86 protein-coding genes and 1 tRNA gene are annotated in these 108747 nt (G+C 41.3%); 33 read left to right on the forward strand and 54 right to left on the reverse strand.

Features of this window, described 5'->3' with window-relative positions:
• Positions 1-408: 408 nt before the first annotated feature.
• The 6 genes from A4S05_RS25295 (at position 409) to A4S05_RS25320 (ending at position 12166) form a co-directional block, all read left to right on the forward strand.
• Positions 409-1758: a response regulator gene (locus A4S05_RS25295; RefSeq protein ID WP_069072541.1), complete on the forward strand. Its 1350-nt coding sequence runs from the start codon at positions 409-411 to the stop codon at positions 1756-1758.
• Between the two features lie 203 nt (positions 1759-1961).
• Positions 1962-7187, forward strand: coding sequence for a WD40 domain-containing protein (locus A4S05_RS25300; RefSeq protein WP_069072542.1), 5226 nt, complete (start codon positions 1962-1964; stop codon positions 7185-7187).
• Positions 7188-7327: 140 nt separating this feature from the next.
• Entirely contained in the window at positions 7328-7942 is a 615-nt protein-coding gene (locus A4S05_RS25305) for a hypothetical protein (protein WP_069072543.1), read from the forward strand.
• 288 nt (positions 7943-8230) lie between these two features.
• Positions 8231-8974: an alpha/beta fold hydrolase gene (locus A4S05_RS25310; protein ID WP_069072544.1), complete on the forward strand. Its 744-nt coding sequence runs from the start codon at positions 8231-8233 to the stop codon at positions 8972-8974.
• 367 nt (positions 8975-9341) lie between these two features.
• Positions 9342-11240 carry a Mu transposase C-terminal domain-containing protein gene (locus tag A4S05_RS25315; protein WP_069072545.1) on the forward strand — a complete coding sequence of 633 codons (1899 nt, stop codon included), beginning with the start codon at positions 9342-9344 and terminating at the stop codon, positions 11238-11240.
• A gap of 5 nt (positions 11241-11245) precedes the next feature.
• Entirely contained in the window at positions 11246-12166 is a 921-nt protein-coding gene (locus A4S05_RS25320; RefSeq protein ID WP_069072546.1) for an AAA family ATPase, read from the forward strand.
• A gap of 126 nt (positions 12167-12292) precedes the next feature.
• On the opposite strand, the gene A4S05_RS25325 is transcribed toward A4S05_RS25320, so the two are convergent.
• The 3 genes from A4S05_RS25325 to A4S05_RS25335 form a co-directional block, all read right to left on the reverse strand.
• A complete protein-coding gene (locus A4S05_RS25325) occupies positions 12293-13606 on the reverse strand; it encodes a hypothetical protein (protein WP_069072547.1) in 1314 nt (437 codons plus the stop codon).
• 105 nt (positions 13607-13711) lie between these two features.
• Positions 13712-13996 carry a hypothetical protein gene (locus tag A4S05_RS25330; protein WP_069072548.1) on the reverse strand — a complete coding sequence of 95 codons (285 nt, stop codon included), beginning with the start codon at positions 13994-13996 and terminating at the stop codon, positions 13712-13714.
• On the reverse strand, positions 13989-14300 hold the full coding sequence (locus tag A4S05_RS25335) for a hypothetical protein (protein WP_069072549.1): 312 nt from the start codon (positions 14298-14300) through the stop codon (positions 13989-13991). The genes A4S05_RS25330 and A4S05_RS25335 overlap by 8 nt, the downstream gene beginning before the upstream one ends.
• Before the next feature lie 478 nt (positions 14301-14778).
• Between A4S05_RS25335 and A4S05_RS25340 the strand changes: the two genes are divergently transcribed.
• From A4S05_RS25340 to A4S05_RS25360, 5 genes are all read left to right on the forward strand, one after another.
• On the forward strand, positions 14779-15291 hold the full coding sequence (locus A4S05_RS25340; RefSeq protein WP_069072550.1) for a TniQ family protein: 513 nt from the start codon (positions 14779-14781) through the stop codon (positions 15289-15291).
• Positions 15292-15743: 452 nt separating this feature from the next.
• Positions 15744-16931, forward strand: coding sequence for an ABC-three component system protein (locus tag A4S05_RS25345; RefSeq protein WP_069072551.1), 1188 nt, complete (start codon positions 15744-15746; stop codon positions 16929-16931).
• An 11-nt stretch (positions 16932-16942) separates the two neighbouring features.
• Positions 16943-17443, forward strand: coding sequence for a three component ABC system middle component (locus tag A4S05_RS25350; RefSeq protein WP_069072552.1), 501 nt, complete (start codon positions 16943-16945; stop codon positions 17441-17443).
• Positions 17376-19409, forward strand: a complete 2034-nt coding sequence (locus A4S05_RS25355) for a DUF3732 domain-containing protein (RefSeq protein WP_141699803.1) — start codon at positions 17376-17378, stop codon at positions 19407-19409. The genes A4S05_RS25350 and A4S05_RS25355 overlap by 68 nt, the downstream gene beginning before the upstream one ends.
• A 127-nt stretch (positions 19410-19536) precedes the next feature.
• Positions 19537-20343: a DUF6615 family protein gene (locus tag A4S05_RS25360; RefSeq protein ID WP_069072554.1), complete on the forward strand. Its 807-nt coding sequence runs from the start codon at positions 19537-19539 to the stop codon at positions 20341-20343.
• A 132-nt stretch (positions 20344-20475) separates the two neighbouring features.
• Here the strand turns inward: A4S05_RS25360 and A4S05_RS25365 are convergent, their stop codons facing one another.
• The 7 genes from A4S05_RS25365 to A4S05_RS25395 form a co-directional block, all read right to left on the reverse strand.
• Entirely contained in the window at positions 20476-21180 is a 705-nt protein-coding gene (locus A4S05_RS25365; RefSeq protein ID WP_069072555.1) for a M48 family metallopeptidase, read from the reverse strand.
• Between the two features lies 1 nt (position 21181).
• The gene (locus A4S05_RS25370) at positions 21182-24259 is read right to left on the reverse strand and encodes a type I restriction endonuclease subunit R (RefSeq protein WP_069072556.1); all 3078 of its coding nucleotides are present in this window, start codon (positions 24257-24259) and stop codon (positions 21182-21184) included.
• A gap of 103 nt (positions 24260-24362) precedes the next feature.
• Positions 24363-24752 (reverse strand): type II toxin-antitoxin system VapC family toxin, encoded by a 390-nt coding sequence (locus A4S05_RS25375; protein ID WP_069072622.1) that lies wholly within the window; start codon positions 24750-24752, stop codon positions 24363-24365.
• A complete protein-coding gene (locus A4S05_RS25380; protein WP_069072557.1) occupies positions 24749-24985 on the reverse strand; it encodes a prevent-host-death family protein in 237 nt (78 codons plus the stop codon). The genes A4S05_RS25375 and A4S05_RS25380 overlap by 4 nt, the downstream gene beginning before the upstream one ends.
• 117 nt (positions 24986-25102) lie before the next feature.
• Positions 25103-26443 (reverse strand): restriction endonuclease subunit S, encoded by a 1341-nt coding sequence (locus tag A4S05_RS25385; RefSeq protein WP_084227261.1) that lies wholly within the window; start codon positions 26441-26443, stop codon positions 25103-25105.
• Positions 26437-28842 carry a type I restriction-modification system subunit M gene (locus A4S05_RS25390; RefSeq protein ID WP_069072559.1) on the reverse strand — a complete coding sequence of 802 codons (2406 nt, stop codon included), beginning with the start codon at positions 28840-28842 and terminating at the stop codon, positions 26437-26439. The genes A4S05_RS25385 and A4S05_RS25390 overlap by 7 nt, the downstream gene beginning before the upstream one ends.
• Before the next feature lie 198 nt (positions 28843-29040).
• Positions 29041-29241 carry a ribbon-helix-helix domain-containing protein gene (locus A4S05_RS25395; RefSeq protein ID WP_084227262.1) on the reverse strand — a complete coding sequence of 67 codons (201 nt, stop codon included), beginning with the start codon at positions 29239-29241 and terminating at the stop codon, positions 29041-29043.
• Positions 29242-29456: 215 nt separating this feature from the next.
• On the opposite strand from A4S05_RS25395, the gene cas12k reads away from it, so the two are divergent.
• The gene (cas12k, locus tag A4S05_RS25400) at positions 29457-31496 is read left to right on the forward strand and encodes a type V CRISPR-associated protein Cas12k (RefSeq protein WP_069072561.1); all 2040 of its coding nucleotides are present in this window, start codon (positions 29457-29459) and stop codon (positions 31494-31496) included.
• A gap of 1280 nt (positions 31497-32776) precedes the next feature.
• On the opposite strand, the gene A4S05_RS25405 is transcribed toward cas12k, so the two are convergent.
• The 3 genes from A4S05_RS25405 to A4S05_RS25415 all read right to left on the reverse strand — a co-directional run bounded on the left by A4S05_RS25405 (position 32777) and on the right by A4S05_RS25415 (position 34527).
• A tRNA-Ala gene (locus tag A4S05_RS25405) sits at positions 32777-32849 on the reverse strand.
• A gap of 65 nt (positions 32850-32914) precedes the next feature.
• Complete coding sequence (locus tag A4S05_RS25410; protein ID WP_069072562.1) at positions 32915-33643, reverse strand: HAD family hydrolase; 729 nt, start codon at positions 33641-33643, stop codon at positions 32915-32917.
• Positions 33640-34527 (reverse strand): class I SAM-dependent methyltransferase, encoded by an 888-nt coding sequence (locus A4S05_RS25415; protein WP_069072563.1) that lies wholly within the window; start codon positions 34525-34527, stop codon positions 33640-33642. The genes A4S05_RS25410 and A4S05_RS25415 overlap by 4 nt, the downstream gene beginning before the upstream one ends.
• Positions 34528-35086: 559 nt before the next feature.
• Here A4S05_RS25415 and A4S05_RS25420 point away from each other — a divergent pair.
• Entirely contained in the window at positions 35087-36268 is a 1182-nt protein-coding gene (locus tag A4S05_RS25420) for an RtcB family protein (protein WP_069072564.1), read from the forward strand.
• 199 nt (positions 36269-36467) lie between these two features.
• Here the strand turns inward: A4S05_RS25420 and A4S05_RS25425 are convergent, their stop codons facing one another.
• Both A4S05_RS25425 and A4S05_RS25430 read right to left on the reverse strand, forming a co-directional pair.
• Complete coding sequence (locus A4S05_RS25425) at positions 36468-36644, reverse strand: hypothetical protein (protein WP_370684488.1); 177 nt, start codon at positions 36642-36644, stop codon at positions 36468-36470.
• 169 nt (positions 36645-36813) lie between these two features.
• Positions 36814-38115 carry a dihydrolipoamide acetyltransferase family protein gene (locus A4S05_RS25430; RefSeq protein WP_069072566.1) on the reverse strand — a complete coding sequence of 434 codons (1302 nt, stop codon included), beginning with the start codon at positions 38113-38115 and terminating at the stop codon, positions 36814-36816.
• Between the two features lie 62 nt (positions 38116-38177).
• On the opposite strand from A4S05_RS25430, the gene A4S05_RS42025 reads away from it, so the two are divergent.
• Positions 38178-38348 carry a hypothetical protein gene (locus tag A4S05_RS42025; RefSeq protein WP_176727104.1) on the forward strand — a complete coding sequence of 57 codons (171 nt, stop codon included), beginning with the start codon at positions 38178-38180 and terminating at the stop codon, positions 38346-38348.
• A gap of 154 nt (positions 38349-38502) precedes the next feature.
• Positions 38503-39027 (forward strand): hypothetical protein, encoded by a 525-nt coding sequence (locus A4S05_RS25440; RefSeq protein ID WP_069072568.1) that lies wholly within the window; start codon positions 38503-38505, stop codon positions 39025-39027.
• 69 nt (positions 39028-39096) lie between these two features.
• Here A4S05_RS25440 and A4S05_RS25445 read toward each other — a convergent pair whose 3' ends face one another.
• On the reverse strand, positions 39097-39546 hold the full coding sequence (locus A4S05_RS25445; RefSeq protein WP_069072569.1) for a YlqD family protein: 450 nt from the start codon (positions 39544-39546) through the stop codon (positions 39097-39099).
• Positions 39547-39588: 42 nt separating this feature from the next.
• Complete coding sequence (locus tag A4S05_RS25450; protein WP_069072570.1) at positions 39589-41565, reverse strand: AMP-dependent synthetase/ligase; 1977 nt, start codon at positions 41563-41565, stop codon at positions 39589-39591.
• Between the two features lie 251 nt (positions 41566-41816).
• Between A4S05_RS25450 and A4S05_RS25455 the strand changes: the two genes are divergently transcribed.
• The gene (locus A4S05_RS25455) at positions 41817-42062 is read left to right on the forward strand and encodes a hypothetical protein (RefSeq protein ID WP_069072571.1); all 246 of its coding nucleotides are present in this window, start codon (positions 41817-41819) and stop codon (positions 42060-42062) included.
• A 469-nt stretch (positions 42063-42531) separates the two neighbouring features.
• On the opposite strand, the gene A4S05_RS25465 is transcribed toward A4S05_RS25455, so the two are convergent.
• Complete coding sequence (locus tag A4S05_RS25465; protein ID WP_069072573.1) at positions 42532-43236, reverse strand: hypothetical protein; 705 nt, start codon at positions 43234-43236, stop codon at positions 42532-42534.
• A gap of 428 nt (positions 43237-43664) precedes the next feature.
• On the opposite strand from A4S05_RS25465, the gene A4S05_RS42030 reads away from it, so the two are divergent.
• Positions 43665-43829, forward strand: coding sequence for a hypothetical protein (locus A4S05_RS42030; protein WP_176727105.1), 165 nt, complete (start codon positions 43665-43667; stop codon positions 43827-43829).
• Between the two features lie 267 nt (positions 43830-44096).
• Here the strand turns inward: A4S05_RS42030 and A4S05_RS25470 are convergent, their stop codons facing one another.
• The 3 genes from A4S05_RS25470 to recQ all read right to left on the reverse strand — a co-directional run bounded on the left by A4S05_RS25470 (position 44097) and on the right by recQ (position 48265).
• A complete protein-coding gene (locus tag A4S05_RS25470) occupies positions 44097-45278 on the reverse strand; it encodes an MFS transporter (RefSeq protein WP_069072574.1) in 1182 nt (393 codons plus the stop codon).
• A 12-nt stretch (positions 45279-45290) separates the two neighbouring features.
• The gene (locus A4S05_RS25475) at positions 45291-45863 is read right to left on the reverse strand and encodes a Uma2 family endonuclease (RefSeq protein WP_069072575.1); all 573 of its coding nucleotides are present in this window, start codon (positions 45861-45863) and stop codon (positions 45291-45293) included.
• A 242-nt stretch (positions 45864-46105) separates the two neighbouring features.
• The gene (gene recQ / locus A4S05_RS25480; protein ID WP_069072576.1) at positions 46106-48265 is read right to left on the reverse strand and encodes a DNA helicase RecQ; all 2160 of its coding nucleotides are present in this window, start codon (positions 48263-48265) and stop codon (positions 46106-46108) included.
• 95 nt (positions 48266-48360) lie between these two features.
• Here recQ and A4S05_RS25485 point away from each other — a divergent pair, with 95 nt between their 5' ends.
• The gene (locus tag A4S05_RS25485) at positions 48361-48780 is read left to right on the forward strand and encodes a helix-turn-helix domain-containing protein (RefSeq protein WP_069072577.1); all 420 of its coding nucleotides are present in this window, start codon (positions 48361-48363) and stop codon (positions 48778-48780) included.
• A gap of 233 nt (positions 48781-49013) precedes the next feature.
• Here the strand turns inward: A4S05_RS25485 and A4S05_RS25490 are convergent, their stop codons facing one another.
• Both A4S05_RS25490 and A4S05_RS25495 read right to left on the reverse strand, forming a co-directional pair.
• Positions 49014-50576, reverse strand: a complete 1563-nt coding sequence (locus A4S05_RS25490; protein ID WP_069072578.1) for an AAA-like domain-containing protein — start codon at positions 50574-50576, stop codon at positions 49014-49016.
• Between the two features lie 143 nt (positions 50577-50719).
• On the reverse strand, positions 50720-52102 hold the full coding sequence (locus tag A4S05_RS25495; protein ID WP_069072579.1) for an AAA-like domain-containing protein: 1383 nt from the start codon (positions 52100-52102) through the stop codon (positions 50720-50722).
• A gap of 332 nt (positions 52103-52434) precedes the next feature.
• Here A4S05_RS25495 and A4S05_RS25500 point away from each other — a divergent pair, with 332 nt between their 5' ends.
• Both A4S05_RS25500 and A4S05_RS25505 read left to right on the forward strand, forming a co-directional pair.
• On the forward strand, positions 52435-53394 hold the full coding sequence (locus A4S05_RS25500; protein WP_069072580.1) for a protochlorophyllide reductase: 960 nt from the start codon (positions 52435-52437) through the stop codon (positions 53392-53394).
• Positions 53395-53899: 505 nt separating this feature from the next.
• Positions 53900-54520 carry a TMEM165/GDT1 family protein gene (locus tag A4S05_RS25505; RefSeq protein ID WP_069072581.1) on the forward strand — a complete coding sequence of 207 codons (621 nt, stop codon included), beginning with the start codon at positions 53900-53902 and terminating at the stop codon, positions 54518-54520.
• Positions 54521-54692: 172 nt separating this feature from the next.
• Here the strand turns inward: A4S05_RS25505 and A4S05_RS25510 are convergent, their stop codons facing one another.
• Positions 54693-55586, reverse strand: coding sequence for a tetratricopeptide repeat protein (locus tag A4S05_RS25510; RefSeq protein ID WP_069072623.1), 894 nt, complete (start codon positions 55584-55586; stop codon positions 54693-54695).
• A 378-nt stretch (positions 55587-55964) separates the two neighbouring features.
• On the opposite strand from A4S05_RS25510, the gene A4S05_RS25515 reads away from it, so the two are divergent.
• Complete coding sequence (locus A4S05_RS25515) at positions 55965-56990, forward strand: hypothetical protein (RefSeq protein WP_069072582.1); 1026 nt, start codon at positions 55965-55967, stop codon at positions 56988-56990.
• Positions 56991-57083: 93 nt separating this feature from the next.
• On the opposite strand, the gene A4S05_RS25520 is transcribed toward A4S05_RS25515, so the two are convergent.
• Positions 57084-58253, reverse strand: a complete 1170-nt coding sequence (locus A4S05_RS25520; RefSeq protein ID WP_069072583.1) for a homocysteine biosynthesis protein — start codon at positions 58251-58253, stop codon at positions 57084-57086.
• Positions 58254-58797: 544 nt separating this feature from the next.
• On the opposite strand from A4S05_RS25520, the gene A4S05_RS25525 reads away from it, so the two are divergent.
• Positions 58798-59688: a DUF4231 domain-containing protein gene (locus tag A4S05_RS25525; protein ID WP_069072584.1), complete on the forward strand. Its 891-nt coding sequence runs from the start codon at positions 58798-58800 to the stop codon at positions 59686-59688.
• Positions 59689-59832: 144 nt separating this feature from the next.
• Here A4S05_RS25525 and A4S05_RS25530 read toward each other — a convergent pair whose 3' ends face one another.
• The 16 genes from A4S05_RS25530 to gloA all read right to left on the reverse strand — a co-directional run bounded on the left by A4S05_RS25530 (position 59833) and on the right by gloA (position 81653).
• Positions 59833-60984 carry an AI-2E family transporter gene (locus tag A4S05_RS25530; RefSeq protein ID WP_069072585.1) on the reverse strand — a complete coding sequence of 384 codons (1152 nt, stop codon included), beginning with the start codon at positions 60982-60984 and terminating at the stop codon, positions 59833-59835.
• A 90-nt stretch (positions 60985-61074) separates the two neighbouring features.
• On the reverse strand, positions 61075-61266 hold the full coding sequence (locus tag A4S05_RS25535) for a hypothetical protein (RefSeq protein ID WP_069072586.1): 192 nt from the start codon (positions 61264-61266) through the stop codon (positions 61075-61077).
• A 123-nt stretch (positions 61267-61389) separates the two neighbouring features.
• Positions 61390-61950, reverse strand: coding sequence for a Uma2 family endonuclease (locus A4S05_RS25540; RefSeq protein ID WP_069072587.1), 561 nt, complete (start codon positions 61948-61950; stop codon positions 61390-61392).
• Between the two features lie 436 nt (positions 61951-62386).
• Entirely contained in the window at positions 62387-64156 is a 1770-nt protein-coding gene (locus tag A4S05_RS25545) for a WD40 repeat domain-containing protein (protein ID WP_069072588.1), read from the reverse strand.
• 461 nt (positions 64157-64617) lie between these two features.
• Positions 64618-65013: a hypothetical protein gene (locus A4S05_RS25550; RefSeq protein ID WP_069072589.1), complete on the reverse strand. Its 396-nt coding sequence runs from the start codon at positions 65011-65013 to the stop codon at positions 64618-64620.
• Between the two features lie 150 nt (positions 65014-65163).
• Positions 65164-65811: a TIGR04282 family arsenosugar biosynthesis glycosyltransferase gene (locus tag A4S05_RS25555; RefSeq protein WP_069072590.1), complete on the reverse strand. Its 648-nt coding sequence runs from the start codon at positions 65809-65811 to the stop codon at positions 65164-65166.
• A 32-nt stretch (positions 65812-65843) separates the two neighbouring features.
• On the reverse strand, positions 65844-66407 hold the full coding sequence (locus A4S05_RS25560) for a pilus assembly FimT family protein (protein WP_069072591.1): 564 nt from the start codon (positions 66405-66407) through the stop codon (positions 65844-65846).
• On the reverse strand, positions 66373-67446 hold the full coding sequence (locus A4S05_RS25565; RefSeq protein ID WP_084227264.1) for a glycosyltransferase: 1074 nt from the start codon (positions 67444-67446) through the stop codon (positions 66373-66375). Before A4S05_RS25565 ends, A4S05_RS25560 begins: the two co-directional genes overlap by 35 nt.
• 4 nt (positions 67447-67450) lie before the next feature.
• On the reverse strand, positions 67451-68443 hold the full coding sequence (hpsE, locus tag A4S05_RS25570) for a hormogonium polysaccharide biosynthesis glycosyltransferase HpsE (RefSeq protein ID WP_069072593.1): 993 nt from the start codon (positions 68441-68443) through the stop codon (positions 67451-67453).
• Positions 68444-68464: 21 nt separating this feature from the next.
• Positions 68465-69424, reverse strand: coding sequence for a hormogonium polysaccharide biosynthesis glycosyltransferase HpsE (hpsE, locus tag A4S05_RS25575; RefSeq protein ID WP_069072594.1), 960 nt, complete (start codon positions 69422-69424; stop codon positions 68465-68467).
• 196 nt (positions 69425-69620) lie between these two features.
• The gene (locus A4S05_RS25580; RefSeq protein ID WP_256091169.1) at positions 69621-70292 is read right to left on the reverse strand and encodes a prepilin-type N-terminal cleavage/methylation domain-containing protein; all 672 of its coding nucleotides are present in this window, start codon (positions 70290-70292) and stop codon (positions 69621-69623) included.
• A 37-nt stretch (positions 70293-70329) separates the two neighbouring features.
• Positions 70330-71307: a hormogonium polysaccharide secretion pseudopilin HpsC gene (gene hpsC, locus A4S05_RS25585; RefSeq protein WP_069072595.1), complete on the reverse strand. Its 978-nt coding sequence runs from the start codon at positions 71305-71307 to the stop codon at positions 70330-70332.
• Positions 71308-71691: 384 nt separating this feature from the next.
• Positions 71692-72462: a hormogonium polysaccharide secretion pseudopilin HpsB gene (gene hpsB / locus A4S05_RS25590; protein ID WP_069072596.1), complete on the reverse strand. Its 771-nt coding sequence runs from the start codon at positions 72460-72462 to the stop codon at positions 71692-71694.
• Positions 72463-72493: 31 nt separating this feature from the next.
• Positions 72494-77200: a hormogonium polysaccharide biosynthesis protein HpsA gene (gene hpsA / locus A4S05_RS25595; protein WP_176727106.1), complete on the reverse strand. Its 4707-nt coding sequence runs from the start codon at positions 77198-77200 to the stop codon at positions 72494-72496.
• A 751-nt stretch (positions 77201-77951) separates the two neighbouring features.
• Positions 77952-80594 carry an ATP-dependent chaperone ClpB gene (clpB, locus tag A4S05_RS25600; protein ID WP_069072597.1) on the reverse strand — a complete coding sequence of 881 codons (2643 nt, stop codon included), beginning with the start codon at positions 80592-80594 and terminating at the stop codon, positions 77952-77954.
• A gap of 624 nt (positions 80595-81218) precedes the next feature.
• Positions 81219-81653 (reverse strand): lactoylglutathione lyase, encoded by a 435-nt coding sequence (gloA, locus tag A4S05_RS25605; RefSeq protein ID WP_069072598.1) that lies wholly within the window; start codon positions 81651-81653, stop codon positions 81219-81221.
• 273 nt (positions 81654-81926) lie between these two features.
• Between gloA and eno the strand changes: the two genes are divergently transcribed.
• Positions 81927-83216 carry a phosphopyruvate hydratase gene (eno, locus tag A4S05_RS25610; protein WP_069072599.1) on the forward strand — a complete coding sequence of 430 codons (1290 nt, stop codon included), beginning with the start codon at positions 81927-81929 and terminating at the stop codon, positions 83214-83216.
• Between the two features lie 102 nt (positions 83217-83318).
• On the opposite strand, the gene argC is transcribed toward eno, so the two are convergent.
• Complete coding sequence (argC, locus tag A4S05_RS25615; RefSeq protein ID WP_069072600.1) at positions 83319-84377, reverse strand: N-acetyl-gamma-glutamyl-phosphate reductase; 1059 nt, start codon at positions 84375-84377, stop codon at positions 83319-83321.
• A gap of 306 nt (positions 84378-84683) precedes the next feature.
• On the opposite strand from argC, the gene ribBA reads away from it, so the two are divergent.
• The 3 genes from ribBA (at position 84684) to A4S05_RS25630 (ending at position 86920) form a co-directional block, all read left to right on the forward strand.
• On the forward strand, positions 84684-86357 hold the full coding sequence (ribBA, locus tag A4S05_RS25620; RefSeq protein WP_069072601.1) for a bifunctional 3,4-dihydroxy-2-butanone-4-phosphate synthase/GTP cyclohydrolase II: 1674 nt from the start codon (positions 84684-84686) through the stop codon (positions 86355-86357).
• A 93-nt stretch (positions 86358-86450) separates the two neighbouring features.
• Entirely contained in the window at positions 86451-86681 is a 231-nt protein-coding gene (locus A4S05_RS25625) for a type II toxin-antitoxin system HicB family antitoxin (RefSeq protein ID WP_069072602.1), read from the forward strand.
• Positions 86681-86920: a type II toxin-antitoxin system HicA family toxin gene (locus tag A4S05_RS25630; protein ID WP_069072603.1), complete on the forward strand. Its 240-nt coding sequence runs from the start codon at positions 86681-86683 to the stop codon at positions 86918-86920. The genes A4S05_RS25625 and A4S05_RS25630 overlap by 1 nt, the downstream gene beginning before the upstream one ends.
• Before the next feature lie 355 nt (positions 86921-87275).
• Here A4S05_RS25630 and A4S05_RS25635 read toward each other — a convergent pair whose 3' ends face one another.
• Both A4S05_RS25635 and A4S05_RS25640 read right to left on the reverse strand, forming a co-directional pair.
• Complete coding sequence (locus tag A4S05_RS25635; protein ID WP_069072604.1) at positions 87276-88988, reverse strand: diflavin flavoprotein; 1713 nt, start codon at positions 88986-88988, stop codon at positions 87276-87278.
• A 166-nt stretch (positions 88989-89154) separates the two neighbouring features.
• The gene (locus tag A4S05_RS25640; protein WP_069072605.1) at positions 89155-90879 is read right to left on the reverse strand and encodes a diflavin flavoprotein; all 1725 of its coding nucleotides are present in this window, start codon (positions 90877-90879) and stop codon (positions 89155-89157) included.
• A 109-nt stretch (positions 90880-90988) separates the two neighbouring features.
• Between A4S05_RS25640 and A4S05_RS25645 the strand changes: the two genes are divergently transcribed.
• A complete protein-coding gene (locus A4S05_RS25645) occupies positions 90989-91822 on the forward strand; it encodes a pantothenate kinase (protein ID WP_069072606.1) in 834 nt (277 codons plus the stop codon).
• Between the two features lie 61 nt (positions 91823-91883).
• Here the strand turns inward: A4S05_RS25645 and A4S05_RS25650 are convergent, their stop codons facing one another.
• Positions 91884-92726, reverse strand: a complete 843-nt coding sequence (locus tag A4S05_RS25650) for an alpha/beta fold hydrolase (protein ID WP_069072607.1) — start codon at positions 92724-92726, stop codon at positions 91884-91886.
• 247 nt (positions 92727-92973) lie between these two features.
• Entirely contained in the window at positions 92974-93468 is a 495-nt protein-coding gene (locus tag A4S05_RS25655; RefSeq protein ID WP_069072608.1) for an NUDIX hydrolase, read from the reverse strand.
• A gap of 447 nt (positions 93469-93915) precedes the next feature.
• On the opposite strand from A4S05_RS25655, the gene A4S05_RS25660 reads away from it, so the two are divergent.
• Both A4S05_RS25660 and A4S05_RS42035 read left to right on the forward strand, forming a co-directional pair.
• Positions 93916-94521, forward strand: coding sequence for a PEP-CTERM sorting domain-containing protein (locus A4S05_RS25660; RefSeq protein ID WP_069072609.1), 606 nt, complete (start codon positions 93916-93918; stop codon positions 94519-94521).
• Positions 94522-94754: 233 nt separating this feature from the next.
• Positions 94755-94922 (forward strand): hypothetical protein, encoded by a 168-nt coding sequence (locus A4S05_RS42035; protein ID WP_012412073.1) that lies wholly within the window; start codon positions 94755-94757, stop codon positions 94920-94922.
• Between the two features lie 145 nt (positions 94923-95067).
• Here A4S05_RS42035 and argH read toward each other — a convergent pair whose 3' ends face one another.
• From argH to trmD, 6 genes are all read right to left on the reverse strand, one after another.
• A complete protein-coding gene (gene argH, locus A4S05_RS25665; protein WP_069072610.1) occupies positions 95068-96453 on the reverse strand; it encodes an argininosuccinate lyase in 1386 nt (461 codons plus the stop codon).
• Between the two features lie 89 nt (positions 96454-96542).
• Positions 96543-96749 (reverse strand): hypothetical protein, encoded by a 207-nt coding sequence (locus tag A4S05_RS25670; RefSeq protein ID WP_069072611.1) that lies wholly within the window; start codon positions 96747-96749, stop codon positions 96543-96545.
• 106 nt (positions 96750-96855) lie between these two features.
• Positions 96856-97644, reverse strand: coding sequence for a nickel pincer cofactor biosynthesis protein LarB (larB, locus tag A4S05_RS25675; protein WP_069072612.1), 789 nt, complete (start codon positions 97642-97644; stop codon positions 96856-96858).
• Between the two features lie 163 nt (positions 97645-97807).
• Positions 97808-99589 (reverse strand): ABC transporter substrate-binding protein, encoded by a 1782-nt coding sequence (locus A4S05_RS25680; protein ID WP_069072613.1) that lies wholly within the window; start codon positions 99587-99589, stop codon positions 97808-97810.
• Between the two features lie 64 nt (positions 99590-99653).
• Entirely contained in the window at positions 99654-100139 is a 486-nt protein-coding gene (gene ispF, locus A4S05_RS25685; RefSeq protein WP_069072614.1) for a 2-C-methyl-D-erythritol 2,4-cyclodiphosphate synthase, read from the reverse strand.
• Positions 100140-100181: 42 nt separating this feature from the next.
• A complete protein-coding gene (trmD, locus tag A4S05_RS25690) occupies positions 100182-100907 on the reverse strand; it encodes a tRNA (guanosine(37)-N1)-methyltransferase TrmD (RefSeq protein ID WP_069072615.1) in 726 nt (241 codons plus the stop codon).
• A 538-nt stretch (positions 100908-101445) separates the two neighbouring features.
• On the opposite strand from trmD, the gene A4S05_RS25695 reads away from it, so the two are divergent.
• Positions 101446-102309, forward strand: coding sequence for a cyanophycinase (locus tag A4S05_RS25695; protein WP_069072616.1), 864 nt, complete (start codon positions 101446-101448; stop codon positions 102307-102309).
• Positions 102310-102480: 171 nt separating this feature from the next.
• On the forward strand, positions 102481-105186 hold the full coding sequence (gene cphA / locus A4S05_RS25700; RefSeq protein WP_084227265.1) for a cyanophycin synthetase: 2706 nt from the start codon (positions 102481-102483) through the stop codon (positions 105184-105186).
• A gap of 52 nt (positions 105187-105238) precedes the next feature.
• Here the strand turns inward: cphA and tatA are convergent, their stop codons facing one another.
• Both tatA and A4S05_RS25710 read right to left on the reverse strand, forming a co-directional pair.
• Positions 105239-105412, reverse strand: a complete 174-nt coding sequence (gene tatA, locus A4S05_RS25705; protein ID WP_069072618.1) for a twin-arginine translocase TatA/TatE family subunit — start codon at positions 105410-105412, stop codon at positions 105239-105241.
• Positions 105413-105478: 66 nt separating this feature from the next.
• Positions 105479-106882 (reverse strand): serine/threonine protein kinase, encoded by a 1404-nt coding sequence (locus A4S05_RS25710; protein WP_069072619.1) that lies wholly within the window; start codon positions 106880-106882, stop codon positions 105479-105481.
• 94 nt (positions 106883-106976) lie between these two features.
• Between A4S05_RS25710 and cbiT the strand changes: the two genes are divergently transcribed.
• Both cbiT and A4S05_RS25720 read left to right on the forward strand, forming a co-directional pair.
• Positions 106977-107579: a precorrin-6Y C5,15-methyltransferase subunit CbiT gene (cbiT, locus tag A4S05_RS25715; RefSeq protein ID WP_069072620.1), complete on the forward strand. Its 603-nt coding sequence runs from the start codon at positions 106977-106979 to the stop codon at positions 107577-107579.
• Between the two features lie 106 nt (positions 107580-107685).
• Complete coding sequence (locus tag A4S05_RS25720; protein ID WP_069072621.1) at positions 107686-108573, forward strand: phosphatidate cytidylyltransferase; 888 nt, start codon at positions 107686-107688, stop codon at positions 108571-108573.
• Positions 108574-108747 lie beyond the last annotated feature (174 nt).

Consider the following 108747-nt stretch of genomic DNA (forward strand, 5'->3'; position numbering starts at 1 on the left):
CATTGGTGTCAACTTAACGCGAAACCGCACGTCCGCCAGGGATTGTAAATCCCTGTCTCATAGCTAAAGTCATCTTCAGATGACTAGATATCCCCAAAAATATTCAGTCTACTTCAGTAGACTTTAGCTATGAGCCAGAGAATTCATTCTCTGGCGGGTTATGAAGCCCGTAGCGCAGCTATTTCTAGCTTAAGTTGACACCAATGGGCAGCGTGTTGCGGGGGTTCCCTCCGTTGTAGCGACTGCCGTCGCACAGAGGTACGCAGAGAATTCTTGATGTGATTAGATCGCATTTGAGGTAGTAAATGCGAAAATGCTCCGAAATATTGAGATGCAAAGATGTAAATAACTTTATCCTTTTCCACAAGGATGTGTTAAGACAATACGAGATAATTGCACTACCAGGTTATGCCCATAGATTTACGGGAATTTTATCAGGCTAGCGATCCCAGCAGAACTCTGTTTGTCAACAATAGCTCTGATGGCAAGTATTACATAGATTTTTCCTCAGTCCGAGGTGGTGATATTCTGGGCAAGCTGAAGCAGAAGATTACTTTTTTTAAGCCCAATGAACCCACTTGCACTTTATTTACTGGGCATATTGGTTGTGGGAAATCGACAGAACTATTACGGTTACAGGCAGAACTGGAAAAGTTAGGTTTCCACGTAGTCTATTTTGAGTCCAGTGACGATTTGGAAATGACTGATGTCGATATTGCTGATGTGCTGCTAGCGATCGCTCGGCGGGTGAGTCAAAGTCTGGATAAAATTACCCTGGAGGAACCTAATAAGTTTAATGAGTTGCTCCAAGGTGCTTGGAAGGTCTTAAACTCCGAGGTGACGGCGGGAAAACTTAAGGTTCCGGGGCTTGGGGATGTGGGTTTATCGGCAGATAAAGAAAAGTTTTCTCTGTCTGTGGGCATTGGTGAAATCACCGCGAAGATGAAAAATGACCCAACGCTGCGAGAAAAACTCAATCAATATTTAGCACCACAAAAAACGAAACTGCTAGAAGCGATTAATCAAGAATTATTGGAACCTGCGATCGCTAAACTCAAACAGCAAGGTAAAAATGGTCTGGTGGTAATTGTCGATAATCTTGACCGCATAGATAATCGTGCCAAACCTTGGGGTCGTCCGCAGCAAGAATATTTATTTGTCGATCAAGGTGAGTTTTTGACGAAGCTGAATTGTCATCTCATCTACACCATGCCTTTGTCTTTGAAGTTTTCCAATGATTATGGAATGCTGACTCAGCGTTTCCCAGAAGATCCCAAAGTGTTACCAATGGTTCCTGTGCAATGGTCTAATGGCAGTGTTCATACACAGGGAATGTCACTCATGCAGCAGATGGTACTAGCTAGAGCTTTTCCTGACATGACACCAGAGGATCGCTTAAGTAAAGTTACTGAGATTTTTGATAATGCTGCTAGCCTAGAACGCTTGTGTCAAATGAGCGGTGGTCATGTGCGGGACGTGCTGAGGCTGCTGAATACCTGGATTATGGAAGAGATGAGTCTTCCCCTAACCCGTGAAACCTTAGAGCAAGTGATTCGTTCTCGGCGGAATGAAATCATGTTGCCGATTTCTGAGGATGAGTGGCAATTGTTACGTCATGTCAAAGAAAGGAAAAAGGTGAGTGATGATCACGGATATCAAAAATTGATCCGCAGTCGGTTTGTGTTTGAATATCGCGATGGTGGCGAGTCTTGGTTTGATGTTAATCCGGTTTTGGCTGAGGCGAAGGAGTTGCAGTAAGGTATCTTTCGCTTATCCACTCACCCGCCTGGGAATAAATTCCGAGGCTAATAGCTAAAGTCCTCTCAAGAGGACTAATAATTCTTTCCAGTCCACTTTAGTGGACTTCAGCTATTAGCCTTGTACTTGAGTGCAAGGCGGGATATGTTGACTCAACGTCAAAACATATAGTAAAAATTCGCACCTGAAAAGCACATCAACTTATGGCAGACTCGCAATCACCAGAAGATGACCATGTAAACAACGATGTCTACGACGGGCTACGCCTACGCTCTCTGAAACAATTAGCTTGGGCGATTGAATCCTCTGTGGGACAGTTTAAGCTGATATTGGCACGGTGTAATTATGCTAGCTTGCGCGATCGCTTAATCTCAAGATTGCGGGAAATTTGTCAAGTCGAAATTCGTGTCTTAGCGGTGCAGCAATCTAACAGGACTCTTTATACTGCGATTCAGGAAGAATTTGGCGCAGAAATGCCAGCCTGTGTGATGGTTGTGGGTTTGGAATCAGTGCAGAATTTGTCTGTGATGTTAACTTCTGCTAATCAGGTGCGGGAAGAGTTTCGCAAGAATTTTACTTTTCCCTTAGTCTTGTGGATTGACGATGAAATCTATAAGCAACTAATCCAGCTTGCACCAGATTTGGAAAGTTGGGCAACTACGAGAGATTTTGTCATATCAACACAGGAATTAGTAGATTTTATCATCGAAACGGCTAATCAATGGTTTAGTAATAACTTAAAATTTAGCGTAGATGTATATATTAAGCTAGAAAATGAATTAGAAGCAGCACAAAGATATTTACTCAATCAGCCAGACATTTATAATTTAGAAATTCAAGCTAATTTAGAATCTTTAATAGGTTTTGTCAAACAGATCAATAATCATAAAGATTCGGCTTTAGAGCATTATCAGAAAGCTTATAAGCTCTGGCAGCAGAGTCAGAATTTAGAACGACAGGTAAAAATCCTCGGTGAAATTGGCTTTTGCTATTATCTCAAAGCTTTTAAACATCAAGATATCAATCATCCAGATTGGCAAGCAACTTGGCATTATGTCCAAGAGTATATAAATTTTCTTAGCCGATTGAAAAATCCAGATTTAATTGCTACTTCAGTAATTAAATTCGGTGATATCTTGCGAGACTTGCAAAAGTGGGAAATGTTGCAGAGTCTCTCAGAACAAGCTTTAGTAGTACATCAAAGTAACAACCAGCCAAGGGAATTAGCCAAGGATTACAGTTTTCTAGCTGAGGTGGCTTTGGCTCAAAAAAACTGGGTTAAAGCAAATCAGTTAGTTAAGCAAGCCTTAAAGGTTTTTTATGCGATTCCCAAGCTGGAATCAGCAAATACATCAGGGATTTTATCTGATATTTCCGAAAGAGGTTTCAACTCAAAAGACTTGAGCTTATATCAGTTTATCTTAGGTCGTTCTCAATACTATTTAGGTCAAATTAAAGAGGCGACTATCAGCTTAGAAACTGCTGGCAATGTGGGTAATCCCCTAAAAGATGTCAGGATTTATTTGGATATTCTCAGGTTTTTGCAGCAGCTTTATTTTGAGCAGAAAGAATATCTCAAAGCATACAACATCAAACAGCAACGACGTTCCATTGAACAGCAATTTGGCTTGCGGGCTTTTATTGGTGCGGGTAGATTAGAAGCGACAAAACAGGCATTTGTAGAGACATTGCGCTCAAACTCTCCCCAAGGAAATATCGCTCCAGAAATTGCTGCATCTGGTCGCCTATTGGATGTAGAACGTTTAATAGAACGCATGGGTCGCCCTGATTATAAGCTGATAGTAATTCATGGGCAATCAGGTGTAGGCAAAAGTTCCCTAGTGAATGCGGGATTAGTGCCAGCTTTAAAGAATAAAGCGATCGGTACTCAAGATTATTTGCCGGTGGTAATGCGCGTTTACACCAACTGGTTGGAAGAGTTAGGAAGGCTTTTGGGAAGAGATGAGGGGGATATAGCTTTAGCTTCCCGCAGAGTGGAGGATGAGGGAGATGAGAGAGAGTTAGAAGGTCAACATCGAGCCTCAGAAGGTCAACATCGAGCCTCAGAAGGTCAACGTCGAGCCTCAGAAGGTCAACATCGAGCCTCAGAACTCGGAACTCCACAATATTTAATATCCAAACTCAAAGAAAACGAACAACACAACCTCCGCACGGTGTTAATTTTCGATCAATTTGAGGAATTTTTCTTTGTTTACACCGAACCTGTACAAAGGAAGCAATTTTTTGAGTTTCTGGGAGAGTGTCTGAATGTTCTATCGGTGAAAGTTATCTTATCGCTGCGGGTAGATTACATCCATTACTTGCTAGAGTGCAATGATTTGTCCAGTCTCAAGATTATTGGCAATGATATTCTCAGCAATAATGTGCTTTACAAGTTGGGGAACTTCTCACCTGCTGATGCGAAGTCAATTATTCAGCGTTTAATTGAAAATACTAGTTTTCGCTTAGAACCTGCTTTAGTTGAACAAATGGTGCTGGATTTAGCCGGAGAATTGGGTGAAGTTCGTCCCATTGAGTTGCAGGTTGTGGGGGCGCAACTGCAAACGGAGAATATTACAACTCTGGCGGAATATCTGCAACGTGGCACTAAGGACGAATTGGTTAAGCGTTATTTGGATGAAGTTGTTAATGATTGCGGTGAAGAAAATCACCAAGCAGCAGACATATTACTGTATTTGCTGACTGATGAAAAAGGAACTCGCCCTTTGAAGACTCGCGCTGAGTTAGAACGCGATTTGATGCCTTATTTCTCTGAGATCCCCCCAACCCCCCTTAAAAAGGGGGGCTTTATTCTTTCAACCCCCTTTTTAAGGGGGTCGCCGCAGGCGGGGGGATCGGAAACTAAGGCGGAACAAGCTTCTGAAATCAGTAAATTAGATTTAATATTAGAGATTTTTGTCCAATCCGGCTTAGTGGTTTTGCTACCAGAAAACCCGGCTGACCGTTATCAACTGGTACATGACTACATCGCCACCTTTATCCGCCAGCAACAAGAACCGAAGTTAAAGCAGGTGATGGCGGAACTTGAAAAGGAACGAGAACAAAGAAAACTGAGTGAAGCGAAACTGAATAACTTTCTCAAACGCGCCCTTTTTAGTTCCATCTCCGCAGGTTTAGGATTTGCTGGATTGGCAGTGCTAACATTCCAGTGGACAGTAGAGGCAAATGTTCAGCTAATTAACGCCATCAATAACTCTTCTGAAGCCTTTGCTGTCTCTGGAAAACATCTAGATGCTCTAATAACAGCATTAAGGGCAAGTAACAAACTCAAGCATACAATTTGGGCACAGCACAGAAGCGATACCCGAATGCAAACTGCGGCAACTTTACAGCAAGCGGTTTATTTAAAGCCAAATGAGCCTAAAGAAAATCGTGCGATCGAGGTTAATACTTTAGAAGGTCATAGCGATGTGGTCATTAGCGTCGCCTACAGCCCCAATGGCCAACAGTTAGCTTCTGCTAGTAGTGACAAGACCATCAAAATCTGGGATGTCAGCAGTGGTCAACTCCTCAAAACCCTTACTGGTCATAGCGAGCAAATCATTAGGGTCGCCTACAGCCCCAATGGACAACAGTTAGCTTCTGCTAGTGCTGACAAGACCATCAAAATCTGGGATGTCAGAAGTGGGCAACTCCTCAAATCCCTGACTGGTCATAGCGATAGGGTCATGAGCGTCGCCTACAGCCCCAATGGACAACAGTTAGCTTCTGCTAGTAATGACAACACCATCAAAATTTGGGATGTGGCCAGTGGTCAACTGCTCAAAACCCTGACTGATGATAGCGATAGGGTCATGAGCGTCGCCTATAGTCCCAATGGACGACAGTTAGCTTCTGCTAGTGGTGGCAACACCATCAAAATTTGGGATGTCAGCAGTGGGCAACACCTCAAATCCCTGACTGGTCATAGCGATAGGGTCATTAGCGTCGCCTACAGCCCCAATGGACAACAGTTAGCTTCTGCTGGTTATGATAAGACCATCAAAATCTGGGATGCCAGCACTGGGCAACTCCTCAAATCTTTTACTGGTCATAGCATTTTGATCATTAGCGTCGCCTACAGCCCCAATGGACAACAGTTAGCTTCTGTTAATGTTGACGACAACACCATCAAAATCTGGGATGTCAGCAGCGGTCAACTCCTCAAAACTCTTACTGGTCATAGCGATAATAGGGTCATGAGCGTCGCCTACAGCCCCAATGGACGACAGTTAGCTTCTGCTAGTGGTGGCAACACCATCAAAATCTGGGATGTCAGCAGTGGGCAACACCTCAAATCCCTGACTGGTCATAGCAGTTCGGTCTTTAGTGTAGCCTACAGCCCCAATGGACAACAGTTAGCTTCTGCTAGTGATGACAAGACCATCAAAATCTGGGATGCCAGCAGTGGTCAACTCCTCAAAACTCTTACTGGTCATAGCAGTTCGGTCTTTAGTGTAGCCTACAGCCCCAATGGACAACAGTTAGCTTCTGGAGATTTGGGCGATACCATCAAAATCTGGGATGTCAGCAGTGGGCAACACCTCAAATCCCTTACTGGTCATAGCAATTGGATCACTAGCGTCGCCTACAGCCCAAATGGACAACAGTTAGCTTCTGCCAGTGCTTACAAGACCATCAATATCTGGGATGCCAGCAGTGGGCAACACCTCAAATCCCTTACTGGTCATAGCCGTTCGGTCAATAGCGTCGCCTACAGCCCAAATGGACAACAGTTAGCTTCTGCTAGTTATGATAAGACCATCAAAATCTGGGATGTCAGCAGTGGTCAACTCCTTAAATCTTTGACTGGTCATAGTGATGGGGTCAATAGCATCGCCTACAGCCCAAATGGACAACAGTTAGCTTCTGCTAGTTATGATAAGACCATCAAAATCTGGGATGTCAGCAGTGGTCAACTCCTTAAATCCCTGACTGGTCATAGCGATCAAATCATTAGCGTCGCCTACAGCCCCAATGAACAACAGTTAGCTTCTGCCAGTGCTGACAAGACCATTAAAATCTGGGATGTCAGCAGTGGTCAACTCCTCAAAACCCTTACTGATCATAGCAATAGGGTCAATAGGGTCGCCTTCAGCCCCAATGGGCAACAGTTAGCTTCTGCTAGTGCTGACAAGACCATTAAAATCTGGGATTTGAATTTCGATAACTTATTACTCAGTGGTTGCAATTTGCTAAATAATTACCTCATTACCCATCCAGAAGTGTTAGAAGAGTTGCAAACATGCCAAACTCCATCTCGTTTGACGCAAGGTGCAACAGTGTTAGTCATCCAAGGTGAAAAGTTAGCACGAAATGATGATATTAATGGCGCTGTTGAAAAGTTTGGCAAAGCACAGCAGTGGGATAATAAATTAAAGTTTGATTCCCAGGTGAGAGCGAAAGAGTTAGCAAATAAACCTAAGTAAGACCTAACCCCCAGCCCCTTCCCTACTAGCGTTGGGCAGTAAGATTCAAAGCCTGTCTCCTCTTAAGAGAGAGGTTTGGAGAGAGGTCAAAGGTGTTACTTCCATTCGAGAACTGCTATAAATAATCACAAGGTGGAAGGATGGCATACAGCGATTTTAGTCTCGCTAAGGTGAAAAAGAGTTTTGACTTAACACTCGATGAAACTCAGGATTTATTTGTTGATACAAAACCTGTTACACCATCAGAAACTCTCAGAACGATTTTAATAGATTACATCCCTTTAGCAACTGCAATTTCAACCGAAAAAGCCAGGTCAGAGTTTTTAATTGCACCAATCCTCGCAGAAGTCAGACGATTATTAAATAATAAAATATCACTGTTCTCTGGAAATGAATTTAATGTTGATGCAACTCAAGGCTTGCAAGGCTTTTGCGATTACATCATCAGCAATTCCCAGGAACAATTATTTCTTTCTGCTCCGGTAATGTTTATTTTTGAAGCGAAAAAAGAAGATATTATCGGCGGTCTGGGTCAATGTGTAGCGGCAATGATTGCAGCGCAACTGTTCAATCAAAATCAAGGCAATGAAGTTGGGCGTATTTACGGCTCGGTTACTAGTGGAACTAACTGGAAGTTTTTATTTTTAGAAGAGACGACTGTTTATATAGATTCGACTGAATACTATATTAAAGAAGTTGATAAACTTTTAGGTATTTTATTGCAACCTTTTCAGCCTGTTTTAACTGCTGTTTAAATATATTGCAGGTGCTAATGTAACTTACCTGGTCAAGTTTTAAAATTTGCTAAAAAATAAGATCAGTTAAACAACTCGTTCACCATTCAGTATCTAGGCATAAATAAATTTAGAGTTTGTAGTGAGTTAGCGCGGTCTTGGGAGTTTCCCCCATGAGCGACTAACGAACCCGAAGGGTAAGGACTTTAGTCCTGATAATCCTTGCTCTGAGCGATAAATCGGTCACTACAAACTAGGAGTTTATTTTATATTTAATTATGTCTACCAACTTACCACTATTCAATTGATATGAGTCTGTATTGTCTAGTTCACGGTGCCTTCCAAGCTACCTGGTGTTGGGATTTGCTAATTCCCTACTTAGAAACACAGGGTCACAAAACCGTAGCAATGGATTTGCCAATTGAAAATGCATCTGCTACTTTGTCCCAACTTGCGAATGCAGTAATTCAAGCACTACCAAAAACTGATGATGATATTGTGCTAGTCGGTCACTCAATGGCTGGTACTATAATTCCCTTGGTTGCAGAAGCGGTAAAAGTGCGTCAACTAGTGTTTGTGGCTGCGCTACTTCCATATCCTGGAGTCAGTACACTCGATCAATTTTCTCATCGTCTTGATTCTGATACGCTCAAATCATTCAATTACCAGCCAAAAGACCCAAGTAAACTCGAACAATTCTACGATGAGCCTGATATGTATGAACCAGCTTCCGTAGGCAAAGATTATTCAGACGAAGCAGTATTAAGGGATTTTTTCTTTCATGATTGTCAACCGGATGTAGCACAGTGGGCAATCTCGAAAAGTCGTCCGCAACAATCTATGGCATATATATTTGAAACGAATCCTCTAAAAGCTTTGCCGCATGTTGAGCGTAAATATATTGTTTGTAGCAACGATCGCATAATATCTCCTACATGGTCGCGCTACGCTGCACGCAAGCGCTTAGGAGTCGATGCCATTGAGCTACCTTCTGGACATTGCCCACATCTGTCTCGTCCTGACCTTCTTGCCTCAATATTAACTAGTAATTAATTTTTTGATCCATATTTTAGGAAATTAACCGAAGCGTATTGAGTGTGAACAAGGGAATATCTTTGAAATTTTAATTCGGCATAGACGAACGATATTATCTAATTAATAACGACATGAATTTGCAAATTGCGACATTGAATTTGCGAATGTACACATGGTGTCCATTAAATAATTATTGTCACTTTTAAAGAATTATTGTCCAGTTTTACGATATCTGTATAACAGGCTCAAAGGCTTACCAAACAAGTCTTTGAGCTATATTTATACTTTTATTATTCTCTAGCCAGTTTTAAAGTAAATGATGTCATTTTTCTGATAAATTTTTAAAGTAAATGATGTCATTTTTCTTGGAAGACGGGTCAAGTGTATGTCTACGCGTTCTTTGAGTCAAGGCGCTAATCTCCCCGGTCATGAGGAAGTTCTTGCAACGGAGCAGGGTGGAGAGCAGGTAGAGGGAAAGTCTTATCTACTATTTAATGATGATTCGCCAGAGTTTCAGCAAAAAGTCGATGTAATTGATGCCATTGTGCAAGCACCTGATAAGAATGCTCGCAGAGAGGCGATCGCAGAGGCTGCTAAAGCTCTTGGTAAAAGCACCCGAACTATAAAACGAATGATTGAGAGAGTTCAAAAAGACGGAGTTGCTACCCTTGCAGTTGGTCGTCAGGATAAAGGGCAGTTTCGTATTTCTGAGCAGTGGTTCAAATTTATCGTAGATACTCATAAATGGGGGCAGACAAAGGGTTCGCGGATAAATCATAATCAAATCCACGTACAGTTGATATCTCTAGCATCTAAGGGAGAAGACCTACGCTCTAAAAAGTATGTTGAAAAATTCAAACAATATCCAGAGGTATTGGAAGATTTGATAGAGGGAAAGTTTCCCTCTCATGTCACCGTTTATAAAGTTATAAATTTTTATATTGAGCAAGAAAACAGAATAGTTCGCCATCCAGGTTCACCAAGAGAAGGACAAATTATTCAGACGACTGAAGGAATTTTAGAAATTAGTCATAGCAACCAGATTTGGCAGGTTGACCATACCAAGTTAGATATTTTGTTGATTGATGATGAAGACAAAGAAATTATTGGTCGTCCTTACATAACATTGGTGATGGATAGCTATTCTGGATGTGTGGTTGGGTTTTATTTGGGATATGAGTCTGCTGGGTCACATGAAGTTGCACTAGCCTTTCGTCATTCAATATTGCCAAAACATTACGAACCAGAGTATGAACTTCAAGAAAAATGGGATATTTTCGGTGTTCCAGAATACTTAGTTACAGACCGTGCCAAGGAATTTAAGTCTGCCCATTTGAAGCAAATTTCACTACAGTTAGGTTTCCAACGCCGTCTACGTGCTTTTCCCTCCGCAGGCGGTTTGATTGAAACTATATTCGACAAGATTAACAAGGAAGTCTTGTCGTTTTTTGGCGGTTACACTGGGTCGAGTGTCGAAGAGCGCCCCAAAAATGCAGAAAAAACAGCATGTTTAACACTTGATCAGCTAGAAAAAATATTAGTTAGATACTTTGTAGACCACTACAATCAGCATGATTATCCTAAAGTAAAACAACTGAAACGTATTGAACGTTGGAAATCAATGTTATTGGTTGAGCCAGAAGTTTTCGACGAGCGTGAATTAGACATCTGCTTAATGAAAGCTACGTATCGTAATGTTGAGAAGTATGGTTCTGTAAACTTTGGAGGTCTAGTGTACCAGGGAGATTCTTTAGTAGGGTATGAAGGTCAGAAAATTTCTTTAAGATATGACCAGCGCAATATTTTAACTCTGCTTGCTTATACCCGTCCTAGTAACGCTCAACCAGGAGAGTTTATTGGTGTTGTAAAAGCTAGGGATCTAGAAAAAGAGCGGCTTTCTCTTGGGGAATTAAATTGGATTAAGAAGAAGCTTCGGGAGAAAGCTAAGGAGGTTGATAATTCTTCAATTTTGAATGAACGATTAAAAATAGTTGAAGAGGTAGAAGAAGGACGTAAAAGCCGGAGAAAACGCCAAAGAAAAGCTCAAGAAAAACATGCACACGAGTCTAATAAATCAAAAGTTCTTGAGATGTTTCCTGAAAATGCAACACTGGAGGAAACAGCAATAACACAAGAAAATTTTCCGTCTGCCCCTACTACGTCGCAAAACGTAGTAAAGTCCATAAATAAACAGGATATACCTGAAGCTAATCGCACTGCTAAGACCAGACGGCCGAGAGTAGGGGTACAAGATTGGAACCAATTTGTGAAGGATAACTGGTAAGTCAAATGTCAGAGACTAACTTAGCCCATGTACAACCAAAACTTCAGAAGCAGTTTGATGCTAGTTTACAGTCTGCTGAAGAACTGCGTCGCTTACCAGAGATCCAGGCTGAGGTTGAACGAATTGGTAAAGCTGACACTTACCTACCATTAGACCGCGATACAGAATTATTTGACTGGCTTGATGACCAGCGTGATGCAAAACTCTGTGGTTACGTTACATCTGCTACAGGTTCTGGTTTGCTAAAAGCTTGCCAACTCTATAGGATGCAATATGTAAAACGGCGAGGGACATTGTTAGAAATTCCGGCGACTGTTATTTATGCCGAAATTGATCAGCATGGTGGCCCAACAGATTTGTATTACTCAATTTTGGAAGAAGTCGGTCATCCGCTTACTAATGTCGGAGCGCTGCGAGATTTACGAGCGCGGGCATGGGGAACTCTCAAAGCTTATGGTGTCAAAATACTAATAGTTGGTAATGCAGATTACCTAACTTTGGAAGGATTTAACGAATTAGTTGATATTTTTACGAAACGGCGAATCCCTATTATCTTGGTTGGAACTTACTATTTAAGCGAAAATATTCTCGAACGAAAAAGTCTTCCATACGTGCGTGTTCATGACTCATTTTTAGAGCCATACGAGTTTCCCAATTTAACTGAAGAAGATATTATTGAAGTTGTGGACGATTGGGAGCAAAAATTTCTTACTCAAGATGGTCGATTAAATCTCACACAAATGGAAAGTGTTATTTCTTATTTAAAACTCAAATCTGGGGGACTGATTGAGCCTCTGTATGATTTACTTCGTAAAATTGCAATTCTAAAACTAGATGAGCCATCTTTTGAATTGAGCCAAGATAATCTGACTAGAAAGTTTGGTAGGCGCAAGGAACCAAAAGTTAAGTTTCAAAGGAAAGGTTAAAATTTTTCCTTGGTATAACTTTAGAGCTATTGGGAGTTGAGCGAAAATAATTTCACCTTTACTTCTAAAAAAGTTGTTGGGCAAGTTCTCGGCGAAGAAATGTCGCAGGATTATGCACTTAATCTCTTAATCGATACTTTTGCTGCCAACAAAACTTAGTGTTTGCTCAATTGATTTCAGCGCTGATTGAATATCTGTACTCAGTGCATCTGCCTCCGCTTTAATCACAGTCACACCCTTACCAATTTCCGTCAGAGATTTTTTGATAGTTCTGATTCGTCCCAAAGCTGTGCGGATCTGCTGAATTTGTTGTTCAACAGCAGTCACATCCAGTTCTGATTCAAAGCTACGCAATTTATTTAACCTTTGCTGGATCACCAAAAAGCGGATAGCAATAATTAAAAATGGATGGGTTGTGGCAATCCAATAACCTGACTCAGAAACTCCCTCTGCCCAATCACCGATTTCCTGCGCCAATCCCTCGCGGGAATAACTTAAAAAAATTGCCGAGTTTGCAGAACGCCGCAACATTGCTGACTGTAAATGTTGAGTGATTGCTTGGCGACCAAAAGGTTTTGAAGGTCGGCTTCTAACTTCAATCACTATTGACAGTTCAATTACAGCTAACGATTTACTGGTGAACTTTAGGAGAATATCGCCAGTATCCCCATCACGACCAATATGCTCCACCTCAACTCCACTCAATTTTGACCAATTTCGCAGTTCGACAACAACTGATTCTTCATAGTTGATGCCTTTTGCAGTTGTCTGCTCAAGTACTTGTTGTGTCACCTGTTGATCTCGAATTTCTCTGGTCAGTTTTTCCACTTGTTCGGTTAATGGTTTTACAGACTCAGAAACCACATCTTTAACTGCCGTAGCTAGAGTACCATTTTCCTTAGTGGCATTTATTAATGCTGCTTTAAATGCGCCTTGAATGGAATCAGAGCGTTTAGCATCTAAGAGTTGACGTAATGAAGAGAGAAAGCGGCCAACAACAGAAGTTTCTCTGGCAGGGTCAATTTCGAGTGTAAGCAAAGTGCTAACGTTATTGAGTTTTTCAGTGAGGATGGCTGAAGTCAGATTAATTTGATTTTGCAGTGGAGCTAATAATTGGCCATTATCTGTCCCTACTTGATTTATTAATTCCTGCTGGAAAGACTCTGCAATTACCTTGACTGCCTGCTGAAACTCCACCAACAAGGATTCCATCTGCTGCTTGATTAATTCGTTGCCATGACGAGTTTGAGCAGTTTGCAAGCAAAGAAATCCTAACTCAAAAGCATCCCGGCAAATATCCTCGTATTCTGACTGGGGAAATTGTTGTAAGTAGCTGATGGCATTTTTGAGAGGGATTGCCATGCGATGAATCAGGACATGGCTTTGAGTCAGTTCAATACTGGAGGGCAGGTAATAGGAATCATTGGTGGAGCGGTTCATGGAGCAGTGGGTAGGCTGGTGACGATAAATTGCACCCTACTACCTATTTTTTATGTCAGTCAAGGTGATGAAGAAAAGTTTTGTCAATTTGCAAAAACTGAAGGATTAATTCGGGTGTTGAGGATTATGCCACTGTTCTAACAGAGGGTTAATTACTTCGGCGTTGGCGAAAAGAAAATCAGCTACAGCCATAATTCTCTGGTAAGGTAATCCAGCTTCTCGGCGGCTGGCTTGTCCACCTAACCAGTGATAAGCCGTAGATTTAGAGATGGCACAGATTTTTGCTAATTCTTCGTAACCCAATCCCCAACGATAGCTAAAATCTTGGGGGGACAGAAACATTTGGTTGTGCAATTCTAGCAAGTGCTGATGTTGTTGAGCTTCAGACATGATTGCCCTGAAGCCTTTCCAAGAATGAGTTATCCAAGGGTTCAATATCTTCCTCGAAAGCGAAGTCGCAGATGCAAATTTCACGAGAAGGACTACGCTCATCTAAAAGAACCAAATAATGTAAGCCAGTGGCAATGCAACTGGCTTGTTGGGTGTACATTACTCCGATGACGCGACCAAAGTCACCGTTGGGTACTTGAAACCAGCGCACCCATTCACCGAGATGAAATCTCTGCCGGGGTAATTCGCTGGGAATTACTTCTGGTAAGCCTACTGGCGGTATTTGGCGGAGAATATCACGCATAGAGGCTTTCCCATATTTTAAAAGCTATAAGCATTCTTCAAGTTACTGCAAGCATTAAATTAGTGTTTTTCAATATTCTTACTTTAGCAGACAAACATTGCCACACATTAAAAAACATTGCTAAACCTTTTTGAGTTTTTAAAGAAGGTTGCAGCGATATGATGATCTGGCGGTAAATATTTCTAAAGTTGATGAGCCAAAGCGATCGCGGACAAACTTCGATATAATCTTTCCCCAAAGATATCCACGAGGCTTTGGTGAGATGGGCGAGACAAAATTCCTAAAATTGCTGATCGAACTCTTTCATAGTATTATTCGGTTAACCGAATCTAATTGTTCGGTTAACCGAATAATACTCTCAGCATCCAGGATTTCAACCAGCTTGCTGCCAAGATAACTGACTGGATTGCTATGGCAGTTGTTAAATAGTTTTATTTCCCTAGTCTATGGCAAGCCGTTTAGGTATTGAAATGTAGTTATGGAGCCAGAAGCTGTTCAACATCCGCCTTGGTATGTAGAACCCAATGAAGGGGAGAGTATTAGTCATTATTTTGGGCGATTTAGGCGACACGAAGCAGTTTGCGTCTCATCTCCTGGAACTTTAAGTAAAGCCGCAGGAATTGGCCCAGTACTAGCACGGTGGGAGAAATTTCGGTTTAATCCATTTCCCATTCAAAAGGAATTAGAAGCAATTGCTAAATTAATTGGTTTAGATGTAGACCGAATTGCTCAAATGCTGCCGCCCAAGGGTGAAAAAATGAAAATGGAGCCAATACGCTTGTGTGCTGCGTGTTATGCAGAGCAACCATATCATCGATTGGAGTGGCAGTTTCAATCAACGGTGGGGTGCGAACGCCACAAGTTACGTCTACTTTCAGAATGTCCCTTTTGCAAAGAGCGTTTTGCTATTCCTGCTTTGTGGGAAAAGGGAGAATGCAAAAAATGTCATGCGCTTTTTAGAAGTATGGCAAAGCGACAGAAAGCTTATTAAGTAATACTTCCATTTGATTTTTTATTGCTTTACCCAGGCGTTTCAGAGCTTGCCATTACCTATCATTTGGATCAAAAACCCGATTTACGCCTGCTAACCAAATTTTGATGCAAGATATATCTTATAGTACAAATATTCTATATACTAAAAGTTAAACGAGTTCTGAGTGTGTTTACATAAGTTCAACTTGAGCAAAAAATATTAGTACATTATTGAATTTTGAAGATTGCTAGCATAGTTTTTTGAAATATGCGACTATGGCCAGTAAGTGACCATGAATTACAGTCAGCCATGTATCAAGCTAATATACTAACTTCTTTATGTGTCACAGTACTTTGAGTAATGACAACTAACATAGGTTAGATTTTGATTCTAATATATAAAAAAAGTTGTACGAGATAAACAAATGGGCTTTGGCTAGTAAGTTAACTTAGTCGAGGTGAGTAAACGATATGAGTACAGGGTTTTCAGCAGGTTCACAAGCGCTTGGATATATGTTCCAAGCACGCTATGCCCTGTATTTAATTTTAACTAATAAAGAAGAATTAGAGCTTGCGGTTGAGAGTTTAGACGATATCACATTTTTTGAGGACGAAAATAATCCTACAGAATTGTTGCAGTTGAAGCATCATACGACTCAAGCTTCTTTAACAGACAGTAGCACTGACCTTTGGAAAACTCTTCGTGTCTGGAGTACCCAACTGCAAGAAAACAAAATTTCTTTACCTGATACGTTGCTAACTTTAGTAACTACGGCTGAAGCTCCTGCAAACTCTGCTGCGTTTTTATTGCGTCCTATTAAAGCTAGAAACACTAAACTTGCTCTCCAAAAACTTCTTGAGGTTGCCAATAAATCAAATAACCAAGCTCTAACTAAGTCTTTTGAAGCATTTAAAGCTTTAGATCACACACAAAAACAACTCCTAATTGACTCTATACAAATTATTGATGGTTCTCCAGATATTATTGACATAACACCGAAAATTAAAGAAAAGTTGGTTGCAGTTAGGAGAGAACATCGAGATGGTGTTTATGAACGGCTAGAAGGCTGGTGGTTTGCGAAAGTTGTAAAGCATCTTCGTGACGATTCCATTAATTTTATATCCGGTTTTGAAGTACGGGATAAAATATGCGAGATTAACGATCAATTTAAACCTGATGCCTTGCCAATTGACTTTTTTGATTTAGAAATTCCTGAGCAACCTGATATTTCACAAGACAATAGACGTTTTGTTGCTCAGTTAAACGAAATTGCTGTTCATAACAAGCGAATTGAAAAAGCCATACTAGATTACTACAAAGCATTCGAGCAACGTTCTCGCTGGGCGCGTGAAGAACTTCTGTTTGGAGGCGAAATTGAAAAATACGAGAAAAGATTAATAGATGAATGGGAGCGTTATATGCTTGCGCTCCAAGATGAGATGTCAGACTGTGATGATAATGAGCTTGATTATAAGAAATTTGGTAGAAAAGTATTTAATTGGATGGAGCAAGAGGCTGACATTCGTATTCGTCCTCAAGTTACAGAACCATACGTAATGCGTGGAAGCTACCACATACTCGCAGACCAAAAACTACCCCGTATACACTGGCATCCAAAATTTTTAGAGAGACTAACTCAATTATTAGCTACTACGTAGGAGAGAAGTTTGTGCAGTCTTGGGAGCAGCGTCCACTTGAATATGCCAATCTTCTAAATCCGGCTTTTTGTTCGATTATGCTTCACAATGCCATAAAAGGCTATGAGAACGAAAAGAAGCAGGGTATGCCATATCCTCTTCTGTTTCTCGTTTTACCACTTGTTCTTCATAGTTCAACGAGAAATGCGTTACCAAAAAAAATAGTAACTAAGTTGCATATTTGGCTGCAAAGACACCCTGAAGCTCGTGTTGGATTTGGCGATCGTACAAGTTACTTAGTCCCGTATACAAAAGAAGCTTTAGCTTTTGGGATGCAAACTGGTATTATTAACATCTGTGACGATGGAAGATTTACTTGGGTAAATGGTAAATTAAATTCTATTTCGGCTGTATCATGGTCTAGCGATACGGAACCAGCTATTTGTTGCAAGAAAGCTGAATTTATTGGGCGTTGGCTTGCTCAAGCAGGAGAAGTATCAACAATTTATATTATGTGGGGCATTTGTCCGTAAAGCTGTTTGTATGCAAATCAAGTCCATAACTCTCTACAATTCTGCCGGGGATAAGCGAACCATAAATTTTAAACTTGGACAAGTTAATATAATTACTGGCAAGTCAAGTAGGGGGAAATCTGCTCTCCTTGAAATTGTGGACTATTGCCTTGGAGGGAAAGAATCTGGGATTCCTGATGGCGTTATACAAGATAAAGTTGCTTGGTATGCAGTTCTTTTTCAAATTAATGAAACTCAGGTTTTTATTGCAAAATCTCAGCCCTCTAAAGATAGCTCTTCACAAAATCAAGTTTATTACAATTCTGCTAATGAGATTATAATTCCTGAATTATCTCAATTAGAAGCAAACTCTAATAATGAGGCAATCAAAAGTTTTCTGTCAGACTTAATTGGAATTTCTCCCAATGAAACTATTGTTGAAGAAGGAGGCTCAAGAAGACAATTTGAAGCAACTATAAGGCAAGCAATTTTTTACCTTTTTCAAAAACAAGGTACTGTTGCAAATCAGGATATTTTATTTCATCGTCAGCAAGAGTTATTTATTCCACAAGCAATAAAAGATACAATTCCATATTTTTTAGGGGCAATTCAAGAAGATAGACTGAAGTTGCAAAAAGAATTGCATCAAGCTCGTCGCAAATTAGAACAAGCTCAAAGCAGTCTTAAAGAAGCAGAATTAATTACAAAACAAAGATTTATTATAGGTCGTAATCTTCTGATTGAAGCTCAACAAGTAGGTTTAATTGACTCTAATTTTATTGCTAAAGATACGGCTGATATTTTCAAAGCACTAGATTCTACTTTATCATGGGAAGCAAATGAAATTATACTTACTGGAAACGATAAATTTCCAAATTTACAGGTTGAAAGCGAAGAGATTTGGCAAGAATTTAAACGAATAAATGAAAAAATAGTTGCTACAGAAGCATTTCTAAATCAAAAAACAGGTTTTTCAAAAGAAGCAACTCAACAACTATTGAGGCTAGAATCTATCAATTTATTTAAGACAGAGAATACTTCTGCAAATCACTGTCCTTTCTGTAATTCTGGTTTGTTAGAATCTATTCCCAGTCTGTCTGCAATTAGAGAATCTTTGATAAATTTACAAAATAATGTCAAAAACGTAGAAGCTAGTCAGCCAAGACTAATTGAGCATATTCAGCAACTTAAAGAACGGCGTGAAGAACTGAGAAGACAGAAAAAAGAAAAAGACATGGCTATTAAAGCTGCGATAGATGAGCAAGAAGCAGCTAAACAAATTCGTGATAATAATGCTCATATAGCTCGTAGTGTAGGTCGTATAAGTCTATATCTTGAAACTCTGGAATTTTTAGATGAAGATGCTCAAATACACTTAGAAATTCAGCAATTAAAGACACTGGTTGCCAGTTATGAGGAAGAGTTAGATATTAGTGAAATAACAGCTAACTTAAATTCTATATTAAATCGAATAGGACAGCAAATGACTGAATGGGCTAGACTATTACAACTTGAACATAGTGATTCTCCCTACCGATTAGATATAAATAAATTAACTGTTATTGCAGACAGACCTGATCGACCAATCCCTATGCGAAGAATGGGAGGAGGAGAAAACTGGCTTGGTTGTCACTTAATTACACTTCTGGCTTTACACAAACATTTTATTGAACGCAATCGTCCAGTTCCGCACTTTTTATTTTTAGATCAACCCACCCAAATTTATTTTCCTTCAAAAGAAGCGTATCTCAATTTAGAAGGAACTCCATTCGACGAAATCATTCGTGCTAATCCTGACATGGCAGCAGTGGAAAGGATGTTTAATTTTTTATTTGATGTATGTGAAGAACTATCTCCCCATTTTCAAATCATCATTATGGAACACGCAAACCTTGGTAATAATGAAAGATTTCAAAATGCCTTATTAGAAGAACCTTGGACTGATGGAAGGGCGTTAGTACCTGAGAACTGGATATCTAGTATTTAACATAACGAGCTAAATTATTTCACATCCAAATTAAATTAATAGTATATTGTTATTACCTTTGTAAAACACTAAGGGGTATATAAGATAAATCCTTGCCTCAGAGACTATTATATAAATTAGGTAAATTATGAATAAAAATTCTATTAAACATCTTCCAAGCATTTTTGAAAAAGCTGCCAGTGATACATGGAAGCGACTTAAAGCTAGCTCAGAGCTAGGGGTTTCACAAAATGAGACAACAATCACAGATATTATCCTACTAGACCTCAAAATTGCACAATGTCCATTTCTTCATATCTTAAAGACACCACAACATCTTGAGCATTTACAAGGTACTGATTGGGAGTGGTGGATTGGAGCGAATAATGTAGGTTGGTTGCGCTATGCAGTTCAAGCTAAAAAAATTGATCTATCATCTCAAAGATATGATGAGTTAGGGCATACAATTAATGGAAAATCACAACTAGAGATTTTGCAATCCTACTCTTATGCCAATAATGCTCTTGGAAGATACTGTTTTTATAACTATGTAAAATCTATTAAACCAAGCAAACACTGGCATTGTAATCTTCCTGTAGATTTAACTCAGCTTGGTTGTTCAATAGCTACTTTGTCTACAGTTGTTAAAGCTAAGAATATTAGAGGATCTCGGAATTTTAATTGTATTCATTCTGAAGTTTCAACTCTTCCATTTCGATGCTTGGTTGCGTGTCCAATGATTTTATCGGTTTATGCTGGAGCAAGTCGGTTTCCTACCGGATTTAAAGATTATGCAGAGGCACAGTTATTTGAATCTCTTCCACGCAATATTCAACAAAGTATTGAAACAGGCTATTTTCAAGAATGGGATTCAAATTTTTACAGCAATGAAATTCCTTATCGACCTGCACGTATACTTGTGGCAGAGTTACCTTATTGGTCAAATCAGCGTTAAAATCACGATTAAAAACGCTTGAAGTATTTATACGTATTCGAGCAAGCTATCCTATTGCTGTATTTTGCGCTGTAGTCTCACAAATATTTGTAAACTACATCTGATTTTGCAATGTACTTAGAGCAATCAAAATTAATAACTTCCAAGAGGGGAGCGGTTCAATTCATCCTTATAAAATTTCCAATTGGGCAGAAATTTATTCATCAAAGCTACAAAGCGATCGCCATGATGTCGTTCTAACAGATGTACCATTTCGTGAACTACAACATATTCTAGGCAGTGCTTGTCTTTTTTCGCTAGTTCGAGGTTGAGCCAGATACGTTTTGCTTGGATGTTACAAGTACCCCATTTGGTTTTCATCAGCTTTACGCCCCAGTCTTCAACCTGAACTCCCATGTTCTTTTGCCACTTTTCGATTAATGGGGGAATTTCCTGTTTTAACTGCTGTCGATACCAGGACATTATGACTTGTTGGCGTTGCGCTTCATTACTTCCTTCTCTAACATAAAGGTCGATATAAGTATTATTTCTAACTTCTACTTTGGGATTGCCCAGACAATAAATGACGTTTAATAAATAGCGTTTGCCTTGAAAATAATGGCTTTCACCAGACACAAATTCTCTTGGTGACTGGCGTTCTTGTGCTTCAAAGTTAGCTTGATGCTTTTTAATCCAAGCTAGTTTGGAGATAGCGAATAAACGCACAGCTTCGTCATCAATGTTTAAGGGTGTGGCGATACGTACTCGACCATCGGGGGGGTACACTGCCAAGTGCAAGTTTTTAATGTCTTTTCTGGCAATGTCTATGACGAGTTCACCGACAGTTATTTGGTGCATACTAATACTCGCTTTGGCTTTTGACTATTTCAAAAATGCGATCTGCGCTTCGCAGCAGCGCTTCGCTATCGCAATCTTCAGAGGAATCTAAATGTTTTTTAATGGCATTTTTTACTTCGCGCTCTTTTATTTTGTTTCCACGCCATCCATCTTTTTTGGTTTGCCGAATTGTATCATCTATCGCTAGAGATAACGCTTCGTCTTGATTGAGGTTGTCGTATAAAGCCCTTTTAGCAGCAGAGTTCAATGATTGAGGATACTGTGATGATCTACTCGGTTGAGCAACTTGTTTACTTAACTCAACAATTCGCTGCAAGTAGGCTTTATAGTTTTGACTGGCTGCTTTTCGCGCTTGGATTAACTCATCCAGCAATGTGGACATTTTTTCAAAATATTTCGGGTTGGTTGGCTGTTGATCGATAATGACTTTGCGTAAGTTGTTTTCGATGGTTTCCGCGACGGCTTCTTGGTTTTGCTTGATGCCTTTGGGTAATGCCTCAACTGCATTTGCACCGCGTTCGACAATCAACTGAATTAGCGTCATATCGTCGAAGGCTGAAATAATTTCGCTTTCTTCTGCGCCGATGTAGGTATCAATCAAGTGACGCATGGCGGGTTCGTAGGCTTTCAAATCAATATAATCACCACTGGCTAGCTTTACTTCTGCGCGTACCTGTTCGTAATGCTTAACTTCTTGTTTAATAACTTCAGTTTCTGCTGTGGTGTATCCGGCTTCTGCCATATCATTGGATAGATTAGCATAGGCTCGGATTAAAGCTGATGTGTACTTATAAAGGGCAATGCGCTGTTGTTGATTTTCTTTTATAAGGTCTGAGTTTTCAGTATCGGCACCGCAGAAATAGCGGATATAGGCATGGGTATCTTGGGGTTGCTCTACAGGTTCGCACAAGGCTTTAATGCTTTCTCTGGAATTTTCTAGGCGTTCTCTGCCTTTTGCGATTCTGTCACTCAATAATCCATCGATGTCGTCTGGTTCGTAGTCTTCAAATGCTTCGCTGGTGTAATCGTTAATTGATTTTTCCAGGCTTTTAAATAGGTCTTTATAGTCGATGATGTAGCCATATTCTTTATCTTCACCATCCAAACGGTTGACGCGACAAATGGCTTGAAATAATCCGTGGTCGCGCATGGTTTTGTCGATGTAGAGATAAGTAGCAGAAGGTGCATCGAATCCCGTCAGCAACTTATCGACTACAATCAGCAGCTTCATTTGGGCTGGTTGTTCGACAAATTTCTTTTTAACTTCGTCTTCAAATACTTCTGGCGCTTTTCCGTTAAGCATTTTTTGATAAATTTCGTACTGCCGTAATTTTTCCGTCAGTTCCTCTTCTCCCGTACTTTCGCCTTTGATGTCTTTCGGGGAAGGTTTGTAAGATGTGACAATGGCACATTTGGTAAAGCCACCACTTTGGAATAACTCGTAATATTTACAAGCTTGGTAAATGCTACCGCAGATGAGCATAGCGTTACCATAACCACTTTGCAAGCGGTCTTTAGTTTCAAAATCTAGCAGAATATCGCCGACAATTTTTTCCAGTCGGGATTTTGAACTGAGAACTTTTTGCAGATTTCCCCAGCGTTTCTTGAGTAGGGTTTTGGCGTGTTCTGTTAAGCCTCTAGTTTTGGCTTCAAACCACTGGTCAATTTTGGTTTGTGAGGTAATGTTTTGATCAACATTACGAGCTTCGTAGCGCAAATCAAGGATAACCTGGTCGGCTACGGCTTTTTTGAATGTGTAGGTGTGAATGTAATCACCAAAAACGTTGATGCTGTTTTGCTTGTCTTTTTTGAGTAGGGGTGTGCCAGTAAAGCCTATGAATACAGCATTGGGTAGGATTTCTTTCATCGCGTCGTGCAGCGTGCCTGATTGGGTGCGATGACATTCATCTACAAATACATAGATATCGCCTTTGGCGCTAAAGTCGCTGGGCAGGCTGCGCTTGAGTTCTTCGATGTAGCTGTTATAGTCTGCGTCGTCTGCCTTGTCTTTCTTGCCAAATTTGTGGATTAGGGAGCAGAGTAACCAGGTGGTGGTGCTGTTGAGTTTGTTAATTAGGTCTTTCCCGCTTGTAGTGCGGTAAATCGCTTCGTTGACTCCTTTAAAAACACTCTCAATTTGCTTGTCTAGTTCATCTCGATCAGTAATTATCAGAACACGAGCATCAGTAATGTTTTCCCGAATCCATTTAGTTAGCCAAACCATTGTCAGGCTTTTACCACTGCCTTGAGTATGCCAGATAATACCCCCCTCTCGGCGACCGAGGTAAGATTGGGCAGCATTAACCCCAAAATACTGGTTATGGCGGCAAACTTTTTTAATACCCCGGTCAAAGACGATAAAGTTGTGAATTAACTCTAGAAAGCGTTCTTTGGCGCAGAATTGCCGCAGGTGTTTATCTAAAGGGTCGGTGATGTCGCTGTTAGTATCTTCTTTCCAAGTGAGGAAGTATTTTTCTGGGGTTTCAATTGTGGCGTAGCGGAGTCCCTCGGTGTCATTACCTGCCATGACAAACTGCATGGTGGTGAAGAAGGATTTAATAAATACAGATTTTTGGTTATCGAGATTTTGGCGGATGCCTTCAGAGACGGAAATGGTGCTGCGTTTGAGTTCGAGTACACCGATCGCAATACCATTAACATAAAGTACGATGTCTGGGCGTTTGGTGTTTTCGCCTTTGACTGTGACTTCTTCGGCGATCGCAAAATCATTTTCTAGAGGTTCTTCCCAGTCGATCAGCCAAACGGTTTGGGTGTTCTCGCCAACTTCTTCTTTGACATTAACCCCATAGCGCAGGAGGCTATAAACCTGTTTGTTGATGTCATAAAGGCTTTTGCTTTGGTCGCCTGCGACTTTGTTGAGTTCATACAAGGCTTTGGTGATGAGGCTGTTGCTGTAGCCTTGTTTGTCGCGGAGGAAGGCGGTGAGGATGTCGGTTTCGATGTTGCTGTTGTTAGGTCGGTCGTGCCAATCACCCAGATAGCGATATTTTAATTGTTGCTCGAATAGTGGCACAATGCGGTTTTGGGTTTGGCGTTCGCGTTGTCCGACCTTGCTCATAGCAACCCCATTACTGTTAAAATCACGGATTTACTCAGATTTAAATATGACACTGTTTATCAAACTATGTCATCTTTATTTGTGTCAGCCGTAAATTTTATGTCTAGCTTAATGTTTGTAACCAGGAAGCACCCGTGAGATTGGTATCGACTGTAGCTAAGGTCAACTGATGGTAAACTGCGGTAGCTGCAATAAATCGATCGCCTGGGTCTTGATGCGGTAGCTGAATCTGACGGCTTAAAATAGCGATATGGCGGTTAAGTGGAGCCTCATGAATTTCTAGGGTATTTAAGGCTAAATCGACCCATACAACTGGATTAGGCTGTAAAGATATTCGTCCTTTTTCTGCTAAGAGTAGAGTTTCCCAGATACTAATTGGACTGAGCCAAAGTTCGGTTGTTGCTGCTGCAATAGTGGTTTGAAGCCCAGGAGATAGGCGTTCGTTACCAAGCAAATACCAAAGCCAGATGTGGGTATCAAGTAATAGCTTCACTGGAGTGCTTCCCATGTGGCAACAGGGATTACTGGAGCAATTACGTCTCCCAATATTTCGCCGCTACCCTTCATTGCTCCAAATGCTGGGCGCTGGGGTTGAGGGGTGGCAGGATAGATAATGACTAAGGGTTCCCCCTCATGGGTAACGGTTAAGGGTGTTTTGGTGCGTTGAATTTCTGCAAATATTTGTTGAAGCGTTTCGGGTAATTCACTGGTAGCAATGTGTTCCATAGTATGGTTTAGCCCTTGTCATTGGGGATTAGTCGTTAGTGTGTGCGGCGTTTGTTGCTAATAGGAGAGCTTTCTAACTTCTATTTTAGAGACTGGCGGTTGAAACCTTGCCGTTGATTAAGAACTGCTAATTAGTCTCGTCTTCCCGGTTAATAATTCTTGCATCATGCCCTGTTTGATGGCTTTGTATTTGTCACGCTTTTGTTCTAGTCCTGCAATTTCTGTATCCATATCAGATAGAACGGTTGCAATGGAGGCTTGCTCAACTTTAACTGCTGGAACCGGTAGTTTAAATTTAAGTATAGTACTCGACTTCAGAAACGTTGTTCCAACTTGTGTAGATAACTTACTAATTTCTCTTCTAACTAAATTAGATTTCAACATATAGAAAAGAAATTTTGCATCTATTACCTCATTTGCTCTAATTAGGGCTACATTATGATCGTATGCAGTCTCTTCGTCTAGTTCAGTTACCAGCATCACTTTGCCAACGCCTTCTAGTTTTACTGATGCTAGAGCAATAAAAATATCACCAACTCTAACGCGGTAAGATAAAAGCTCATTCCCATTTATAACAACGCGTTTCGCTTTGGCTGGGTCAAAATAATCAAGACTAAAAACGTCGCTTAACTTTATGATTTTAATGCCTTTACCATAAAGGGTTTTTTCTTTGTAAATACCTGAAGGTACCCGATTATTTTCAACAATATCAGCGATATCAAGTAGATTCCAGTCATCAGGAATCATCCCAATTTCAGTTTGCTTATAGCCTTGCACTTTCCCAAAACCGGGCAGGCGTTTTTTGCCCGTGAGGAGTTGCTCCATCGTCCCCTGCTTGTTGTTGCGCTTTTTGGTGATGAGGCGATCGCACTCTGTAATCAGGGCATCGATATCACTGAGGGATTGAGCGATCGCTTTTTGTTCAGGGAGGGGGGGGAAAGGAATTGTCATCCCACGCAGTTTTGCACCGCTAATTTTTGGCATACTTCCGGTAGAACCTGCGGCAACACTTAGAAAGAACCGTCTACCACTGAAGCTATTGGCATATCTCCAGAACCAGTGAGCAGTTGATTGATCTTCAAATCTCAACCGCATCATCAAATCTGGGTAAATATAAGTTCTAGGTGATCCATCAAAGATTGCTGTGGTTCCAACAAGTTCATAAGTGTTCGAGCGTTGGATCAGAACATCACCTGGCTGCAAGAAAAGTTCCGAGCTTGGATTGATAATTTCATCCAATCGTTTTACTGTTTCATCATTAAGAATCAAATAGCCAGATGATGTAGCAGTAAGTCGCAGAGTTGGCGTACCTCGTGCGTCTCTCCCAGATCGACCTGAATAACCATTCTTCGGCCCAGCAATGATAATTTCTGCTAGATTCTTCACCTCCCAATCTTCAGGAATTAGCCTGATAGCAGTCTGTTGACAGTTTTTTGGTGTATTCGCCTCCATCACCATACCAATCCCATTTTTTGCAGATGTCCCTCAACCCTAACCGTCAACTCCTCAACCTTACTCGTCATCTGCGGCAAAGGCGTATCATATCGTTCCGCCAACTCCTTAATTCGCTGCGTCAACCGTTGTGAAATCCGATCCATCTCTGAATTAATTGCCTGTCGCAACGTCGGCATCCACTTATCATCTACCACCAGCGTTTTTATCTCGTCCTCTGTTAAATCCCCGTATTTTGTTAAAACATAATTATCCAAAAATTGAGTCAATACTTTAATTTGTTTACTAATTTCCCCCTCTTGCTCAATCAGCTTTAAATAAGCCTTTAATACCTTTAACTCATCCGCAAACGTGGCATCATCCTTGATTGCCTTAATGCGCTCGTTTACATTCGCTTTGGTAATTTTGCCACTGTCATTGGTGACTTCTTCCAGCAAACCCTCCTCACCACCATGTTCTTCTTGCAGTTCCTCCTGCTGGCGAACAATTTCATCTTTTTTCGTTTCCAGTTCTTCAATTGCCCCCTGTTCAGTTTGAAAATAGCGGTTAATCATCAACTCTTTGGGAATGAGTTCGCAGACATAATCTGTTACTGCACCTTTCTTATTCGTCACCGCCGTCAGTTCTGCCTTCCAGCCATCCTCTACCAAAATATAAACATCGTCCTTCATACTTTCTACCCAATAGGTCATTAGGTGCTGGTAAACATCATATTTATCAATCAGACTTTTACCCGTAAACGCTTGGAGCAAGTCTTCCGAGAGCGCGTAAATAATCGCCTTGGGCTTATCTCCCGGCTGGATAGCTTTGAGCAAAGGCGTGTGTTTCCCTTGCCACGTCTCAAAAACCGCTTGAATGTCTTTCCCATAGCTGATAAATTCAGGATGGGCAAAAATACAAGCTTTGACTTCTGATCCTGGAATTTTGAGCATCAGGTATCCTGGGCGATCGGCCGCCTCAAATAATTCCTGTTGCAGCGTTGGGTAAACCTGCCAATAATCGCTCAAAGCCTCAACATCTCGCTTGGGTATCCCCCCCAACAGATGCGCCTCAATATCCTGAATATCTTCCTCTTCCTGACTGTCGATATAGCGCGGGATATTCAGATTGTACTCATGTCCCTCAATTTCCTGGACTGGCACCATCCGCGAATACTTCGCCACTTCAAGCTGCTTGTTGAAGACATCAACAATTTTATGAATGTCCTGCTCCCGCAGGCGGTTTTTATTGCCGTCTTTAACAAACCCCTTGCTAGCATCAATCATAAAAATGCCTTGGCGATTCTCGGCATTTTCTTTGTCTAACACAATAATGCAGGCAGGAATCCCCGTCCCAAAAAACAGGTTCGGCGGTAGCCCAATAATCCCCTTAATAATTCCCTTACTAATCAGATTTTTCCGAATTTCCGCCTCTGCATTCCCCCGAAACAGCACCCCATGCGGCAGAATAATCGCCCCTTTGCCATTACTTTCCAGAGAGCGCACCATGTGCAGCAAAAAGGCATAGTCCCCATTTTTAGCCGGAGGAATACCATAGTTATCAAACCGTTTAAACTCATCATTGGCTGGATTAAGTCCATTGCTCCAAGCCTTGGAGGAAAAGGGAGGATTAGCCACAGCAAAATCAAAAGTTTTGAGGCTACCATCCGCATCTTTGAAGTAAGGACTTGATAAAGTATTATCCTGCCAAATCTCGGCAGTATCGTGTCCGTGCAGGATCATGTTCATCCGAGCCAAGGCGCGGGTAGCGTTATCCATTTCCTGACCGTAGATGCTTATTTTCACATCTGTCTCATCTGCCGCCTTCAACAACAGAGAACCACTGCCACAGGTGGGGTCGTAAATCGTATCGTTTGAGCTTTTGGCTAAATTAATACTTATAACCTTGGAGATTACACGGGAGACTTCCCCCGGAGTATAAAATTGTCCCTTGCTTTTGCCTGATTGCGTCGCAAAGTTACGCATCAAGTACTCATAGGCATCGCCCAAAATATCATCACCATCGGCGCGGTTCTTACTAAAATTCAGTGCCGGGTTCTCAAAAATCGCCACCAAGTTGGAAAGCCTATCTTGCATTTCCTTACCCTTGCCCAGCTTATCGGCATCATTGAAATCTGCGACATCAATAACACCCTTTAAGTCATTTGCCTCGGCTAGTTTGGTGATAATTTTGTTGATGCCATCCCCAATATCTTTTTGTCCTTTGAAGGCAACTATATCCTGGAAGCCTCCGCCTTCAGGCACTTCAATCAGCGCATCTGCTACACCTGCATATTTATCAGATACATATTTAACAAACAATAAAACCAGTACATAATCCTTATACTGCGAGGCATCCATGCCACCCCGCAGTTCATCACAGCTTTTCCATAACGAACTATAAAGTTCACTTTTCTTAATTGCCATTTCGTGTAGCCTTCACCCATATCTCCCCTGATCAACTTTGTCAGACCTTCTCAAGCCCGTCTGACTCCTTGCTTTGAAGTTTATACATTGTGCAAAGAACCAATAACATACCACGCACAAGGACTTTGATCATGTAGTGGCTGAGGATATATCGTATACCAGGAATTTACAAATTGTCCTATCTGCAAAAGCTACATATTATTGCGGCGGATTTTGCTTCTTTTCCCGCTCCTCAACTGCCTTACTTACAAGCCGCACAACAAGATTACTGATGGGACGGTCTTCTTCCTCAGCCCATCTCACCAAAGCTTCGTGGATATCTTTGGGGAAATATATGGAAGTTTGTACGCGATCGCTCTGACTCATCAACACTACAAAGATTTGTTGCCAGTTCATCATACTCCCGTAACCTTGGAACAAGGCTCAATAATGTTTAACAATGTGTGGCAATGTTTTTATGGTAGATTAAAACCATTATTGAACTAGTGCGACAATGCCGAGGTTTTTGGATGGCGATCGGGTCAAGGGGCGATCGTTATCTGGCGAAGACGAATGAGTAATTAGTTCTAATTACACAAACAAAAAATTATTTATCTGGTGGAGATGTTGTCACCATGAGTAGCGATCGTAAGAAGAAATCCACGATTCCAGTCCATAGAACCATACGATGTCATCTAGATGCTAGTGAAGATATACTTCGCAAAGTATGGGAAGAAATGACTCAAAAAAATACTCCTCTGATTCTTAAATTGTTAAAGAGTGTAAGCGAACAACCAGAATTTGAAGCTAATAAAGAAAAGGGAGAAATAACTAAGAAAGAAATCGTAAAATTACGTAAAAATGTCACAAAAAATCCTGAACTTGAAGAACAATCAGGCCGTCTTCGCTCATCAGCAGAGTCTTTTGTAAAAGAGGTTTATTCTTCATGGCTTACTTTATACCAGAAACGAAAAAGGCAGAAAGAGGGTAAAGAATATTTTCTCAAAAATATACTCAAAAGTGATGTTGAACTTATAGATGAAAGTAACTGTGATTTAGAGACAATACGTTCTAAAGCGCAAGAAGTACTTAGTCAACCAGAAGAATTTATAAAACAACTTACTATTAATGATGAGGATGTAAAGCCAACCAAATCAGCTAGAAAAAGAGTTAACAAAAATATTAATAATAAAAGTACCGATGCAGAACAAAGGAAAGATTCTAGTTCTACAAACAATGTAGATAAAAATAAATTAGAAACATTAACTAATATTTTATATGAAATTCATAAACAAACACAGGATATTTTAACGCGGTGTACAGTAGCTTACCTGATAAAAAATCATAATAAAATTAGTAATTTAGAGGAAGATATTCAAAAACTAAAAAAGCGTCGTAATGAGAAAATAGTCCAGATAAAACGTCTAGAGAATCAAATTCAAGATAATCGATTACCTAGTGGTAGAGATATAACAGGAGAAAGATATAGTGAAGCATTTGGCAACTTAATAAATCAAGTACCTAAAAATAATCAAGAGTGGGAAGATTGGATAGCTAATTTATCGAAAAAAATATCACATTTACCATATCCTATAGATTATTTATATGGAGATTTATCTTGGTATAAAAATGACGTAGGCAATATTTTTGTTTACTTCAATGGTTGGAGTGAATATCACTTTAAAATTTGTTGTAATAAACGCCAACGTCATTTTTTTGAACGCTTTTTAGAAGACTACAAAGCTTTTAAAGTAAGCCAGAAAGGTGAAGAAAAACTTTCAGGAAGTTTAATTACACTACGTTCTGCACAGTTGCTATGGCAACAAGGTGAAGGCAAGGGTGAGCCGTGGAAAGTTCATAAATTAGCTCTGCATTGTACCTATGATTCTCGTTTATGGACAGCAGAGGGTACTGAAGAAGTGAGAAAAGAAAAGACTGACAAGGCGCAAAAACGAGTAAGTAAAGCCGAAGAAAATGAAAAATTAGACGACATTCAACAAACACAACTGAATAAAGATAAATCTTCATTATCTCGACTTAAGAATTCATTCAATCGTCCTGGTAAACTAATTTATCAAAGTCAATCTAATATAATTGTTGGTATCAGTTTTCATCCTATTGAGTTAGCGACGGTTGCCATAGTTGATATAAATACTAAAAAAGTACTTGCTTGTAATACAGTCAAACAGTTACTAGGCAATGCTTTTCACCTGTTAAGCCGCAGACGACGGCAACAAGTACATTTAAGTAAGGAGAGAAAAAAAGCTCAAAAAAAAGATTCACCATGTAATATAGGCGAATCGAAACTAGGTGAATATATTGATAAATTACTAGCAAAGAGAATAGTAGAAATCGCTAAGTTTTATCAGGCAGGTTGTATTATACTACCTAGATTAAAAGATATGAAAGAAATTCGTACCAGTGCAATTCAAGCTAAAGCTGAGGCTAAAATCCCAGGTGATGTAAATGCTCAAAAATTATACGTAAAAGAATATAACCGTCAGATACACAATTGGAGTTATAACAGACTCCAAGAATCTATAAAGTCGAAAGCTGCTGAATTTAAAATTAGTATTGAATTTGGTATCCAACCCCATTATGGTACGCTGGAAGAACAAGCGAAAGATTTAGCATTTTACGCTTATCAAAGCCGAAATCATACTTTAGGTAGATAAAATTTCTACCCGAAGAATATAATCTTATTGAAATTAAATCGGTGCCGTCATACATGCTCTTTTGAGCCTTAACTGTATGATGCTACAGTATTAACCCCTTTGTGTAGATACTGTGGAATGGGTTAGTTTAACGCTTGGAAAAGCGTATTCTTTCTGACCCTGGTAGCTGCCAACTCTACCTGTGCGATCATCTAAGCGTTTGTTAGTGGTAATTGCTTGGGTAAGGTAATACTGCTGTTAGATGAGAAAGTACTCGCACCGAGACGCATGGGAAGTATAAGGTGTTAGGGTTCCAAACAGCCCAGAACCTTAGCTCTTGACATCAAACTCTTTTAGCTTGGTGTTAGGTGCCAGAGCGGCCTGTACTACTGAAATCTTAGATTTTGGTTTTATGAGGAGGATCATTACCTCTTACTTTACAACAAAGTAAGGGTACGGGTATACCGTCACGGTGGCTACCGAACTACCACCCCCTAATTTTTATTTTTGGCAGCTCAAAGCGGGGGCAAAATCCCTGGGGCGCTGCCAAATGTCCAAAAATCTTGTCTGCATTGGGTATTACTGTTTTAGTCATGAATAAAATTTTATTCATTGGCTGTAAAAAATAGGAATTAAAGGAGGCTTGTCAATTTTGCCTTCAGAAGCCCTTGTTGGCAAGAGTTTTCACGGGTGCGGTTTCCAAAGCCCTCTCGTTAGGTGGTGGGTTGAAAGTATCCAATAATAAAGACTCTGTTGCGCTTGTGGGTTTCCAAAGCCCTCTCGTTAGGTGGTGGGTTGAAAGTTATGAGTTACGTAATAACGACCCCACGCACCGTAATAGTTTCCAAAGCCCTCTCGTTAGGTGGTGGGTTGAAAGTTATGATCCCCGAAGTAGGCGCTTTGGTTATATAATTTTGTATTAGGGTGGTTTGAAAGGAGTGCTGCGATCGCACGTAAAACGCAGCTATGTAGCAGTGGAGCCTCTGCTTGGGTGAAAACAGCAAAACAAGAGGTAGTATATTTTTGTAATTAGACTGCAAATAAAGGGCTTTAAAGCTACTCTTGTAATTCAATAACCTTGAGCCTGCTGTAATAAATTAAATTAGTAACCATATATTTAGCCGAGTTTTACAGGCTGATTTTGGACAATAATTCTTTAAAACTGGTTTCAACTCTGGACAATAATTCTTTAAAACTGATTTAATTGCTGAAAGCCGCGAAAATACGTAACTTATGCCCCTGAACTTGGAAAAAATGGACATTAATTCTTTAAAAGTGACAATAATTATTTAATGGACACATGGAGAATAACGGATTTGAACCGATGGCCTCTGCGGTGCGATCGCAGCGCTCTACCAACTGAGCTAATTCCCCTTGATCGGTATCAAGTCAAGAGTAATATCACTCTTTAACTCAATCCACTATCACCATAGAGTATTCTAACACTCAGTTACCGATGGCTGAGGCTCTTTTTGAGAATAAACCTTCTGCACCCGTTCGAGTTCTAAATCACTGAGATAATCAACAGTCCAGTTGCAGCAGCGTTGGAGCATGTGGAATGGGTAAGTATTTGCTACACCAACAACTTGCATTTGCGATCGCTTCGCCGCCTCGATACCAGCGGGAGTATCTTCAATTGCCAGACATTCGTGTGGTTGAAGATTCAATTCCGGATATTCTTTATTTAGGTGTTTCACTGCCAGTAGATAACCATCGGGTTCTGGTTTACTGGTGGTGATGTCATCACCCGCTACGATAATTTTAAAATGCTCGGCTAGTTTTGCCCTATTAAGTACCAGTTCTATTTCTTTGCGAATAGCGCCACTGACTAGTCCTAATTTCAGATTCCGCGATCGCACCTGAAATATTAAGTCTTCTACACCTGAATATAAAGGCAGTTTCTCTATTTTCTCTAGTTCCACCGTATAAGCTTGGGCTTTGCGGTACAACAACTGAGTTAAATAGTTTTCGTTGGCTACTCTACCACGATTCGCGAGTAATTGCTGAAAACAAGCGCGATCGCTACGTCCTAAAGAAGCTTGACGCTCACTCACCTTTTGGGGTTGGAGATTTTCTTCAATGAGAATCTCATCTATCAGTTGCAGATGGATTGGCTCATCGTTAATGATCACACCATTAAAATCAAAAAGAACTGCCTTTAAACTCATGCCATTATGCCAAACGCTGGAGATCCAAGTCCCTCCAAATCATTATTATCTACTGATGTGGGAGTATAATGACGGACATTTTCGGTTTTGATTGGTTTAACGCCACTAGTTACCTGATTTATCCACCATACATCCTGCGATCGCACTGCTTCAAATCCGACTGCACCCATATTCGCATCTATACTATTAGCAGCATATTCACGAATATATGGCTCCTCAAAAACATCATTAAGCCATTCTAGCTGACGCAGAGTCTTCTGATTGCCATCTAGAATCAATACTTGCCCTCCAGTTACCAGCAACCGGAAGCTTTCCCGCAAAATTGCTAGTGACACCGCGTTTGGTGTTTCGTGGAATAGCAAAGAAGCTGTTACTAAGTCAAAAGAAGCATCCCTCAAACCAGTTTTTTCAGCATTTCCATGTCGCCAGACTATATCTAAACCGGCATTTCTAGCTTTATCTTCTGCCCTTACCAGCATATAGGGTGATAAATCCAAACCAATAACTTCCGCTTGCCAGAAAGCCTGTTTTAACATTAAAGTTGTGGAACCTGTGCCGCAACCTAAATCAAGTATGCGTCGTGGTTTCACCTTGACGGCATCAACTAAAGCTTGACGGACAATACTTTCATTCGGTGGCAGAACATATTGGGTAATCGGATCGTAAGTAACTGCTGCACTGGAATTGAGATATCCGCCTGTAACACCATGAAAATTTTGACTACTGTAGTACGCCGGAATTATCACATCATCTCGTTGGAAGCGATCGCTCTCTTTCTCCCAGTCAATACTATCAGCGTAACGCCGTAACCCGTCTTCATCAATCAAAAGACGCACTACAGGGGATAAAAAACGTTCCCAGATTGTATCTTGACGCACTACCATATTGTGTCAGAACTTTAAAAGTTTACTTAAGTAAAGTAATTTTCTTTACAAATTTTAATACATTTATGAGACATCTGCTTTCTGTCTGTGGTATTGGCTTGACGCTTGTAATTATTTTAGTTACACTTGTAATACAAAGAAGCTACTCTCTAAAAGTAGTTCTTCAGCTTCACGAAAATTGAGCGAACAAAATGAAAGACAATATAACATTTAAATTGCTACAACTAACTAGTAGTATGTCAATTTGAAATCAATGCCTTACAACAAACCTACAGAACTTATTTCAAAAACCAAATACTAGTCATATCGATAATAAGTTATAAGTCATATCGATACTTATCAGTGACATCCTCACCTACCTAAAGGCGCGGTGATTCTGGAGTAATGAGTAATAAGTAATGAGTAAATACCCATTTTTCATCCACTCATTACTCATTACTCCTTACTCATTACTCATTACTTTAAAGCATTGTGTGAAGCACAGGGCTTCAGATCCAAATATGTGGTGACATCGACCCAATCGAAAATCTAAAATTCAAAATCCAAAATAGAAACAATTATGCCATACGAAAAGTTAGAAATTACCACACCAGCACCCGTATTATCTTGGGCAAATCACTCCTTGGGTCCAGAAGAAACCAAGATGGCAAAGAATGTGGCATCGCTACCATTTGTATTTAAGCATCTGGCATTAATGCCAGATGTTCACTTAGGAAAAGGTGCTTTAGTAGGTTCTGTAATTGCAACAAAAGAAGCGATTATACCAGCAGCAGTTGGTGTGGATATTGGTTGTGGGATGAGCGCTATCAAAACATCATTTACCGCCGAACAACTAGAAGGTAAACTGAAGAAAATTCGCCTGGATATTGAAGCAGCAATTCCGACTGGATTCAACGAAAATAAAGATATTGAAAAATCTGTCACCAACTGGCAACACTGGGAAGATTTTAAAGACTTGCATCGCGGCGTGCAAGACCTACAAAGTAAAGCAATGAAACAGATGGGTTCTCTCGGTGGAGGAAATCACTTTATTGAAGTGTGCCTCGATACAGAGAATCAAGTTTGGCTGATGCTGCATTCTGGTTCGCGTAACATTGGCAATAAACTCGCCCAGTGTCATATTCACACAGCTAGGGAATTAGCAAAAATGGCAGGTAATAAATTGCCTGACCCAGATTTGGCTCATTTTGTCGCTGGTACGCCAGAATTCAAAGCATATTGGCACGATTTGCAATGGTCACAAAACTATGCGCGTGTCAACCGCGATGTGATGATGGCGCGTTTTAAGCACATAGTTGAGAAGCATTTGGTAGGTGGGAAAGCAACTAAACCTTTATTGCAGGTTAATTGTCATCACAATTACGCCGAAAAAGAAGTGCATTTTGACGAGGATGTATACGTTACTCGTAAAGGTGCAGTCCGCGCCCAAACTGAAGATTATGGGATTATTCCTGGTTCGATGGGGGCAAAGTCTTTCATCGTTAAGGGTAAAGGTAATGCTCATAGCTTCTGTTCTTGTTCCCACGGTGCAGGGCGTTTGATGTCTAGAAATAAGGCAAAAAATGTCTACACACTTGATGATTTAATAGAGCAAACAAATGGCGTAGAATGCCGCAAAGATGAGGGTGTGTTAGATGAAATTCCTGGTGCTTATAAACCGATAGAACAAGTTATGGCAAATCAAGCGGATTTGGTTGAGGTTGTAGCAACACTCAAGCAAGTTCTTTGTGTGAAAGGATAAGTTTGTTGGGTGGGTAATGCCCACCTTTTTTATTTTTTTAAACGCAAAGGGACGCTGAGGTAAGTGCAGAGGTACGCTGAGGAATAAATGATTGTTTTAAGTGAATCGACTGAACAAATAGAGTGTCTATATAGCCGCACCCAATAGTCCAACATCCGCAGTGGCAAGGGTGGAGTCGATGCTGGTAAAGTTTGAAACTCTAAATGCAGTATTTGATTAGCAGTTTATAAAAAGTTACTGAGTCGGCACGAATTGGTTCTTGATTTAATTCTGTTTTGAGAATCTGGATATCCGTTGCCTCAGATACAAGTAAGTAGCGGATAAAATCTTCTGGATACTGCTCAACCAGATATTTAAGAGTGTTGTAGTATGTCACTGTGATATCAGTTTGGAGAGAAACTAATGTAGAGACGTGATATAGCCACACCTTTACATAGTTTGTCCATAAAAAATTTAAGTGTAGGTATTATTTATTGTTAGCGCTACTCTACGAAAACTGCTGTTCACTGATAGCGCTAACATTTAAATTGGGTGTCTTTTCAAAATTACATTGTCAAAGATTGAGGATTTGTCTCAATCAATTTCGCTAAATCTTGCAAGAACGCCGCAGCATGGGCACCGTAAATAATCCGGTGGTCAGAAGTAATATTTACTTGCATTTGTTGCCGCACGCCAAATAAACCGTCGGGTGTTGCTACCACTTGCGGACGGGATGCCCCGATCGCTAAAATTGAACCTTGCCCAGGTGGCAAAATCGCATCAAACTTGTCTACGCCAAACATCCCCAAGTTCGACAGGGTAAAAGTACCACTGTTATATTCTTGGGGTTGTAGTTGTTTTGCCCTCGCACGTTCTACCAAAGACTTCCAAGTACGCGATAGAGAATAAATATCCACTGCATCTGCATTTTGCAGCACAGGTGTAATTAATCCGCCATCATCCATAGCGACTGCTACGGAAATGTTGATATCAGAATGATAAACAATACCCTGGTCTGAGTAGCTAGCATTCAAAAGTGGATGTTTTTGCAACGTTACCGCTACAGCTTTCGCCAGTAGCGCTGTCATTGTTACGCCTTTGGATTTAATTTGTTTATAAAGTTTGTCTAATCCATCGGTGGTAATTGTATAACCGACACGGAAAACGGGCACGGATATGGTGGCTACCATGTTCCGCACTACGGCATTTTGGAAGGTAGTTAGAGGCACGGTTTGACCAGGAACAGCCGCTACCACGGGCGCGGGTGCTGGTGTGCGAGTTGCTGGGGGTGCAGATGGGGCACTGGTTGGTACAGGTGCGGGTGGGGCAACTGGGGCAGGGGCGGGTTGCTTGCCCTTATTGGACAATGCTTCTACATCCTCGGCGACAATGCGACCGTAGGGGCCACTGCCTTGGAGTGTAGTTAAATCAACTTTGAGTTCTTTGGCTAACTTGCGGGCGCGGGGTGAAGCTACAAGCCTTCCTTCTTTGTGGTTAGACCCGTTTTGAGAGGCTAAGGCAGGTGTTGCAGCTGTGGCTGTGACGGGGATTGGTTCAGGGGATGAGGTAGCACTAGCCGCTGCGCCGCCGGAATTGGCAAGAGATTTGGCCTGTTCAATTTCAGCTTCCGTTTCGGCGATGAAGGCGATCGCAGATCCTACCGGGGCAGTTTCACCAGCTTCAACTGTGATATGGGCAAGAAATCCCTCATAGAAGGTTTCTACATCCATATCTGCCTTATCTGACTCTACAACCACCACTGTTTCGCCTTTCTCCACTTTGTCACCTGGCGATTTCACCCAGGAGACGATTTTGCCTTCGGTCATGGTAGAACTCAGAGCCGGCATAAATACTTCGTGAATGCTCATAGGGTGGCTTGGGAATCAATGGTTTATGGACTTTAACAGCTTTTATCAGATCGAATTGTATCTTGGCGGGAGAGTTTTGGACTGTTTATATTTTAGGTTGGGCATTGGGAATTGGGCATTGGGAATTGGGCATTGGGCATTGGGCATGGGGCATTGGGCATGGAGGGAGTTCCAAACTCCTAACTCCTAACTCTTGTACAGACGCGATTAATCGCGTCTCTCCAGGAACCTAAATATGAATTGGAGGTCTATAATACAGAGCTATTTATATTCCTCATAACCACTGCTTAAGATACAGGAGCTTTTCACAAGTAGAGGATATAAGGTGAAGTTCCATCTCGAATTCAAAATTGGTAATAAACCTATTTGAAATTCCTGTTTACTTATATGTCGGCAAAGTTAAAATTCTTTTTGATTGTGATACTTGGTATCTTTGCCACTGCTGGCGCTGGAGTTTATATTACCCAGCGCCAGGCATCTGTACCGATTGTTGAGACTAGTAACGAACAAGCCCAGCAGGTGGGAGCAATACATCAGTCTCAAGAAGTTGTGGCATACTTAGACCGTTCCGATTATAAAACTATACCTCTAGAAAAGATCAACTCATCTCTCCAAGGTAGTGATCCTGCTACCCTCGCCCTGAATGCTTTTGAGGACATAGCATCGGTGGGAGGAACGCGAAAGGTAGAAGTAGCTTATCCGCAACGAAATCAGGCCTTAGTGACGATTACAGAAATCAAACAGGGTGATGATTCAGTTGATACAGTTAAATATCGAGTTGAGATGACCACCTTTGGGCGATCGCTTTTGATCAGTTCACCCCCAGTCTGGCAAATTGTTTGGGCTGGCTCCCAGAGAGAATGTTGGGCTGGAAGCCGCTCCCAAACAAAGTTAAATCACATCTGTGATTAGTCATTGGTCATTAGTCATTGGTCATTGCTCACAAAACAAATGACAACGGACAAATGACAAATGACAAATTTAAATGTCGCCGCGAATTTCTTCTACAACGCCATCGCGCAGAACGATTTCTACCTGCATTTTGCTAATCAGGTTATCACCGGTTTCTACCCGGAAAAAGCCTTCCATTTGGAATTGGTTGACTTCCTGATCTTGCTGGAGAAACTGTACTTGCTGGAGGTTTTGCAGCAATTGATTTTTCTGCTCTAGAAATTCACTTTTCTTTTGATTGACTTGGAGTTGAATATTGTCAATTTGTTGGAGAGTTTGGGGCCCAGGTGGTTGTAGACTCTGTTTTTGAATTGCCGCGATCGCTCTTTGTCCTTCAACGTCTAGCTGTTGCAACTGCTGATCAAGTTGATTGATTTGTGTTTGCAACTGCTGTTGTACTTCCTCTTTCCAGAGAGGAGTCACAATAACTTTGACGTTGACGACGCGTTTCAGAAGCAAATTAGACTTGGAGACATCCATAAATATTTCACGTTCACTCTTTACAGTTAGCAGGTGGAATGATCAGGCAAACATGCCGTCAATAATATCGCGATAGCGTTCCGTGACGACATGTCGGCGAACTTTCAGTGTTTGTGTCATCAAGCCATTTTCGATGGAAAACGGTTCCAGGATGAGTTTGAATGTCCCGATGCGGTCATCCGGTCGATAACCTGGACGATTTTGGACTTCCCGCTTCAATTCTTGGCGAAATAAATCCTGGATCATTCTACTCTCGAAGTCAATTTTTTGACTATCTGAGGAAGTTACCTGGTTATTGGGCGTATCCAGTATCAAATTCTGACTTACTGCCCATTTTTCTAAGGCTTCGACATTGGGGACAATTAAGGCTCCCAGGCTGCGCTGATCTTGGCCGACGAGCATAATTTGATCGATGTATGGCGATCGCAAACACGCATCTTCGATCGGCTGTGGCTCGATGTTTTCGCCGTTGGTCAATACAATCGTATCCTTTGCCCTGCCAGTCAGCACTAAGTCGTCTTGTGGTGTCAGCCAACCCAAATCGCCGCTATCAAACCAACCTTCAGCGTCAATTGCTTTCGCCGTCGCTTGCGGATTTTGGTAATAGCCTTGCATAATCTGCGGCCCCTTCAATAATACCAAGCCTCGCTTTTCTATTGGTAAAGGCGCTTTTGTCTCAGGATCGACGATTTTAGCTTCTGTAGCCGGGAGTGGTAGTCCTGATGCACCAATCAAATTCCGCCAAGGACGCCGCACATGGGTAACAGGAGAGGTTTCTGTCAAGCCATAGCCTTGCAAAATCTGTACACCAATAATTTCAAAGAAGTTATCTATGTGTCTGGGAAGGGCACCGCCGCCGCTAATCATCTGCTTAACTCGTCCTCCAGTGGCTTCTCGCACCTTGGCATAAACCAGTCGTTCTCCCAAGGCATGGAGGGGTAATAAAGCCGCTGCTTGTATCCTAGCTGCTAATCGTTCGATGCCTGAAGCATGAAGATTATTTAAATCCAATCCCTGAGCAACTCGCCGCGCTCTAATATATTTTTCGCTCATGCCCAATAAAAATTTAATTAGGCGTTGCTTTTTGGCTGGTTGTTCGCGGAACTGCTTTTGCACTCCTTCATAAATCGATTCCCACAGGCGGGGTACACCCACCATGTAGTTGGGTTTAAATTGTCTCAAGTCTGCTTTTACGGAGCGCAAGTTGGTATAAACTTGTGTGCAACCTTGAGATAGTAGGTAATATTCAACAGTTCGTTCATAGCTGTGCCACGAAGGCAGGATACTAAGAACCATATCACCCGCGTTTGGTTGCAATACTGTCCCAAAAGTTATCACTTGGTGCATCAAGTTGTTATAAGACAGCATTACACCCTTGGGTTTACCCGTAGTTCCGGAGGTGTAAATTAGGGTTGCCAGAGCGTCACGATTTTGCTTAACTGGCACAAAATTATGATTTACCCCAATTTCGATCAACTGAGCAAAGTTCAGTACCTTTAGGGTTTCGCCTGTAGGTGGTGTTTCATCGGAAAGTAAGATTACCACTTGAATTGGTAAATCGTTGAGGCGGTCTTGTAGTTTTTTAAGTGTTTTTAAATCCTCAACGACGATCGCTGTACTGCCGCTATTGGCAATGATAAACAGTAGTTCTTCTTTTTCTGCTTGGGAGCTACGCACTGCATCAACTCCACCAGCAGTCATTATGCCTTGATCGGCAATAAACCAGCGAGGACTATTGTCAGCAATTAGGGAAATGCGATCGCCTACTTTTATTCCCAAGGACTGCAACCCAGCAGCAAATAGTTGCATTTGCTCTGCTAGCTGGGTATAAGTAATTGCTACTTCTGGTTTAGCGTGAGGGTTGTGGAGGGCGACAATATTACCAAATTGTTGAGCGGCCAAAGGCCAAATTTCTGGCAGCGATTCCACATTTGTGTAATCTACCACCCGCTTTAATGCTTGGCGTTCTCGTTCACTAATGTTAGATAAAAAAGAAGACGCGGTTTGGGTTTTTGACATAACACCTTACCTAAGTATCGTAAACTGATTATTTTCCAGCTTATTTTGTTATTACGCTACAATATCTATCCTTATTATCTACATTCCCTTCTGTGTATGATAATTCCAGGAATTCCACGTTTATATTTACAAAAGTTTATGGTAAAGTTAATTTACATAGAGTGCAAGCAATGGATTGTGTTTGCATCTAAGAACAGCGATGTCTACGACGGCCTACGCCTACGCCTATTTTTCACAGGAGATGATTACCTATGAATTTTATAGACACAATAATGCTAACGCTGCTCAATATTGCTGCTTGCATAGCGTTACCTAAAATTTTAGCTATCATTTTGGCTGAGAAAACCAAACTTACCGAAGCGTTACAGGATGGTTCCAAATTACAAACAGCCAAAATTGAACTTACCAGTTTTCCTTATTGTACAGCTTACCCAGTAACAGGTAGTCAATTTTGTAAATTCAGTCCTGATTTCTGTGCTAAATGTTCTCCGAATTGATGGACTGTTTGCCAAGAGAAATTACTCAGTACTTCGACGACGAACTATTAAATTAACTCTTTCTAATTTCGTCAAATCTCTTATATTGTTATTTTGTTCGTAGTTAGCGCTTTAGCAAAGACAGCGCTAACTACGAACTTAGTAAATGAAACTTGACAAACCACTAGTACAGCACGGCGGAAATAAACCGAGTATTAAACGGCCAAAACTTTACCCTTATATGTATAATTGAAAGGTTTAGGCATTGTTTGATTAAAGTAGTCAATAAAAGCAATAATTCTAGTTTTAAGGTCATCCTGACTCTTGAAACTGCCTCTTCTTAGTAACTTCCGTACCAAAATACTAAACCAAATTGAAATTTGGTTTAGCCAAGAAGAATGTAGTAGTGTGTAATGGAAAACGATTTGATCTGTCGGGTCAATTAAAACAGTTGCACGAGATTTCATTAGGCAAATTTCTTGATTGCAGACTACTCTCGATATTCTTTTTCTGGTACTCTAAAAGCTGCATATTTCCATTCATTACCTTCTAAATATTCAATTTTAAACTCTCCTTTAGTCACTAAACTAATATCTTTCAGGTTTACTATCGCATTTTCTCCTAATAAAACACACTCAGAGTTGCTAGTGGAAGGTTGATTTGGCGTTGTATTTATTTGATTAATAACTTTACGCTGCAATTCTTGATACTGTTGCTCTGTTATTAATTTAGAATCGTATAACTTTTTTATATCTCTTAGTTGATTTTCTATATTTGAGCCACCTTGATTTGACAAGCTATCTACTTGACAAGAATCTGGCTTAAAAGCAATTTTTCTAACAGGATGATCCCACCATTTAGAAACCTGAGTTAACCAATTAGTTGTTCTTGTTGTATGTACTACTTTTACTTGATTATCAGTTATTTCTAAACGAACCCAATCAGTGGATCTTTTTTGAATCAAACCAGCAAATCCCCAAGACAAAACACTTCCTACTGAAACCCCAGAATCTGCAAGACGAAGCTTTATAACTCTAGGTTCTATAGCTTGTCCTATTTTAATTGGAGCCAAAGCTACAGAATTAATATTATTAACAAGGAAAGTAGGATTCTTTTCTGTCGCAGTGGAAGGCTTTACTGCTGTAGAATTTGTAACCAATACTGCTATTAGCAAAATGCTAACTTTCTTGCTCATGCTTCTTATTATTTTTTCTACTGAAAAACGTGTAAATTAATAGACTATAGTAATTAATTTCAGGTTGTCAAGAAAATAATATTTAAGATTAGCCCTGTCAAGGTGGATAACAATTTTAGACATTAACCTCTTATCTCTGTGTTTTCTATATCTCTGTGGTTAAATTAATGACTAATTCACCGTATAGCTACAGAGAAGCCAGTGTGTTGCAGTGAGTTCAGTGCTGTAAGCAGGTTCTCTGTTGTAGCAACTGGCGGAACACAGAGAGAAAAAAGAGATTTTACTAATCAACTTTAAATTATCAGAATATATTTAGTTAGCTTATAACCGATAAAAGAAATTAAAATACTGCTTTGAAGCAATTGTACTAATTTTGCTTCAAACTAAAAATATAGTAAACACCAATTTTGAAATAAGGACGAACGCACATGAGTTTAACCGATGGTATATTACTGACGCTGCTAAATACTGTTGCTTGCCTTGCACTGCCTAAATTGCTAGCAATTCTGTCTGCAAAAAGCCAAAAAACTTCACCATCGCTGTCTACTGCGATATCAAAAGATTCTAACTCTGAAATCCCCAGTTTTTCATAATATAAGCTGATTTTCTCTAGATATCGCTTTGAGGACGAGACAATTTAGCGATTGCTGCAAAGCGATATCTTACGGGAAATTATTCACATTTTTTTTCGGAAATAATCAGTGTGCATATTTCCAAAAAATAAAATTTTATGGAGAAAAATTTGGACTACAGTACAGCGAAAACCAGGCAATAGAGAATAATTATAGTATTACTACTAAAAAAGGTTTTTAGTAGCTTAATTTGACTTTTTTGCCGCGATTTTTTGTTATTATTTAATTTTATCTTGCTGTGGTTATTTTAGGTCTGACGATAACAAAAAATGCAAGCAAAGTAAAAAATAACATTTGCCAAGTTACCAAATTCCAGCCACCAAGATTCCAACATAATAGACCAATACTAGTACCTACGGAACCGCCAATAAAATAGATAGTTATGTAAACTGTATTGATGCGACTATTTGATTGAGGATCAAGAGTGTATATCCTTGCAACATTGGTGACTTGGACTGCCTGTACACCCACATCTACTAACAATACAGCAACCGCGATCGCTAATGCAGAATTAGAAGCAATTTTAGCAATTACTAAACTTGCAATCACCATCGATACAGCAATAGTCAAGGAACGTTGCGAGTTACCTTGATCAGCTATTTTACCAAAAACTGGTGCCATTAATGCACCTGCGATCGCTACAAAGCCATACATCCCAATTGTGTCAGATTGAAAATTAAAAGGCGCTCCACTTAAATGGAAAGTCAGCGTTGTCCAAAATGAGCAAAAAACACCAAACAATAACCCGCTAATTAAAGACGCTTCTCTTAATAATGAAAACCGTTTTAATTGATGAAGTGTTGAGCTTAATAATTCCAAATAATAACCATTAAATTCATTTTTGATATTAGGCAAATATATATTTAATAACACAATAATAATTAAAATCATTACTGCCGAAAATCCATATACATAACGCCAAGTAAACCATTCAGCAATATATCCACTAAAAACTCTTGCTCCTAAAACTCCAATCAATATACCAGTAAAAATGTTGCCTACGGTTTGGCCTGTAGTTACTCTATCTATACTTGCCGCTAAAGGAAGAATAATCTGAGCGGAGACTGTCGCAATCCCAATTGCTACGCTCAATATCCAAACCTGGATGATGTTTTGTGAAAACATCATGGCTATCAACAAACAGAACAAACATGTCAGTAAACAAAGAATTAATTTTTTCTTGTTGATTTTATCGCCCAAGGGGATTAAAAAGAAAAGCCCCAAGCCGTAACCAACTTGCGTCAGCACAGAGATGCTACCCGCTTCGCCTTCAGTGACTCGAAAAGATGATGCAATATCTTTGAGGATTGGCTGATTATAATAAACATTAGCAACACAGACACCGGCTGCGATCGCCATAATCAGTACTTGGACTTTAGTTAATCCGCTACTTGAGATTTGTTTTTCCATTCAACCTAAAATTTATACAGGAAAAAACTGGTTTACAGTACAGCTAAAACCAGGTAATAAAGGAGAACTTATAATATCACTACTAAATAAGGTTGTTACCAAATTAAGTTGAATTTGTTCGCGTCGATAGACCTCTAGTTTACGCGATCGCCAATCAGCAATCCAATATTCTTTTACTCCTCTGGAAGAATAAAGTTTAAGTTTAGCTTCCTTATCTCGTCTTTGGTCTTCGTTGCTAGCAGACAAAACTTCGACTACTAAATCTGGTGCGCCAGTTAAATGTCCCGCTTCATCCAATGTTAGCGCCAAGGTTTCTTTGGTAGCCCAAACTACATCAGGAATCACATTATCTGATTCTGAAAACAAAACGCCGGGGTTGATTACAGCTTCTCCTAAACCAGTAGACTCTGACCAAATGTTAAGCTGTTGGAAAATTTTGCCACAAGTTTGCTGATGTTTAAAGTGAGGTGCCCTGGTCATAAATAATTCTCCATCAACTATCTCGTAGCGCGTCCCCTCATTTTCCGGGAACAATTCTACATCGTGAATTGTCCAGCGTACTCCTGTATTAAGCATCTCACTCATTGGCTAACTCCTTTAATCTTTTAATCAATAAGACTTAAGTTTAGCTTCCTTATCTAGTTTTTCAAAAAACAAATATATGAGCAAATAGTAAGACTTAAACAAAATGCACCAAATAAAATGCAAAACGTATTGATTTTGGCAGATTTGCGAGTTTTGATTTCTCTCCCTCGTTCATTTTTTTATTGTCATTCATAATGAAACAATAATTGTTTTGCTTTGTATTACTCGTCCTTAGCAAATCATCACTTGCGATTTTCACGTCGCCACTTACTCCGTACTAAACGAATTTCATCAAAAGTGTAGCTTTCGCCTAGTTGTTCTTTGATGGGAGTGAGAGAAATGTCACCGAGTACTTCTAAAACTTGCCAAATTTTTTGTTGATGTTCTAAAGGTACTAATTGATTTAAATCAACTGGCTGATTTTTCTCAATTAGTTTTTCTAGATGAGTGCTAACTGTTGCCGGACTAAGGTTGCGTTTTTGGGCAATTTGAGCGATGTTTAAACCTTGTTGATGCAATTGTAATGTTTGTAATTCGGTGTAAGAAGAAGATGATTTGGCAGAAGATACGGAAGTAGCCGATTTATTTTGCAAACCTTTTTCTTGGCGGTAGGCGCGAATTTCTGTAATAAACTTTTCGCCATATTGAGCGAGTTTGTGACTACCTACACCAGAAAGTTTGGCAAATTCAGCTAAGTTTTGGGGTTGCACCTGTACCATCAATTTTAAAGTGGAATCGTGGAAGATGACGTAAGGTGGAACAGATTGCTCATCAGCTAATTGTTTACGTAGTGATCGCAACTTTTGTAATAATATTTCTGCAACTTCTGCTTTTTCACTCCCCTGTTCCCAGCTAATCTTTTGGACTGTGGTTACAGCTAGCGAAACTGTGCGCTGTTTTCGCATTACTTCCCAACTGTGGGCATTTAGTTTTAAAACTGAGTAACCATCGCTAGTTTGTTCTATTAACCCTTGATGTAAAAGCGATCGCCCCAACATTCGCCATTCATCTACAGTTCTATCTTTACCAATACCATAAGTAGAAAGTTTATCGTGTTCGTACTGGAGAATTTTGTCTTTTTTTGCCCCTCGCAACACATCGATTATGTGTAGCATCCCAAATCTTTCTTTGCAACGCGCCACACAAGATAAAAACTTCATGGCTTCAATTGTCCAATCTTGCATGGGTTTGGGATGACGACAATTGTCACAGTTACCGCAATTCCCAGGGAACCTTTCGCCAAAATAACCCAGTTGAATCGTTCGCCGACAATCAGTGCCTTCAGCGTAATCGATCATTTGTCGCAGTTGTTGTTTTGCAATCAACTGTTCTTGAGGATCAGTTTTTTGATCGATACTCCATTCAATTGTTTTAACATCACCAAAGCTGAAAAATATTGTACACCGAGATGGTTCTCCGTCTCTCCCGGCTCGACCCGATTCTTGATAATAACTTTCTATATTTCTGGGCATATCAAAATGAACTACCAGCCGCACATCGGGTTTATTAATTCCCATCCCAAAGGCAACTGTTGCCACCATCACCCGGACATCATCTCGAATAAATCGCGTTTGATTACTACTACGTTCCTCATCAGTTAATCCGGCGTGATAAGGCAGAACACCAATTTTATCATTTTGGAGTTTAAAAGTGAGTTCATCAACTTTTTTACGAGTTAAAGAATAAATAATTGTCGAACCTTCAGTTTCTCGAATTAGTTCTAACAATTCAGCGTAAGCATATTTAGTTTTAGGACGAACTTCGTAATAAAGATTTTCACGATTAAAGCTAGCAAGATGGATGCTAGGTTGCTTTAGTCCTAGTTGTTGAATAATATCACTACGGACGCGATCGGTTGCTGTGGCGGTGAGGGCGACCGTAGGAACATCAGGATAGCGTTTTCGCAGAGATTTCAACTGGCGATATTCTGGACGAAAATCGTGTCCCCATTCCGAAACGCAGTGCGCTTCATCAATAGCGAAGCTAGAAATCCCGATTTTTTCTTTAACTAAATCGAGAAACGGTAGAAACCTTTCACTCAAGAGGCGTTCAGGGGCGACGTAGAGTAATTTTACTTTACCGTTGAGGATGGCTTCTTCCCGCGATCGCACTTTGTAAGGATTCAAACTACTATTGAGAAATGTCGCGTTAATATTATTATTTCGCAGTGCTTCTACTTGGTCTTGCATCAAAGCAATTAACGGCGACACTACCACAGTTAGTCCATTTTTCAACAATGCTGGTAGCTGAAAACATAGAGATTTACCCCCGCCAGTCGGCATCACAACCATTAAATCTCGATTTTGCAGCGCATCTTCGATAATTTGCCGTTGTCCAGGGCGGAATTGGTCATAACCGAAGTGATATTTTAGCGCTTGTTCGAGATGGGGATACTGAAGCATAGCGATACCTACGGTGGGCCTTGCCAACGCTTTTTCGGTGGCTGTCTGTGTGAGTAATTATTGAAGATATCAGGATTTTAACTCACATCATAAAGATGACCCCTATTTCTAGTCAACAAACCTATACTGACTTACTTATTAAGTATCAGCCTAAGCCAATTAAAACAGAACAGGAGTATAACAAAGCCTTAACAGCAGTAGAGGGGATGATGTCTAGTGAATTGACAGAGGCGGAAACTGCGCTTTTTGAGTTGTTGGTTCTTCTGATTGAGAATTACGAGGAACATCATTATTCGATGGGTGAATCAAAATCTGCGGCTACTTTGGAATCCCTCATGCATGAGTTTGATGTGGAGCCAACTTCTTTACTTGGAGTTTTTGGCTCTATTGAGATTGTTAAGGAAGTAGTCAATGGTCAACGGAAAGTTAGCCAATCTCAAGCAGAGTCCCTAGCTAGGTTTTTTAATGAACACTATTCTGGACTTTCCGTAACGGCTCTTGACTTTGGACAGTGAGAAAATTGAAGATTAACAAGATTTATTACGAATTCTCCTAGATTCGATTGGTGGGGTGATGTTGCGATCGCTTTTTCGGTGGCTGCCTGCGTGGGTAGTTATTGAAGATATCAGGATTTAACTCACATCATCGGCAGCTTTGGTCAGACCTACATTTCTCCACTATTCTTTTTAGTAATAAGCATACTTTTAATCTAAAATCCAAAATCCAAAATCTAAAATCTGAAATTCACTCAGCATCCATATAAGCGAGAATTTGCATTTATTACTTTGCCCTTATGCCCTGTCTGGGTACATTTTAGTTGTGATTCTAAAGCATCAATCTTTTGTAAAAGCGACACTCCCCACACTATAGAAATCACCAACTTGATAGTCATACCCACGAGCAAAAGTGTCACTATTGTGGTATTTTTCTTTTGTTGAGCCAGCCTTTTTTGTTGCTCAAGAAGTCGTGCTTCGACTTCTTGGGCACGTTCAGCTTCTAATGCTTGCTGCACTTCTCGCCGATCTAATTCTTCACTAACAGCTAGAAATCGATAATCTAAGTTGCTCAAGCTTTTACCATGTGCCCAAGTTTGGGCATCGATCAAGGCTTGTCCACGCAATAGGCGAGATTTATCCTTTTCCTCTGAGGCTACCCAGGCATTGAAGGTTTCGTAGTAAGGGCGCAAGTAAGCTAATTTTTTTCCAACCCATTCTAAATTGAAAACTTCTTGATAAATTCGGTTTTTGATTTGGAGAAAACCTTGCTTTTTAATCGCCAAACCAGACAGCAAAAGTTCTACCTGTTCTCGACTATCGTCGGCCGGCACTTTCACTCCTTGGAGAATTTGCTGATAAATTCCTAGCAATCTGGCAGCAGATTGTTCGTTTCTGAGGATGCGATCGCGAATAGTTCGCAAATGCTCCGGTTCATCCTGCGATTCCCATTTCTCGATGATGTGCGATCGCACCACATTTTCTATCCAAAATTCCTCTGTGCCAGGGGGAATTTTGAGCTTTCTACCCATATCATCTTGAGATAAACTGACAAGTAGCCGACACAGTTTTTGGGTAAGAAATGGTTGCCCTTCTGTCCAACCTAATACTTCTTTTAAAACTTTCTGGGGATGATTGTCTTTTATATCCAGTCCTAAAGATAATGGTTGAGCTTCTTCAAAAGTAAAACCATTTATTTGGATGGTTTTACCAAGATTAAATGGGGTAGTATAATTTCGATCTAAAATTAAGTCCGAAGGTGTCGCCACACCAAAAATTGCAAATGTAATTCGATAATATTCTGGATCAATTGCTCGTTGATTATAACAGAACCGAATCAAGTTAAAAAAGTCATCCACAGAGAAGTTTAGGCTGAGAATACTATCAATTTCATCAATAAAAATAAATAGTCTTTCATTCGGAAACTTAGCTAACAGATTTTCCGAAATAAACCGACTGAGTTTTTGAACCAGAGAAATATCATTTTGTTCTTGCCACCAGGTTTTTAAATTGACTTTTCCTAACAGTTTGAAACTCAACCAGATGTCCCCAACAACTCCCTTATACCACTGTTCTGGTGTTATATTTTCACAACCAATATTAGTCATATCAACTGTGGCACATTTAAAGCCTTCTTGTTGTAAGCGGTGCTTTGTTTTTACCATAAGTGAGGATTTGCCCATTTGCCTACAGCTGAGAATGTAACAAAATTCACCCTGTTTCAAGGCTTCGTAAAGTTCCACATCTGCTCTGCGCTCAACATAGCTAGGAGCGTCACTGGTAAGTGTGCCACCAACTTGATATCGATAATTGTTCATTTAATTTATCTTAAATTCGTTCTATATCTAAATCAAAAAACTTGTCTTATAACAGTTGATAAAATTCATATAACAAAGTCCGTAGTAAGGACTTCAGCCCTTATTTTATCAGCAGTAAAGTATAAGCAGTAAAGTGCTTACTATCAACCATTATTTTGCTTTCCAAACTGTTGGATAAAATAAAGACGATATAACTCACACATGGCGCTAGCTTGATTGCCATTGAGTTGAACTAAACCCATGCTTTCTAGCTTATAAGCAGCGATCGCGTCTAACTCCACTTTTTCATTTGTTGCAATTACCTGTTGCATAGCTGTCATTAATTCTGGTTCTTTTTGCAGTAAGCTCAACAGTTCTCGTAAATGCTGACCGTAAATTCCCACTGCTGTAGATGCACTTTCTAGTAATACCTCCAGTGTCATTTGCCCTTGACATAAATGATAAAAAGCAAGGCTCACTAGATAAGGATGTCCTCCTACCATTGCTTGTAGGGGTGCAAGGCGTTTTGCACCTTCGGAGTCTGCTGCACAATTTAGTCCATAACGTAATGCTAAATTCTGTAGCTGTTTGAGGGTAAATGGCGGCAGCGTAATTGTTATCCCTACATTGAAAGGTGATTGATTGAGCTTGAGCGGAATATAAATTTCTGTTGTGTGAACCACCACCATCCGAAGTTTTTGCCAAGTTTGATCTTGCTTTGCTTGTTCATGCCAAAATCGCAGCATTGGCAGAAAATCTTGGGCAATATTGGGATGTTCAAAAACCCGATGGACTTCATTCAAAGCCAAAACTACAGGACTATCATGAATATATTGCAAAAGATATGCTTCAAAATAGATTTTGCAGCTTACCTTGCTGCCCATTTCCGTATCCCAAAAATCATCGAGACAGGGAAGGAGATTTAACTGCCTGCTGACATTGACACAAAACCAACGCAAAAATTTATCCAGGGAAGCAAAAACGTCTTGATCTGCTTCTTGAAAGTCCAAATAGACAATTTGATAATCTTGCTCTCTAGCATAAGCAATCATCCGATTGAGAAGAGAACTTTTTCCCGTTTTGCTAGGTGCTTTGATCCGAATTAAGCAGCCAGGGTGTAAAATCTCGTTACAAACAAGTTCTTCCAGGGGAGGGCGATTGATGTAAAGAGGAGAACCCAGTGCTAATGGCCCGCTAGGAAATTCTATCTTGTTTGCTGAAAAAAAGTCTGGAGAAACCATTTCTAAGTTAGATTCTTCGCCGAACTTTTGTTGGATCTGATTTTCCGGATCAGTTATCTCATATTCCAGGTGTTTTTTCAAGGCTAAATGCAAATTTTTTTTCGTTACTCTTTTTCCAAGTGCAATGGAAAGGTCTTGCCATAACTCAGAGCCAACTTCCTTGATGTAATTGTTGCCATAGCCTGATGCCTCTGCCATTTCAACGTAAGTTTTGCCCAACCATGATTGATATAGCACAAACGACTGAATTGAACCGAGAGGCTTGTCTTGTAGAATTTTTTTTACAGATTGTAGAAGCTCATCCACTGCGTATAAATTGTTAAACAGCTAGGAAATTTACTTATACTTTTTTGACTAGTAATAATATACATCTGAATACATCTGAAAAAATACTTGAAAACAGAAAAAGTTAAGATTGCATTGATACAATTTTTAGACTTATCAGTACATCATAATAATTATTATGTTTATATATATTTTTGAATATTATTTGTATAACTATATACTTTCCTTTTAAAGATTAGTCCCTTTTACTTGGAGTGCGAGGTTAGTGCAGCCTAATACAGCTTTGAAAAGCAGGTGATAATGATAGCTCACTGGTGTGAGATCCTAGAGACAGTCAATGGAGTGCGAACAAAATGGAACAACATCAGAAGCCAACGGTTGTAATTACGGGTGCCTCTTCGGGGGTGGGTCTGTATACTGCAAAAGCTCTTGCTGAAAGGGGATGGTATGTGGTACTGGCGTGTCGGGATTTAGCAAAGGCACAAAAAGCTGCCCAAGCTGTGGAAATCCCTTACAACAGTTATACCAGTATACATATCGACCTTGGCTCCTTGGAAAGTGTTCGACAGTTTGTGAAGAACTTCCGAGCCAGTGGAAAGTCCCTAGATGCTTTGGTATGCAACGCCGCAATTTATATGCCCTTAATCAAGGAGCCGTTACGCAGTCCAGAAGGTTACGAGTTAACTGTCACCACCAATCATCTGGGGCATTTCCTCTTGTGCAACCTGATGCTAGAGGATCTGAAGAAGTCATCTTTAGAGCCAAGGCTGGTTATTTTAGGAACCGTCACGCACAATCCAGACGAACTGGGTGGGAAGATTCCACCCCGTCCCGATTTGGGCGAACTAAATGGCTTTGCTGAAGGGTTTAAAGAGCCGATCGCAATGATTGATGGCAAGAAATTTGAGCCAGTCAAAGCTTACAAAGATAGCAAGGTTTGCAACGTGCTAACTATGCGGGAACTGCATGAGCGCTATCACGAGTCAACTGGTATCGTCTTCAATTCTCTCTATCCGGGATGTGTTGCAGAAACGCCGCTATTTAGAAACCACTATCCTCTGTTTCAGAAAATCTTCCCCTTATTCCAGAAGTACATCACTGGAGGATATGTGTCTCAAGAGTTGGCGGGAGAAAGGGTCGCAGCCGTGGTTGCCGATCCTGAGTATAATCAATCCGGTGTCTATTGGAGTTGGGGAAATCGCCAGAAGAAAGATGGCAAGTCCTTTGTGCAAAAAGTCTCTCCTCAAGCCCGCGATGATGACAAAGGCGATCGCATGTGGGAACTAAGCGCAAAATTGGTTGGGCTTGCATAATGACATAGGACTTGGTGTTACCTTGTGCATAATTTATCGATTCATAAATCTACTTTTTTGAATTGGTATCATGTACAAGTAAAGAATAGTTGAGGTGATTATTTAAGTCACCTCTGACTTTATTGATAGATTTCTTTAACTGGTTGCCAAAAAAATTAAAATATGTGGGCTTTTCTAGAAAGTAGAAAAGTAGGAAATAGTGTCTTATTTATTGAGTTGGTAATTAATTTATTTATTGATGCTTTTCATTCCCTACTCTTGACATACACTTATAAAAAATGTATAATGCATCTTGCATAGAAGGGGAGTAGCTGCTGGCAAAAAAACTCGAAAGCCAGTACATCTGAATCAACATACTGGCGATGAGCCTGGTTCAGATGGCAAATAATTAATATTTGAAAGCGAGACCTTCACTAAGTTCACACCGAAAAGTGTAAACTTGGTGAGGTCTTTTGGTTCTCATCAAGCTTCACATCGGTAAACGATTCTTCAGGAGCTTGAGAGAGTGTTAACAGCTTTTACCGCAGGTTTATTACTAATTACAGTTTCAGAACTAGGCGATAAAACATTTTTTATTGCTGTGATTTTGGCAATGCACCACCCTCGGCGGCTGGTATTTATAGGTGCGACATCTGCTTTAGCCGCGATGACAATCATTTCAGTGCTATTTGGACAAGTGGTGTCTTTGTTGCCAAAAGTTTATATTCATTATGCCGAAATAGCTTTATTTCTTGCCTTTGGTATCAAGCTGCTGTATGACGCTAGTAAGATGTCCGCTGCTGCTTGTGATACAGAAGTTGTAGAAGAAGCCGAAGCTGCGGTGAAAAAAGCAGATTTGCACTTACCAAAGCAAAAAACTGGGTTGGCAATTGTTATAGAAGCCTTTGTGTTGACATTTATGGCAGAGTGGGGCGATCGCACCCAAATAGCCACCATTGCCCTAGCAGCAGGTAATAATCCAATTGGAGTGACAATAGGTGCAATTTTAGGACATGCCATTTGTGCTGCGATCGCAGTTATCGGCGGCAAAATGATAGCCGGACGCATTTCTGAGCGTCAGATCACCTTTATTGGCGGATGCCTGTTTTTAATCTTTGGTGTCCTCGCTGCCATTGAGGGAGCGTAAGGGGAAGAAGCAGGGGAGCAGGGGAGCAGGGGAGCAGGGGAGCAGGGGAGCAGAGGAGCAGGGGAGAAGAATTAATAACCAATCCCCCATGCCCCATGCTCCATGCCCAATGCCCAATGCCCAATGCCCCATGCCCAATGCCCAATGCCCCATGCCCAATGCCCCACATCCATTACTTAGCCGTACTTTCCGGTGAAGGTGCCAGAGATTGAGCCGGATTAGGCGTGGGGGAAGCTGTTGCTGCCTTTTTAATTCCGTCTTTGTACTGAGCAGGTGCTAAAGCTGCGGCACTATCAAACAAAGGTTTTGCATCTGCGTCTTTGCCCTGTTCTTTCAAGAGCATTGCTTTTGCCACAACAGGGCGAAAATCTTTGGGATCTTTCTTAATTGCCTGGTCATAAACAGAGCTAGCTTGAGCGTAGCGTTTCTGGGAAGCGTGAACAGAACCTAATAGCACCTGCACCGCTACTGTATCAATACTTCCAGGTTGAATTGTATTTGCTTGGGCTGCGTTAGAAAGAGTTTCTTGCAACAAACCAATGGCTGCTTCGGGGCGTTGCTGACTGATCAACAGAGCCACCATTCCTTGCAAAGCCTTCAAATCGCCCGGTTTCGTGGACAAAATCGAACGATAAGCTTGAGCGGCTCCTTCGCGATCACCAATTTGCTGTTTGGCTTGAGCCAGTAGCACTGAATATTCTGACTGTTCGGGATTCAGCTTCGCTAGCTTCTCTAGGGGTTCAATAACAACTTGGATATCAGCTGGTTTAACCTCACTTTTATCTTTTTGACTCAGTAGTTGCAGCCGCGCTTTTAATAGTCCCTCAAGCGCAGTCTGATTTTCTGGTTCCCTTTGCAAAACCTGTTCATAACCCCGTACTACGTCTTCCAGTTTTGATTTTTGGTCAGCAGAGGGCAAACTGTCTCTGGTGCTAGCGGTATTCTGGCTTGAGGGTGACGTATTATTAAATGCTCCAATTATGGGAATCACCGAAACACCCACAAAAGCAAGAATTGCAACTGCCAATATGACTCGAACTATCCAACGATTGCGCGGTTGAGACACAGTTTTGTCTTTCTCCTGAATTTTAATGACATGATCATTTACACAAATCGTAAAGTTAAAAATTTCCAAAACTTTGCGGAATACCGCCAAATGCCTGTGAATTTTATAACAATTAACTATCTACACTGCTAAAGTAAGTGATGACTTTAGGAGGAGCCGTCAGAATTGTAGCTATGATATGCTTCCGAAACTAGTGTAAAGGCGCTAAATTACACATTTAGTGTTTATACACTAAATTTAGCGCCTTTAGGATTGTGTAGAGTAACCTAGTGTGACTTTGTTAAAAGCCAATATACTTTCATCAGTCGCACAAATGCTCTTTCCAGCTGCCTTTGTAAAATCCCACAATGGGATGTGTCTCCGCCGCAAGGAGTTTTTATGAATTCCGACCTGATGCCGTTGCCTGAATCCTCCAATTCTTCTGCCTCTAACCAGGGCCCAACTAACGTAGAGGCAGCCGCTAATGTTCATATAGCAGCCCAGTCCTCTAAACCTGAAAATTTGCCTGTCAAACCCAGCGAGACTGACTCCAATGATGGGTTCGCCAACCGACAGCAACCGATTCCGCCTCCCAGCGAACCGATGCAGTACCGAGCGATCGGGTTAGTCCGGGGTCGATATCATGCTAGCAGCGAACAATTTACTCAAGGTACGCTGCTGACCACAGATGGTGTAGAACTCAATGCCGTCCTCCTAGGGCGGATTATGAGCTTAGTCAAGAATCACCTAGACTTAGAAAAAGAACACTTGTGGGTAGTATATCCACGTACAAGACAAGAAAATGATACCTTGCACATCCAAATCGTCGGAGTTTGGGAGCCAGAAAATCTGGCTAAAAACTCAACAGATGAGGACGAGTCAGATTTTGAGTTGCAAGAGTTACAGAAACCCGATGATGGCTTATCCGAAAACTCTGAATTAAGTACAATTGCTCTGAAACCCTCATCAGAAGTTGTAGATGGTGGTTTTTCTGTTCGTGGTGAAGTGGTATACCAATCTTTTGATGCTAAAAGCTTGGTAGTCAAAATTAGGCAGGCTCCACGCAAATCAACTGATAAACCCAAATATTTTAAGTTGAAATTGAGGGGTGTGCTGACCACCAAAGCAGTAGGAAAATTCTGGGACTTCCAAGCCAAGCGGGAAGCTGACGTTTTGGTAGTAGAAAAAGCTGAGGCGATCGCTGACTTGCCCAAAAAACGCAGACCACCATTCAAAGGTGGGCCTCGCGCTGGCGGTGGTGGTGGTGCTGGTGGTAGAAAACCATTCCCCCCCAGACGCAGTGGCGAAACCCCTCGTCCTATCAAAAAAACAGGCGCAGGCGGCGACACCTCTGTGGTTTCAAAACCTATCCCAAGAACGCCCGCTCCTAAACCCATCAAGCGACCAAAACCGACTCAAGAGTAGGGTATGGGGCAATTCAATTTTGGATTTTGGATTTTAGATTTTGGATTAAATTCCAATCTAAAATCTAAAATCTAAAATTCTTACTCCCCACTCTTAAAAATCCGTCCGACGGTCTTGGGGTAGAAAAGATCGCTCCATCGGAATTGGGGAAACTGGTTCTGTGAGGGTAAACGTACCTGCTTCGATCCACTTTTTCAACTCTAGAGCGACTTGCCTAGAAAAAAACAAACTCGCTAAGGGGGCAGAGCGTACTGCTTTGCCCTCAATGGTGATCCGCCCGGATTTGAGTTGGGCGTAACTCACCAAGCCAAAGGTGGGACGAACGCGCCGGGGAATGGAAAAATCTACTATTGGGGCTACTAAGTCTTGATCTTGGACGGCACAGTGTTCAACGACTTGTTCATTTAATACAGGGAGTGGGACACCAACGCCTAACATCAATGAGGGTCCATAACTTTTGAAATAACACCCCCGCACCCAATGAGCATCCATTTGCTTGGCATCACCAATTAAAGCTAAAGTGGCGGAAGGCCCAATCGGTGTACGATTAGCTAAACGCTTTTGTAAGGGGAAGTGCTGAGTGCCTTCCCAAGCGACATATCCAATACCGCCACCTAAAAAAATTCGAGTACCGATACCAACGAGTTGCAAATCGGGATCGTTGAGTAAGGGGGAAATAGCACCGGGATTAGAGTAAACGGCATTCCCCAGACGCGGTTGTAAAGGGCCGAGATAGGTGAAGAGGGGGCGATCGCCACCATTTACACCAACAATAAAATTTTGATAAAGATTGCGCGGATTGAATAAATAAAACTGATTAATTGTGTCACTGGTAATGGTAGTTTCAAAATTTGCTCTGGGGTAACAATCTGTTACTTGCCCTTGCGCTTTTACGTGTATGGATTTACCAGCAATCAAATCTTCGATTACATGACCGCCGCCGCGTTCTCGGACTTCTTCCCCGTCCGTCGTCTCCACAGCAGAACTCGCACCCAAATATAAATCTACTGCCCCAAAACCAGAGTATGCTGGTACACCATCTAACCAGCAGCGGCGAATTTTTATCGGGGGGTCAGTGTGTCCCAGATTGATAATTGCACCACTTGATTCCATTGGCTCAAAAGTGCCAGTGGTAATTACATCAACTTCTTTCGCAGCTTTAGTAACACCGATTTCTACAACTCGTGCTTTTAATTCTTCAGTTGTCAACACTACTGCACGTTGGCGGCTGATTTTCTCGTTAATTTCTGCAATTGTTCGCATCTTATCAGTGCTAGGGCTTCCTGGTGAATGGTGAATAGGGAAAAGAAATTTTCATTGCTCCTTGTGAGCGCAGATTATGGTGACTTTTGCATAATTTCATCTCGAAATAGTCGTCGCCAATCTCTGCGCGACAGCTTAACACCCTGGATAGGGTTCAAATTCCCAAAAAACAATTTAAGTATTGCAAAGTTCAAATCATATATTTATTTTTTGGGGCAAGCTAGATATGTCCGAAATATTTTTTCTGCCTACGTAAATTTACTATAAAGGAAGCCTTGCATTATCAATCAAATGTATATATGGTTAGGATTGATTAAACTTACTGGACTTAAATGATTTTACGTCAGCCGAAAGAAATATTTCTGGCTGTGGTAAAGCATTTTAAACCAAATAGTCAATCGCAAAGTGGGAGCTAAAAGCAGATGCTATGGTGAAGCTGCTCTCTAGCGAACTTATCCTAACTTATACCCTCTCAAAGCAATTCTACTTTTTGCTATTGATTTTATTCCTACATTTCACCCAATAACGAATTGAGTAAGAGGCAATGACTACTTCTGAATTAACTAATTTTGAGCAAAAAAACCGAAGTAAGGTTTCTAATAGGATTGAAAATTTATCCTCACCATCAGATGAAAAAAAGTTGTTTAACTTGAAGGTGATTGAGTATTTATTACTCGCAGCTTTTGTCTCTGCTGGACTCTTTATTATTTTTCTTTCAGATGATAAAACAGTTGTAATTTCTGGAGCGGTATCTCTAACTTTTTTATTTTTTTTGTTGCTCATCAATAGACAAGTATTTCAGAACTATAAGAAGGCTGCTTATCAGTCTGAACTGACTAAAAAAGCTGAACTATATAGTTATCTATTGACCAATCCTAATTCCTGGGATAAAGATACGCTGACTTTGACAAGAGGAAAGGCTTTACAATACAGCCAAGATTTGATTGACGATTATAAAAGAATTCGGGGTGTATCAAGAAACCTTTACTATAGTTTGCAAATTGCGACAGTGATTTTGTCAGGAGTCACACCAATTTTAGTTCTGGTAGATAAATTAGAAGCAGGACAAGCTTGGCTCAAGTGGCTACCCGTGCTTTGCCCTGCGATTGCTTCTATAGTCGCTAGTATAGTTACCTCTTTTCCTTTTCAGAAGAATTCGCTTGCTGCTAATACAGCCGTTGAATTATTAGAAGCTGAACAAGAGAAATTTATATTGGGCGTGACTCCGCCTTATCGTTGCTATGATGTGTCCGATGAAAGCCAACAGCAACAAAAGGCAAGTCAGGCATTAGAATACTTTATTGTTCAAGTGAATAATATTCATCTCAACCAATTGCAACAGACTAGTGAGACGCAATCAGAGAAGACAGAATCAGCTTCATCTAATGAGTCAAACAAACCAGGAACAGAGGTAACGAAGCAGAAGGATAGTTGATGAACTGATTACCGTCACGAATCAGTCAATTAATTTTGAATTTTGCATTTTAGATTGAGCCGTGTTGCAAAATCCCCGACCTCTTAAAAAAGTCGGGGATTTTGTTGTTCACGGATAATTTTAAATGGCTAGATAATCGAGTGACTAATCTTCTTGTTTCAAGATATCATCATCAATCGACGGCTTCTGATTAATATCTGGATTTTCTGATGTCCAATTATCATCTTTTCCAGGAGATTCAGAAACTATGACAAACTCAGTTTCCTTTCTATGATTATTCCCCCATTCATCTAAAACATCTTTAATCAACACTTCTTGCAACCAAATCTTAGCGACAACAGTTAGAGGTAGCGCCAGAAATAATCCTAAAAATCCAAAGAAAGTCACGAAAAATAGTTGGGCAATTAAGGTTACAGCTGGCAGTAAAGAAACTTGCTGTGCCATCACAATTGGGGTGATAAAACTGCTCTCAACCTGTTGAATAACAACGTACAGAATCAAGACAGCAACAACTTTCCAGGGGTCATCTAATAGTGCGATCGCCATTGCTGGCACTACACTCATCGTTGGTCCAAGGTTGGGAATTAAATTCAAAAATCCTGCCAAAATTGCTAAAGCTAGTGCTGCCTTTATACCCAAAACTGATAAGCCAACTAGACTCATCAGCGCCACTACAAACATGGCGATGAAAGCGCCTGTAATCCATCCACCCAAAGAGACTTCGCATTTATTTAAAATCCCTTCTACCCGCCGCCGATAAAATGAGGGGAAAAGCCGTATAAAGACTTTGCGGTAAGCTAGTGGATCGACTAAGATCATTCCTGTTAAAACCAACACTAGCAAAATCTTGAGGACTACTTCCAAAGAGCCGGATACAAAGGCGAAGGAGTTTCCCAGTACCCGATTGACGAAAGGCTGTGCTTGTTGGATGAGGCTATTGATATCTGGGATATAAGGAACTAATTCGTTAGGAATACGAGTTCTCAGGGCATCAAGCCAAACATTAAAGCGCTCAAACCCTTTAGGAACCTGATTGGTTAGTTCTTGAAACTGCTGTGCAAATGGCGGCACAATTAGCCAGAAAAAACCCACGACGCCGGCCAAAAAGATAGCTACTGCTAGGAGGACGGCGAATCCACGTTTCATCCCAAAGCTTTGGAAGCGTTTCGCTAGCCGATTTAAGGTGGTGGCTAAGACAACTGCGGCAAACATTAGCAAAAGCACTTCCCGAATTTGCCACAGGATGTATAAAGAAAGAACTATGGCGATTAAGCCGATCCATTGACCGAGGTTCACAGGCTGACTCCCAACGGTTGGCGAGATGCAATTTTCTTGTAATTCAGCTAGGTTAGCTGATTTTAGTAACTTGTGTGTAGATGATTTGAGTTAATTTTGTTTCTGGGCTTGGAATCGCCACAGTAGTGCGATCGCGATTATCACAATCGGCAACAATACTATAATTAGCGCGTTGCTTGCTGTCGCCGGAATTGATAGACTTGGCCCTGCATACTTAATCAACACCGATAACAAAGCCGAGAGTAAAAGCAGTTTTAGAACCAATCCTAGTTGATTTTCCATAAAATTACGGCATACAAATTTTTATGGTACACACGAATTTGCATTGTACCGTCCAGTTTCTACAATAAACCTACAGATACAATCCTTTCTAACTTTCTCTAGGCAACCTTGCGGAACACTTTTTTACGTCAAACTCAGCCAGCCAAAAACCTGTTCTACAGTTAGTTCTAATTCGATACCCTCAAGGATGGGTAATTTATCAGCATTTTCGTATAATTCCACTCGCTGTCCAGGAAAAATCCCCAGCACACTTTCGTCTTCAGGGTTGATTAACCAGCCGAGTTCAGTACCATTGCGCGAACAATGCAATAATTTACTCAACACTTTTTTTAACTTTTGGTCTGGGGAAAGAATTTCAATTGCCCAGTTTGGATGAATTTCAAAGCGGTTAGCAATTCTGCCAGATGGAGTTTTAGGAATTCTATCCCAGCGAAACACAGAGACATCAGGAACGATAGAAGCGCCGCCAAAGCTACAGCGCAGTTCTGGGAAAGCCAAAGCAATTTTTTGACTTCTAGCTATGCCGTTAATTGTTTCGCAAAGAGTAGCTTGGAGCAAGCTATGTTCACCTTGAGGCATAGGTTTTTGAATAATTTCTCCGTTAATAAAGTCTGATGCTGGTTCAGTTTCCGGCAGTTTGAGGAACTCGTCTAAAGTTAGTTGGGGTTGAATTGCGATCGCCATAAGCAAATAGCATAGAGGGGATAGTTTTATTATGGGCGTGCGATCGCCCAATACAGTTTGATTAAGGCAAGAGACGCGATAAATTGCCGTCTTTACAATAATCAGTTCTTTGTAGAGACGGCGATTTATCGCGTCTTTGTGATATGTAATTTTCGTCAAAAAACAGATCGGTTAAGAATATTCGTAGGTTGGGTTGAGCGTAAACAAAACCCAACAAACCCTTTAACTTAAATCCTCAGTTTCCCACAATTACGAATTACGTTATACCAATTTAATGTGAAGTTGCACATATCTTGATCCCCCTAAATCCCCCTTAAAAAGGGGGACTTTGAATTCCCCCCTTTATAAGGGGGGCTAGGGGGGATCGAATTCTATGCAGCTTCATAAAGAATTGGTATTAGCGACGTAAGAGCGTCATTACGAATTACGAATTAGTTTAACTGCGTTGCCAAATTTTAATTGTCTTATCCAAACTCCCGCTAACCAACATCTCACCGGAAGCTGTGAAAGCTAATGCTGTAACTATGTTTCCATGACCTGTAAATGTACCAAGCAATTCCCCGGTTTGTAGATGCCATAATTTGATGGTTTTATCAGCACTACCACTGGCAATAATTTGTCCATCGGGACTTAATGCGATCGCATATACTCTATCTCTATGTCCTTTAAGAGTATGCAGTAATTCCCCAGTCTCCAATTGCCAAATTTTAATCGTTTGATCCCAGCTACCACTCACCAGCAGTTTACCATCTGCACTGATTGCTAAGGAACGAACGATGTGAGAATGACCCATGAGGGTGTGCAGTGGTTGTATGTCCTTTAAACTTTTGACCCCCGTCAAAAGTGATGTGCGCCAAACTTTGATTTTGCGATAGCTACCTGTAACCAGAGTTTCCCCATCTCGACTCAAAACTAGGGAATGAGCAGCTGTATCATCTAAAGAAAGTGCGATCGCAACCTGACGATGCATCAAATCCCAAAATAGAATTTTTCTATCATCTCCACCTGTAGCTAACATTCTGCCGTCTGGGGTGAAGGCAGCACACCGCACTACCCCATTATGTTTGTGTAAAATATCTATTAAGTCTAAAGCGCCTACGTGCCAAAGCTTAATTGTGGAGTCTGCACCGCAACTCACTAAAGTCTGTCCATCTGAACTAAAAGCTAGGGAATTCACTTCATCCACCAGCCCAGATATTACCCAAGGATACTCGGATAATGTCTCTATTAATTCACCCTTGCTTAAATCCCAGAGTTTCGTCTCTCCACGGCTACCACTTGCCAATATGGGTAAGGCCTGGCCATTGTTACACCCAGAACTGAAAGCTAGGCAATTGATGCCTCTGTTGTGTCCTTGCAAAGTTTGCCAGCATTCCCAGTCGCCGACTATACCCTTAAGGCAATGCTCTGATGGTAGAGTCTGTATTGTCGCTGCGATCGCTCTCTCATTAATTACTGGCGACGTGTCTTTTTTACCAATAAGTGATTCTAAATACCAACTCAATCCCCCTGCATACAACAAATTACTCGGATTAATGTAGAGTTTTGGTTCAGTAAGTTCAATTAGATTTGCAGGTAAAAAGCCTGTAATTATGCTCTGTTTTTCGTCTCCTAACTTACCTGTAGATGGATAAAACAAACACAGAAAAATTAATACTTGGTGATTTTTCAAATCTTCTTGAGTAACTGACCATCTAATTTTGTCTTTCTTAATACCATTAAAACTTTCTCCATCAGCAACGTAAACTTGAACACTTAGCTGAGGATTATCTTTTAGTACATAAGAGAATTTGCTTTCGCCACACAAATTTCCCTCATCATCTAAAATCATGTTTTGCAAAGTATCTTGTGACACTTTTTTTACCAATTTGCCCAAGCGTTCAGTTATTACCCGGTCAACAATATGCTCCCGTAAAAGATAATCTTCCGCTTGTCCTTGGAAGTATTTGGGAAAAGGTATTGTCCAGTCGGGAGGCTCAGGATATTCAGGCGGCGTCGGCGGCGGATTTTTGGCGAGAACTTCTGCTTGTTGGCGAGAAAGTTCTTGGAGTCTAGCCAAAGGCTCACCCCAAAAGGCCATAATCTCAGTGTGACAACCTTTGACTTGACTTTCTAGCAAAGATAAGTCATAAGTTTTAGGTTTTTTCACACGTTGAAGGAAGTCAGTTTGTTGAGCTTTGAGCAAGCTAATCCAATCCATCTGCATTCCTGCGGCAAACTATTGCATACCTACGGTAAGCTATACCAATGCAATTACTCAAGTTTATAACCTTAGTTAATTAAAAATTCAGTAATGTTAGCAGTCTAATAAAACACAGCCATTGGCAGATGTTTCCGGGAAAGAGATCGATGGATAGCACTTAGACATTTCATGAACTGATGTAACTGAGATATATAAAATTAGATGATGTCTGTTAATTCTAACGGAGATGGAGAAAGAGATACTGTTTCTAGGGAAACACTTCTAGCTGCAAAGGAAAGTTTGATGTGAGAGGGATTTCAAGGGGTACGGTAACGTTAAGTCAACAAATACCCACACAAAAATAACCGAGTACAGCTTGGCAGAAGTAAAACACCCATTCCAAATCGATGAAACCCTTGCGGTACAGGAATTACGAATTACCGTAGCGCAGCGTTAGTAAGGAATGAGTGTGATTACAAATTATTTTAACCTTTACGTTTTGGTTGTCTGGGTGTAGTACTTACATTAGAGGAGTCACCGAAAGTATCCCTTGCTTCGATCTGTTTAATTTTCATTTGCAGGTTCAAGTCATCACTGCTAACAATTGTTTCTAAATTCGCTAATCTCCGCTCTAACAGTTCTATTTGCTGTTGTTGCAAATAGTTAGTTTTTGATTTTTCCTCATCAGAACGCCAAACTGCAACTGTACCAACAGCTGCGCCACCAATAGCAACTAAAGGAAGAATAGCACCACTTCTAGTAACTGCTGACAGGGGGACGCAAACTCCGAGAATAGCTACTGTAATGACCCAAATTCTTGTAGTAGCAGATAATCTGACATCTTGGTATTGTTCGAGATTGGGTTGAGATTTTTTAGCCATAAGTAAATCTGTTGAAAAGTTATTTGCTACATTGGCAAAAATGTTTACTAAAATACTTCCTACAATTTATCTGTAATAGGCTGAGATAATTGCACTTTTGTCAAGAAGGTGCAGGAAAAAGTAACTCTCTCCAGTTTGGAGACTTCTCCCTCATTTTTCCATATCCCTTACAAGAGCTTGTTCCCAAATCGGTAGATCCTCCGGTCGGTCAACATCAGCTAAAGGCAACAAGTTTACATGTGATAAATTAAGTTTCTGGGCAATGTCCACAGTTTTCTGGAAAACTTGAGCAGTTCCCCACTCGATGTTAACGAATAATTCTGGGATAGGTTGACACAAACCAATTAGGTAATATCCACCATCGATCGCAGGGCCAAGTACAAGATCAAAGGCGTGTAACTTCTCAAAGGCTGTTGCTAGAATCTGGGGATTCACTCCAGGACAATCTGTACCAATGATAATTACTTGTTCTGCACCAGATTGAAAGGCATCAAAAAGCGATCGCGCCATCCGCAAACCTAGATCCCCTTCACCTTGACACTGGTAAACTAAATCCAACCCCAGCCAGTCTTGCATAAGTTGCGAATCGCCACCGACAAACCGCACTTCCACAGATATGTCAATGGCTTTTTGCAATTCTTGAACCTGAAATATTGTATGTTCTGTCATCTTGCGTTGAAGATTGGCAGCACCAACAGTTCCCAAAGCAGGTATCAGTCGGGTTTTTGTCTTACCTGGTTCTGGATAGCGAGTAAAAATAATCAGGTGTTGTTTTGCGTTTGCTGGTAAGTTCAGCACACAATACCTTGTTTGAATGAACTAATAATATTTTAATAGCAATACTTATTGTCTTTAGCTATCGCATTATCTTTGCCCATTCGCATTGCTCCTAAAATCGTAGAAACAATCACACAACGCTTAGTTTTACCACCAGACTTAATCGATAGCGCGATCCGTCCTAAATCTTTAGCGTTACCTCTGTAGTCAAATCTAACTTCTTGTACAGTACTGAGTGATGATTGAAAGTTTGTCTCAGAATCTAAGCGAACATTGGTATCTAAGTTATTCCAGTTAGCATTAGATGGGTTTACGGTAGCAGGATGAACCGCCCATTGAACGATGCCGTTTTGTTCGCGAAAGCTGGCTTGCCAAGTCAATTTATCCTTGGTGGCTTGCCTTTGAGCTTGACGCATAGCATAATAGACTTCGTTCTGGGCACTGTTGAGACGGCGAGTCTCCACAAAAGCTAGCCAGTTGGGTATTGCGATCGTAGCTAATATACCAATTAATAGAACAACTACTAACATCTCTGGTAAGGTAAAACCACTGTTAGAGTGCTTATTGCAGAGATTTTTTGCATTAACTAGAGATCGTAAATGCACCTGGATATCCATTTTTGCTTTCTGGTCGATTTTCAGCTACCCAGATATTGAGCAATGTTTCAGCTTCTTCGTTTCTGACTTCGCGCCGATTAAGAATACTGTAGAGCAAGGTGGGCGAAGTAAAAATTATGGCAATTTTCAGTAACAATTTTAGGGTGAAATTTATATTCTGAATTCTTGAGGGGTCGTTAAGAAAATACTTCCACAGAAATTTAGCAGCTGCTAGACCTTTTTGGCGATTAAACGGTTCTTGTAGGGCTTTGCAGGTCAGGTATTTATATAAATTTGCTAGGCTTATATTCCAACTCTGTTTAAGTGTCGTTCGCGTTGCGTCTGGTAGAGAAGGTCTTTCCTTATACGCTTTCTCAAGCACTTGTAAACAGGTTTTTTCCTGTCTGACAAGGTTGGAGGAAACTGAATTGGCACTTATGCGATATAAGATTTGTATAGATGGTACACATATAAAATCAAACTTAGAGGCTAATCGCAGCCACATATCCCAATCCTGGGCGGCATTGAGAGATTCGTCAAAGCCACCTAACGTAATTAAAGCTTTTCTAGAAATTAAGGGATTTGAACCATTTTCTAGAAAGTTATTTAATAACAACTGATCATAAGCATTTCCATTTACATTAATCCGCTTACCTGAAAGTAAAAATTTACCATTTGTGTCAATATAATCAGTCCAACTGTAAGCAACTTTTGCAGTAACGTTTTCTTGCAGAGCCTTGAACTGAGACTGAAGTTTATCAGGTGTCCAAAGATCATCTGCATCTAAGAAACTAACAAATTCTCCAACTGCAAGTTGTAGTCCTCGGTTACGGCTGACGTTTCCGCCAGCATTGGAATAAGAAAATACTTTTATTCGTGAGTCTTGGATTTGTGTAACAACTTCTAAAGTTGAGTCTTGTGAACCATCATTAATGACAATTAATTCTAGGTTGGTAAAAGTTTGATTTAAAACAGATTGAATTGTCTGCTTAATAGTCTTTTCACTATTATAAGCAGGGATAATTACAGATATTCTTGGCAATTTCTTGCTAGTTTTCATAATTTTATAGGGCTAATTTATTTTTTAGTAGTCTGCCAAAATGACATTTTAAGTAGTAAAGAGGACTCATCATGCTAGCTAAGTAAAACTCCATCTCAAAAAGAGCAATTAGATTACTTTTAAATTGCCCTCTATAGTGAATCAAGTGCTGTAATGCTCGACGTAAATTTCCTAAAATAGTTTTTATAAACACTATTGGTTTTTGCCAATTTTTAGTATTTATCAAGCGTAACTGGAAAATACACAAGCCACAGCCGCGTGCCAGAGTTAGGAGGTAATCTTTCTCAAGTCGCCAATGTGGTATTTGATGATAAGTATGCATCGTAGGGTTATACCAAATTTGCCAGCCTGCATAATGTATGTAAAGCAATGGTTCATAGTCATCACCCTGCACTAAAATACCAGGCAGCTTCCCACTTAAATTAGGTCGTTGTGGTACATTTTCGCGCCATACTTCTTTCCGAACAACAAGCGCCGCACCAGGAGGAAGTCTTAAATTATCCGCATCAAACAAATGTGGATTTGAACCATGTTCCCTGATAGCTAAAAAAGCTTGAATTTTTTCAAAATTTTCTGGGGGTTTTACTTCAAAATCACCATGAATTTGTCCACTCCAAGCACCTGCTTGAGGATGCTCTAATCCAAATTTATATGCTTCTGCTAACCAATCAGGTGCAGGTAAGTTATCATCATCTAAAAATGCGATTAGCTGCCCTTTAGCTTCACGTACAGCCCTCAGTCGTGCAAAAGCTGCTCCCTGTTCTGGTTCTAAAAAATATCTTAAATGACAGTTTCCATCATATATTTTTTGGTAGTTCTGGATTATTTCAGATGTGTTATCAGAACTATTGTTATCAACAATAATAATTTCCCAGTTAATATTTTCTACTCCTGTCTGGGTTAAGAGTTTATCCAAAATTTTAGGTAATCGAGTTGCTCCATTATATGCGGGTATGGCTATGCTAACATCTAAATTTTCAACTGTTAATTCAGTCATAATACCTAATTTTTTGATAATTTATTTCTTGAAATATCCATTTTTCCAAAGATAAAAAGGACTAATTAAACTACTTACAAAAAGTTCCATTTCACAAGCAACTACCAAATCCTGTTTTAACTTAGTTCGATATTTTAATAAATGAAAAGTAATTTTACGAAGGTCGTTTATCATATAAGACAAAAGAGCTACTGGTCTATATATCTGTTTGATATTGACCATTCTAGTTACATAACGGCTAAGTCCAATACCTCGAAAAAATGGAATTAAATAATCTTTTTGTAAACGAGATTCTGGAATTTTATGAGAAATTTCCATTTCTGGATTATACCAAATCTCCCATCCTGATTTTTGGATGTAAGACAACATTTCTAAGTCTTCACTGGTAAGCATATTGCCTTTAACTCTTCCAGTTAAAATAGACTTATCTGGCACACTTTCTAACCACGCTTGTTTACGAACAACAAGTCCGGCAGAGGGTGGCAGTAATTTTTTAGATGCTTCATATAATAGCGGTAGATTGCCCCGCTCTGTAATTGCTAAAAATGGAGCAATTCGCTTAAAATTTTCCGGTGGTTCTACTTCCCAATCCGGATGAATTTGGCTACCATAAGCTCCCGCTTTGGGGTATTTTTCACCAAAAGTATAAGCGGCAACTACCCAATTTGATACTGGGTAGTTGTCATCATCTAGAAAACCTATAAATTTACCTTTAGCTTCTGCAACTGCCTTTTTTCGGGCATAAGCAGCGCCTTGCTTTGCTTCAAAGCAATACTTTAAAGGGTAAGTACACTGCCAACTATTTTGATAGTTTTGAACAACTTTAGCTGTGTTATCAGTACTATTATTGTCTACAACTATAATTTCCCAAGATAAATTTTCGGTGTGAAGTTGGTTTTGTAGTCGTTCTAGTAGTTCAGGCAAACGACTTTCACCGTTATAAGTTGGGATAGCTACAGTAATATCAAGGTTTTCAGTCATTTGAAAAAAGTTACATTTTGATATTTTAATTAGGGCGCTTTTTATATGTTCAGCCAATGGCTAATTTATCAGTGGCTTTTAAATAGATGTATCAAACATTAAAAATGCACGTGATGTTTCAATTTTGCTATCAACGTGCAGTTTTATGTACAGTCTTATTACGTATTTTTTAATAAAAGTTGCTACACTAAGTTACTTAATCGCATTTTTCGTCTTTTGCTGTGAGCATTGATCCTAAGAGAGTTTTCACAATGACGCATCGCTTGACGCTACTAGCCAATGTAGAATTTGCAGAGCTTGGTACAGCTACTACTATTTTTAACCCAGGTGGCTCTGTCGATGGGGCAATAATTGTTCCAAAGTTTGCATTTGGTAAAGTCCCCATGTAGTCAAAGGTAATTTTTGCTGATGCATTTAAAGGGTAAGATACAGAAGAATTAGTAGTAGTATTCGCAATACTACTATTAAGATTTCCGCCCAGCAGTAATTTCTTAGAATCGGCTCCCACATCTGTCCCTAAAGGTTTCCATGTGCTGATTCCAATATCGGTACGATAAACAGCAACCTCTACATTTTGAGTTGTGCTATTTTTTTGAAAACTAACACTGTAGCTAAGTTTTTTGTTTTTAGCTTCGCGCTGTGCTTCTTGTAGTGCAGCAAAAACAGCATCATTAGCCTTATTTACTTGTTGTCGATTTACAAAGGCAAGCCAACTAGGAGCTGCGATCGCTGCTAAAACTCCGATTATTAGCACCACTACAATCACTTCTATTAAAGTAAAACCAGCATCGTCTTGAGAATGAAATCGCTCTTTGGTGTTTTTATCACACATCCTAGTGTGGAATAACTTTAAAGTTCGGTTGCCCATAATGCCCCACTATTAGTTGTGTTGTCTATTTTGAAGTTTACTTAGTATATAAATATCCACGTCCCTGCACGCGGACACTTGCTGTCGGAAAGTAAGTTTGGTTATTTGAAGAGTAATCAAAATTGCTATTTTGCAACCTAGCTAGTGCATTGCCTCGTAAAAACACTTGTGCTGTTGTATTGGCAGTATCAACACAAGCATAAAAGCCCATAAAATTACCCTTGCTAAGTGTTCCAGTAGCACAAGTAGGATTTGTTGTAATAGAGGTTTGATCGATAAAATCAATTAGTACTAAAGGTTGTTGAGTGTAAGCTGACGAGACTTTTTTCCATGAATTCATTTGCTGTTTTATACCTGCGGCACCTGGCAGATTCAGGTTAAAACGCTGAAAACCTGGATTGGGGCAGTTGTTGGCGTCAAGATATTTATCATTGGGATAGTCAGTACCACAACTGACACCGCCAGAAGCCAGAACTCCATCACTAATTTCAAATCTGGCAATACGAGCCGCTTTTGACCAAGTAGTACTATTGTCTTTTATTAAATAGTAGGCAACTAGTGAGTAAACAAAAGTATCATCTGTGCTTGTTGTGGCGCGTTGGATAAATTTGCGTTTCCAAAACACTAAAATAGGTTTACAAGTAACAGTATTATTAGAAGAATCACAAATACCAGCGTTTTTCACAGGCGGGATTTGGTCTTGAATTCCTGAGCTTGCTGGGACAGCGTTTGAATTGGTAGTCAGTGCAGCTCCATCATATATGTAGACAGCTTGTTGTAAATCATTGGCAATGTAATTAACTGCCGTCTGGATTTCTTGTTCAGAATTTGCCTTTGCTTGTTCCTTCTGATCTGTACTGAGAATATTAACCATGAATCCTAGCAGTGGTGTAATCACAAGGAATGCCAGCAATAAGGCTACCAAAAGTTCTATCAGGGTAAAACCATTAACTTGCTGAACAAACTTAGAGTGTTTCAGCTGAATGCTGAGAAGAAATCTGAGTAAATTCTTCATAACTACGGTCTGCCCCTTAGTGATAGAAATACATCTAGCGAATCGTGGTATACAGTTATACCAATTATTCGCAATACTAACCATTGTGGTTATTGAATAACCAGTGTCTTAAAAGTTATAAGCTGTTCTATATTTAAATTGCATATACTGGGCGGGCAAGATGCCCACCCCACAAGAGCTATATTCAATTCGATTATGCAAATTAGATGTTTTTTAGCTTATCTTTCAACATGACTTTTTACGGGATCTGGAAAACTTATCTTCTAAGAGAGAGGCTTTGAATTTTCCCCCTTCCCTAGAAAGGAAGCTTGCTTGGAGGTTAGGTTTTACGTTGATTTTTCCACATAATGTGAAAAGTCAGCTTTCAACTTCACTACACAGGAATTAATTACAAGTGTTGTTACTAGGTGTGCTGCTGCTAGGATTAGTAATAGCAAGACGCTGACACAGAGCATTGAAGGAAGTATTTCTAGAACCAATTTCAGTGGTCATTTCCACTAGTGGAGATTGGCGATCGCCCAAAGTCCCAGTGAAAGTGTTTTGTGTTGTTTTGGACTGGTCTGTAATACTAGCGTCGCTGGCTTTGACTGTTTTAGTAAAGTCAATATCTGATCGATAAACCCGAATTCCTAAACGATAACCGTCCTTTGGTAGACCTGTGCCATCAATTGGGGTGCTTCCTGTTACTATAATTTTCACAGCCTGAATGTAAAATATCTTGACATCTGTGTTGCTTACACATTCTGTTGGGTTAATAATCTTGACGTTGTTGTTTGCGTCTTTTGTCACGCAATATAACGATGTTGATGCTGTAGGAAGTGGCATATTTGTGGTGTTGAGTAAATTGTCACCTAAACTCCTGGGTGTTGCAGCGGCTGATTGAAGCAATACAATAGTGGCATTAGTGGTAGTAGTGAAATTTGTGGGTTCAGGGGTTGCCACTGCTCCCGTTTTCACACCATCAATGAAAGTTCTGGCAGCTTGTGTGGCTTGTTCTACGCGTTTTGATTGGACGCGAGTTGCTGTTGCAATGACGATTGTAGGTGCGATCGCTGCTAGTAAAATACTCACTACTAGCATTGCTACCAACGACTCAATGATCGTGAAACCAGATTCACCAAAAGGGTGGATTTGTTGTTGTTTTTGCTTAATCATTGCTAATCACCAGCTTCTGAAATTTGAAATTTTATGATGGGCAGTTAGTAGGACGTTGAGCTTGATCGATAGCATCAGTATCATCACCTACATCAACAGTTCCTTTTGTATTTTTTGCACACAATAAAGTTTGCACCCATACGTCATCTCGACCAACTTCCCGGAAGTATTCATTGGGTTTGTCATCTGGTGTTATCGCTAACTTTTGCGAAAATGCATCTGGTGATTGCGACAGCAAGGCGACATCATAACCCCACTGCCGTTTAGGAGCCATATAAAAAGGTACTTGACCACCAGCATTAGCGATCGGATATACTGCGCTAGATGAGGTATTTAAGAATGCTACAAATGGTGCAGTAGCATAGACACTACGAGTTCTTTGGATAAAAGAGCCGTTAACTATAGCTGCGACAGCTGCGTTTAAGTCGCTAGTTGGGTTCCAATTTTCCAGGAAGCGGACAAAGTTGTGTAAACCACCATTATCTTCTGTAGGACGAGCTGGGGTGTCTCCGCTTGCTGCGGCTAGGTTAAAGGTGGTAGGTGTTGCCCATTGTATCCAGTTGCTATCTTGTGTATTGTTAGGGCCTATTAGGTTAGTAGATCCTGATGGTGGTACATTTTCATCAGTAGTGCTGAAAGCTACTTGAATTTGTAAAACTGGCGATAAAATTGGTTGATTACTTGTACCTGAGACTAGAGTAAACTTTGGCGGTGTATTATTGTCATCAGCAGTAGTTGTTCGGAACCATAGAGCATTATTTTTGGAATCTGGCCTATTGGTAGAATTAAAACTACTCAGTGGAAATTGATTTATTGTCCCGCCCTTGATACCTATAATGGTTGGTTTACTATTAACATCAACCGTGAGTACTCCAGCGTTACGGAGAAAGGCAACACGTCGGGGATAGCCTAGATATTTAGAATCAGTCGGTAATTGTGCTGTTGTACCTGCTTTATGGGTAGCAAGAGAAAAAGTTCCAGTAGCATCAGAGGCTTTTAGACCTGGATCTGGAGTTGCAGCAGTAGGATCTGGTATTCTCACCCACCAATCAGTAGCCGGATCGCAAGCTGAAGCAGGTAGTCTCGGACATACCTCCATTAAATACTCTGGGGCATTTTTCCTTCGCTGAATTGGTGTAACAAAGTTATTGAGGTAAGAACTACCTTGAGTACCACTTTTAGTAGCATCGAGGTCTTTGGGTAAGCCGTCAGTACGATACCAGTCAGCATTGATGACATTGGCGTTGTTGGTAGCAAACCCATTGTTCTGAAATGCGGTAATAGAATTAGCATCCCCCAGGTTATTATTTAGGTCATAGTCTCCATCGTTGCGGTAGCCCAACTCAAAGTTATTAGAAAGAAGTGTGATCGCATCTGACAAAACGCTAGCAGGTCGCCATGCGTCCCCAGGGTCACAGTTTGGTAGTCTAGCGTCACCTTTACGACAAGCAAAGTTTTTATTACGGGTTGCTGCCGTGCGAGAGTAGAAATTGCTCAAATCACTAGCTAGAGCTGTAGTAAACTCTTCTTGAGTATGTTTATTAAAGTCGCCTTTAATATATACAGGCAAGTTAGAGGCTAAAATCAAGCCTTTTTCTGCATCTCTGTAAGTCTCAACACGCCAGATTGGATTACCATTGATTAACATGATGGCGTTGGGACGGCGAGTTGGGTCAAGTATAAAGTCTACCGGGCTACTTGATTTTTGAGTATCTTTTTTGTTCTGTTTTTGTGTAACCGTGTCTGCTGCTGTAATGAGAGAAGCAGCACTCATATCTAAAAGTGCATCATCTCGAGTAGCGTAAATAATACCGCTATTGGGGATTAAGTATTCTTGTGTTGTTGCAGTGCCATAAGTTGTTGTTCGTAACTTACTAATGTCTAATACAGTGGTGCGAATTTCCAGAGGTTGGCGGGTTTCTTTGGCGAGTTCGTATTGTGTATTCGGGCTTGCTACTGTCGCAGTATTTACACCAGGAACAATAGTACAGATATATTCAAAGTAACAAAGCGTTGGTGGTGTCCCAGTTACATTTCCATTTCCATTTACACCATTGGCGTTGGTGAATGTATTTACACCGGCTGTTGTCCCGTCTTTATGAATTGCCTTAATCTGCCTTGCATCTAAAAAAGCAGTTTCGTAAATTGCGCCGTGAGGGATAACGCTATTACTTGGATCGCCAATAGTACCGTCTAATATTTGGATGGCACAGATAGTAGCATCAATAGCAGACTGCTCTGAGAGTGTCCGAGAGGCAGCTGCTTTTAACAGAGCGTTGCTCAGTACTTCATTTACCAACCGCCCATTGGGATACATTAAACTAGCTTGGTAGTTTAGTAAATCTGAATAGTCAGAAACAGTCTTTGTTGGAGCTGCGTAGACAATACCATTATGGGATCTACCACCTGCGGCTTTGTCATATATAAAACCTGTCGCAGACGGAAGACTATTGAGGTTCTTAGCTGTAGTGCTATTAGTGGGGTCGTAGAAGCTACTTATACAAGCAATAGGTGTAGGGGTTAGCGCATTGTAGCCACTCGCTTGGTAGTGATAAACTGCTGTAGCCCGCATCTGTAAATACGGCGTATTAGTACTGTCGGGTAATTGGACAGTTTCACTGACATTATCATTTCTGTTATCTTTGATTGATTTATCAGCATTGATGCTAATAGTATTAGGCACAGGCATCATATCTGACCAGATTCTATTTGTAGCAGCAAAAGCCGTATCTAGAGAACTTTTGGGACTACTAACAGTGAGACTTTTAGGCAAATAAATTCCTGCACCAGTCACTATCCGTAAGCCACCTACAGGATCTTGTGGAGTAGTTGGTACTTTAGAAGCTGCTGATTCCCAATCTCCATCTCGCTCAACAGTTCCTAAATCGGCTAGTTGCTGTACACGACTGCGACGATTGCGATTTACAGTTGACGGATCGTCCCAGTTAATACCTGTAATATTTTGGGTATCTGTGCTGTTTGAACCGATAAATGTTGTCCCATTCCACCACAATGCAGGTAGATTGTTACCAAGCAAAATGCGATCGCCAACGTATTGTTCTTTACCTACTTGTTGCTGCTTAGTTGGCTCTGTAGCGCTAGGTAACAACTTAGTATTATCAGAAGTATTAGGTTTGAGTGTTAAATTGGCATAATTAGTCCTAGTTTTACCATCAGTGGGATCAAAGGGATAAACCCAGGTATCCGGTGGACGTAGTGACTCACCACTTCCTTGTAGTACTGTAGCAGTAGTATAAATTCCTACTGCATCTATACCAAAGGAAATTTCATTATAAGGTACACGGCGGGTACGTTTTTTAAAGTAAAGTCCTAGCTGGTTATTACGAATAGTAGCTTGTTGCTCTGTGGAGGCAGTGGCAGCAGTTAGATTTAAGACTTTTAGTTGCTGTGTAATGCCATCTTTGACTTCCTGTGGATCAGTAGATGCATTGTTAGCCGACTGCGCTTGCACTAAGAGATTGATACGCTGTACATAAGCTAGACTATTATAGGCAATATTTTTCGGTATTCCATTAACTGATTTGTTATCTTTAACACCAGAAGCGGTATTGGGATTAACTCCTTTGCCTTGGAATAAATGCACTCCAGTACTGTTATTTAAATCGTCATCACCAGTGAAAAGGCCTGCTGCTAAATTGCCACCTACAATAATTTTGGCATTTTCATCATCATAAAAACAGGAATCTCTACTACTAACCTGATAAAGCGTAACAAATTGAAAACCGCTACCAGTCAGGAAGTTACTATTAGTCAAGATCCGTCCATTTAGGTTAAATGTTGGCCCAGGTGTAAGTTCTATATCATCTTCATAAACCACCGCATTGTTAACTAGCGGTAGTTGTATACGGTCTTGTTGATACTCTAAACCGGAAAAACCTTTATTCCCTGTGAAAACTTCGTATTTATCTTGATCAGCCGTTGGTAGGTTAGTAATGGGAACATTAGCAGTGTAGACAAAAAAGCTTTTTTTGAGCTTACCAGCAATATTAAACCAGCCAGTACTCCCAACTAAAGTAGCACTTGTTCCTAGAGTATCTTCACAACCATTGCTTATACTACCAGAGGTCATGGGGGGAGTTCTGGCTTCTAGAGGATTTCTAGCGCGACTGTATGTACCACCACTTATAGGCGGATTTCGGAAATAAATTCCATAAAGAGTATAGCTGTCAAATTTCCCATTGTTATTTGTATCAATGGGGAACATCCATGCAGTTGGTAGTGCTGTTTGACCGGTATAGTTAAGATTTAGCTGAGTTTCATCCCCAAAAGTATATTCGTTCAAATAATTTTTTAAGGCACTCTCCAAAGCTGTATCTGACGGTGTAGCTCGTGGTAATCTACGGTCTTCAAATAGCTTGTCTAATTTTGCTCTAGCTCTGTCAATAGCTGGTGTTGCAGCGTTAAGTACAGCCTCGTTCACCCGAACATTACTGGCATTTTTGGAGCGTTCAAAAGACCGAAACAAAATGGCAGTGGTCAATAATACGACTACTATCAAAACCATTGCCACTGTCGGTAACAAAAATCCAGCATTTTCTGACCCACGTCTTTTTTTAGTGCCAAAGCAAGCCCGCAAAAGCCAAATGATTTGTTTGTTAATTGTAGATAAAAACTGCTTGCTAATTTGTGCGAAGTTTTTTTTAATTGCCTTGAATAGCTGACGTTTTCGAGACATAGCTGCTTCCCTGTCAAGTGGATTTTCTAGTTTTTTTGGCATCTTCATTCATACCTATAAAAAAATACAGCATGAATGAGATTTTATTTATTTAACTACTGCATCTGGTTTTAATAAACTCCAAATAATGTAGCTACAACAAAAGAAAAAGACAATTTATTTAAAGTTATATCATTGATGAATTGTTGATTTTATCCGGTAAACACTGATTTTTGCATAATTATTTAATTCAAGTCTTATAAAGAACAGGAGCATGACTTCACAGTAAAATTGCGGAAATGTATTTTATTTGAAGGCGAATTTATGAAGATGTTGTTAGCAGAGTAAGCTTATAATACCCATCGGCTAAAGGAAAAATATCAGGTGGGTACAAAATAATCAGATGTTCAGCCAAAATTCCCAACTTCTTAGAGAAGTTGGGAATCTTTTTGTTTACATTGCCTTTATTAAGAGGTCATTTATAAAGTTATAAAGTGTAGTTATAAACCAATACAGTTCAGATAAGACCAAAACACTTGTAGAGACGGCGATTTATCGCGTCTTAAAAACCCACATTTTTGTGCAATTAGCCCTTAACCCAAGCGTATTGAGTTATAATCCAATACGCTTGGATTAAGGATTATTGGTGTAGGTAATTGGTCTTTTAAGACGCGATAAATCGCCGTCTCTACATGAGCGATAAATCGCGTCTCTACATGAGGGTTTTGTGGCTCTATCTGAACTGTATTGGGTTATAAACTGCATTCCTACAGGCAAAACCCACGGATGTGGGTTTCAATCAATTCATCTGGTGCTATGTAGCAATCTGTGGTATAGAAACTTTCACCAGCATTTTTTTGCTAAAAGACAGACCGTTTTCATTTTTGTCAATGATAATCGTGTCTCCAGAAATAAAAGTATTTTCCAATAACTTTGTGGCGAGGGGGTTTTCTATTTCTCGCTGAATTGCCCGTTTGAGTGGGCGGGCACCGTAAACTGGGTCATAGCCTGATTCGACAAGGTGATCGCAGGCTGATTGGGATATCTCAAAGAAGATTTTTTGCTCGCGGAGAAGATTTTCTACCCGCTTAAGTTGAATGCGGATGATATGCCGCATTTCCGTGCGGCTGAGGGTATGGAAGAGAATAATATCATCGACGCGGTTGAGAAATTCGGGGCGGAAATGCGATCGCAATCCATCCATTACCCGCTTCCGCATCGTTTCATAGTTGGAGTCATCACCAGATACATCCAAGATATGTTCGCTGCCAATGTTACTAGTCATCACAATGACGCTGTTGCGAAAATCTACTGTCCTTCCCTGAGAGTCAGTAATTCTCCCATCATCTAACACCTGCAATAAAATATTGAACACATCGGGGTGCGCTTTTTCGACTTCATCCAACAGCACCACTGAGTAAGGACGGCGGCGAACTGCCTCGGAAAGTTGACCGCCTTCTTCATAGCCTACATATCCTGGAGGCGCTCCCACTAACCGAGAAACTGAGTGTTTTTCCATATACTCAGACATATCTAAGCGCACCAATGCATCATCAGAATCAAAGAGAAACTGAGCTAAAGCACGGGCGAGTTCGGTTTTGCCCACACCTGTGGGGCCCATGAACAAAAATGAACCTATGGGGCGAGAGGGGTCTTTCATCCCCGCACGGGCGCGGCGAATTGCCGCTGATACCGCTTCTACAGCCTCTTCTTGCCCAATAACTCGTTGATGTAAATGACTTTCTAATTGCAGCAATTTTTGCCGTTCCGATTCCAACAGGCGGTTGACGGGGATTCCTGTCCACTTGGCGACGATTTCGGCAATATCGGCTTCGGTGACTTGTTCTCGAAGTAAAGTGGAACCTTGGTTTTGAATTTCTAAAAGGCTGGCTTCTTTGGCTTCGCGATCGTGCTGTACTCCTTCTAATTTGCCATACTTCAGTTGGGCAGCTTTATTTAGGTCATAAGCACGTTCCGCCTGTTCAATTTGCACTCGCAGGGCATCTTCTTCTTTCTTTAAGGCGCTTATAGCCTCCAATAGCTGCTTTTCACCTTGCCATTGCTCATTAAATATTTGCTGTTTTTCCGTTAAATTGGCGATTTCTTGTTCAATGCGCTCTAAACGTTCTTTCGTTTGAGGAGTACCCTTTTCTTCGCCAGCTAATGACAGCTTTTCCATTTCTAACTGCATGAGGCGGCGATCAATGGTTTCCAATTCGGCTGGTTTGGAGGTAATCTCCATTTTCAATTGTGCTGCTGCTTCATCCACCAAATCAATAGCTTTATCTGGTAGGAAGCGATCGCTAATATAACGTGCTGATAAAGTGGCTGCTGCTACCAAAGCCGAATCAGAAATTTTGACGTTGTGATGGACTTCATAGCGTTCTTTCAATCCCCGCAGAATGGAAATAGTATTTTCCACACTTGGCTGATCCACAAATACTTGCTGGAAGCGGCGTTCTAGGGCAGCGTCTTTCTCAATATGTTTGCGGAACTCGTCTAGGGTAGTAGCGCCAATGCAACGCAGTTCTCCCCGCGCCAACATTGGTTTGAGTAAATTTCCTGCATCCATTGCCCCTTGTTGAGTAGAACCTGCGCCGACTACGGTGTGCAGTTCGTCAATAAACAGAACAATATCACCGTTAGATTCAGTAACTTCCTTGAGAACTGCTTTTAGGCGTTCTTCAAATTCACCTCGTAATTTTGCTCCAGCAATTAAACTGCCGATATCTAACGAAATCAATTTGCGGTTTTTCAGAGATTCAGGAACATCACCGTTTACCATCCGTTGTGCTAAAGCTTCGGCGATCGCAGTCTTACCTACCCCCGGTTCACCAATCAAGACGGGGTTATTTTTGCTACGACGAGACAAGACTTGAATTACCCGCCGAATTTCATCATCCCGCCCAATCACCGGGTCGAGTTTTCCAGCTTTTGCCTGTTCTGTCAAATCTCTACCAAATTTTTGTAAGGCTTCGTAGCGGGATTCTGGGGTTTGATCTGTTACCTTTTGACTACCGCGAACCGTTTTGATAGTAGCTTCGAGTTTAGGTGCATCCGCACTAAAGCCTTTGAGGATCTTTCGTCCAATGCGATCGTCTTCAGCAAAGGCTAAGAGTATGTGTTCCACGGAAATGTAGGAATCTTTCATCCTGACTCTAGCTTCCTCGGCTCGGTCTAGTAAAATATCTAAATTGCGACTAAGGTAAAGCTGATCGCTTTTACCAACTTTGGGCTGGCGTTGGGTAAAAGCTTCTAGCTGTTGCTGCAAGCGGATTGGATCTACCTCAGATCGAGCCAGGATACGTATAGCTAGACTAGTTGGTTCTTCTAACAGAGCAATAATTAAATGTTCAACATCTAGTTGCTGTTGTTGATAAGCACGGACTATATCCTGAGATTTAACAATCGCTTCCCAGGCTTTATCAGTAAATTTATTTGGATCTGTAGGTTGCATCTTTAGAATTTTGGAATTTTGATTTTTAGTTGTTTATGGAGTGGAATTGGGTATTAAGTAGTCGGACACAATTAAATTCATTGGTGGAGATAGGGAACAGGTTACAGGTTACAGGAAAAAACTTGTGTAATTAATTCTGTCTGATTACTTAAGGATTGGTAAGAAAATTAAGTCTCCAGTCCCTAGTCCCTAATTATCCAAACATTGTCAGCGGATATCCGCGTGTATCTCCGGTGGCAATTTTGCATTGCTAATTGGTGATAGCTTAATTCATTACCTATTTCCTAATTTAAAACGAAAACACTGTTCTGAACGGACTTTGCCAGATGGTGTTATTGGAGCGATCGCTACGACGGGCTATTCGGCGTCGCTATTAGTGTTGCTCATCAACAACAGTATGGAGGTAATACTAATAAGATTTACGCAGAGGAGATCACTTAACCCGCCGAAAAAGGGGAGGCAAAAATCGAAAAGTCTCGCGCGTTCGGGTTTACCGGCATGAAATGTCAATGTGTGGCAAAAGTCAATCTCCCGCGTCTAGTTCAACTTTTCAAGATATATCTTAAGCAAAACTTGCTGCCCATATCCCCGATTTATTCAAGAAGTCGGGGATTTAAATCCGAATTACTGACTCACTAGTTGCTCTTGCGATTCCTGTTTGACTGCTGACCCTTGAGTTCCTAGTTGAATCAGTTCTAGTTTATACCCGTCAGGATCTTCTACAAATGCAATTACTGTCGAACCATGTTTCATTGGCCCTGGTTCGCGTACAACCTTACCACCTTGATTGCGAATTTCTTCACACGTAGTGTAAATATCATCAACACCAAGGGCAATGTGACCGTAAGCATTACCCAATTCGTACTTTTCCACGCCCCAGTTATAGGTTAGTTCGATCACCGAGTTGTCGCTTTCGTCGCCGTAGCCAACAAAAGCCAGGGTAAATTCTCCTCCCGGATAATCTTTTCGGCGCAGTAATTTCATTCCTAGAATTTCACAGTAGAACTTTAAGGACTCTTCAAGGTTGCCCACCCGCAGCATTGTGTGTAGTAATCGCATATTGACCTTTTCTCTGTAATTGATTTAGTGTTATTCTCTGCCAACATTTTACCTAGCTCAAAGTCTTAAGGTAAAAATGCCATCAGAGAAAGAATTCAAAGGACAGGATAAACATTCCTTAGATATTTTTGGTATTTTGGCATTGATCCCTGTTCCATTAATGGAAATCTTCTTTAATCTCAGCCAATAAAGTCTCTTAAACGCCTATGCTAGCGATTGGGTTAGGCAACTGGACTGGATGCGTAACACACTCGAATAAAGGATAAAGTACAGATGAGTAAATTTCTAGATACTGCCATTGAGGCGATCGCAGCCCGTGAAATTCTTGATTCACGCGGTAGACCGACAATTGAAGCCGAAGTGCATTTAGCCAATGGTGTTGTCGGACTAGCACAAGTTCCCAGTGGTGCTTCGACTGGCACTTTTGAAGCCCACGAACTGCGTGATGGCGATAAAAGCCGTTATGGAGGAAAAGGCGTACTCAAGGCAGTACAAAACGTCAAAGAAGCACTTGCACCAAAATTACTAGGCTTGGATGTCCTCAACCAAGAACTCCTAGACCGCACGATGATCGCCATAGATGGTTCTCCTAACAAATCCAATTTGGGCGCGAATGCGATTTTGGGGGTTTCCTTAGCAGCAGCCAAAGCTGGTGCTGAATCTCTAGATATTCCTCTATATCGCTATTTGGGTGGCCCTTTAGCGAATTTGCTCCCAGTGCCGTTGATGAACGTAATTAACGGTGGCGCACACGCTTCAAATAACGTGGATTTTCAAGAGTTTATGATTGTCCCAATTGGCGCAACTTCCTTCCGGGAAGCGTTGCGCTGGGGTGCAGAGGTGTTTGCTACCCTCAGTCAGGTGTTAGATGAGAAGGGTTTGCTTACTGGTGTGGGTGATGAAGGTGGCTTTGCTCCTAACCTAGAATCTAATCAGGTGGCTTTAGAATTGCTAGTTGCTGCCATTAAGAAAGCTGGTTATAAACCAGGGGAACAAGTAGCTTTGGCGTTGGATGTGGCGGCTAGCGAGTTTTACAAAAATGGTCAGTATGTTTACGATGGTAAACCTCACGCTCCGGCTGAGTTTATTGATTATTTAGGACAACTGGTTGACCAATACCCAATTGTCTCAATTGAGGATGGCTTGCACGAAGAAGATTGGCAAAGTTGGCAATTACTTACCCAGAAGTTAGGTTCGCGGGTGCAATTGGTAGGGGATGATTTGTTTGTTACCAACGCTACTCGCTTGCAAAGAGGCATCCAGGAAAAAGCTGCTAATGCCATTTTGATTAAACTCAATCAAATTGGTTCTCTTACCGAAACTTTGGAAACGATTGATTTGGCAACTCGCAATAGTATCCGTTCAGTAATTAGCCATCGTTCTGGTGAAACAGAAGATACAACGATCGCTGATTTAGCTGTAGCAACCCGTGCCGGTCAAATCAAAACAGGTTCACTCTGTCGCAGCGAACGTGTAGCAAAATATAATCGCTTGCTGCGAATTGAAGATGAACTAGGCGATCGCGCCGTTTATGCTGGTGCTGTGGGGTTAGGGCCTAAGTAGGGAATAGGGAATAGGGAATAGGTTACAGGTTACAGGTATTTTCTGTCCCCTGTCCCCTGTCCCCTGTCCCCTGTCCCCTGTACCCTGTACCCTGTCCCCTAATTAAGGATAAAACCCCAACTTGGGCAACCCCAATGTTTCATCCCAGCCCATCATTAGGTTTAGACACTGAATCGCTTGTCCCGCCTGTCCTTTAATTAGATTGTCAATTGCTGACATGACAATCACGCGACCTGTGCGCGGGTCAACTTCTACACCGATGTAACAAAGATTGCTGCCGTTAGCCCATTTGGTTTGGGGATAAACGCCACTACCGCAGACTTTCACCCAAGGAGAGTTGCGGTAGAAGGCTGAGAAAATTGTGATTAAGTCATCTCGCACTAAACCGGGATCGCTCATCGTGGCATATACCGTTGCCAAAATACCGCGTACCATTGGGATAAGGTGCGGTGTAAATTGGATCATGAGTTCGTGACCAGCTAAGTCACTACAAATTTGCTCAATTTCTGGGGTATGACGGTGACGACCAACATTGAAAGCTGTTATAGAGTTGTCTGCTTCAGCTAGTAATAAGTTAGTTTGAGCTTGCCGTCCACTACTAGATGTGCCAGACTTGGCATCAATAATGGCTGTTTCTGGTCTGATTAAGCCTTGCTTTAAGAGTGGCGAAAGCGCAAGGAGACTAGCGGTGGGATAGGAACCAGGACAGCCAATAAGTTCAGCTTCGGCAATGCGATCGCGATAAAGTTCTGGCAATCCATAAACTGCTGTAGCTGCAATTGTGCGATCGCTTCTCTCGATACCATACCAATTTGTATAAGTTGTCAAATCACTAAACCGATAGTCTGCACTCAAATCTAATACTTTACATCCTTTTTCCAACAGTTTGGGCGCGATTTGGCAAGCCAGACCATTTGGTAAAGACAGGAAAACTATTTCACAGCGATGAGCAATTATTTCTGGTTCTACCGCCTCTATTAGCAGGTTAGTTGCATGAGCCAGATGCGGGTAAAGATCCCCAAAGGATTTTCCGATACTGCTCTCACCGCCTAAATAAACCAGTTCGACTTCTGGATGATCCATCAGTAGTCGTACTAACTGTACTCCGCCATAGCCCGACGCGCCAACAATCCCAACGGGTACGCGTCTAAATTTGCCCATGATCTGAAATCCTTATCCCATGAATAGTTAATTCGTTCTCAGCTATCAACAATATCAGCCACTAGACGCACAGCGTACAAAACGCCCCAAAGCTGGAGATGGGGGAGATGGGGGAGCAAAAAAAGTAAATTCTTCTTTCTCCTCATCCTCTTCATTCGCTGCACTATATCCCTACATTCTTTAATGGCAAAATTTGTTGCTAGGTTATCAAATCATTGCTAGTCTACTTCTCTGCCTTATAAAGGAGCTACAATCTAAAAGAAGAAATTGTTAAAAAAATTTACGTTGGTAGCTGGAAATCTTTCTGTGTCACAGCCTAATACTACACAAGTTTTTAAATTTGATTCGATTGATGCCGCTTTAGCAGACCTAAAAGCTGGTCGTGTGATTGTAGTGGTAGATGATGAAAATAGAGAAAATGAAGGCGATTTGATTTGTGCTGCCCAATTTGCTACACCCGACACGATTAATTTCATGGCGGTGGAAGCGAGAGGACTGATTTGTTTGGCAATGACAGGCGATCGCCTAGACGAGTTAGACTTACCTTTGATGGTAAGCAACATTACAGATACTAACCAAACTGCCTTCACTGTCAGTATTGATGCGGGGCCAGAATTGGGTGTTACCACAGGCATTTCAGCAGAAGACCGTGCCCGCACTATCCAGGTTACTCTCAATCCAGCCACAAAACCTACTGATTTACGTCGCCCTGGACATATTTTTCCCATTCGAGCTAAGGCTGGAGGCGTACTCAAACGCGCAGGACATACAGAAGCGGCTGTGGACTTATCTCGATTAGCAGGGCTGTACCCAGCAGGGGTAATTTGTGAAATTCAAAACCCCGATGGTTCAATGGCCCGGTTGCAGCAGTTAGTTGAATATGCTAAACGTCACAATTTAAAAATTATTAGTATTGCGGATTTAATCAGTTATCGCCTACAGCACGATCGCTTGGTATATCGTGAGGTGATTACTAAACTGCCTAGTCAATTCGGTCAGTTTGAAATTTACGCCTACCGCCACACCCTGGATAACACAGAACACGTTGCAATTGTCAAGGGCGACCCGGCTAACTTCAAAGATGAGCCTGTGATGGTGCGGATGCACTCAGAATGCTTAACAGGTGATGCTTTGGGTTCTTTGCGTTGTGACTGTCGGATGCAGTTACAAGCTGCATTGAAAATGATTGAGACTGCTGGTCAAGGTGTAGTTGTATACCTGCGCCAAGAAGGACGGGGAATCGGCTTGATTAACAAGTTGAAAGCCTACTCGTTGCAAGATATGGGGCTGGATACAGTAGAAGCAAATGAGCGCTTAGGATTTCCTGCGGACTTGCGAGACTATGGGATGGGGGCACAAATGCTCATGGACTTGGGCATCAAAAAGATTCGCCTGATTACCAATAATCCCCGCAAAATTGCCGGAGTCAAGGGCTATGGGTTGGAAGTAGTTGACCGTTTGCCGTTGTTGATTGAGGCGAACGACTACAATTCCTATTATCTGGCGACAAAGGCGAAAAAGCTGGGTCACATGCTGTTACAAACTTATCTGGTGACAGTAGCAATTCACTGGCAAGATGACCCGGAAGCTGTGACAGAACGTTATGAACGCTTAGAGAAACTGCGACATTTAGCGAAAAGTAATGATTTATTGTTGCAGGAAGAAGCGCGTCCCTTAGCGATCGCTATATTTGACGAGCCATCTCTAACAGTACACTTGGGTTTTGATCAGGCAAAAGTTGCTAGCTCTGATTGGTATAGCCAAAGTGGTCATCCTTATATACAGGCAATCTTCCAAATTTTGGACGAACTCGCAACTTTGCCATACATCCAGAAACTAGAATTTCTAATTTCTTCTGGTTGCGATCCTTTGAGTAATTTACAAGTCCAACTTGATCGACAGATATTCGCAGATGGTACGCTGCCTTCATCGATTAGCGATCGCTTGGAGACGCAGCAAATTTACAGCTTTAGCAAATAGCCGCCTTCCGAATAGTCAACTTCTTAAGGGGGTTGCAGGGTTTATTGTGTGTAAGTCCTACCTTCCCCCCGAACTTTTTAGCCATTCTTTTATATGACAATGAGAGCAATCAAAATTATTGTTGAAAAACATAACGATGGTTACATAGCTTATCCCTTGGGTATCAAGGGGGTTGTAGTTGGCGAAGGTGACAGCTATGAGGAAGCACTAGCTGATGTTAAATCTGCTATCCACTGCCATATAGAGACATTTGGTCAAGAGGTTTTAGAAGAGGAATCAACAGTGCTAGAAGCTTTTGTGGCGGAAGCTGAGGTTCCTATTTAATGGTTAAATTTCCAGTAGATGCATCTAAAACTAAAGTAATTAAGACATTAGAATTTCTGGGATTTACTATTATTAGAGAGCGGGAACATATTGTTATGGAGCGAAAAAACGAAGATGGAACAAAAACTCCACTGACTATGCCTAACCATTCTCAAATTAAAGGTTCGACGTTGAGATCCATCTGTACTCAAGCAGGTATCTCAAGAGAGGATTTTTTGTCTACTTATGAGCAAATCTGAAAGGCTGTATTCTGTTTTCACTCACAACACTTTAAAAGATACAGTCACAAATAAATTCTTGAGCTAGGCGGTCGCATCTCTCAAAATAAGCTAATTATTAGACGATTAGTGAAAACAAGAAGATACTCGATTGATCTCCAATGTTCTACTTTTTACCTCAGAACTCGGAACTTGAGCTTCAGAACACGAAACTCCGAGTTCAGAACACTAAGTTTTAAGCTCAAAACTCAAAACGTTGAGATGAAAACACCAGACTTTAGTTCTCTAAAAAAGAGTGAAGGAGATGAGGAAGCAAGGGAAGAATCTTATTAATACCCAATGCCCAATGCCCAATGCCCCATTCCCCAATTCCCAATTAATAGTGAGTTGCCGACTTGCGATGATGGACAGCTGTAACGCCATCATTATCTAGCAATTTGCCACTCTCAACAGTCGCATAAACCAGCCAGTGGTCGCCAGATTCCATCCGGTTTTGTACAGAACATTCGAGATATGCTAAAGCATCCGTAAGTATGGGAGAACCACTTTCAGTTTCTTGAGCGGCTACATCAGCAAATCGGTCTTGTCCTGGGCCAAAAGGTTTGAGGAAGTGCTTCATCAATCCCAAGTGATTCCCTTCTTTAAGGATGTTGAGGACAAATTTATTTCCTGTATGCATCAGTGTTTCTACTGCCCGGTCTTTGGCCACAGCGATGGTTAAACCAGGTGGGCTAAAGCTGGCTTGAGATACCCAAGAGGCTAACATGGCACTGGAGCGATCGCCCTCTTTTGCTGTGAGAACGCAAAGAGAACCTACAATCCGACCAACGGCCTGTTCTACAGTTGTTGCAGGTTGACTTGGCGATCGCACTTTTCTAGCTTTCTTCAATGCTTGGGCAAAGTCGGTTCCAGCTTCTTCACACAATTGTAAGGTGGCATCGTCGGGTTTGAATTTGACGCGGATTGTATCAAAACCAAATCGATAGCCAGCATCTTTTAATTTACCCTCAATTAAATCAACTGCTTCCCCACTCCAGCCAAAGGAACCAAAAGCACCAGCGAGTTTATTATTAGTAGCGGTAGATAACACAATTCCTAAAGCTGTTTGCACGGGTGTGGGTGCATGACCACCAAGGGTAGGAGAACCAATGATGAAACCACCTGCTTTTTCCACAGCCGCCCGGATTTCTTCTGGTTCAGTAAATTCGCAGTTAATGGATTCTACAGCGACGCCAGCTTTTGTAATCCCACGAGCGATCGCTTGGGCTAAGGTTGCCGTATTCCCATAAGCTGATGCATAAATTAACGCTACTGTCAAGTCAGCAGAAGTTTGTTGTTGACTCCACTCCCGATAAGCTTTGGTCAGTTCGATTAAGCCATAGCGCACCAAAGGGCCGTGTCCATTGGCATACATTCGCACAGGAAAATCGACCAGTTTATCCAGTGCTGTTTCAACTTGACGGGCGTGAGGAGCCATGAGGCAATCAAAATAATAGCGCCGATCCTCGTTATATACTTCCCAGCCTTCATCAAATACCTGATCTCCGCAAACGTGCGCCCCAAATAACTTATCTGTGTACAGAATTTCTGTTTGTGGATCGTAGGTGCTGAGTTGATCTGCATAGCGGGGATTGGGGATGGGAATAAATTGTAAATTATGCCCATTACCCAAATCTAGAGTTTCTTCGCCCCGCATCACGAGAATTTGCAAGTCTGGATTTTCCAGCGCCGCACGTAAATTTATCGCCCCTGGATTAGAACACACAAAGGTGATTTGCGGGGCAATTTCTAACAAAGCTTTTAAAGTTGCAGCGCGGTTAGGATTTACGTGTCCCAAAATTACATAATCTAGGTCTTCGAGATGGAAACGTTGCTGCAAGGCTTCTAAATAAATTTGCGTAAACGTTTCCCCTGGAGGATCGATAATTGCGTTTTTATCGCTTTCGATTAAATAAGAATTAGCAGTAGTACCCTTAGCAAGAGCATATTCAATTTCAAATCTCAGCCTTGACCAACTGCGCGATCGCAGTATTTTTGTATCTGTAGCTATTGGATAAACTTGAACATCACGGGGTTTATTTTTTGACATGGCTGGAACAATTTTAGATTTTAGATTTTAGATTTTGGATTGTTAATTAAACATCCAAATTTTGGAGATTAAGTAATAAGGTCTATACTGCACAAATGCTTTATTGAGTGTGAGTGTTTTTGGATTTTGGATTATTAATCTAAAATCCAAAATCCAAAATCCAAAATTAATAGTGATTACCGACTTTACGGTGATGCACAGCAGTCAAAGCTTCTGGTTTAGAAACTCGTCCGGCGTAGACTGTGCTGTATACTGCCCAGTGGTCGCCACAATCCATTCTACTGATGACTTCACACTCCATGTAGGCGAGGGCATCGTTGAGAATAGGCGCACCATTTTCAGCTGGCTGGGTTCTTACACCTTCAAAGCGATCTGCACCAGGGGCGAACCGTTTTAAAAAGTGCTTCATGAGTGGTTGGAAATTGCCTTCTTCTAAAACGTTGAGAACAAAGCGATCGCCTACTTGCATCAGTGATTCAATTGCCCGATCTTTAGCGACTGCAATGGAAAATCCCAAGGGTTTAAAGCTAGCTTGACTCACCCAAGAGGCTAGCATCGCACTGGAAACATCGCCTTTTTTGGCCGTAATAATATATAGTCCGCCGCTGATTCTACCTAGTGCTTTATCTAAGTCAGCACTCAGGGATTTCATGGCTTTGATACTGCGATCGCGTGTTACCCATTGAGCTAAGTCTGTACCCGCTTCTTCACAAAGCTTGTAGGTGTTTTCTGTGGGTGTTTGTTTAATCCGAATCGCTGGAAAAACTGTCGTCAACCCCAAATTGCGGAATTTACTCAGCAAAGGATCTATTGGCTCATCATCGCCACCGCCGGCTTCAAAAATACCGATGGCTTGCTTTTCTTTAGCTGATCCTAAAACTGTGCTGAGTGCAGATTGAATGTTCGCAGCGCCAGAAGCCGGAGGTAGACCAACGATTAGTCCAGCACAACGGCTAACTAATTCCCGCAGTTCTTGTAAATCGACTTCAGATCCCAAATCGACAATTTCCACGGCGACACCGGTTTTACCGATACCGTTGGCAATTGCTTGGGCGAGGCGATCGCTATATCCGTATTCGGAAACGTAAAATATTCCAACTGCTGTTTCTGGCTTGCTTTGGCTTTGGCTCCAAGTGCGGTAACGTCCAATTAGTTCCTCAACGTTGTGAGATAATAATGGCCCATGTCCTGTAGCAACCATATCGATGGTTTTCAATTCCGCCATCCGCTTCAAGGCAGAGAGAACTGAACGTGCATTTGGCCCCATCAAGCAATCGTAGTAGTAATGAAAGTCTTCTTCGATAGCTGCCAAGTCTTCATCAAAGGTGCTATCTGAGCAATAGTGCAAACCAAAAGCATCGCAGGTGTAGAGAACTTTGGTTTTGTGGTCGAAGCTGAAAATTGTATCTGGCCAATGTAAATTTGGGGCAATCACGAATTCAAATTCATGACCATTACCCAAATCTAAGCGATCGCCATTTTTCACAATCCGCCGCTTGAATGGCTGATGTACTAAATCTTCTAGAAACTGAATCGCCACCTTAGAACCGACAACGGTAATTTCTGGAGCAATTTGCAACAAATCTTTAACTAAACCGCTATGGTCTGGCTCAGTGTGGCTGATAATTAAATAATCAATCTCTGTTGGCTTGATTAATCCGGTGAGCGTATCAAAATATAGTTGGCGAAACTTTTCGTGGGAGGTATCAACTAAGGCCGTCTGCTCCCCGCGAATCAGAAACGAGTTATAAGTAGTACCGTTTTGCAGACCAAACTCAATATCGAAGCGATCGCGATCCCAGTCCAAAGAGCGAATAGCCGTCGTCTCTTGAGCAATCTCCACAGTCTGTATGGTGAGCCGTTTTTCAGTTTTTTCGGTGAGCGCTACCATAACTCCCTCCTTGACACAATGAGTATTTCTTCCTCTTCTTTTATTGTGACACGGCTTGAATGTTAATTTTTATTAAAAAATTTATGGTTGACTTAAAAAAGTTAAAAGTGTGAAACCGCAGAAGCACGGAGAACACAGAGAGGAAATTTGCCTAGCCTTGGAAATTGGTAATTCCCGACTGCATTGGGCATTGTTTATTGGCGAAACACTTTATTCCGCCTGGGATACTGACTATCTTCCTGAGTCTGTTATACAACAACTGGCTGAATGTCAAACTCTAGATTATTTTCTAGAGAAAATTTTTCTACCTAGTCAGCAAGGTGATTTTCTCACAAACACATCTCCCCCCTACCCTCTTCTCCTCGCATCCGTAGTTCCTAGCCAAACTGCTATTTGGCAAACTTACCCAAATACTCACGTTATTACTTTAAACCAAGTACCGCTCAAAGGTATCTATCCCACATTAGGAATTGACCGCGCTTTAGCTTTATGGGGTGCGGGAAAAACTTGGGGTTTTCCAATGTTGGTGATTGATGCAGGAACAGCGCTGACTTTTACGGCTGCGGATGATAAGGAGTGTCTAGTTGGAGGTGCAATTTTGCCGGGATTGGGTTTGCAGTTTGCGACTCTCGGTCAACAAACAGGACAATTACCATTAGTAGAAAATCAAAGTTTTCCGTATCTTCCACCGCGTTTTGCTCTTAATACTATAGAGGCTATTCAAAGTGGAGTTATTTATACAATATTAGCTGGAATTAAAGATTTTATTGAAGCATGGTGGCAATTGTTTCCTAATGGGAAAATTGCAATTAAAGGTGGCGATCGCACTTTATTACTAAACTATCTACGAGTCTTATATCCTGAGATTGCAGATAGTTTGATTGTGGAATCAAATTTAATTTTTTGGGGAATGCGAGAAATAGTAATGAAGAATAAGGAATAGGAATCCGAGTTTTCACGGGCAAGAAACAATTCAAATGTATTGGCAACAAACTCTGAATGAGCTAGTTTAATTCGTTTAAATTATCGCTTTTTAAAATACCTTCAATAAACTCGCGAATCTCAATCGCCACAACCCCAGCCGAAGATTCTGGTAAGTCATTTCCGGCATGGGCAATCATTTTCAACTCGACTTTTGGCATCAGTTGAGCATAAACCCGGCTCTTGGCTAAAGCATCTGGTGTATCTTGACCACCTTGTAAAATAAAAACTGGGGCATCTATCATGTAAAGCTGCTTTTGCAGGAATTCCGCCTCAATTTCTACTTGTCGTCGTTTAAAAAGTAACTGACAAGCTATGGGGTAACGCAGCAATTCCTGACGTAATTGCAAATCCTGGGCAATTTTGTCATGCCAACCCAGGATTTTAGTTAAGGGAATTAGCGATCGCAATAATTTAACTAGTAGTGGTGGATAATTCAATAATCGCCGCATCTTCCGGCAATACTGTTCTTGTCCTGCTATCTCTACACCCTCTGGTGCTAGCAATACTACACCATCAACTTTTTCTGGATACTTTAAAGCATAGCTAGCAGCAATCCACCCCCCAAGAGAATGCCCCACTAAATACACTTTTTCTAGCTTTACAGCTTGCAAAAACTCAGCTAGACATTCAACTTGTAAATCTATCGAATGGTGGATATTCGGATTTTCTGATTCACCAAACCCTAACAAATCAGGTGCAAAACAATGAAAATCTTGTGCAAGGGACTCCATCACAGATAACCATTGACTGCTCTCATTCCAAGCACCATGTAAAAAAATTATAGGAGTTTTTTCACCGACTTCACGCCAGAATAATAGCCCTTGAGAGAGCTTTCTCCGCGAGTTACGGAATAGTGTATCCATTTTAATTTAGTAGTTAACTTTTAGCATCATAATAAATAGTCATTTGTCATTGGTCATTTGTCATTGGTCATTGGTTATTAACAATTAGTTTTGGACAATTACAAATAGAGAAGTGTCAACCGTTCGCGTGGACTCTCTTTGGGGAAACCTCTAGTAGAGAAGATTTCCTTAGATCATACTTTGGCAGCAAATGACATAGATGCGCCAGCAGTTTATCACAGGGTAGGACTAATGACTAAATATATTGTTATGCCAGTGTTGTCAAGCCATTCAAGTAGTCTTGCAACTGCCGAGTATGGTCGTGAGACATCTGTCCTGAAGGGAGGAAATTGGGAGAGAAAGCTTGGATTTCCATGACTTCTAAAGTATCCTGAATTTCCATTGTCCCATGTACCTCGGCTTCAACCACAATACAAATTGAATGGATTCTGGGATCGCGGTCTGGTGCAGAGTAAACTCCTACCAAACGGTTAATTTTCACCAATTCTAGTCCGGTTTCCTCGATCAATTCCCGGCGGACTGTGTTGGGAATATCTTCTCCCCAATCCACCATTCCTCCAGGCAATGCCCAAAGACCATCATCACGCCGCCGGATCAGTACTATCCGACCATCGGGTAAAATTGGGATGATACTAGTGCCAGTAATGGGATGACGAAATATTATACCCAATACTGTTTGTCCAATACGCCATAAGCTACGTGTGGACTGGACAGCTGCCGGAAAAAAAGCAATAACGTTCAATCTTCAAAATTTATGTATTGTATTCTATAGTTCTCTACCACTTACATAAACTCAACTAATAAAATTTTGGTTGAGTTTTGTTTTATACAAAATGTTTGTGATTCGAGATTTTATTCTCACGATTTACGTAGAATATTACTAATTCTAACATCAAGTTTCAATAGAAGCACTGTATTTATGTATACATAACATTTATTGAATCAGTAAAATTGTCAGTTTATAGCTAGTATTAGCCCTCTCAAAACTAGCTATCATTAATATTTTTTCAAGACACTTTCAAAAAATTAATCTGAATAAGTATGTCTAAATTCTGAATTCTGAAGAGGCAATTAAGTGGTATTGGAGATTGCCACCAAATTCTTGCTAATTAAGTTTAATATACGAAAATCCTTTACAAAAACCGCGATCGCCTTTGGTGTGCTAAAAGCGATCGCATAAACAACCTCTATGAAAAATCTAGCTCTACTATCTGCCATAGCCCTCACCACCACATCTGGATTGGTTTTCGGTACAATGCAAGCCGCCTCTGCTTTAGCTTGGAATTGGAATTATTCTGGTACTGGTATAGAGGCGATTGGTATTTTTACAACTGATAACACCCCTGACGATTTAGGTTTTTATCAGATTTTGGGAATTACTGGTACACGAAATGGTGAAACAATTACTGGTCTGCAACCTGTAGGCACTCCAATACCAGGAAATGAACCTTTTAATGTTGACAATTTAATTAGTCTTAATACTCAGCAGTTAACAGGTGATGGTTTTGGTTATTCTACATCGGGGGGAAACTATTCTAGTCCATTTTTCGCTAGTTTCTTGCCAACACCAAGTTATTTAGAAGTTTTTTCTGTTCCACCACTGACACCAGGTTTTGAAAATTTGGGGACGGAAGATAGTGAGTTACCCATCAGTTTTTCTGCAAGCATAATCACCGTACCTGAACCCACCTCTATCCTTAGCTTATTTGCCCTCGCTACTGTTGTTGTCCCTTCAGCACTCAAACGTAATAAGCCATCTAAATTAACTGATAAGAAGCTTAAAAAAGTTTCCTAAAACCATCAATTCTTTGATTTATTTGAATCTCAGAAAAGGTACTTTTCATCTAGCCAGTAGGGATAATTCAGAATTATTATTGACATAACAAGGTTGAATGCGGTAGACTAGTACACTGTTTAAAGCGTATTTATTGCTGCACTAGGCTACAAGTATATCAATAACATTGGTAACTGATATTGCCTACGTGATGCCTAGTTGCTACTTTTTTGTTGTTTATTAATGAGGTGAACATGGCCAAGCGCCGTAACCCGAAAAAAGAAAAGGCGCTACGTAACCAGGCGTATGCCAGAAAGTTTCGTAAACGAACTACGACAGGAAGAATGCAGAGAAGGTTCCAACAAAGACCACCCAAGAGTGAAGAAGAAGAAGGCGCAGCAACAGCAGCTGACACTGATTAAGCTCTCTGCTTAAAGCCTTTTTATTTAGATTATTTATATTTTAGGGCGTACAAATGTACGCCTTTATTTATTATTGGGCATTGGGCATTGGTTATTTCTCCTTTGCTCCCCTGCCCCTTTGCTTCTTCCTCTGCTCCCCATTCCCCTATCGATCGATTTGAGCGCGGGCAGCTATGAGTGCTTTGCCAACCTGCACAAAGCCAGTACCACCGTGACTATTTCGGGCTGCAACAACTTGACGAGGGGATATTGCCTCATAAATATCTGCTGCAAATGCCGGATGTAGTTGTTGCCACTCTTCCAATTTCAAATCTTTCAGGAGTTTACCTGCGGCAATACTAGTCTTTACTACCTTACCCACAAGGTTGTAGGCTTCCCGGAAAGGAACGCCCCGTGCTGCAAGATAATCTGCTACATCGGTAGCGTTAGAAAAATCTTCCGCCACAGCTTCGGCTAACCGCTGGGTACGAAATTCCAAGCCTTCCCTGAGTAAAATCGTCATCGCTTCTAGGGAGGCTTTGACTGTGTTAACGCTATCAAATAGACCTTCTTTATCTTCTTGTAAGTCTTTGTTATATGCCAGGGGTAGCCCCTTCATAATCACTAGCATTGCCTGGAGATGACCAAATACACGTCCTGTTTTCCCCCGCACGAGTTCTGGTACATCGGGGTTTTTCTTTTGGGGCATGATACTGGAACCAGTAGCACAGCTATCTTTGAGGGTGACAAAGCGAAATTCTTCAGATGACCAAATAATAACTTCTTCTGCAAGGCGGCTGAGGTGAACCATAATCAAGCTAGCAGCACACAAGAATTCGATCGCAAAATCGCGATCGCTCACTCCATCGAGGCTGTTGGCATAAATATCGTCAAAATTCAATAGTTTGGCTGTGTAGTGGCGATCGATGGGGAAAGTCGTTCCCGCTAAAGCACCGCACCCCAAAGGTGAGATATTCACACGGCGAGAAACATCTCCTAAGCGTTCCCAGTCACGTTGCGCCATTTGAAAGTATGCCAAGAGGTGGTGAGCTAAACTCACGGGTTGGGCGCGTTGTAGGTGGGTGTAGCCAGGAATCAAGGTTTCAACGTGCTTTTCAGCTATATCCAGTAAAACACCTTGGAATTCTCGCAATTCGCTTTTGATTTGCTGAATTTGGTCGCGCAGGTAAAGTCTAGTATCAGTACCAACTTGGTCATTGCGCGATCGCGCCGTATGCACTTTTTTACCCACATCGCCGACAATTTCTGTCAATCGGTGTTCAACCGCAAAATGTACATCTTCAGCATCGACACCGGGCTGAAATTTACCCTGGCGGTATTCTTGGCGAATTTGTTCTAAACCGGCAACCAGTTGCTCTCCTTCTTCTGGGGAGATAATGCCCGTATGAGCGAGCATTTTGGCATGAGCTTGAGAACCAGTCAGGTCATATTCTATTAATTCAATATCAAAACCTATACTGGCATTAAAACGAGCGATCGCTGGATGTAACGCTGATTCAAACCGCTGGCTCCAAGTTTGTTTTTCGGTCATAAATTATGAAGGAAGGGGCATCAATTTTAGATTTTAGATTTTGGATTTTGGATTAATCTAAAATCTAAAATCCAAAATCTAAAATTTATTTAGCCGTAGCTAGTTAGATTCCGAATCATATAGCCAATGACTAAACCAATCAACAATGCCCACACTTGACCTGTTTGTATAAAGTGGTTCCAAGATTTTTGAATCTGACCCATCAGGTCTGGATCTGTAATTGTTTGTGCTAGGGCTGTCCAATTTACAGGCAAATGCCAAAGTAGCTGAGATGTCAAATCGCTGTAGTGGCTCATATTTGGTGCTTAAGAAGTTAAGGGTGACAAATTCCAATATCAGTTTATTTTTTACATTAAATACTGATATTTACTGAAATATTGGATATAACTTCAATGTCTTAACTCAAGATACAGCCGATGCCAACCGCAATTTCTCGGCAGTCCGCAAAATTTGCCCCGCCAACACTGCTGCACCAAAACCATTATCAATATTTACTACGCCTACTCCCGCAGCACAAGAGTTGAGCATTGTCAATAAAGGTGCTAAACCACCAAAACTTGCACCATAACCGATGCTGGTGGGTACAGCAATTACTGGACAACTCGCTAAACCAGCAACAACGCTAGGTAAAGCGCCTTCCATCCCCGCCACGACAATCAACACCGATGCTGACTCAATCAGGTGGCGATTACTTAATAAACGGTGAATTCCAGCAACGCCAACATCCCAGAGGCGCTGTACCTGAAAACCAGAAAGTTCAGCGGTGACAGCGGCTTCTTCAGCAACGGGTAAATCGGCAGTACCAGCAGAAAGAATGCCAATTTCCCCCTGGAATTGTGGTTCGATGGTAAGGGGAGCGATCGCACAAATTCGCGCCGATTGGTAATATCGCAAATCGCTAACTTTTGATTGCAGTACTTCATAAACTGCTGGTTCAATGCGGGTTGCCATCACCACCGGGTTACGGAGGCGCATCACCTCCATAATTTGAGCAATTTGATCGGGAGTTTTACCAGGCCCCCAAATCACCTCTGGGAAACCAGTTCTTAGCTGGCGATGGTGGTCAATTTTGGCAAATTCACCCACAGATTCATAAGTTAAGTTTTTGAGTGAGTCTAAAGCCGTATCTGGGGTAACTTTACCATTGGCAACCGCAACGAGTAGCGATCGCAAGGTTTTTTCATTTGTCATTTGTCATTTGTCCTTTGTCCTTTATCATTTGTCCTTTATCATTTGTCCTTTATCATTTGTCCTTTGTCATTTGTCATTTTTCCTTTGTCCTTTGTCGTTTATCTTTTGTTTTTATCTACAAGTAATGACTAATGACTAATGACTAATGACCAATGACCAATGACTAATTTGTTATTTTGATTTCATGAATGTTCCAGAATGCGCCACCCAATGCAGAGTATTGGATACCTTCAAAGCGATTACGCACTGCTGACATTGATAAAGGATTAACTAGATAAATAAACGGTAAATTTTCTTGGGTAATCCTTTGGGTTTCGGCATAAATTTCTTTCCGCTTTGCTGGATCTAATTCCCTTGCTCCTTGAATGTATAACTTAGCGATTTCTGCTTCCCAAGGAGACACTTCCCAACCTTCAATTGGCTTTTGTCCAGCTTGAGGTTTCTGATTAAACATGTGTAATCCACCTTCAGGCGACCAGACATTAGCCCCATCATTTGGTTCTAAACCACCAGTCAGACCCAGCATAGAAACTTCCCAGTCTAATGAATTTGACAGCTTATCTGTGTAAGTATTCCATGCCAGAGGAGTGAAATCAACTTGAATACCAATTTTACTCAGGTCTTGTTTAATCTGCGATCCAATTGCTTCGCGGATTTTGTTACCAGCATTGGTGAGCAACGAGAAGCGGACGCGGTTTCCTTGAGCATCAATTAGTTGGTTGTTGTTATATTTGAATCCTGCTTTTAGTAGCAGTTCTTTCGCCTTTTCTATATTGTATTCATAAACTTTTAGTCCTTCTTTAGGCGACAGATAATAAGGGCTTTGTACAGAAATGGGTGAATTTTGTGGTTGACCTAAACCACGAAAAGTATTATTAATCATCGTTTGTCGGTCAATTGCGTATGCTACTGCCTGCCGAAACTCTACAGTATTGAACCAACGCGATTTAACTGGATCAACCAGCGGTTTTCCATTCCTTTTACCTTTATTTAAATTGAATAAAACAAACGTCGTACCCGTTGCTGGCCCACCATTAAAAATTTTGAAATTCCCTTGTTCTTCCTGCACCTTTAGCAAAGAAAAATAATCTGGTGAAACTCCCACAGTATCCAATCCGCCAGAACGAAATTGTAGTAAAGATGTATCTGTTGATTCTACAATTTGCCAGACAACCCGTTCAATATAAGGCTGGGGTTCTCCTTTCGGGCCTTTGCGCCAATAGTATGGGTTGCGCCTAAACACTACACGTTGACTCGTGTCGTAGCGTTCTAGCTTGTAAGGGCCGTTAACGATAATTTGCTCTGGAGGCGTATCAACGCCCCACTTTGACAAAAATATGGGCTTACCCTCTTGGTCTTTTGTCTTGATAAATGGTTCGAGGGTATGGGCAGGTAAAATTGGCAGTCCTAAAGTTCCTAAAAATGGTGCAAAGGGTTCTGGAGTTGTGAATTCAATCCGTTGAGCATCGATTTTTCGTACCTTTGGTAATGCTCGACTTTCACCAATCCGTAGCACATCTCTAGCATCTGCGGGAATCGCTTCGTTCAGGTAAATTTGGTTGAAGGTAAATACTACATCATCTGCTGTTAAGGGTTCCCCATCAGACCATTTCAATCCCTGACGTAGGGTAAAAACAAACCGCAATTTGTCATCAGCAATTTCCCAAGATTCTGCTAAAGAAGGCTCGATGTTCCCAGTTATGGGATTTTCAGTAGTTAACCCTTCATAAATTAGAGGAAAAACATTGGGAGATTCCTGGCTCAAAGGGTAGTTAAAGGTTTTAGGGTCACTGAGAATAGCACTTACTAATTGCGGCACTTGAGCGGCTGAACTTTTGAAATTAGTCGGGTTGCAGGCGGTAAGTGTAAGTGCTGTTGCTGAAGTCAAAATTATTGGCAACCAAAAATGTTTAATTACCAGAAATATTTTGCTAAAAAATTTCATAATTTCAAATTTATTTCCATCCTATTCAGTCTTGAATATTTTTAATCAGGGGCTAAAACAAAAGTTACTCTGAAGCAACTAGTAAGACGACAGCATAAGCACATATACCTTCTTCGCGTCCAACGGGGCCTAATTTTTCATTGGTGGTAGCTTTGATACCAATTTGATTTGGTTGTAATTCTAAAACCGCCGCTAGTTTGTCGCGCATCTTGTGAATATGAGGCTTTAATTTTGGACGTTCTGCTACTACCACCGAGTCAATATTTCCGATCTGCCAGCCTTGATCCCGAATTAGTTTATGCACTTGAGTTAATAGTACTAAACTATCTGCTCCCGCCCATTGGGGATCGCTAGGGGGAAAATAATGACCAATATCGCCCAAAGATAATGCCCCAAGCATGGCATCCATAATCGCGTGAGTCAGCACATCAGCGTCACTGTGCCCCAACAAACCCAGTTCATGAGAAATTTGAATTCCACCTAAAATCAAAGCGCGATCGCTCACTAATCGATGGATATCGTAGCCGTTACCAATACGAATTTTAGTCATTTGTCATTTAGTCATTTGTCATTTGTCAGGAGTTAGGAATTATTATTCTCCCCCTGCTTCCCCTGCTTCCCCTGCCCCTCTGCTCCCCTGCTCCAATTTCTCCAAGAGATCGGGGCGGCGATCGCGGGTTTTTTGAATTTGTTGTTCGTAACGCCACTTTGCGATCGCTGCGTGATTCCCACTGAGCAAGACATCAGGCACTTTCAAACCGCGAAAATTGGCAGGACGAGTATATTGAGGATAGTCCAATAACCCTTCCTCAAAACTTTCTGCTGTGAGGGACTCTGTTTTAGCCACGGTTCCTGGTATTAGCCGCACCACGCCATTAATCAAAGCCATTGCTGGAATTTCCCCGCCAGTGAGAATAAAATCGCCTAAAGATACTTCACGAGTTACCAAATGCAGCACCCTCTCATCCACTCCTTCGTAATGCCCGCAAATAACTACTAACTGGTCATAATTTGTCACCAATTCTTTCAAAAGAGGCTGATTGATTGTTTGACCCTGTGGACTCATCAAAATTACTTCTCTTCGGGCTAGAATTGGCAGCGACTCCACAGCGGTAAAAATAGGTTCTGGCTTCATTAGCATCCCAACGCCGCCACCATAAGGTTCATCATCTACCTTTCGGTGCTTGTCAGTGGTAAAGTCTCGTGGGTTAATCAGATGCACTTCGGCAATCTGTTTGGCTAAAGCTTTACCTAGCAGCCCAGAATTGAGAACAGAGTTAAAACAGTCAGGAAAAAGCGTAACTATATCAAAGCGCACAGTTATTCGTATTCGAGGACACTAATCTTAAATTTGAATGTCTAGCAAACATCAGCAAGCCAAGGTCGGGGCAAACTCCAGTTAAACTTTATCAATAGTATCTAAAACTACCAGACCTCTTGGATTTTAGATGGGATCAAAAGTTTTTCTAATTACTTAATTTATGTTTAAATGTTGTCACAACTACATTTAAATTAATAATCATATCAAGTTAACAACTTCCAGGATGCATCGAGCCAGCCTCAGAAAAAAGCGTAGTCTTAACTGCTCGTCCCCAACCCTAGAGTGGGAATCTAGCCCCATAAAGACTATTTTGCCCTGCTGCAAGTGGACAGGTGAAAAACAAGGCGCTGGCTTTGAGAAAAGGGAACGAACACGTTTAGACTGAGGCAACGCGAGCGTTAAGCGAGAATTTGGAGAGTGGCTGACCCAGTTCCAAACTTCCAAAAAGTGTCCTCTCAAAAAAGCAAAGCGCAAAGATCATCAGGCAACTGAGCCTTGTTAAATTCACCTGAGAGTTGTTGACAGGAGAAACACAATGCCGCAATTACAAGCTAAATCGCTAGAAATGAGGACACCCCAAGCAACTAAAACCGCCGTTCTGGTTATCGGAGGTGCTGAAGATAAAGTTCATGGGCGCGAAATCCTACGAACTTTTTTTGGACGTGCCGGTGCTAGTAAGGCTTATATTACAATTATTCCATCTGCCTCTCGCGAACCCGCTATCATCGGTGGTCGGTATATTCGCATTTTTGAAGAAATGGGTGCTCAGAAGGTAGAGATTTTAGACATCCGCGAACGGGAACAGTGTGAAGCCTCCCAGATCAAAGCATCCTTAGAAGCCTGTAGTGGGGTATTTTTGACAGGAGGAGACCAACTGCGTCTTTGTGGCGTATTGGCAGATACGCCAGCAATGGAAATTATTCGTCAGCGGGTGAGGGCGGGGCAACTTACGTTAGCAGGCACCAGTGCAGGAGCGGCAGTAATGGGGCATCACATGATTGCTGGCGGCGGTAGTGGAGAGTCGCCCAATCGTTCCCTAGTTGATATGGCAACGGGTTTGGGATTTATTCCTGAAGTCATCGTTGACCAACACTTTCACAACCGTAATCGGATGGGACGACTGATTAGTGCGATCTCAGCTCATCCCGATCGCTTAGGTATTGGCATTGACGAAGATACTTGTGCTGTGTTTGAACGTGATGGTTGGCTACAAGTTATGGGTAAAGGCAGTGTCACCATTGTCGATCCCACTGAGCTGACCCACACCAACGAACCCCATGTCGGTGCTAATGAACCGTTAACCGTGCATAATTTACGTCTCCATATCCTCAGCTACGGCGATCGCTTCCACTTGTACCAGCGGACTGTATTGCCTGCTGTACACCGAATCTCCAGCTGACGGGATAGAGTATCTGAGGTTACACTGAGTTGACCGCACATTTATTTCTTACCGTAGAAAAATGATAAGAATACCATGTAAAGAGAAAAAACTGTTTGTGATGAACAGTTTAGCGGTCAATTCCAGTAAGAAACTAGAATTTTGGTTCCGAATCTCCATCTACCTATTCCCATGAGAATCCTCAAGATCCAGACCTTACGCGGCCCAAACTATTGGAGCATTCGACGCCACAAACTGATCGTCATGCGCCTCGATTTAGAAACCCTTGGCGAGACGCCCTCGAATGAAATCCCTGGCTTTTATGAAGGATTAGTTGAGGCGCTGCCGAGTCTGGAAGGCCATTATTGTTCACCTGGCTGTCGTGGTGGTTTCCTGATGCGAGTGAAAGAAGGCACTATGATCGGTCACATAGTGGAACACGTAGCCCTAGAACTCCAGGAATTAGCTGGTATGCATGTCGGCTTTGGCCGCACCCGCGAAACTGCCACACCCGGAATTTACCAAGTAGTGATCGAGTACCTGAATGAGGAAGCGGGACGTTACGCTGGACGAGCCGCAGTCCGGCTGTGCCAGAGTATCGTTGATCGAGGCCGTTATCCCAAGGCAGAACTAGAGCAAGATATCCAAGACCTGAAAGACTTCACCCGTGATGCTTCCTTAGGCCCTTCTACCGAAGCGATCGTTAAAGAAGCAGAAAAAAGAGGTATTCCCTGGATGTCTCTGGAAGCCCGCTTTTTGATTCAGCTAGGCTATGGCGTGAATCAGAAGCGAATGCAGGCCACAATGACCGACAACACCAGCATTCTGGGCGTAGAACTAGCTTGCGATAAAGAAGCCACTAAACGCATTCTCGCTGCCGCTGGTGCGCCAGTTCCCAGAGGTACGGTGATCAACTTCTTAGACGATTTGGAACAAGCCATTGAATACGTTGGCGGCTATCCCATCGTTATCAAGCCTCTGGACGGTAATCACGGACGCGGGATCACCATTGATATCAGAACTTGGGAAGAAGCTGAAGCCGGATACGAAGCTGCTAGACAGGTTTCCCGGTCAATTATTGTCGAAAGATATTACGTTGGGCGTGACCATAGAGTATTGGTGGTAAATGGCAAAGTAGTCGCAGTAGCCGAACGCGTACCGGCTCACGTTATTGGCAATGGCAGATCCACCATCTCCGAACTGATTGAGGAAACAAACCTCGATCCAAATCGCGGTGAAGGACATGATAACGTCCTCACCAAGATTGAACTAGACCGCACCAGCTACCAGTTGCTAGAAAGGCAAGGCTACACCCTAAATAGCGTGCCACCCAAGGGTACTATTTGTTATCTCAGGGCAACGGCAAACTTGAGTACAGGTGGTAGTGCCGTAGACCGTACTGATGAAATTCACCCAGAAAATCTTTGGTTGGCACAACGGGTAGTTAAGATTATCGGCTTAGATATCGCCGGACTCGATATCGTCACTACGGATATTAGCCGTCCGTTGCGGGAAGTCGATGGCGTAATTGTTGAAGTTAACGCCGCTCCCGGTTTTCGGATGCACGTTGCTCCAAGTGTGGGTATTCCTCGTAACGTCGCTGGCGCAGTGATGGATATGCTGTTTCCTAACGAGCAATCTAGCCAAATTCCGATTCTCAGCATCACAGGTACTAATGGCAAAACCACTACTACCCGACTACTAGCACATATTTATAAACAGACTGGGAAAGTAGTTGGATATACTACTACTGATGGAACATATATCGGTGATTACTTAGTAGAATCTGGTGATAACACAGGCCCTCAAAGTGCCCACGTCATCCTCCAAGATCCCACAGTGGAAGTAGCGGTACTGGAAACGGCTCGCGGTGGCATTCTCCGCTCTGGATTGGGCTTTGAAGCAGCAAATGTGGGCGTGGTTTTAAATGTAGCCTCCGACCACTTAGGAATTGGCGATATAGATACCATTGAACAGTTAGCTAACCTCAAAAGTGTAGTAGCAGAAGCCGTATTCCCGGATGGTTACGCGGTACTAAATGCCGACGATCGCCGCGTCGCCGCCATGTCAGAAAAAACTAAGGCTAATATTGCTTACTTCACCATGAATCCCGACTCGGAATTAGTGCGGAAGCACATCCAAAAGGGTGGAGTCGCAGCAGTATATGAAAATGGCTATTTGTCAATTGTTAAAGGTGATTGGACACACCGCATAGAAAGAGCCGAAAATATACCTTTAACAATGGGCGGACGTGCGCCGTTTATGATTGCCAACGCTTTAGCTGCAAGTTTGGCAGCATTCGTGCAAAACGTCACAATTGAACAGATTCGTGCTGGTTTGAAGACCTTCCGGGCTTCAGTTAGCCAAACGCCGGGACGGATGAATTTATTTAATCTAGGAAACTACCATGCTTTGGTAGACTATGCCCACAACGCAGCCAGTTATGAAGCTGTCGGTTCCTTTGTGCGGAACTGGACTACAGGGCAACGGATTGGCGTAATTGGTGGCCCAGGCGATCGCCGTGACGAAGACTTTGTTACTTTGGGTAAATTAGCAGCACAAATTTTTGATTACATCATCATCAAAGAAGACGATGACACACGGGGACGGGCACGGGGATCAGCCGCCCAATTGATTATTCAAGGCATCACCGAAGTTAAGTCTGATAGCCGCTATGAATCAATTTTGGATGAAACCCAAGCGATAAATAAAGGCTTAGACATGGCTCCTGATAACAGTCTGGTGGTGATTTTACCAGAAAGCGTCACTAGGGCTATTAAGTTAATTAAGCTGCGTGGTTTAGCGAAAGAAGAGACACATCAACAAAGTCCTGGCACAACTGTTATCGATTCCCAAAATGGAATCACACCTTCTTCTGTTGTGAATACCTTGCTGTAGTCAGGAATCAGGAGGAAGCAGTGTGCTGACTCCTGTCTTCTGACTTTTTTAATTACTGTTTTTCTTCTTCCTGATTGTTTTCCTCGCTGGGGGTTTTCATCTCCTCCTTAAAACCTCGTAGGCTTTTGCCCAGTGCAGTTCCCAGTTCGGGAATTTTTTTTGGGCCGAAAATTAGAATAGCGACTATGCTAATTACAGCTATTTCTGGCCATCCTAGTCCAAACATATAAATTTCCTCTAAGGCATCTGTAATTAAATATAGACATTGATGGCTCAAATCCGATGAGTGCAACTAACTTCTAATTGGATTGGTAATTGGCAAATCTAACCAATCGCTTAATTCCTGAGCTAGCCATTCCAGTTCCGCTTCAGATTTAATCGCACCACCAATACTACCAAGTTGATATTTTTTTACTCCTACCCAAATATCCAATTGTGCTGGAACGGCAATTCTAGTGCCTTCTGAGTCTTTAGTAAAATGTTTTGGAATATAAACCAACTTAGTAATACTTTGTCTTGGTGATGCACGGGGACGATAAAATTTCCAAGCAAACAACTCCCAGGTTAAGGCAATTTGTTCGGGATTTAAGCGTAAACAGATGCGTCCAAACAAATTAAAGAAAAGTTTATACACCATCATAAAGCCAGCACCCCAAAAAGGAAGTGAGAACAAGGCAAAGGGGATGTTGACAGGAAAAGGCGCTGAGAGTGCGCCAATTGTCCAAAAGAGGATAAATGAATTCCAGACGATCGCAAATAAACCTGTGAATATTATTGATGGATCAAAACCAGCTGGTGGAACGATAATTTCTAGAGAGTCTGCATTTTTCGTTAGTTGAATCTTACTCCCATCTGGTTTGCCAACAACTAAAGTAGGCAAGTTTGTCGGTTGTGGTTTCTCCAAAGCTGCCAGTGCAGCACTCGCAGAACTCAAACGCCGTTCTAAACTGGGTTCAATCATCCACTTTAACCAACTAGTCAGGCTGGGACTCAAATTAGCCAGTTGTTCAAACTGAATGCGAAAATCCTTTTGAGGTAAATCTGCTGGGTGATTGCCCGTAACTAAATAAATTAAGGTTGCACCTAAACTATAAAGGTCTGATGCTGCAACAGTGCGTCCGCCAAATTGCTCTGGTGGCATATAGCCGTAGGTTCCTACCACAGTTCTTGTCCCGGTTTCGGTAGCCAGGACTGTTTGCACTGAGCCAAAATCTACCAAATAAACTTGACCGATACTATTACCAGAGCGCTCCCCCAATAAAATATTGCTAGGCTTAATATCACGGTGAATCACAGGCGGATAAAGCCCATGTAGGTAAACGAGAATCTCTAAAAGTGCTTTGGCTATATATTTGACTTCAACTTCTGTAAAAGTCCGCCCAGTTTGTAAGCATTGCTCTAAGGTTTGTGCAGGGATATAAGTTTGTACTAGAGCAAATCCTTTGATGGTTGGTAAATTTACCTCAAAATAGTTTAAATAGCCAGGAATTGAGGGATGTGCTAGGTTTTTTAAAGTTTCGGCTTCTCGCTCAAACAGCTTGAGTGAATCCCATTCAAAGTCACTACCAAAAGAGAGTAACTTGATTACAACTAATTCCTGAGTTTGCAAATCACGGGCTAATAGCGTCCGCCGCCCTGCTTTTTTTCCTAATAGCTGCTGAACTTCATAGCGATCGCTTAATATTTCGCCAATCATTATGTTTTCTTCTAATGCTACGGTTGAAAAGTTTTTATAGCTTATTGCTTTTCAATTTGGCAAATCGATATCTTTAGTATAATTGCGTAGTTCTATGCCTTCCCAACTTTGGCCCTATATTACCCCTGGTATTCCTGATGAATTGTTTGAACATTTGCCAGGAATTCCCCTGAGTCAGCGAGAAGTCCGACTGTTATTAATTTCCCAACTGCGACTAAAATCAGATTCCGTGTTGTGGGATATTGGCGCAGGGACGGGTACAATTCCGGTAGAGGTGGGGCTATTGTGTCCAGGTGGAAAGATTATCGCTATAGAAAGGGATGAAGAAGTCGCTAATCTAATCAAGCGTAACTGCGATCGCTTTGATGTGAAAAATGTCGAAGTTGTTGAAGGCAGTGCCCCAGAGTGTTTACATGATCTCAAAATTACCCCTCACCGTGTTTGTATCGAGGGAGGCCGACCCATTCAGGAAATACTGCAAGCAGCTTGGCATTATTTGCCGCCATCCGGTCGGGTTGTAGCCACAGCTGCTAATCTAGAAAGTCTGTATGCTATTTCCCAAAGCTTTTCTCTGTTGAGGGCTAGAAATATCGAAGTCGTCCAGTCTGCGGTTAACCGTCTAGAGACACGTGGCTTTTCTCAAACCTTTACCGCCGTTGATCCCATTTTTATCCTCAGTGGTGAGAAACTGGACTAGGGATTAGGGACTGGGGACTAGGGACTGGGAAAAGTTTTCCAAATACCCAATACCCAATCCCCAATACCCAATCCCCAGTACCCAGTACCCAATCCCAAATACTTTTATGCCTTGGTCTCGGATTATAAGTGGAATTGTTGCGATCGCTCTTGCTCTTTCAGCAACCCTTTTGGGGGGTTGGTACTTTACCATCATCTTTGCGGTCATCATCTTTTTGGGTCAACAGGAATATTTTAATTTAGTGCGAGCCAGAGGCATCGCTCCTGCCGCAAAAACCACTATGGCTGTCAGCCAAATATTGCTGGTGATTTGTACCCTGGATGGCAGTTTAGCTGACGCTGTAATGCCAATAGCTGGAACACTTATTTGTTTTTACCTGCTGTTTCAGCCAAAGTTTGCCACGATCGCTGATGTTTCCGCTTCTATTATGGGGCTATTTTATGTAGGTTATTTGCCGAGTTACTGGGTGCGGTTACGAGCAATTGATAGTGCTGCTTTTAGCAATCTCCCTTTCGGAGGATACTGGCCCGCAACCTGGACAGATTTCTGGGAAAAGGCAAATTCCGCTTCTTTATCACAAGGTTTTACAGCAACACTGCTGACTTTTTTGTGTATTTGGGCAGCCGATATTGGTGCCTACACCATTGGTAAATTCTTTGGGAAAACTCGTCTGTCTGATATTAGCCCGAAAAAAACTGTAGAAGGTGCTGTCTTTGGCATTACTTCAAGTGTTGCCGTAGCTATAGCAGGAGCCTATTATCTCCACTTGCCCAGATCCCCCTTTACTGGTCTAGCATTGGGTTTGCTGATTGGCATTGCTAGTCTTTTAGGGGATCTAACTGAATCTCTACTCAAGCGGGATGCTGGAGTCAAAGATTCTGGACAGTTAATCCCTGGTCACGGTGGTATTTTAGACCGTACCGACAGCTATATTTTCACTGCTCCTTTGGTTTATTATTTTGTGACATTACTTTTGCCACTACTTAGTAAATAGTTAGTTGGGTACTGGGGATTGGGTACTGGGGACTGGGGATTGGGTATTAGGTATTAGGGATTGGGTATTAGGTATTGGGAAAACTTTTTCTCAGTTCTTAGGTATTAGGTATTGGGAAAACTTTTTCCCAGTTCCTAGTCCCCAGTCCCCAGTCCCCAGTCCCCAGTTCCTAGT

The sequence above is a fragment of the Nostoc sp. KVJ20 genome (assembly GCF_001712795.1).
Taxonomy (GTDB): Bacteria; Cyanobacteriota; Cyanobacteriia; order Cyanobacteriales; family Nostocaceae; genus Nostoc.

Coding starts and splice junctions, on each gene's coding strand:
- A4S05_RS25625 (WP_069072602.1), top strand. CDS start 86,451: ATGACAATGAGAGCAATCAAAATTATTGTTGAAAAACATAACGATGGT.
- A4S05_RS25415 (WP_069072563.1), bottom strand. CDS start 34,527: ATGGTAGTGCGTCAAGATACAATCTGGGAACGTTTTTTATCCCCTGTA.
- A4S05_RS25660 (WP_069072609.1), top strand. CDS start 93,916: ATGAAAAATCTAGCTCTACTATCTGCCATAGCCCTCACCACCACATCT.
- A4S05_RS25550 (WP_069072589.1), bottom strand. CDS start 65,013: ATGGCTAAAAAATCTCAACCCAATCTCGAACAATACCAAGATGTCAGA.
- A4S05_RS25455 (WP_069072571.1), top strand. CDS start 41,817: ATGAATTTTATAGACACAATAATGCTAACGCTGCTCAATATTGCTGCT.
- A4S05_RS25315 (WP_069072545.1), top strand. CDS start 9,342: ATGTCTACGCGTTCTTTGAGTCAAGGCGCTAATCTCCCCGGTCATGAG.
- A4S05_RS42035 (WP_012412073.1), top strand. CDS start 94,755: ATGGCCAAGCGCCGTAACCCGAAAAAAGAAAAGGCGCTACGTAACCAG.
- tatA (WP_069072618.1), bottom strand. CDS start 105,412: ATGTTTGGACTAGGATGGCCAGAAATAGCTGTAATTAGCATAGTCGCT.
- A4S05_RS25335 (WP_069072549.1), bottom strand. CDS start 14,300: ATGCGTGATATTCTCCGCCAAATACCGCCAGTAGGCTTACCAGAAGTA.
- hpsB (WP_069072596.1), bottom strand. CDS start 72,462: ATGATTAAGCAAAAACAACAACAAATCCACCCTTTTGGTGAATCTGGT.
- A4S05_RS25340 (WP_069072550.1), top strand. CDS start 14,779: ATGGAGCCAGAAGCTGTTCAACATCCGCCTTGGTATGTAGAACCCAAT.
- A4S05_RS25370 (WP_069072556.1), bottom strand. CDS start 24,259: ATGAGCAAGGTCGGACAACGCGAACGCCAAACCCAAAACCGCATTGTG.
- A4S05_RS25670 (WP_069072611.1), bottom strand. CDS start 96,749: ATGAGCCACTACAGCGATTTGACATCTCAGCTACTTTGGCATTTGCCT.
- eno (WP_069072599.1), top strand. CDS start 81,927: ATGAGTAAATTTCTAGATACTGCCATTGAGGCGATCGCAGCCCGTGAA.
- argH (WP_069072610.1), bottom strand. CDS start 96,453: ATGACCGAAAAACAAACTTGGAGCCAGCGGTTTGAATCAGCGTTACAT.
- A4S05_RS25465 (WP_069072573.1), bottom strand. CDS start 43,236: ATGAGCAAGAAAGTTAGCATTTTGCTAATAGCAGTATTGGTTACAAAT.
- A4S05_RS25385 (WP_084227261.1), bottom strand. CDS start 26,443: ATGGTGATGGAGGCGAATACACCAAAAAACTGTCAACAGACTGCTATC.
- A4S05_RS25410 (WP_069072562.1), bottom strand. CDS start 33,643: ATGAGTTTAAAGGCAGTTCTTTTTGATTTTAATGGTGTGATCATTAAC.
- A4S05_RS25635 (WP_069072604.1), bottom strand. CDS start 88,988: ATGTCAAAAAATAAACCCCGTGATGTTCAAGTTTATCCAATAGCTACA.
- hpsC (WP_069072595.1), bottom strand. CDS start 71,307: ATGAAGAATTTACTCAGATTTCTTCTCAGCATTCAGCTGAAACACTCT.
- argC (WP_069072600.1), bottom strand. CDS start 84,377: ATGGGCAAATTTAGACGCGTACCCGTTGGGATTGTTGGCGCGTCGGGC.
- A4S05_RS25695 (WP_069072616.1), top strand. CDS start 101,446: ATGCCGCAATTACAAGCTAAATCGCTAGAAATGAGGACACCCCAAGCA.
- hpsA (WP_176727106.1), bottom strand. CDS start 77,200: ATGCCAAAAAAACTAGAAAATCCACTTGACAGGGAAGCAGCTATGTCT.
- A4S05_RS25650 (WP_069072607.1), bottom strand. CDS start 92,726: ATGGATACACTATTCCGTAACTCGCGGAGAAAGCTCTCTCAAGGGCTA.
- A4S05_RS25445 (WP_069072569.1), bottom strand. CDS start 39,546: ATGGATGTCTCCAAGTCTAATTTGCTTCTGAAACGCGTCGTCAACGTC.
- A4S05_RS25580 (WP_256091169.1), bottom strand. CDS start 70,292: ATGGGCAACCGAACTTTAAAGTTATTCCACACTAGGATGTGTGATAAA.
- A4S05_RS25345 (WP_069072551.1), top strand. CDS start 15,744: ATGAGTACAGGGTTTTCAGCAGGTTCACAAGCGCTTGGATATATGTTC.
- A4S05_RS25710 (WP_069072619.1), bottom strand. CDS start 106,882: ATGATTGGCGAAATATTAAGCGATCGCTATGAAGTTCAGCAGCTATTA.
- A4S05_RS25305 (WP_069072543.1), top strand. CDS start 7,328: ATGGCATACAGCGATTTTAGTCTCGCTAAGGTGAAAAAGAGTTTTGAC.
- A4S05_RS25630 (WP_069072603.1), top strand. CDS start 86,681: ATGGTTAAATTTCCAGTAGATGCATCTAAAACTAAAGTAATTAAGACA.
- A4S05_RS25300 (WP_069072542.1), top strand. CDS start 1,962: ATGGCAGACTCGCAATCACCAGAAGATGACCATGTAAACAACGATGTC.
- A4S05_RS25390 (WP_069072559.1), bottom strand. CDS start 28,842: ATGGCAATTAAGAAAAGTGAACTTTATAGTTCGTTATGGAAAAGCTGT.
- A4S05_RS25515 (WP_069072582.1), top strand. CDS start 55,965: ATGAATTCCGACCTGATGCCGTTGCCTGAATCCTCCAATTCTTCTGCC.
- A4S05_RS25720 (WP_069072621.1), top strand. CDS start 107,686: ATGCCTTGGTCTCGGATTATAAGTGGAATTGTTGCGATCGCTCTTGCT.
- A4S05_RS25540 (WP_069072587.1), bottom strand. CDS start 61,950: ATGGCGATCGCAATTCAACCCCAACTAACTTTAGACGAGTTCCTCAAA.
- cas12k (WP_069072561.1), top strand. CDS start 29,457: ATGAGTAGCGATCGTAAGAAGAAATCCACGATTCCAGTCCATAGAACC.
- A4S05_RS25330 (WP_069072548.1), bottom strand. CDS start 13,996: ATGTCTGAAGCTCAACAACATCAGCACTTGCTAGAATTGCACAACCAA.
- A4S05_RS25440 (WP_069072568.1), top strand. CDS start 38,503: ATGTCGGCAAAGTTAAAATTCTTTTTGATTGTGATACTTGGTATCTTT.
- A4S05_RS25430 (WP_069072566.1), bottom strand. CDS start 38,115: ATGAGCATTCACGAAGTATTTATGCCGGCTCTGAGTTCTACCATGACC.
- cbiT (WP_069072620.1), top strand. CDS start 106,977: ATGCCTTCCCAACTTTGGCCCTATATTACCCCTGGTATTCCTGATGAA.
- A4S05_RS25640 (WP_069072605.1), bottom strand. CDS start 90,879: ATGGTAGCGCTCACCGAAAAAACTGAAAAACGGCTCACCATACAGACT.
- hpsE (WP_069072593.1), bottom strand. CDS start 68,443: ATGACTGAATTAACAGTTGAAAATTTAGATGTTAGCATAGCCATACCC.
- A4S05_RS25380 (WP_069072557.1), bottom strand. CDS start 24,985: ATGGAACACATTGCTACCAGTGAATTACCCGAAACGCTTCAACAAATA.
- A4S05_RS25450 (WP_069072570.1), bottom strand. CDS start 41,565: ATGTCAAAAACCCAAACCGCGTCTTCTTTTTTATCTAACATTAGTGAA.
- A4S05_RS25310 (WP_069072544.1), top strand. CDS start 8,231: ATGAGTCTGTATTGTCTAGTTCACGGTGCCTTCCAAGCTACCTGGTGT.
- A4S05_RS42030 (WP_176727105.1), top strand. CDS start 43,665: ATGAGTTTAACCGATGGTATATTACTGACGCTGCTAAATACTGTTGCT.
- A4S05_RS25475 (WP_069072575.1), bottom strand. CDS start 45,863: ATGAGTGAGATGCTTAATACAGGAGTACGCTGGACAATTCACGATGTA.
- A4S05_RS25485 (WP_069072577.1), top strand. CDS start 48,361: ATGACCCCTATTTCTAGTCAACAAACCTATACTGACTTACTTATTAAG.
- A4S05_RS25490 (WP_069072578.1), bottom strand. CDS start 50,576: ATGAACAATTATCGATATCAAGTTGGTGGCACACTTACCAGTGACGCT.
- A4S05_RS25420 (WP_069072564.1), top strand. CDS start 35,087: ATGCCATACGAAAAGTTAGAAATTACCACACCAGCACCCGTATTATCT.
- A4S05_RS25565 (WP_084227264.1), bottom strand. CDS start 67,446: ATGAAAACTAGCAAGAAATTGCCAAGAATATCTGTAATTATCCCTGCT.
- hpsE (WP_069072594.1), bottom strand. CDS start 69,424: ATGACTGAAAACCTTGATATTACTGTAGCTATCCCAACTTATAACGGT.
- A4S05_RS25470 (WP_069072574.1), bottom strand. CDS start 45,278: ATGGAAAAACAAATCTCAAGTAGCGGATTAACTAAAGTCCAAGTACTG.
- recQ (WP_069072576.1), bottom strand. CDS start 48,265: ATGCTTCAGTATCCCCATCTCGAACAAGCGCTAAAATATCACTTCGGT.
- A4S05_RS25520 (WP_069072583.1), bottom strand. CDS start 58,253: ATGCGAACAATTGCAGAAATTAACGAGAAAATCAGCCGCCAACGTGCA.
- A4S05_RS25320 (WP_069072546.1), top strand. CDS start 11,246: ATGTCAGAGACTAACTTAGCCCATGTACAACCAAAACTTCAGAAGCAG.
- larB (WP_069072612.1), bottom strand. CDS start 97,644: ATGACAAATGAAAAAACCTTGCGATCGCTACTCGTTGCGGTTGCCAAT.
- A4S05_RS25525 (WP_069072584.1), top strand. CDS start 58,798: ATGACTACTTCTGAATTAACTAATTTTGAGCAAAAAAACCGAAGTAAG.
- clpB (WP_069072597.1), bottom strand. CDS start 80,594: ATGCAACCTACAGATCCAAATAAATTTACTGATAAAGCCTGGGAAGCG.
- A4S05_RS25295 (WP_069072541.1), top strand. CDS start 409: ATGCCCATAGATTTACGGGAATTTTATCAGGCTAGCGATCCCAGCAGA.
- A4S05_RS25395 (WP_084227262.1), bottom strand. CDS start 29,241: ATGATGAACTGGCAACAAATCTTTGTAGTGTTGATGAGTCAGAGCGAT.
- A4S05_RS25560 (WP_069072591.1), bottom strand. CDS start 66,407: ATGGATATCCAGGTGCATTTACGATCTCTAGTTAATGCAAAAAATCTC.
- A4S05_RS25545 (WP_069072588.1), bottom strand. CDS start 64,156: ATGCAGATGGATTGGATTAGCTTGCTCAAAGCTCAACAAACTGACTTC.
- gloA (WP_069072598.1), bottom strand. CDS start 81,653: ATGCGATTACTACACACAATGCTGCGGGTGGGCAACCTTGAAGAGTCC.
- A4S05_RS25500 (WP_069072580.1), top strand. CDS start 52,435: ATGGAACAACATCAGAAGCCAACGGTTGTAATTACGGGTGCCTCTTCG.
- cphA (WP_084227265.1), top strand. CDS start 102,481: ATGAGAATCCTCAAGATCCAGACCTTACGCGGCCCAAACTATTGGAGC.
- ispF (WP_069072614.1), bottom strand. CDS start 100,139: ATGACTAAAATTCGTATTGGTAACGGCTACGATATCCATCGATTAGTG.
- A4S05_RS25360 (WP_069072554.1), top strand. CDS start 19,537: ATGAATAAAAATTCTATTAAACATCTTCCAAGCATTTTTGAAAAAGCT.
- A4S05_RS25325 (WP_069072547.1), bottom strand. CDS start 13,606: ATGAACCGCTCCACCAATGATTCCTATTACCTGCCCTCCAGTATTGAA.
- A4S05_RS25680 (WP_069072613.1), bottom strand. CDS start 99,589: ATGAAATTTTTTAGCAAAATATTTCTGGTAATTAAACATTTTTGGTTG.
- A4S05_RS25365 (WP_069072555.1), bottom strand. CDS start 21,180: ATGCACCAAATAACTGTCGGTGAACTCGTCATAGACATTGCCAGAAAA.
- A4S05_RS25535 (WP_069072586.1), bottom strand. CDS start 61,266: ATGGAAAATCAACTAGGATTGGTTCTAAAACTGCTTTTACTCTCGGCT.